This window comes from Microcoleus sp. S36a_B3 (assembly GCF_036700745.1).
Classification (GTDB): Bacteria; Cyanobacteriota; Cyanobacteriia; order Cyanobacteriales; family Microcoleaceae; genus Microcoleus.
Genome location: NZ_JAUBPN010000002.1, coordinates 288,358 through 403,700, shown reverse-complemented (window position 1 = coordinate 403,700; position 115,343 = coordinate 288,358). Strand labels below are relative to the sequence as shown.

General features: G+C 45.9%; 71 protein-coding genes, 1 tRNA gene and 1 pseudogene (1 of these 73 running past the window's edge). 36 read left to right on the top strand and 37 right to left on the bottom strand.

The window, feature by feature from the left end:
- The 5 genes from QUA01_RS03655 to QUA01_RS03635 all read left to right on the top strand — a co-directional run.
- Positions 1–1,043 carry the 3' portion of a glucose-1-phosphate thymidylyltransferase gene (locus QUA01_RS03655; RefSeq protein WP_194010932.1) on the top strand. 31 nt of this gene lie to the left of the window's left edge, so 1,043 of the gene's 1,074 nt are visible here — the last part of the coding sequence; its start codon lies off the left edge, out of view; it ends in the stop codon at positions 1,041–1,043.
- A gap of 187 nt (positions 1,044–1,230) precedes the next feature.
- Positions 1,231–1,788, top strand: a complete 558-nt coding sequence (locus QUA01_RS03650) for a hypothetical protein (RefSeq protein WP_333092787.1) — start codon at positions 1,231–1,233, stop codon at positions 1,786–1,788.
- 85 nt (positions 1,789–1,873) lie between these two features.
- The gene (locus QUA01_RS03645; protein ID WP_333092789.1) at positions 1,874–4,003 is read left to right on the top strand and encodes a glycosyltransferase; all 2,130 of its coding nucleotides are present in this window, start codon (positions 1,874–1,876) and stop codon (positions 4,001–4,003) included.
- A gap of 168 nt (positions 4,004–4,171) precedes the next feature.
- Positions 4,172–5,242 carry a glycosyltransferase family 4 protein gene (locus QUA01_RS03640; RefSeq protein WP_333092790.1) on the top strand — a complete coding sequence of 357 codons (1,071 nt, stop codon included), beginning with the start codon at positions 4,172–4,174 and terminating at the stop codon, positions 5,240–5,242.
- 74 nt (positions 5,243–5,316) lie between these two features.
- Positions 5,317–6,399 carry a glycosyltransferase family 4 protein gene (locus QUA01_RS03635; RefSeq protein ID WP_333092791.1) on the top strand — a complete coding sequence of 361 codons (1,083 nt, stop codon included), beginning with the start codon at positions 5,317–5,319 and terminating at the stop codon, positions 6,397–6,399.
- A gap of 197 nt (positions 6,400–6,596) precedes the next feature.
- Here QUA01_RS03635 and petG read toward each other — a convergent pair whose 3' ends face one another.
- Positions 6,597–6,716 carry a cytochrome b6-f complex subunit V gene (petG, locus tag QUA01_RS03630; protein WP_015174208.1) on the bottom strand — a complete coding sequence of 40 codons (120 nt, stop codon included), beginning with the start codon at positions 6,714–6,716 and terminating at the stop codon, positions 6,597–6,599.
- A gap of 181 nt (positions 6,717–6,897) precedes the next feature.
- On the opposite strand from petG, the gene QUA01_RS03625 reads away from it, so the two are divergent.
- Complete coding sequence (locus tag QUA01_RS03625) at positions 6,898–7,278, top strand: c-type cytochrome (RefSeq protein ID WP_194011927.1); 381 nt, start codon at positions 6,898–6,900, stop codon at positions 7,276–7,278.
- Between the two features lie 271 nt (positions 7,279–7,549).
- On the opposite strand, the gene QUA01_RS03620 is transcribed toward QUA01_RS03625, so the two are convergent.
- From QUA01_RS03620 to QUA01_RS03600, 5 genes are all read right to left on the bottom strand, one after another.
- On the bottom strand, positions 7,550–12,925 hold the full coding sequence (locus QUA01_RS03620; protein ID WP_333092792.1) for an SdrD B-like domain-containing protein: 5,376 nt from the start codon (positions 12,923–12,925) through the stop codon (positions 7,550–7,552).
- A gap of 538 nt (positions 12,926–13,463) precedes the next feature.
- Positions 13,464–13,826 carry an NIL domain-containing protein gene (locus QUA01_RS03615; protein ID WP_333092793.1) on the bottom strand — a complete coding sequence of 121 codons (363 nt, stop codon included), beginning with the start codon at positions 13,824–13,826 and terminating at the stop codon, positions 13,464–13,466.
- A 107-nt stretch (positions 13,827–13,933) separates the two neighbouring features.
- The gene (cysW, locus tag QUA01_RS03610) at positions 13,934–14,809 is read right to left on the bottom strand and encodes a sulfate ABC transporter permease subunit CysW (RefSeq protein ID WP_333092794.1); all 876 of its coding nucleotides are present in this window, start codon (positions 14,807–14,809) and stop codon (positions 13,934–13,936) included.
- Positions 14,799–15,659: a sulfate ABC transporter permease subunit CysT gene (gene cysT, locus QUA01_RS03605; RefSeq protein ID WP_333092795.1), complete on the bottom strand. Its 861-nt coding sequence runs from the start codon at positions 15,657–15,659 to the stop codon at positions 14,799–14,801. The genes cysW and cysT overlap by 11 nt, the downstream gene beginning before the upstream one ends.
- Before the next feature lie 193 nt (positions 15,660–15,852).
- Positions 15,853–16,995 carry a sulfate ABC transporter substrate-binding protein gene (locus QUA01_RS03600; protein ID WP_333113519.1) on the bottom strand — a complete coding sequence of 381 codons (1,143 nt, stop codon included), beginning with the start codon at positions 16,993–16,995 and terminating at the stop codon, positions 15,853–15,855.
- 354 nt (positions 16,996–17,349) lie between these two features.
- Here QUA01_RS03600 and QUA01_RS03595 point away from each other — a divergent pair, with 354 nt between their 5' ends.
- The 4 genes from QUA01_RS03595 to QUA01_RS03580 all read left to right on the top strand — a co-directional run bounded on the left by QUA01_RS03595 (position 17,350) and on the right by QUA01_RS03580 (position 21,808).
- Positions 17,350–19,512, top strand: a complete 2,163-nt coding sequence (locus QUA01_RS03595) for a serine/threonine protein kinase (protein ID WP_333087508.1) — start codon at positions 17,350–17,352, stop codon at positions 19,510–19,512.
- 385 nt (positions 19,513–19,897) lie between these two features.
- Positions 19,898–19,970, top strand: a tRNA-Thr gene (locus tag QUA01_RS03590).
- Positions 19,971–20,236: 266 nt separating this feature from the next.
- The gene (locus QUA01_RS03585) at positions 20,237–20,653 is read left to right on the top strand and encodes a hypothetical protein (protein WP_333113518.1); all 417 of its coding nucleotides are present in this window, start codon (positions 20,237–20,239) and stop codon (positions 20,651–20,653) included.
- A 6-nt stretch (positions 20,654–20,659) separates the two neighbouring features.
- The gene (locus tag QUA01_RS03580; protein ID WP_333087511.1) at positions 20,660–21,808 is read left to right on the top strand and encodes a hypothetical protein; all 1,149 of its coding nucleotides are present in this window, start codon (positions 20,660–20,662) and stop codon (positions 21,806–21,808) included.
- Between the two features lie 132 nt (positions 21,809–21,940).
- Here the strand turns inward: QUA01_RS03580 and QUA01_RS03575 are convergent, their stop codons facing one another.
- The 7 genes from QUA01_RS03575 to QUA01_RS03545 form a co-directional block, all read right to left on the bottom strand.
- Entirely contained in the window at positions 21,941–23,821 is a 1,881-nt protein-coding gene (locus QUA01_RS03575; protein WP_333087512.1) for an aminopeptidase P family protein, read from the bottom strand.
- 15 nt (positions 23,822–23,836) lie between these two features.
- On the bottom strand, positions 23,837–25,006 hold the full coding sequence (locus QUA01_RS03570; protein ID WP_333087514.1) for a pyridoxal phosphate-dependent aminotransferase: 1,170 nt from the start codon (positions 25,004–25,006) through the stop codon (positions 23,837–23,839).
- Between the two features lie 175 nt (positions 25,007–25,181).
- Entirely contained in the window at positions 25,182–28,223 is a 3,042-nt protein-coding gene (locus tag QUA01_RS03565) for an SMC family ATPase (RefSeq protein WP_333087515.1), read from the bottom strand.
- 138 nt (positions 28,224–28,361) lie between these two features.
- On the bottom strand, positions 28,362–29,537 hold the full coding sequence (locus tag QUA01_RS03560) for a metallophosphoesterase family protein (RefSeq protein WP_333087517.1): 1,176 nt from the start codon (positions 29,535–29,537) through the stop codon (positions 28,362–28,364).
- Positions 29,538–29,814: 277 nt separating this feature from the next.
- Positions 29,815–30,165, bottom strand: a complete 351-nt coding sequence (locus QUA01_RS03555) for a DUF5615 family PIN-like protein (RefSeq protein ID WP_333087520.1) — start codon at positions 30,163–30,165, stop codon at positions 29,815–29,817.
- A 3-nt stretch (positions 30,166–30,168) separates the two neighbouring features.
- Positions 30,169–30,495, bottom strand: a complete 327-nt coding sequence (locus QUA01_RS03550) for a DUF433 domain-containing protein (RefSeq protein WP_333087521.1) — start codon at positions 30,493–30,495, stop codon at positions 30,169–30,171.
- Positions 30,496–30,686: 191 nt separating this feature from the next.
- Positions 30,687–31,580, bottom strand: coding sequence for an ion channel (locus QUA01_RS03545; protein WP_333087523.1), 894 nt, complete (start codon positions 31,578–31,580; stop codon positions 30,687–30,689).
- Between the two features lie 156 nt (positions 31,581–31,736).
- Between QUA01_RS03545 and QUA01_RS03540 the strand changes: the two genes are divergently transcribed.
- Positions 31,737–32,012: a hypothetical protein gene (locus tag QUA01_RS03540; protein WP_333087524.1), complete on the top strand. Its 276-nt coding sequence runs from the start codon at positions 31,737–31,739 to the stop codon at positions 32,010–32,012.
- Between the two features lie 372 nt (positions 32,013–32,384).
- Here the strand turns inward: QUA01_RS03540 and QUA01_RS03535 are convergent, their stop codons facing one another.
- The 4 genes from QUA01_RS03535 to QUA01_RS03520 all read right to left on the bottom strand — a co-directional run bounded on the left by QUA01_RS03535 (position 32,385) and on the right by QUA01_RS03520 (position 39,752).
- Positions 32,385–34,667 (bottom strand): PAS domain-containing protein, encoded by a 2,283-nt coding sequence (locus QUA01_RS03535; protein ID WP_333087525.1) that lies wholly within the window; start codon positions 34,665–34,667, stop codon positions 32,385–32,387.
- Positions 34,668–35,389: 722 nt separating this feature from the next.
- The gene (locus QUA01_RS03530) at positions 35,390–38,002 is read right to left on the bottom strand and encodes a CHAT domain-containing protein (RefSeq protein WP_333087526.1); all 2,613 of its coding nucleotides are present in this window, start codon (positions 38,000–38,002) and stop codon (positions 35,390–35,392) included.
- 445 nt (positions 38,003–38,447) lie between these two features.
- Positions 38,448–39,449: a UDP-glucose 4-epimerase GalE gene (galE, locus tag QUA01_RS03525; RefSeq protein WP_194068086.1), complete on the bottom strand. Its 1,002-nt coding sequence runs from the start codon at positions 39,447–39,449 to the stop codon at positions 38,448–38,450.
- Between the two features lie 99 nt (positions 39,450–39,548).
- On the bottom strand, positions 39,549–39,752 hold the full coding sequence (locus QUA01_RS03520) for a hypothetical protein (protein WP_194068085.1): 204 nt from the start codon (positions 39,750–39,752) through the stop codon (positions 39,549–39,551).
- 346 nt (positions 39,753–40,098) lie between these two features.
- Here QUA01_RS03520 and gloB point away from each other — a divergent pair, with 346 nt between their 5' ends.
- From gloB to QUA01_RS03500, 4 genes are all read left to right on the top strand, one after another.
- Positions 40,099–40,872 carry a hydroxyacylglutathione hydrolase gene (gloB, locus tag QUA01_RS03515; protein WP_333087529.1) on the top strand — a complete coding sequence of 258 codons (774 nt, stop codon included), beginning with the start codon at positions 40,099–40,101 and terminating at the stop codon, positions 40,870–40,872.
- Positions 40,873–41,218: 346 nt separating this feature from the next.
- Positions 41,219–46,315 carry a PAS domain-containing protein gene (locus QUA01_RS03510; RefSeq protein WP_333087530.1) on the top strand — a complete coding sequence of 1,699 codons (5,097 nt, stop codon included), beginning with the start codon at positions 41,219–41,221 and terminating at the stop codon, positions 46,313–46,315.
- A 248-nt stretch (positions 46,316–46,563) separates the two neighbouring features.
- A complete protein-coding gene (gene rplI / locus QUA01_RS03505) occupies positions 46,564–47,022 on the top strand; it encodes a 50S ribosomal protein L9 (RefSeq protein ID WP_194009876.1) in 459 nt (152 codons plus the stop codon).
- A gap of 359 nt (positions 47,023–47,381) precedes the next feature.
- Positions 47,382–49,994, top strand: coding sequence for a replicative DNA helicase (locus QUA01_RS03500; protein ID WP_333087533.1), 2,613 nt, complete (start codon positions 47,382–47,384; stop codon positions 49,992–49,994).
- Between the two features lie 194 nt (positions 49,995–50,188).
- Here the strand turns inward: QUA01_RS03500 and QUA01_RS03495 are convergent, their stop codons facing one another.
- Both QUA01_RS03495 and QUA01_RS03490 read right to left on the bottom strand, forming a co-directional pair.
- Complete coding sequence (locus tag QUA01_RS03495; protein ID WP_194070826.1) at positions 50,189–50,776, bottom strand: FKBP-type peptidyl-prolyl cis-trans isomerase; 588 nt, start codon at positions 50,774–50,776, stop codon at positions 50,189–50,191.
- Between the two features lie 287 nt (positions 50,777–51,063).
- Positions 51,064–51,390, bottom strand: a complete 327-nt coding sequence (locus QUA01_RS03490; RefSeq protein WP_333087535.1) for a phasin family protein — start codon at positions 51,388–51,390, stop codon at positions 51,064–51,066.
- 194 nt (positions 51,391–51,584) lie between these two features.
- On the opposite strand from QUA01_RS03490, the gene QUA01_RS03485 reads away from it, so the two are divergent.
- From QUA01_RS03485 to QUA01_RS03470, 4 genes are all read left to right on the top strand, one after another.
- Positions 51,585–51,941 carry a zinc ribbon domain-containing protein gene (locus QUA01_RS03485; RefSeq protein ID WP_333087537.1) on the top strand — a complete coding sequence of 119 codons (357 nt, stop codon included), beginning with the start codon at positions 51,585–51,587 and terminating at the stop codon, positions 51,939–51,941.
- A gap of 239 nt (positions 51,942–52,180) precedes the next feature.
- Complete coding sequence (locus QUA01_RS03480; protein ID WP_333087538.1) at positions 52,181–53,146, top strand: N-acetylglucosamine kinase; 966 nt, start codon at positions 52,181–52,183, stop codon at positions 53,144–53,146.
- A 326-nt stretch (positions 53,147–53,472) separates the two neighbouring features.
- Positions 53,473–54,129, top strand: coding sequence for a hypothetical protein (locus QUA01_RS03475; RefSeq protein WP_333087539.1), 657 nt, complete (start codon positions 53,473–53,475; stop codon positions 54,127–54,129).
- Positions 54,130–54,166: 37 nt separating this feature from the next.
- A complete protein-coding gene (locus tag QUA01_RS03470) occupies positions 54,167–54,631 on the top strand; it encodes an MgtC/SapB family protein (protein ID WP_333087540.1) in 465 nt (154 codons plus the stop codon).
- Positions 54,632–54,887: 256 nt separating this feature from the next.
- Here QUA01_RS03470 and QUA01_RS03465 read toward each other — a convergent pair whose 3' ends face one another.
- Both QUA01_RS03465 and QUA01_RS03460 read right to left on the bottom strand, forming a co-directional pair.
- Positions 54,888–55,103, bottom strand: coding sequence for a hypothetical protein (locus tag QUA01_RS03465; protein ID WP_333087888.1), 216 nt, complete (start codon positions 55,101–55,103; stop codon positions 54,888–54,890).
- 46 nt (positions 55,104–55,149) lie between these two features.
- Positions 55,150–55,380, bottom strand: a complete 231-nt coding sequence (locus tag QUA01_RS03460; protein ID WP_333087543.1) for a hypothetical protein — start codon at positions 55,378–55,380, stop codon at positions 55,150–55,152.
- Between the two features lie 379 nt (positions 55,381–55,759).
- Between QUA01_RS03460 and QUA01_RS03455 the strand changes: the two genes are divergently transcribed.
- The 5 genes from QUA01_RS03455 to QUA01_RS03435 all read left to right on the top strand — a co-directional run bounded on the left by QUA01_RS03455 (position 55,760) and on the right by QUA01_RS03435 (position 75,319).
- Positions 55,760–57,508, top strand: a complete 1,749-nt coding sequence (locus QUA01_RS03455) for a hypothetical protein (protein ID WP_333087545.1) — start codon at positions 55,760–55,762, stop codon at positions 57,506–57,508.
- Between the two features lie 587 nt (positions 57,509–58,095).
- Entirely contained in the window at positions 58,096–61,506 is a 3,411-nt protein-coding gene (locus tag QUA01_RS03450) for a non-ribosomal peptide synthetase (RefSeq protein WP_333087546.1), read from the top strand.
- Between the two features lie 160 nt (positions 61,507–61,666).
- A complete protein-coding gene (locus tag QUA01_RS03445) occupies positions 61,667–66,712 on the top strand; it encodes an aminotransferase class III-fold pyridoxal phosphate-dependent enzyme (RefSeq protein ID WP_333087548.1) in 5,046 nt (1,681 codons plus the stop codon).
- 284 nt (positions 66,713–66,996) lie between these two features.
- Entirely contained in the window at positions 66,997–67,872 is an 876-nt protein-coding gene (locus QUA01_RS03440) for a cupin-like domain-containing protein (protein WP_333087549.1), read from the top strand.
- A gap of 154 nt (positions 67,873–68,026) precedes the next feature.
- Positions 68,027–75,319 (top strand): amino acid adenylation domain-containing protein, encoded by a 7,293-nt coding sequence (locus tag QUA01_RS03435; RefSeq protein WP_333087551.1) that lies wholly within the window; start codon positions 68,027–68,029, stop codon positions 75,317–75,319.
- A gap of 149 nt (positions 75,320–75,468) precedes the next feature.
- Here QUA01_RS03435 and cobS read toward each other — a convergent pair whose 3' ends face one another.
- The gene (cobS, locus tag QUA01_RS03430) at positions 75,469–76,266 is read right to left on the bottom strand and encodes an adenosylcobinamide-GDP ribazoletransferase (protein WP_333087552.1); all 798 of its coding nucleotides are present in this window, start codon (positions 76,264–76,266) and stop codon (positions 75,469–75,471) included.
- 259 nt (positions 76,267–76,525) lie between these two features.
- On the opposite strand from cobS, the gene QUA01_RS03425 reads away from it, so the two are divergent.
- From QUA01_RS03425 to QUA01_RS03415, 3 genes are all read left to right on the top strand, one after another.
- Positions 76,526–76,975 carry a hypothetical protein gene (locus QUA01_RS03425; protein WP_333087554.1) on the top strand — a complete coding sequence of 150 codons (450 nt, stop codon included), beginning with the start codon at positions 76,526–76,528 and terminating at the stop codon, positions 76,973–76,975.
- A 259-nt stretch (positions 76,976–77,234) separates the two neighbouring features.
- On the top strand, positions 77,235–78,365 hold the full coding sequence (gene tgt, locus QUA01_RS03420) for a tRNA guanosine(34) transglycosylase Tgt (RefSeq protein ID WP_333087555.1): 1,131 nt from the start codon (positions 77,235–77,237) through the stop codon (positions 78,363–78,365).
- 60 nt (positions 78,366–78,425) lie between these two features.
- The gene (locus tag QUA01_RS03415; protein WP_068815178.1) at positions 78,426–78,563 is read left to right on the top strand and encodes a photosystem II reaction center protein K; all 138 of its coding nucleotides are present in this window, start codon (positions 78,426–78,428) and stop codon (positions 78,561–78,563) included.
- 174 nt (positions 78,564–78,737) lie between these two features.
- Here the strand turns inward: QUA01_RS03415 and QUA01_RS03410 are convergent, their stop codons facing one another.
- A complete protein-coding gene (locus QUA01_RS03410) occupies positions 78,738–79,292 on the bottom strand; it encodes a glutathione S-transferase family protein (RefSeq protein WP_333087557.1) in 555 nt (184 codons plus the stop codon).
- Positions 79,293–79,459: 167 nt separating this feature from the next.
- On the bottom strand, positions 79,460–80,041 hold the full coding sequence (locus QUA01_RS03405; protein ID WP_333087558.1) for a manganese efflux pump MntP: 582 nt from the start codon (positions 80,039–80,041) through the stop codon (positions 79,460–79,462).
- A 194-nt stretch (positions 80,042–80,235) separates the two neighbouring features.
- On the opposite strand from QUA01_RS03405, the gene QUA01_RS03400 reads away from it, so the two are divergent.
- Positions 80,236–80,835, top strand: a complete 600-nt coding sequence (locus QUA01_RS03400; protein WP_333087560.1) for a cytochrome b/b6 domain-containing protein — start codon at positions 80,236–80,238, stop codon at positions 80,833–80,835.
- A gap of 149 nt (positions 80,836–80,984) precedes the next feature.
- On the opposite strand, the gene QUA01_RS03395 is transcribed toward QUA01_RS03400, so the two are convergent.
- From QUA01_RS03395 to QUA01_RS03380, 4 genes are all read right to left on the bottom strand, one after another.
- Entirely contained in the window at positions 80,985–83,372 is a 2,388-nt protein-coding gene (locus QUA01_RS03395) for a cache domain-containing protein (RefSeq protein ID WP_333087561.1), read from the bottom strand.
- Between the two features lie 794 nt (positions 83,373–84,166).
- Positions 84,167–84,631, bottom strand: a complete 465-nt coding sequence (locus tag QUA01_RS03390) for a hypothetical protein (RefSeq protein WP_333087563.1) — start codon at positions 84,629–84,631, stop codon at positions 84,167–84,169.
- Between the two features lie 189 nt (positions 84,632–84,820).
- On the bottom strand, positions 84,821–85,381 hold the full coding sequence (locus QUA01_RS03385) for a sugar O-acetyltransferase (RefSeq protein WP_333087565.1): 561 nt from the start codon (positions 85,379–85,381) through the stop codon (positions 84,821–84,823).
- Between the two features lie 187 nt (positions 85,382–85,568).
- Positions 85,569–86,231, bottom strand: a complete 663-nt coding sequence (locus QUA01_RS03380) for an MBL fold metallo-hydrolase (RefSeq protein ID WP_333087568.1) — start codon at positions 86,229–86,231, stop codon at positions 85,569–85,571.
- 16 nt (positions 86,232–86,247) lie between these two features.
- On the opposite strand from QUA01_RS03380, the gene QUA01_RS03375 reads away from it, so the two are divergent.
- On the top strand, positions 86,248–87,720 hold the full coding sequence (locus tag QUA01_RS03375; protein ID WP_333087570.1) for a site-2 protease family protein: 1,473 nt from the start codon (positions 86,248–86,250) through the stop codon (positions 87,718–87,720).
- Between the two features lie 42 nt (positions 87,721–87,762).
- Here the strand turns inward: QUA01_RS03375 and QUA01_RS27310 are convergent.
- The 5 genes and pseudogenes from QUA01_RS27310 to QUA01_RS03355 all read right to left on the bottom strand — a co-directional run.
- A pseudogene (locus QUA01_RS27310) lies at positions 87,763–87,936 on the bottom strand (IS1/IS1595 family N-terminal zinc-binding domain-containing protein); the annotation flags it as partial.
- Positions 87,937–88,191: 255 nt separating this feature from the next.
- Positions 88,192–88,650, bottom strand: coding sequence for a peroxiredoxin (locus tag QUA01_RS03370; protein WP_333087571.1), 459 nt, complete (start codon positions 88,648–88,650; stop codon positions 88,192–88,194).
- Positions 88,651–88,723: 73 nt separating this feature from the next.
- Positions 88,724–92,395, bottom strand: coding sequence for a helicase (locus QUA01_RS03365; protein ID WP_333087572.1), 3,672 nt, complete (start codon positions 92,393–92,395; stop codon positions 88,724–88,726).
- A complete protein-coding gene (locus QUA01_RS03360; protein ID WP_333087573.1) occupies positions 92,392–95,430 on the bottom strand; it encodes a hypothetical protein in 3,039 nt (1,012 codons plus the stop codon). Before QUA01_RS03360 ends, QUA01_RS03365 begins: the two co-directional genes overlap by 4 nt.
- 13 nt (positions 95,431–95,443) lie before the next feature.
- On the bottom strand, positions 95,444–95,713 hold the full coding sequence (locus QUA01_RS03355) for a YciI family protein (RefSeq protein WP_333087574.1): 270 nt from the start codon (positions 95,711–95,713) through the stop codon (positions 95,444–95,446).
- Positions 95,714–95,876: 163 nt separating this feature from the next.
- Between QUA01_RS03355 and QUA01_RS03350 the strand changes: the two genes are divergently transcribed.
- Positions 95,877–96,446 (top strand): Uma2 family endonuclease, encoded by a 570-nt coding sequence (locus QUA01_RS03350; RefSeq protein WP_333087575.1) that lies wholly within the window; start codon positions 95,877–95,879, stop codon positions 96,444–96,446.
- A gap of 112 nt (positions 96,447–96,558) precedes the next feature.
- Here the strand turns inward: QUA01_RS03350 and pheT are convergent, their stop codons facing one another.
- Positions 96,559–99,024: a phenylalanine--tRNA ligase subunit beta gene (gene pheT / locus QUA01_RS03345; protein ID WP_333087577.1), complete on the bottom strand. Its 2,466-nt coding sequence runs from the start codon at positions 99,022–99,024 to the stop codon at positions 96,559–96,561.
- Between the two features lie 693 nt (positions 99,025–99,717).
- On the opposite strand from pheT, the gene QUA01_RS03340 reads away from it, so the two are divergent.
- From QUA01_RS03340 to QUA01_RS03330, 3 genes are all read left to right on the top strand, one after another.
- Positions 99,718–101,349 (top strand): serine/threonine-protein kinase, encoded by a 1,632-nt coding sequence (locus QUA01_RS03340; protein ID WP_333087579.1) that lies wholly within the window; start codon positions 99,718–99,720, stop codon positions 101,347–101,349.
- Between the two features lie 491 nt (positions 101,350–101,840).
- The gene (locus QUA01_RS03335; protein ID WP_333087580.1) at positions 101,841–104,897 is read left to right on the top strand and encodes a sensor histidine kinase; all 3,057 of its coding nucleotides are present in this window, start codon (positions 101,841–101,843) and stop codon (positions 104,895–104,897) included.
- A gap of 413 nt (positions 104,898–105,310) precedes the next feature.
- Complete coding sequence (locus QUA01_RS03330) at positions 105,311–107,098, top strand: PAS domain-containing sensor histidine kinase (RefSeq protein ID WP_333087581.1); 1,788 nt, start codon at positions 105,311–105,313, stop codon at positions 107,096–107,098.
- A gap of 154 nt (positions 107,099–107,252) precedes the next feature.
- Here QUA01_RS03330 and QUA01_RS03325 read toward each other — a convergent pair whose 3' ends face one another.
- A complete protein-coding gene (locus QUA01_RS03325) occupies positions 107,253–108,533 on the bottom strand; it encodes a DUF389 domain-containing protein (RefSeq protein ID WP_333087583.1) in 1,281 nt (426 codons plus the stop codon).
- Between the two features lie 567 nt (positions 108,534–109,100).
- Here QUA01_RS03325 and QUA01_RS03320 point away from each other — a divergent pair.
- The gene (locus QUA01_RS03320; protein ID WP_333087584.1) at positions 109,101–109,586 is read left to right on the top strand and encodes a hypothetical protein; all 486 of its coding nucleotides are present in this window, start codon (positions 109,101–109,103) and stop codon (positions 109,584–109,586) included.
- 228 nt (positions 109,587–109,814) lie between these two features.
- On the opposite strand, the gene QUA01_RS03315 is transcribed toward QUA01_RS03320, so the two are convergent.
- Positions 109,815–110,306 (bottom strand): WbuC family cupin fold metalloprotein, encoded by a 492-nt coding sequence (locus QUA01_RS03315; protein WP_333087585.1) that lies wholly within the window; start codon positions 110,304–110,306, stop codon positions 109,815–109,817.
- 94 nt (positions 110,307–110,400) lie between these two features.
- On the opposite strand from QUA01_RS03315, the gene QUA01_RS03310 reads away from it, so the two are divergent.
- Entirely contained in the window at positions 110,401–111,609 is a 1,209-nt protein-coding gene (locus QUA01_RS03310) for a tetratricopeptide repeat protein (protein WP_333087587.1), read from the top strand.
- Positions 111,610–111,714: 105 nt separating this feature from the next.
- On the opposite strand, the gene QUA01_RS03305 is transcribed toward QUA01_RS03310, so the two are convergent.
- A complete protein-coding gene (locus QUA01_RS03305; RefSeq protein ID WP_333087588.1) occupies positions 111,715–112,587 on the bottom strand; it encodes an S-methyl-5'-thioadenosine phosphorylase in 873 nt (290 codons plus the stop codon).
- Positions 112,588–113,279: 692 nt separating this feature from the next.
- Between QUA01_RS03305 and QUA01_RS03300 the strand changes: the two genes are divergently transcribed.
- Positions 113,280–114,389, top strand: coding sequence for a glycosyltransferase (locus QUA01_RS03300; protein WP_333087589.1), 1,110 nt, complete (start codon positions 113,280–113,282; stop codon positions 114,387–114,389).
- Positions 114,390–115,343 lie beyond the last annotated feature (954 nt).

Here is a 115,343-nt window from a genome sequence, read left to right as displayed (position 1 = left end):
GAACACGCTTGCGTCCCCTAACCTATACGGGTGCTAAGCAGTTGGTTCCTGTGGCAAATAAGCCGATACTGTGGTACGGAATAGAAGGAATTGTGGCGGCTGGGATTACGGATATTGGGATTGTTATTAGTCCCGAAACTGGGGAAGAGGTGAAGGCGAAAACTGGAGATGGATCTCGCTTCGGTGCAAAAATTACTTATATCTTGCAATCAGAACCGGCGGGACTCGCTCACGCGGTGAAAGTTGCCCGACCGTTTTTAGGCGATTCTCCGTTTATTATGTATTTGGGAGATAACTTAATTGAAAATTCGCTAGATCCGTTTTTAGAGATTTTTCAAAAGCAAAAACTAGACGGTCTAATTTTGTTGCGTCCAGTTGTCAATCCCTCGGCTTTCGGTGTGGCAAAAGTTGATGAAAACGGGCGAGTTTTGCAGTTGGTAGAAAAACCAAAAGTTCCACCGTCGAATTTAGCACTGGTAGGAATTTACTTTTTTGCTCCTACTATTCATGAGGCGATCGATCAAATTCAACCTTCGCCCCGCGGCGAACTGGAAATTACTGATGCTATCCAACAGCTCATCAATCAGAAAAAACAGGTAGAAGCCTGTAATTTAGAGGGTTGGTGGCTGGACACGGGGAAAAAAGATGATTTGCTGAGTGCAAATCAAATCATTTTAGATAGCCGTATTGTAGCTTCATCTGAATTGAAAGTAGACAGCACAAGTCAAATTATCGGGCGCGTGCAAATAGGCGAAGGAACGGAAATTATTAATTCTACAGTTCGCGGGCCTGTGGTAATTGGAGAAAATAGCCGCATTGAAAATTGCTTTGTCGGGCCTTACAGCAGTATTGGCGATCGCGTGACGATGATTGATGCTGATATCGAACACAGTGTAATATTGCAAGGGGCGAAAATAATTGGCATTCATCAGCGAATTGTTGATAGCGTGATCGGACAACGAGCTCAACTGATTAATGCGCCGGCGCGTCCAAAGGCTTTGCGGTTTATGATCGGTGATGACAGTCAAATTGAGTTAACTTAAGTTGAGACGCGCACCATTTTCCTAGGCAAAATCTAGGGAATGGCGGGCGGTTTGTAGGGTGCGCGCTGCGCGCGGGTTGACTGATAATTCACGGGATACTGTGCGGCGCACGCCTAAATTCACGGGATGGTGTTACATTGGCGGGATGGTTCGCAGTGACAACCCTAAGTTTTAAGGAGGTGAAAGATTGGAGTCCGAAGAAATACCAACTCAACAAATTATAGATAAATTGCGACAAACTTTGGAGCCGCGAATTGGTATTGCTGATTCGGTGATGTTTGCAAGAGAAAATAGTGCGATCGCCCGAGATGAAGATGACGAAGATATCGCGCTTTTGAAGACTGGTTTCGACATTTACAACGTCCCCATTACTTCTTACCAAAGGCAACTGGGTTCCGCAGTCATAGCCGTTAGGAAAATCGTCCGAAAATTGCTCAGACCGGTACTGGAACGACAAGTAATTTACAACTTTGCTAATACTCGCGTGGTGCAAACGTTGAGCAGACAGTTGCAAAAATTGCAAGAAAATCAACAAAATCTAGAGATAAAAATTGTATCAGAGTTCAGTGGCTGTCTTCCCGAAGTTAAAGCACAGCTTGAGACTCAACAACAGGCGATCGCCAATTTTAAGTCAGAAATAGAGGAAATTAAAGCAGTGCAGCAGCAACATACTGCTATTTTAGAGATGATTGCCGCTCAATTGGGCGATCGATCGCCATCAAATATCAAAAATGACCCCAAATAATTTGCTAACAAGGCTCAGGGTTATTCGCGCCAGCAATTCTTCAAATCTTCAATCTAAAATCTAAAATCTAAGAATTTAAAATCGAATGACTGTACTGCCCATATGCTCGTTGATTATAGTCAATTATAACAATCTGCGCCACACTAAAGATTGCTTGAAATCTCTACAAAAACTTACCTATCCAGAAGAACAACTTGATTTAATTGTAATTGATAACTGTTCTCAAGACGATTCGGTTAATGCTTTGCGCGAACTGTTTCCTAAAGTTCGGATATTTGTTAATTCCGCGAACAACTTCGCCAAAGCTCTCAACCTCGGAATCGGCGAAGCAAAAGGGGAATATATCGCTTTTTTAAATAATGATGCAACCCTTGACAGTCACTGGTTGGAAATATTAGTAAAACGGCTAGAAACTGACGATAAAGTAGGCGCTGCTAGCGGTAAATTGTTGTTTAAAGACGGGCGAATTAACAGCGCGGGAATTCAGCAATTACCTGAGTTTTATTGGCAAGATATCGGTTTTGGCGAGAAAGATTCGGGACAGTACGATAAAGAAGAAGAAGTCGAGGGACTTTGTTGGGCGGCGGTGCTTTTTCGCAGGGAATGTCTAGAAGATGTGGGGTCGATTGATGAAGATTTTGTGATGTATTTTGAGGATGTAGAGTTTGCGAAACGCTGCTCCAAACGGGGTTGGAAAATGCTTTATGTTCCCGCAGCTATCGCCCATCACGAGTATCGGGGTTCTAGTAAAGGTAGCAAGCTGACTGAGTATTTCTGCAACCGCAATCGGTTTTTGTATTTGGCGAAACACGAACCTTTACAATTAGTTAAAGCGATTCATACTTCAGATTTTTTTTCTAACAAACAGTACAATTTGCTGTTCGAGAGTTTGTTTGTGGCGATTAAAAAATTGCTAGATTATCAGAAACCGGAAATCATCGCAAATGTACTGCCGCAGTTGTTGGAAAAGTTGGCGGTGATTTACAGCCGCAGCAAGGTCGATCGCATTTTACCTCGATTGCAGGTGGTTCGGGGCGATCGCAAAATGTCGATCGCCATTTACGATCACGGACTCCATTTTATCGGGGGTGGCCAAAAATACGTCGCTACCATCGCCTCGTTGCTGCAAAATGAATTTGATATTACCTTCATCGCCAACAAACCCGTTGCTGTTTCCGACTTAGAATCCTGGTACGGGCTGAATCTTTCTCGATGCAAAATTAAACTTATTCCGTTGCAGTTTTACGACAAACGCGGAATGCAGTGTATCGATTCCAGCATCATCGTGGAGGACATGGACAATCCCTTTGATGAAATTTCCAGAGAAAGCAAAAATTACGATATTTTTATCAATGCGAACCAACTGGAAAAAGTGAAACCACTATCGCCGATATCAGTATTTTTTTGCCACTTTCCCAATGTTTTTCGCAACCGTCACTTTGCTGTGGATGACTACACTTTTATTATTGCCAACAGTCAATTTACTGTCAAGTGGCTGGAAAAACGCTGGAACTTGCAGCCAACTTTTTTGCTTTATCCGCCCGTGGAAATGGCAACAGTGAAAGTGGCGAAAGAAAAAGTCATTTTAGCTGTGGGACAGTTTGAAGCTGGGGGAACCAAAAAGCAAATTGAATTAATTAAAGCTTTCCGCAGTTTGCTAGCAGATTATCCCGATCGACTTCAAGGATGGCGGCTGATTTTAGCTGGTAGCAGCATTCCCAAAAATCCTTATTTAAAGACGGTTCAAAATTTATTGAGGCAAGATTCAAGGGCGATCGAACTCAAAGTTAATGCTTCTTTTGAGGAGGTAAAATTGCTTTATGCTAAAGCGAGCATTTTTTGGCACGGCTGCGGTTTGGGTGAAGTGAATCCTCAAAGGTTTGAACATTTCGGGATGGCGACTGTGGAAGCAATGCAAAACTGTTGTGCTCCGATCGTCTTTGCTGGTGGTGGCCAAGTGGAAATTGTCGAACACGGGCGATCGGGCTTTTTGTTCAATACCGTTGAGGAACTTTGCCAGCATTCGCATCAACTAATTGTTAATCCCGATTTGTTAGCTGAACTTCAAGCTGGTGCACAGCAGCGCAGTCAGAACTTTAGACTTGCAGGTTTTGAGAAAAAAGTCAATAGTTTTTTTGAGATTATTCACCAAGAATATGCTACAATTCGGCTGCCAAATCCTGCTGATATTGCTCAAATGCTCGATCGACCTTAAAGGCTAATTAAAAAATCCGCCAGGGGTTTTTAATTCCTGACTCAAAGCTCAAGTTCTCTTGCATAAAACTAATATCAAAGTCGATTTTATTAGCATTTTCTTCAGTCTCATTCTGCTGCGGACTTTGTATGTGTAGTAGCGACTTCCAGTCGCCGGATATCTAAAATCATGTCTAATTCACTGTTAATCAATTTGTCTTTTTTAACTCCCGAACCTACAGGAATCGGGACTTATGCAGCCAATCTTTTTCCGCAATTGCAACAGCTAGAACCAACATTACTCGCTTCCCAGCAAATTGATAATTATAGTTGCTATCAAATCCCCGAAACTCTGACACCGAATCGCGGCCCGAAAGGACAAATTAACAGGCTGCTGTGGACTCAATTTAAATTGCCCCAAATTTATAATAAATTGCAGTCAAGCCTAATTTTTTCGCCAATTCCCGAAGCACCTTTATATTCAAAATGCCGCTACATTGTTACGGTACATGATTTAATTCCTTTGCGGTTTTCCCAAAAATTTTCTCGCTTGACGGCTTATTTTCGCTACTACATACCGCAGGTTTTGCGACAAGCGGAACACATTATTTGTGATTCTGAAGCAACGGCGGCGGATGTTGCTAATTTTTACCATATTCCGCGTCAAAAAATGACCGCAATTCCCCTAGCTTGCGATAATATTAATTTTAGATATCTCGACTTGCCAGCTAAAAATTATTTTCTTTATACCGGCAGACACGATCCTTACAAAAACTTAGAAAGATTAATTGCTGCATTTGCGAGTTTAGCCGATCGCACAAACTATGAATTGTGGCTGGCGGGGCCTCCCAACGCCTACACAGCGCAGTCGATCGCCCAAGTTGAAGAATTAGGCTTACAATCTTCAGTAAAGTTTCTCGGTTACGTTGCCTATTCTCAATTGCCCGTACTAATGAATCAGGCGATCGCCCTCGTATTTCCCACACTTTGGGAAGGATTCGGCTTGCCAATTTTGGAAGCAATGGCCTGCGGTACACCAGTCATCACTTCCAACCTGTCATCAATGCCAGAAGTCGCCGGAGATGCGGCATTATTAGTCAATCCTTACAGCGTTGGAGAAATTGCCCACGCCATGCAAACAGTCGCCAGAGATTCCAAAGTGCGATCGAACTTAAAAACTGCTAGCTTAGCACGAGCAAATCAATTTAGCTGGCATAAAACCGGAAAAGCAACCGCCAACATCTTACAAAAATATCTCTAAAATCTCCCTCTCTGCGCCCTCTGCGGTTAAATAAAAAAAATCCCACCACAAAACCGCAATCTAAATATTATCCCATGTCCAATCCCCAATCCAACCTGCTAATTAATCTTTCCTTTCTAATTTCTCAACCAACAGGCTTAGCCATCTATGCCAAAAACCTATTTCCTCACCTAAATTCTCTCAATCCCACCTTACTTACAGCCCAGAAATTTCCCAACAATAACTGCTACGAAATTCCCGCCAACTTCACACCCGAACAAGGAAGCAGAGGACACATCAATCGATTGCTGTGGACACAAACCCAACTACCCAAAATTTACAAACAGCTAAAATCTAACTTATTATTTTCTCCAATTCCCGAAGCTCCTTTATTTGCAGGTTGTCGCTATATAATTACAGTACACGACCTAATAGCGCTGCGATTTCCCCGCCGCTTCGATCCGCTGACACCTTATCACCGCTACTACATTCCGCAAGTTTTGCGACAGGCTGAACATATCATCTGCGATTCCGAATCGACGGCCAACGATCTCATTAATTTTTGCAATATTCCAAGTTCTTTGATTTCGCGAATTTTTCCCGGCTATGATGCGAGTTTTTTTAAGTTTCTAGACTTACCAACAAGCAATTATTTTCTTTATATGGGCCGCCACAATCCCCATAAAAACGTGCAGCGAGTTGTATCAGCGTTTGCAGCTTTACCCAAGAATTCCGAGTACGAATTGTGGATAACAGGTTCCGAAGATCCGCGCTATACGCCGCTGCTGAAGGCGCAGGTTCAAGAATTGGGATTGTTCGATCAAGTAAAATTTCTAGATTATCTCCCGGCGGCTGATTTGCCCAAAGTCATCAATCGGGCGATCGCCCTGCTATTCCCCAGTCTTTGGGAAGGATTCGGCCTCCCCCTACTCGAAGCAATGGCCTGTGGCACTCCTGTTATCACCTCTAACCTATCTTCGATGCCAGAAGTTGCGGGGGACGGCGCACTGTTAGTCAATCCCTACAGCGTCCAGGAAATAGCCTCTGCTATGCAAGAGCTTGCAACGGATGCCAAAGCTCGATCGCACTTGCGGGAACTCGGTTTGGCTAGAGCACAACAATTTAGCTGGGAAAAGACTGGCCGGGAAACTGCTGCTATTCTCGATCGATATCTTTGACGAAGGAAGGAAGAAGGAAGAGGGAAGAAGAAAGAAGGAAGAAGGAAGAGGGAAGAAGGAAGAAGGAAGAAGGAAGAAGGAAGAAGGAAGAAGGAGGAAGGAAGGAGGAAGGAGGAAGATTTTTCCAATCTCCCAATCTCCCCCTCTCCCAATCTCCCCCTCTCCCCCTCGCTTCACCGAGGCACTATAGGCCCCTTTTACTTGTTGATACCCAACTGATCGCCGCGCTTGTACTGCTGATATGCAGCAAAAAACAGCCCCGACAGAGTAACAAAGATTAGACCCAGAACAATACCTGAAAGTAGCGGTTCTACCATGAGAGCTCCTTAACGTTAAGATTTAACAACCTGTTTTTAATATTACCAGCACTTATACAGATGAATTTTCGCAAAAACGCCCTTCAACCCTTCTCAAGGCTTGATCTCCCCGCTGGGAAGGATTAAGCTATGTTATGAGAAGTAAATTTTCTTGTAGATACTATTTTTAAATTGAACTCCTTTGAATCACCAACTTGCCAAAAATGAAATTAAGAACCCGATCGAGCGACTTGCCATATTTGCGATCGCGGTGTTGCTTGCCATCATATTGGCGAGTCTGACAATTCGTCAGTTTCAAGTCGCCGATCCCTACGTCAAAAGCGTACTGTCGCTGACTGGCAACCAGCTTCAGGGTTCAGCCATCTTTCAAATGAACTGTGCCGGGTGTCACATATCCGTTGCAGACAGTCAAGTCGGGCCCAACTTGCAGCGAGTTTCCGAGCGCAAATCCCAATTTGAGCTGATCCGCCAAGTCACCAGCGGGCGAACTCCACCAATGCCGCAGTTTCAGCCTAGCCCGCAAGAAATGGCTGACTTGCTGGAATATCTGGAACAAATTTGACCGCAGAATGGGAACGGAATTTCGTTTCCCTACTTCCAATTGTCTGGGTAAGGTGCGCGGCTTTTTTGAGATGCGGACTGAAGTCCGCACTACGAACCTGCGCGCGGTTAATCGATCGCACAGGATATTAAACCTCAAACCCGCAGGGAAAGCAGGGGTTTCAACTGCTACCTCAAACTCAAAGTCCACAAAGCGTGGACTTAAGCAGGCTCAAAGACTAAAGTCTTTGAGCCTGCTTAAGTTGAAACCCCTGCGTGCTGGGGACTGCTGACTAAACCAGCAAGCTAAAACTGCTCGCCGATAGCTGTGTCGGAAGTACGCCCGCCACTACAGCTAAAATCTGGTCGCTGTTAGCAAGCCCGATCGCACTTGAGCCATTATTTTCGGTAATTGACAGTTGATTGAAGTCCAAGCCTCCCACCAACACAAGTGAATCAACTCCTGCGGTGAAGTTGAAAATAGTATCAATTCCCGCGCCGTCTGCCAAGATAAAACCATTGCGGCCAGATCCGCCGACGAGGGTATCGTTGCCAATACCTCCAAAGAGCAAGTCATCGCCGGTGCCACCAAAGAGCAAATCATCACCGTTGCCGCCAATTAAGGTATTGTTACCGTCGTTGCCGCAGAGAGTGTCATTGCCCTCATCGCCAAATAGCACGTCGTCGCCAGCGCCTCCCAACATTACGTCATCGGCTTTGCCACCGTACAATAGGTCATCGCCTTCGTCGCCACTGAGCGAGTCGTTGCCGCGATTGCCGTAAATCGTATCATTCGAGCGATCGCCAAAAATCAGGTCAAAGCCTTTACCGCCAAAGAGAGTGTCGTTATCGATGCCACCGTAGACAGTATCGTTACCCGTATTGCCATTGATGTAGTCGCCGCCCTGTTGGCCAAAAATCAAATCGTTGCCGCCCAATCCGAAGATCGAGTCACTGTTGGCCGTACCGACGATCGTATCGTCACCGTTAGGGCCGTTGATGACATTACCCCCAGAAGAATTGCCGAACTGATTAGAAATAGGGTTTCTGGGGAAGTCTGCAGGGCAAACCAAATCTGTCGGTACAGGTGAAGGTGTCGGTGTCGGTACAGGTATCGGCGCAGGTGTCGGTGTCGGTGTCGGCGCAGGTGTCGGCGCAGGTGTCGGTGCCGGTGTCGGTACAGGTGTCGGTACAGGTGTCGGCGCAGGTGCCGGTGCCGGTGTCGGTACAGGTATCGGCGCAGGTGTCGGAGTCGGTGTCGGTGTTGGTGTCGGTGTCGGGAAGTTCCCGAAGTTGATGCCACTGACAATAGCACCCGAAGTCAGCGTGATGTCGGCTGGGTTGGGCGTGCTTTGGGTGAAACCAGTTTGGTTGACTTCCCGGACGCTGTAGGTTCCCGGCGTTAGGTTCGCGAACAAGTAGTTGCCGCTGTTGTCGGTAGTAGTAGTAACAGCAGGCGCAGCAGGAGCTCCTGGGGTTGGAGGTACGACCTTAGTTAACTGAATTTGGAAATTGGGTAAACCCGGTTCTCCGGCTTCCTGAGTGCCATTGTTGTTGCTATCTCGGAACTTCAGACCTCGGATCGTGCCCGGTTCCGGCAGGAAGTTGCCGAAGTCAATGCCCGCGATCGCATCTCCACCAGCCACCGTAATCGGGGCGGGGTTAGGCGTCGTCTGCGTCCAGCCGGTTTGCGGTACTTCCCTTACCTGGAAAGTGCCTGCGGGTATGTCTTTGAGAGTGTAGTTGCCTAGGGCATCAGTGATGGTAGTCGGTTCGCCCTGCTCAAATATGCCATCGGGATTGATACTGTCGAGGAATATTTGCCAGTTTTGCAGCCCCAGTTCTCCGGCATCCTTAAGGCCATTGTTGTTGGCATCATTGAATTTTTGACCGCTGATGGTGCTCGACTTGAAGTTACCGAAGTTGATATTAGCGATGTCTTGACCGCTGACGACAGTGATGTCGGCCGGATCGGGGGTAGCTTGCGTCCAAGTAGGCTGCGAGACTTCCCGCACCTTGTAGGTTCCTGCTGACAAATCGAGGAATTTGTAGTTACCGGTGGCATCGGTGAGGGTGTTTGGTTCGCCGGTGTCAAGGGTGCCGTTGCCGTCAGTATCGAGGAATATTTGCCAGTTGGGCAGTCCTGTTTCCTCGGGGTCTTTAAAGCCACTATTGTTGGCGTCGTTGAATTTCAGCCCGCTAATCGTGTTCGGCTTGAAGTTGCCGAAATTGTTGTTTTGGGAGTCGGTGCCGCTGGTGACTGCGATCTTAAATGCCCCGGAAAGGGTAGGCGTGGCTGCGTCGGCGGGCGGCACAGTTTGCGTCCAGCCGGTTTGTCCAACTTCCCGCACTGTATAAGTGCCGGCTGGTAAGTTGGTGAACTGGTACTTACCGGTGACATCGGTAACGGTGGCGTTGGTGCCAGTTTCTGCTGGTACTTGGTCTTGCACGCCGTTGTCGTTGGCATCCAAGTAAATTGTCCAGCCTCCTAGGGGTTCTTCTGCTGGCGCATCTTGCACGCCATTTTTGTTGAGGTCGTTAAATTTGATCCCGCTGATTTTGCCGAACTGGAAGTTGCCGAAGTTTTGACCCGTAATCGGGGTGTTGCTAACGGTGTTAATTGTATAAGAAGCCGGGCCGGCGGTTTGTGAGAAACCGATCGGCACATCTTCTCTCACAAAGTACCGACCGATGCCAACGTTGGCAAAGCTATAAGTGCCAGCAGCCGCAGGCGCTGTCCCGGTAACTTGACTGGCGACTTCGGTATCGCCGGTATCTAAAGTGCTGTTATTGTTAGTATCCTTCAACAAGCGAACGGTAGTGCCGTTGAGGGGGGTATCGTCGGCAGAGAAGCCGTCGCCTGTGAGGTCGGTGAATTTGGTGCCGCTGACGGTGATGTTTTGGAAGTTACCGAAGTTGAGGCCCGCAACGGTAGCATTAGTTATCGTTGCGCCGCTTTCGGGAGTGATGTCGGCGGGATCGGTTGTGGTTTGTGTGGAACCTGTGGGCACCGTTTCCCGGACACGGTAGAGAGCACCACCTGCAAGGGGCTTCAATCCTGTGAAAGTGTAAGCACCAGTGGCATCTGTGGTGGCTGGTGTTCCGATCGCAGCCCCTGTGACGGAATTGGTTAAATTAAGCGTAACCCCAGCTACTGCCGCATCCCCTGCATCTTGAGTACCGTTGCCGTTGAGGTCATTAAATTTCAGACCACTGATGGTCATGTCCTGGAAGTTGCCGAAGTTGACGGCGGTGGTACCAAAGAGATCCGTAGTACCAATGGTAGGCACAGTGGTAGGGGAAGTTTGCGTCCAAGTGGCTTGTGGTGTTTCTGCGATCGCAGTGTTTGCCTTAGTATCGGTAAGGGTGTATTGACCCAAAGTTGCAGGAACCGCAGAGCTAACAGCAGTCTTAGTTCCTGCGGTAATAGTCCATCCACCTAAACCTGGATCTGTCGCAGCTTTAAGGCTGTCGCCGTTGATATCGTTGAATTTCTGACCCTGAACAACGGGCCCGTACTCGTAAGCACCGATGTCAACATTGGGTTTGGCAACGAGAGTATTGTCAATTTTGCGAGGGAAACCAGTGCCGCGTTGGTCGAAAGCAGTAGCGCCCACGGCCGTTATGGTTGGGTCGCCTCCACCAATGGCAGGGTTGCTGCTGGTAGTTACGGGGCTATTGTCAACTAGGGCAAGGGTCAAAGGCCCGGCTGTTGCGCCGTTTAGTGCGGCAGCGGCGGCTGGTGCTAATACATTTGCGATAGGAACTGCTAATTGCTCAGTAGGCGCAAAACCTGTACTCCCGGTGATAACTCCAATCAGGTTGTTGTTCCCTGTGAATGCTCCTGTAACATCGGTGTTGGTAGCAGCAGTGTTGCCAGCGACGATCGTATTCTTGACCGTGACAGTACCACCGTTGTCAATTCCTCCGGATCTAGCAATCAGACTAGCCGGTGCGCCAACAGTAGCCGCTGTAGCAGAGTTATAGGCGATCGTGTTGTTAGTCAGCGTAGCTGCTGCACCTAAGTTAACGAAAATTGCACCGCCTGCTGCTGTACCCGCACCTGCGGTAGCATCACCAGCATTTCCACCCCTGACTGTATTGCTATACAAGGTGCTGTTGGTCAAGGTCAAGCTGCCGCCACCGACAAAAATTGCACCACCCAAACCAGCACCGCCACCACCTGCGGTAGTGCTACCAGCACCGCCACCAGCAGCACCAGCAGCACCACCAGTGCTACCAGCACCACCGCCACCACCCAAGCCACCAGCACCGCCAACACCCACAGTACCAGCGGTACCAGCAACAGTACCAGTACCACCACCGCCACCGATACCACCAGCACCACCACCGCCACCGATACCACCAGGGCCGCCAGCACCACCGATCGCGCCATTACCACCGTTACCAGTACCAACACCAGGGCCGCCAGCGCCACCAGCACCACCGCCACCACCGCCACCACCGAAGATTCCAGTACCGCCAATCCCACCAGGACTGCCAGGCCCACCACTACCGGTGGTGGCTCCACCAGTACCACCAATGCCACCAATGCCACCAGTGCCACCAGGGAAGCCCTGGCTACCATTTCCAGCGGTGCCACCAATGCCGCCAGTACCATTAGGAGTACCACCAACACCACCAGCCCCTGCCACACCAGGAGTGCCACCAGCAACACCAGTGTTTAAGTCGCTGTTGCCACCAACGCCACCGCTGCCAAGAGTACCGTTACCGCCGATCGCCTGGTTGTTCGAGAAAGTCACTCTGTCAACAATTACGCTGCCAGTATTGATAAAAAGTGCGCCGCCTAAACCACCAGCGCCGCCACCACCACCAACTGGTGCGTTGCCACCTAATGCTCTTGCAGAATCAATGGTGAGGTTGGAGATGTTGACTGGGTTTGCACCGCTATCAACTACGAAGGCGCGGAAATTACTACCGCCCCTGATGGCAAAACCTCCGCCAATGATATTGGTGTTGTCACTAATTTTTGGCAGCAGCCCCGCGAGGGTGATATCCGCAGTCAGGGTAATTGTGTCAATCCCAGCATTGATGTTGGCAACATTGATGGCATTTTGCAGTGCGCCAAAGTCGCCAGCACTCTGGTTTAAGTCAGCTAGCACCCCGCTATAAGCTTCTCTCGCTTCTTGGGAAAATGCCAATGCCGTCTCGATCTTCCCCGTAGTCACTTCGAGTTCCCAGTCTCCACCGAGGGCTGCACTACCGGTCAAGTTATCCGAAGCCGCAACTTCCGCCCCGGTTAGCTGGCTCAGCCTTTCTACGAAGGCCACACCGGCTTCTGTGGCGGCAACGTTGCAACCGTAAAGCAGAATTTCGGGTTTAGCTGTAGTTGAATAGTTCGAGGTTGCCGAGGCCGCTGGTAAAGCAAACCATGTTTCTAAATAATTGCGGTAGCTTTCAATATTGCTGAAATTGAGTTCTGTGGTTCCCAGTTGCAAGCTGGCTGCTGCGCCGTGAGACAAAATGTGGACGGCTGCAATGTTTTTTTGCTGTTTAAGCGTTTCAGCGATTTGCTCGATGCCGTCCCGATCGCCCTTGAGAATAATAACTTCTGTATCTGGATTTACAGTTTCTGTTAAACTTGCCCAATCTGTAACTTGTGAATCTGCAAAAACTATCTGGTGTTTCGGTTCTTTATAAAATTCCACGCTTAAATTCCTCTGGTACACGCACACATCAAATTCATATCACAAACCCCGCACACTAGCGATCGAGCTTTTTCCTGCGCTGGTGTTTATCGTTAGCGAAGCCGGCCTCTACGGGGACTGCGCCAACTAACAGGATAGCCCTTAATTTTTATCAATCAAATAGATATTGACAAAAACTTTATTTTATGCTTTGCCAGCATAAAATGACTTAGTTTGATTGTTTAGAAGTTTTAAACGGGGATATTGTTCCGGCTGTTACAAAAATCTTTGAAAAGAGCGGCGTGCTATTTTTGGATTTTCCAGAGATAGGAAATATACCAAATTTGATAAAAATTGTCAATCTAATAATTAACTGAGGGCGATCGATATTTGTTAGTCAAGATTCATCAGTCACGGCGATCATCTGTAAAGTGATGTTACCATAATTTTTTTCGGCTGAAAGATATGGATTCGCGATCGAACAACGGCGATAAAATTGGTTTGTAGTGAGAACCCACAGTTCGAGTTTTATGAGGACTCAAGTCCCCACTACAAACCTTTACCAAGTTTCTTGATCGGGATGATTGGAATTGCTCCATATTTCCACATCTAAATCGTTGAGATAAAACAGAGCACTTTCAATCTGTTGACTTGTACCGTTAAGTTCCAAATCAAACCAACCGTCATCCGAAGTTTTGACACCCAACAAAGCCGCATTAAAATTCACCATCAAACCGTATTGCGAAATCAGGTTAGAAATGACAGGTTCCTGATGATATTCTTTAGGAACACGAATCCGAATGCGGGTTTGAGTTAATCTGGTGTCTCCTGAATCAGCGTGGGGGATATCTGATTCTTTGGTTTTGTGAAAATTGTCGATCGTCGATTCAAATTCAAATTCGCTATTGTTCTGGTTTAACATTTGAGCCTCCTAATGTTTATTTCCGAGGTAAGGTGCGTAGTGTGTACCCTACATTTACTGAGAGTTGCGATTGGTTTGCAATCGCAAAAACACATCATTGTATTTGATTACTCAACCTCCTTGATGCTAGTTTTCTTTTCCAAAACCTCCTGAAGCACGAGAGTAACAACTGCTAACAATCCGAGAACTACCGCCGCAGAAAAAGCCGATTGCGTCGCATATTGCTTGTAAGCATCCTCTACAAATAAAGGCAAAGTTTGGGTTTTTTTAGCAATATTTCCCGACACCACAGAGACGGCTCCAAATTCTCCCATCGCTCTAGCATTGGTCAAAATTACTCCGTAAAGCAAGCCCCAACGAATATTCGGTAGCGTGACATTCCAGAAAATTTGCCAATCATTTGCTCCTAACGTTTTCGCCGCTTCTTCTTGATCTGTTCCCACTTCTTCCAAAACAGGAATTACTTCGCGGGCGACAAAAGGTAAAGTGACAAAAGCAGTTGCTAGTACCATTCCGGGGAAAGCAAAGATAACCTTAATTCCGGCACTCTCCAGCCACGGGCCGAACCATCCCAAGCGACCGTAAAGCAGTACAATCATTAAACCTGCTACTACGGGAGATACGGCAAATGGTACGTCTAAAATGCTGATTAAGAGTGTGCGTCCCGGAAATTTGTTGCGGCCGATAACCCAAGCTGCACACAAACCGAATACCGTATTTACAGGTACAACTATCAGAGTAATCAGCAGGGTGAGTTGTGCTGCTGACAGAAAATCTGGTGAGGTTAAGTTGCTCAAAAACGGATCTACTCCCTTTTTGAAAGCTTGGTAAAAAACGTTAAGAGCTGGAATAAATAAGATGAGACCAAGATAGACGATCGCAATTCCGATCAAAGTTGGTTTTACCCAAGTTTTTTCATTTTTTCGAGCTGAACCACCTGGTGGAAAGTTGTACTCTTTCGATAAATTAAGATTAGCCGTCATAGCGTCTTCTCCATGATTGTAAGAAATTTATAGCGAATAACATTGTCAGGGAAATACCTAACATGAAAGTGCCAATCACCGTGGCTCCTGCATAGTCGTACTGCTCTAATCGCTGGAAAATTAAGACCGGGGCGATTAAATCTTTAAACGGTATATTAGAAGCTACTATTACAGTAGAACCGTACTCGCCCACCGCTCGCGAAAATCCGAGGGCAACTCCGGTTAAAATTGACGGAAACAGTGGCGGCAAAACTACTCGCCAGAAGGTTTGAAATTGAGAAGCACCCAAGCACCAAGCTGCTTCTTCAATGTCTTTTTCCATTTCGTTTAAAACTGGCTGTACAGTCCGCACGATGAATGGTAAGGAAATAAATATCATGGCTACGCCTACGCCTAAGCGAGTGAATGATATTTTGATTCCTAACGGTGCAAACAGCCCGCCTATCCAGCCGTTATCGCTGTAAACTGTGGCGAGGGTTAAACCTGCGACTGATGTCGGTAATGCAAAGGGTAAATCTACTGCTGCATCGACAATCCGTTTTAAGGGAAAGTCGTAGCGGACTAATACCCAGGCAATTAATGTACCGAATACTCCGTTAATTAATGCGGCAATTAATGCGGTAAAAAACGTGACATTGTAGGCGGAAAGGGCGATCGGGCTTGTGGCAATTTTCCAAAATTCACTGGGGTTTGCTGTGCTGGCTTTTACCAGCATGGCTGTGACTGGGAGAAATAGCATGAGGCTGAGGTAGCCTATGGTGATTCCCCAAGGTAGGGTGATTTTGCCGATCGCTCTTTTGATGTTGGCGATCGCAGATTGAGGGTTGGTGGCTGGAGATGATACTGTCATAGGGTAATTTTTAACCGCAGATGAACGCTTATTTACTTGCTTCCAGGCGGAGCCTGGAAATGCCGATCTCAAGGCTCTGCCTTGCTTTTTGACGAAACAGCAAGTGAGGAAGATCGGAAAGCTTTACAGGGAGGCAGAGCCTCTGGATATGCGTTCCCAGGCAGAGCCTGGGAACGAGTAAATTCTGATTTGCTTAGCGTTTAATTGAACCTTGGATTTTGTCAAAAGCGGCTCCGTCATCAAAGAATTGCTTCTGAATTTCTCCCCAACCTCCTAAGTCTTTAGCTGTAAATAGGGTTTTGACGGGGGGATATTTTTGGGCAAATTCGGGTTCTTTGGCTACCGTGGCATCTATTGGCCGAAAACCTGCTTTAGCAAATTCTCGCTGAGCTTCTGGGGTGTAGAGAAACTTGACAAATGCTTCGGCGACTTCGCGGGTACCGTGTTTGTCCACGTTTTTATCCACGATGGCGATCGGATTGTCGATCGACACATTCACGTCGGGAATAGTATAAGTCGGTTTTTCGCCTTTCTGAGATGCCAGAATAATCTCGTTTTCGTAGTTAATTAAGGCGTCACCTTGGCCTTGTTTGAAAAATACGTCGGTGGCTTCGCGGGCATCTTTGGTCAGGATGGGAACGTTTTTGTAGACTTTGCTCGTAAAATCTAATGCTTTGGTGTCATCGCCTCCGGTTTTGACAACTGAGCCCCAAAGTGCTAGGAAATTCCAGCGAGCCACGCCTGATGTTTTGGGATCGGCGGTAATCAATTTCACTCCGTCTTTGGCTAAGTCTTCCCAATTTTTGATGTTTTTGGGATTGCCTTCGCGGGTGACGATGGCTGCTACGGATTTGCTGACGATGCCTTCGTTGGGCACTTCTTTTTCCCACCCGGGCGCAATGAGTCCGGCTTTTTCGATTTTGGCGGTGTCGAGGGCGAGGGCTAGGTGCACGATGTCGGCTTCTAATCCGTCAATTACGGCTCGGGTTTGGGAACCGGAACCGCCGTAGCTTTGGTTGAAGCTGACGGTTTGCCCTTTTTCTTTTTGCCACTGTTCTACAAATTTGGGAATTATCGCTTCGTGGGCGGCTTTGGTGACGGCGAAGGAAACGAGGGTTAGTTCTATGTTGCCTTTGTTGGCGGCTGGGTTAGCACCGCCAGTGGCTGCGGGGTTGCTGGGGGTTCCCTGCTGGCAGGATACAACGGCCAGACTTAAAGTTATTCCTACTAAAAATAGGGACAGGAATCTTTTGAGTGAAGTCAACGATCGATTTTTGGCCGCTGGTGGCTGTGGCGATCGGTGAAATTGTTGAGTTAGGTCTTGCCGCTGGCTCATTATATTGGTTCCTCTACGGAAACTACGGTTTTTGGGTCGGAATACCGTAATTATGTTTGTGAAGTACGATTATAAACAGGCGCAAGTAAAAATAGCAACAAAAAAAATGAATTGGGGGAATTCGGGGTCGATCGACTATCCTCAAGTCTTACGCTCGGTAGTTTTGACTCAGATTAGCGGTAAAATGTAAACCGTATAAGTACCATGATTGAGTCAAGGTGCTAAGCCTGCACGATACGCCTTACGGATGCGCTGGCTGCTCTCCCAAATAAGCGCGATCGCGGTAAGAGTCCAGCCTTGGCGAATATGCCTCACTCGCGCGATCGCCCTTGAGTTAAAAAAGTTTTGACTGATATGTCCTTACCCCGCCCCCTCTCAGACACGATAATTGAACTGTTGAAGCCTGTAGCTAGCGAATTGGGAGAAAGATTGGGAGCAAGCGCTGTTAACGAACGCTATGCAGAAATTGAGCCTTCGGCTGCTTCTTCGGCTTTGAACCAACAAATCAAAAAAGACCCCCGCTGGATTAAAGCACAAGTGAAATATTTGCAGCGACAGCACAGCCGCGAACAAGAATTAATCGCGATCGCCAGCATAGAAGAAGAATGGGTAAAGGAAGAACGCGCCAATCGAGTTAAGGCACAAGAATTGAGAGATAAGCGGGCGATTAGCCGGCTTTGCCGCGAGTTAATGCGGGAGTTTCAATCAGAAGCAATTCGAGTTAAGCTGAGCGAAATTCAAACTATTTGGGACAAAGACAACTGGTTTTCTAATTTGAGCAGACAGGAAACCGAACAGATTTTACAGCAGCAACAGCACCGATTGCTGCTGTTGGTTGCTCCCGCAAAAATTAGCCAAGATTGCCCGGATTCGTTTCGCAACAATCTAAATATCGAGCTGCCGGCTAAGTTGAGATCTTTTTTGAACCAGCACTACCCCCAGCACGGAGAATCTTGTCCGGTTCAATTTTACGGAGACTATTTTAAAAAGGCGATTTCTGATATTGATGTGGAGCGGTTGCAGACTGTTTTGTCTCCCGTGCCGACAGCTATATTGTACAGCGATATCAGCGATTATGAAGTCAATTTTCATCTTGGTTTTTGGGGAATCATCAATCAGAGCGTTTCTCTAGTGGCGATGCAGCCTTGGAATTGGGAAGAGGTTTATCAGCAGTTGGAAGCTGAGGGCAAAGATGAAAAGGTGAGCCTGCGGATTATTCGGCAAATAATTGTCACAATTCACAAGTTATTAGCGGCTTTTTTAGCGGATTTGTATTATTTAAATATTGATTTTACCCACGAACCTCAGCTATTCAAATTAGAGGCGGAATTTGCTCAGGAATGGTTTTCTAAAGATTGGGCGCAACCGTATATTGAAACTCTTAAAGAAATTCAGGAACAGCAGCGAATAGTCTATAAAGGAGAGATGCGGCGGTTGGCGCTGCGAGAAGCGAAAGCTAAGGCAGAAAGGAAGCGTTTGGAGGATCAGGAACTCAAGCACAGAGAGGAAACTGAGGAGGCATCTAAACGAGCGAAGGAATTAGTTCACCAATTAAAAAATCTGAAATGGCGGTGCGTATATACGTTGCCGGGACATTCATCGTTTGTGAATTCTCTGGCGATTAGTCCTGATAGTAAAATTCTGGCTAGCGGTAGTTGGGATAAAACTATTAAGATTTGGAATTTAGAAAAAGGGGAATTAATTGGTACTTTGACGGGACATTCCGATCGCGTAAATTCTGTTGCTATTAGCTATGACGGAAAAATGTTGGTCAGCGGCAGTTCGGATGAAACAATTAAGTTTTGGAATTTGTACAACGGCGATTTGCTGTGTACTTTTCCGGGACATTCTATGGAAGTGAATTCGGTGGCGATTAACCCGAAGGGGCAGATAATTGCTAGCTGCGGCGGGGCAGATAATACGATTAAGCTTTGGAATTTGCGGACTGGTGAGTTGCTGCGGACTTTGAGGGGTCATTCTAACAATGTGAATGCGGTGGTTTTTAGCCCGGATGGTAAGATATTGGCGAGTGGCAGTTCGGATGCGACGAGCAAGGTTTGGGATGTGGAAAGCGGTAAGTTGCTGCGGACTCTTTCGGGGGTGAATGTGGGGGTGAATTCTGTGGCGATCGCGCCGGACGGTCAAATTCTCGCTAGCGTCAGCAATGATTATACAATTAAGCTGCGGAATTTGCATACGGGCAGTTTGTTACGGATTTTCAATTCTCATTCTGCGAGGGGAAAGGGTGTAGCGAATTTGGGGATGAATGAGGCGCTACATATTTTGCAGAATTATGTGAGTAGGGGCGATTCGGTTGCTATCAGTCGGGACGGTTTGACTTTGGCTAGTGGCTGCGATGATAATACGATTAATCTTTGGAATTTACATACGGGGGAGCTATTGAGCACTCTTAAGGGACATTCGGGTACTGTATACTCGGTGGCGATCGCACCTTCGGGCAATTTGCTCGCCAGCGGCAGCGCGGATGAGACAATTAAGATTTGGCGCTGCGATTAGTCATTAGTCAGTTGTTTGTTGGCAGTTGGCAGTTGTTTGTTGGCAGTGGGCTGTTGGCTTCGGTAAATTAACCAATAGTCATTAGTCATTAGTCATTAGTCATTAGTCAGTAGTTTAGACGATCTGCTGTGGCTGGGAGTCCGCCCTGTCGCGGCGAGAAGTTCAACAACATTTACCTACCGGGGCGAGAAACCGGGTTTCTGCCACAAATAGGGTTGAGTAACGAGAAATATAGGAAGAAACCCGGTTTCTGAGGTGTGGCTGCGCTCAAAAGACGATAATTTCGGTTTTGTCCTTGCGGGCAGGGGTTTTGGGCGAATTTGAAAAAAAAGTTGGCTGGGGGGGTTGCGCTAATGGCGATAAGTTTGCTATATTAATTTTCACTGCTGGTGTAACTCAGTTGGTAGAGTAGCTGATTTGTAATCAGCCTGTCGCAAGTTCGAGTCTTGTCACCAGCTTATTTAATGAAATAAAGGCTAGATAAAACTTCTAGCTTTTATTTTTTTGCATCGTGGGCGATCGTCTCTTCATACGCTTGTCACCCGCCTCAACAATTTTGATTGTTAACGTAATCTTTTTTCCAAAAATAGAAATATCTAGAGCTAGATTGAATCTGGCGATCGCAAACTTGAGCGTCTGATTATCAAGTTTGATTAAATGTTAGCCACTAAGGTTATCAAGTTATTCTAAACTAAATTTGTCAGCACTGTACCGGAGCAGCGAAATGTCCCCTTGGGTAAAAGATCCAAATGCAGGTGGAGTGAAAATCCCTCCGGCAGTTCAAGAACGGGTAAAGCAGCGTATTCTCGATTATGCTGCTGCTAACTACGCTGGTAAGTACACTCGCTTAGGCATCCGCTTTCGCAGTCAGTTTTGTTACGTTGATGCCTATACAGAACCTAATGTCCCCCTAGATTTTCCGAGCAAAGACCTTGGCGTATCTCGTGAAGAATATTTAGAACGAAGGCGAAATACTCCCATTCACCTATGTCGGCTGCGTTACTTTAGTGATGAAGAAGCTTGGGCTCTGGGTTTTTATACATATAGCAATGAAAAATATGAGCTTTGTGTGTTCAACAATGGCAGTTTCTATGGTACGCCTGAAGAAGCCTTTGACATCTCTTCTATGTACTTGGAATAACCGAAAATGAGCGAATATCAATATTACGAGTTTCAAAGCGTCGATCGACGTTTGACTCAATCCGAACAAGAAGCACTCAGCCAACTCTCTAGTCGCGCGCAAATAAGCTCTAATAGAGCTATCTTTGTTTATAGCTATGGAGACTTACCGGGCAACGAAAAACAATTATTAGTCAAATATTTCGATGCTATGTTTTACATAGCTAATTGGGGATCGTTGCAACTAATGTTTCGTTTCCCCAAAGGTTTGATTGATATCGAACTGATGCGGCAATATTGCGTTGAAGATATAGTTGAGGTTTCGGAAATTAATAATTTTGTCATTTTAGAGATTTCTATTAACGAGGAAGAAGGTTTTGATGGGTGGATAGAGGGAGAAGGAAATTTATCCTCTTTGATAGGTTTGCGCCAGGAAATTTTGCAGGGAGATTATCGTTTACTTTATTTGGCTTGGCTAAAAGGGATTACCTATCTTGATGAACTCGACGACGACGAAGATGAAGATGAGCGAGATGATGATGAAAATGATGATCGAGAAGGACTAGAGCCACCTGTTCCTCCTAATTTCGGTAAGTTGTCTTCATCGTTACAGGCTTTTATCGATATTTTTGAAGTGGATGAGCATCTACTGAAAACTGCAATCAGTGCGAGTGTTACTAAAGATTCAATTCCCGAAAGTAGTATCAAAGAAGCTATCAAAAAACTTGAACGTTCTGAAGTCGATACTTTTTTACTGCGGTTACTTAAAGGAGAATCTAATCTCTCTATTGAGTTGGGTAAGAAATTATCAGGAATGATAGAAGTTAGGCAAGAGGAAAATCCCGGCAAACGAACAATTCGTCAGCTTTTAGCAAGCGCAAAAAAGGAAGAAAAAAAGGAAGAATACAGAATAGAACAGGAAGCTAAAGCTGCACGAATCAGAGATTTAGAAGCTTTGGCTAAGCGAGAAACGGCTGCTTGGGAAGAGATAGACGCTCTTATTCAAAAAGGAACTTCTAACTCTTACGACCAAGTAGTGCCGTTACTTTTAAAACTGCGAGATTTGGCGGATTATCAAAAGCAGCAAATTAAGTTTTTAACGCGGCTTCAAGAACTGCATAATAAATATAGCAGTCGCTCTGGATTGAAAAGACGTTTGCTTAAGGTGGATTTATAATCTAATAGGCTGGGGATAGGACTATTTGTTGCTCGGAAATCCCCCTAAATTTTCCTGAAAAAGGGGAGTAGGGGTTGACTTTGATGCAGCTCTTTTCCCGCCCTTTTTAAGGGGGATCTGGCTTAACTGAACCTATTGAATTTTACCTAACGCAGCGCAGGCTTTTTTCAACCAGGCGATTGTTGCTGCATCAAGTACGGGTGAGAGTTTCTCGATTACGGAAGCGTGATAGTTGTTCAACCATTGTAGTTGAGTCTTTGACAGCCGATCGACATTTATCAATTTTTGCTCAAACGGAATATACGTCAGCGGTTCAAATCCGTACCAAACCGTAGCGTTTTTTGACGGCATTTCCCTGACAACATAGAGATTTTCGAGGCGAATTCCGCCCCATCCCGGTTCGTAATATCCCGGTTCGATACTTGTTACCATTCCCGCTTCTAGGGGATATTGGACAAATTTGCTGATACCGTTGGGGCCTTCGTGACCGGCTAAAAATGCGCCGACTCCGTGCCCGGTGCCGTGTCCGTAGTCTAGCTGTTGTTGCCATAATACCGCACGGGCGATCGCATCTAATTGCGATCCGGTTGTACCTTTGGGAAATTGTTGCAATGCACAGTTGATGTGCGCGATTAAAACTGTTGTGTAGTGTTGGATTTGCAGCGCCGTCGGTTCCCCGACAATCATGGTTCTGGTGTCGTCTGTAGTACCCGCTAGATACTGTGCGCCTGAGTCCAGCAGCAGCAATTCTCCGGGTTTTAAGGTGATTTCGGGGCTTGGGGTTCCGTAATGTACGATCGAGCTATTTGCACCCGCACCGGCGATCGTTCTAAACGTTAAAGTCTGAAAATCCGTTTCTTGCTGATAAAAACTTTCGATGCTTTCTTTAACATCAAACTCAGTCAAAACCTTACCATTTTTTAGCTGTTCTGTCAACCACATTAAAGTCAGAACTTTCGCTCGACTTGCCTTAAAATTGGCTGATTTCATCTGCTCGATTTCCACAGGATTTTTCCGAGCTTTCATCCCTTCCACCGGATTCGGAGCAAAAACTATTTCAATCTTATTTTCAGTTGTTTGTTGACCTAAAATCAACTTGTACGTGCCTGCTGTGCTGTGTTTTGAGTCTAATAGCACCCGAACTTTTTTCGGCAAATTGACGCACGATTCTAAGATTGACGGATAGTCTGCGTAGGGAAGCACAGTTACAGCAGGCGACAATTCTTGCTTGATTTCTGCTGAAATGCGATCGGGATTGGTAAACAAAAACGCAGCATCTGCAGTGACAATGGCATAGGATATAAAAATCGGAATGTGGGGAATATCCGAACCTCGGAGATTGAACAGCCACGCTATTTGATTCAGGTTGCTAATCGGTAGCACGTCGATGTTTGCAGTTTGCATCGCTTCCCTGACTCGGACTAACTTTTGAGCAGCGGTTTCTCCCGTCAGAGATACTGGTAAACTAAATATCGGAGATTCGTCAATTGCGGGTAAAATTTCTGTAGTTTGTCGAACTTTGTCTGCTAAATTCTCCGATATCGCTACGAGTTCAATTCCAGCAGTTGCAAATTTTCTGATCCAGTTTTGATATTGCTCTGTCGCGACAGTAAACGGGTCAAAACCAAATCTAATTTTAGTTAACTTTTGGGCAGATTCTACCGCGATTTTTTCTAAGGTTTCAATTAAACTTAAATTTCCTTCTAAGCCGAGTTTCGATATTTGAATCAGTGCAGCATCCACTTGCAATTCCGCTTGTTCGTAATAGCGGGAATCCACAAACAACCAAGCAGCATCTTTCCCAACCAACAAATCGCCGGCCGAACCAGTAAAACCGGAAATCCAAGCTCGCCGTTGCTTGGCTGCTGGAACTGATAAATTTAAGTGTTCGTCAACCGCTGGAATTAAATAGCAATCTAAGTCGTAACTTGCCATCAACTCGCGCAAGTCTTTAAGCTTAGCAGCGGGTAACATTTTAATATTTTTATCTGTTATTAAATTAGTTGTAACCATTTTTTACATCCTATTTTACTTGTTTAAAATTGCCTTTAAACCTTTGACCAACCTGCTAATTCCTGCGGCCGCTGTTTCAGTTTCCAGAGCACCGTAAGCAACGCGCAAATAGCAGCCGCTATCCATGCCGAAAGTTGTACCGGGAAGCACTGCTACGCGATATTCGCGAATTAATTGTTCTACTAATTCCATTGTATCGAGTTCTGTGTCAACTTTTAAGAAAAAGTAGAAAGCTCCGCAGGCTGGGGAAATTGTACACAGATTTTGGATGGTATTGAGTTCGTTTAATACGAGTTGTCGCACGGATGCGATCGCCCTTACATAATTATCGCAGTAAGCTCTACCAACTTGCAAGGCTCCCAAGGCTGCATATTGAGAAATTACCGGCGGACAAATTAAGATAGTATCCTGAATCTTTCTCACGGAAACCAGCAAATGTTCTGGGATTACCATATACCCGATGCGCCAACTCGCAAAACCGTAGGCCTTAGAAAGGCTAAACAGGGAAATTGTATGTTCGCTGCTGTGGGGAAAAGCTGCGGGAGAACAGTGTTTAACGCCGTTATAGGTGAAATATTCATAAGCTTCGTCGCTGATGTGATAAATGTTGTGCTGGCGGCAAATTTCGTTTACTTCGCGCAGTGATTCAAAATCATAAACTACGCCTGTTGGGTTGTTGGGTGAAATGGTGACAATTGCTCGCGTTTTGTGAGTAATTGCTTTTTTGATCGCATCGATATTGAGTTGATAGTTAGCGTCGGTTTCTACTATGACTGGGTGGCAATTTGCCATGATTGCTGCCATTTCGTGGTTGAAATAATAAGGTGATTGGATAATAATTTCGTCTCCCGCCGAGGTGATGGCGAGAATGGCGTTGGTAAATCCCATGTTGCTGCCGGCGGTGACAACAATGCAGTTTTTATTGTTAATTTCTATACCGTTGTCTGTCTTTAGTTTGGCTGCGATTGCATCTTGTAATTCGGGAATTCCTTCGACGGCTTTGTATTTGTGATTGTCGGGGTTTGCGAGGAATTCGGGGATTTTGTTAAATGATTCTTGGGGCGGATTGTAGTAAACTACGCCTTGTCCTAAAGATATTGTTCCCGGATTTTGGCGGATTAGTTCGCCTACTACGGGAATTATTGGCGATTGTACCGATTGCATTCGAGTGGGGTAATTTTTCATTAATTTAACTTTGTTTTTAGGATTAAATTTGTTTGCAGACGGCGGTTGAAACCGCGTCTACAAAAGGGAAGTCCGCCTGCGCGGACTGAAGAAAATAACGTACTGTTAACCGTCCAATCTTAAACCCGCTTTCGTCGGGTTTTGCTTGTGTAAACCTGGTTTCAACCGCCCTGTATTAAACTTTTTCAACTTCTATTCTAGAACCTTGGGGTGACTTAAATACTTTCACTTGGGCGGGCAATCTTTCGCCCAAGCCTCGAACGTGGGTAATCACTCCAATTAGTCTTTCTCGCTGCCGCAAAGATTCTAAAATTTGAGTAACGCTTTCGAGAGTTTCTGCGTCTAAGGTACCGAATCCTTCATCAAGAAATAAGCTGCCCAATTGAGCTCCTTGAGATAATTTTTCTGATAAAGCTAAAGCCATTGATAGGGAAGTTGCAAAGGTTTCTCCGCCGGAAAGGGTGCGGACTCGTCTCGCTTCGCCGCCGTTCCAATTATCTGTTACCCAGTATTCGCCTTCTTGGTTTTTTAGCTGGTAGCGATTGTCGGTTAATTCTTGCAAAATCACGGTGGCGCTGCCGACTAATTCTGCTTCTAAATGTTCTAAAATGTAGGATTGAAATTCATTGGATTTCAGATTTTGCGCTAGGGTGTGGTAGGTTTGCTCTTGTTCTGTGAAATTTGTGATTTGCTGCGACAGTCTTTCGGATTGTTCGAGGGTTTGCGCTGCTACTTGTACCCAGGCTAAAAGCTCGGTGCGGTTGTTGTTGGCTTGTTTGAGGTTCTCTTGGGCGGTTTGTTTTGCCGATCGCACTTGTGCTAAAGTATCTTCATCAGTAGTCCTACCCGCGATCGCCTCGCTCAAATCTTTCGCCCGCGTCTCTAGCTGAATTTTTGACTCGCGCACGGATCGAATCGCATTTTCCCACTGCAATTGTTCGTTAACTAATGTCACCGCTGCTAAAAAAGTCTCTTCGGTGAAATCAGCCGCTGTTAATTTTGCCAACCAATCCAGATTTAGCTGCTGTTTTTCCGCCTGAATTCGTGCAAAAACCTCTCCCGCTTGTAGCTCTCTTTCTGCTGCTTGAATAGCAATATTTTGAGCAAGTTGATAAGATTTTTCGGCAATTCTCAGCCGATCCTTTAACTCTTGCTTGTCTGTTTCTAAAGCCTGTGCTAAATTAACATAAGGTTGATATTCGGTAATTTGATAGAGCGCGTTTACACAACTTTGTAACTGCTGCTGTCGGCGGTCAGATTCGGCGATCGCCTCTTGATATTCCTGCTGTTTAGCAGCTTTTGTCGTCGCTGCAAAATTTAATCTTTCTTCGTAATTATTATATTCCAAGGATGCGATTTGGAATTGCTGCTCAATTTCTCGGTATTGGCGATCGCTCTCTTTAAGAATTGCCAACTCCTGCTGTAACTGCGACACTTCCCATTCTCGCTCCTCCAGAATTTCCGATATTTGCTGCTGCAATTCGCCAACTCTTTTCGCCGTCAATTCTAACATTTGAGCAATTTCCGACTGTTTTTGCTCGCAGGATGAAACTGCACTTTTTCCCTCAGCCACGGCCATTTGAGCTGATTGAAAAAACTGATTTGCTGTCGCCAGTTTCCGGCGCAAACCAGCGACATCTACAATCTTAGAAATCGGTAAAGGAGGGAGCAAATCGCTCTCAGGATGCACCCCGCCGCACACCGGACAAGTATCGCCAGAATTCAACGACATTCTGACAGCAGCAACAGTCTCTAAACGCGCCGCTTCCGCATTAGCAGTTTCCGCCGCTTCTAACTCGTCGCTGCACTCTTTGAGCCGGATTTCTGCCGCTGTTAAATTAGTGACAACTTCGACATAATTCTGTTGAGCGCTTTCTTTTTCTGCCAGAGACTTACCCAACATTTCCTGCTGACTTTTTCCCTGCTTGGCAATAAGCTGAAGTTCCACCAATAAAGGTGCAATTTCCTGCAACTGCTCTAAACGCTTTCCTCCCGGCGAAGACTGTTCGAGCAATACTGCTGCTCTAGTAACTCGAAAACCCGCATTCTGAATTTTAATGTTAGTAGCTTGCAATTCTTTTTCTGCCGCTTGGAAAAAGCGGAGTTTTTCCTGTTGTCTTTTTTGGGCGATTGCCACTTCTTTTTCTAATTGAGTGCGCTGTTCTTCATATACTTTCGCAGCAGCCAGAGCATCTTCACGAGCCTTAAATTGTGGTGCTAGTGCCTCTGCTTTGGCTTGAACCGCGTCAAGTTGCTGTTGCTCTGCTGCTAGCTCGCAGCGAGCTTTAATTAATTTTTCCCGCGCTGATTTAGCGGCTTTTTCGGCAGTTTCATTTTGACTGCGAGCCGATCGCACTAAAGCCCAATCTCCCTGTAAATGATTGGCAGCTTGCGCTCTTTCCAAACGCTGTGCTAAAATTTCAATCTCGGCGGAACTAGCATTTAACTCAGCCAATTTTTGTTGTAATTCTTGCCAGCGAGCGATTTGTGAAAATAGCTGTTCCTCTTCGTCTAACGTTTTCTGAGCTTTCATCACGGCGCGCTCGAACTCAGGTAACTGCTGCTCTAAAATCCCAAGTTGCGATCGCTTTCCGGCCACCTCATCCGCCGTCGGCGCGCTCAAGTCAGCTAACTGCCTTTCCACCATTTCCCGTTCCTGTTTCAGCAACTTTGCGAGCTCGTTTGCTTCCTTCCGCATCTGCTCAAAAATCTCAAATCCTGCTAGCTGCCGCAAAATTTCTCGGCGCTTAGAAGCATCCCCTTTAATAAACTCATCAAACTTTCCTTGAGGCAGAATAATTGCTCGTGTAAAAGTATCAAAATCCATTCCTAAAATTTGTTCGATCGTATTTTGCACTGCAACAATACTCGTTCCCAAAGTTTCCCACTCGCCGTTTTGCCAGCAGTCCAAAATCACCTTATTTTCAGGAGTTTTTGGACGAAAACGCCATGTCCGCGTCACCCGATACTGGGCAGAACCCACAGTAAAACGTAACTGTACCTTTAAATTTTTACTACCTTGACTTGCTAAATCGCCTACTTGTTTGCCGCTGCGAGTTGTCGTACCAAAAAGCGCGTAAGTCATGGCATCTAGCAGCGAAGATTTGCCCGCACCCGTAGCACCAGTAATTGCAAACAAATCGAGTTGAGAAAAATCTAAACGCTGTTCCCGGCGGAAGCTGGTAAATCCTTCGAGTAAAAGTTCTAGTGGACGCATAAAAGATTTTAGATTTTAGATTTTGGATTTTAGATTTTGGAATTTTTACAATGATGTTTTTCCGAGTGCTATGGCACTTATCAAGTCCATTCGGCATCGGGAGTAATGGCAAAGAATTACCAATTACCAATTACCAATTTAACTATTAACTGTTTCCTTAAACTTCTTGTACAAATCCTGAAATCCCTCCAATACAGCGAGTTGTGGTGTCGTTCCCAAGCGGTTTTGGTAATAGTTGCAGAACTCTGCCGCCGGATCGAAATTGTTGGGATCGATATTAGTCATTTCCGTGGCTTCTAGCGGTGCATCTCGATAGCGCGGTTCAATCAACAACGCTTGAGAACAGATTTGCCGCACGCGATCGGCTAATCCGATTTGCGGGCTGTCTAGATCGACAATTACCTTTAAGAAACCAGGATGATATTGATGAGCTTTTAAAACAGCATCAAGATTGTCATTATCACATTGAAGCACTTTTAACGGTTTGTTGCAAGCCACAGGTTTAAATTCTACTTTTGCCTGACTTCCCGGCTCAACTTCTATCAAACAAAATCCTTTTTCCTGTTCGGCTTCTCCGAAATCTAACTGAATTAAAGAACCGGAATAATAAGCGAGGGAATTCTTAGCAATGCGCTGGTGGATGTGGATGTGTCCGAGGGCGATATACTGGGCTTCTGCTGGCAGAGTTTGCGATGAAAGCAAGTATTTTTCTCGCGTGTAATAAGCGACTTCGGATTTGGCCAAGCGAGCGCCGTCAATGCTCATGTGTCCCATCAGCATATTTACAGTATTGTCGCGAAAATCTGTAGTTAAATCTTGCAGTAAATCTGCTACAAGTTCGCGGTAATCTTGGCGGATTTTGGCATCGCCGGAGTGCCAGATAGCATTAGCATCTAACAGTCTTTGTTCGGAAGCAAAAGGCATCGCTCCCACGCAGAGTTTACCGCTTTTTGTATTAAGAATAATGCTGCCGCCGTCGGCGGAACGCTTGGGTTTGCCTAGGGCGCGAACGCCGGCGAGGGAGAGCAATTGGGCGATGCTGTCGATGCGGGATGCGGAATCGTGATTGCCGGCGATCGCAATTGCGGGAATTCCGGCAGCTTGGAGCTCGCAGAAAAAGTGATAGGCAACGCGCTCAGCGTAGGCTGGAGGGTTGGGAACGTCAAAAATGTCGCCGGCGACGAGCACAGCATCGACATCGAGCTCTTTGGCTTGTTTCAAAATCTGTTCGAGGGCGATCGCAATTTCGGAAGTGCGATCGATCCCTCGAAAACGCCGCCCCAAATGCCAGTCAGCAGTATGAATTATTCGCATAGTAAGAAGAAGGAAGATGGAAGAAGGAAGAAGGAAGATGGAAGATGGAAGATGGAAGATGGAAGAAGTCATTAGTCATCAGTCATCAGTGCTGTCGCCTCCGAGCTTTCCGTACAACGTCATCAGGAAGATGGAATATGGAATATGGAATATGGAATATGAAATAAAAGATGCACAGAAAGCTTTTAGGAGAGCCGTATTTTATGTTTAATTAGGTAAATTGATAGTGGATTTATTTGTCAAGTGTGCAAGCTCATTTAATACTCGATGTATTCTATCACTTATCTTCAACCGATGGGCGGTTAACTCGAATCAGCATCCCTCTCAAAGTTTCTAGATTAGAAATAGCCTCATTAATCCGCGCAGCCTGCCGCTCCCTATTTGAATCATCTTTACAAACAATGATACCAGCATGGTCTGGTTGTAATGTATGCAGCTTGATAAAATGACGGCGATTGAGTGTTAAAATAGCGCGGTCAATACTCAATGCAAAAGCTAATACTTCATCATCAGGAATTTTTTGATTAGCATTTCCTGCTTCCTGTACTGTCAGGACATCGTGACCTAAAGTCCTTAGAAATTCCACAACTCGCTTTGGATATTGTTCATCTGCATAAAAAGATGCCACTTTTCAATCATCCTCATTTTCTTGAATTGCTGTTTCAATCTCGTCAGGATAGGCCTCAGCATAAGCCCAAGCATTCGCCAAGTCAGCAGCACGCAGAGTCGGATAATCTTCTAACAGTTCAGATTCCGAAATACCTAAACGACGAGCATTCACGAGCACCCAAACAGGAATCCGCGTTTGTCTGATGCAAGCATCGCCACCACATACGCCAGGAGTCTTTTGAATTCCAGACCAAAAGTTGGTTAAACTTTGGGCGAGTAATTGTATAGCTTGAGTCTTTTCCTCGGGACTTAACGCTAGGAGTTGCGGTTGCAATTCTTTCAGTGTCATATTCGCAGCTATTGAGTTCATAAATATTAGCTTATTTTGGCATACAAGTATTCTAGCAGTGACTAAATCAAAATTTTCATAGCACTCCTGGATCGATACCAAAGAAACCGGGTTTTTATGGAAATTCAAGGTGGGAAAGCCATATTTTGCACCAAACCCGGTTTCGATGCACTCGCTGCGTAAGTTTTGTCTCATTCAATAGGTTTCACATCGTGAAACCGAGTATAATCAACCACCCGACCGCCATCCGGCGTTCTCAAAATAATATCTACAAACCGCATATTCCACATAATTTCCGACGCTACAAAAGAATGTCGCGCGTTAATAGTTTGCGAAACTGTTTCGTCAATTCCCGTGAGCGTAATTACAATTTCCGCTTCCTGCTCGATCAAGTCTTTGGCAGTAAGTTGGTACAAAGGACTGCTCTCATCAATTGCGTGCATTACCGTCCAAGTTAAGGAAAAAATACGAGATTGATTCCGCATTAATTGCAAATCGTAAAAACGCCGCATATATTCTCCTTCCGGTGTTACTTCGTCGCGGATCAAAGTAACTCCCTGCTGCGCTTCTAAAATTTGGTTGAAGCGCTGATTTCCCGCGCGATACATCAGAGTGGGAACGCCGTTGAAAGGAGCGATTACTGCTACGCGGCTGAAGATAACTCTAGCGCTTGGCCGGGAAAATTTTGAAAAAGCTAGTCCCGTCACCATCGCCACGGCCCACAAACCAAAAAACGCTTCGATCGCGACTATAGTATTAGCGTAATCGGTGCGGGGAAACATTGTGCCGTAGCCGATGGTCGCCATTGTTTGCACGCTGAAATAAAAGGCATCTTTCAAAGAACCATGCCGAGCATTAGCAATGCAATCTCCTCCCGCCAAGTAAGCTAAGGCAAATAAACCATTCATGACTAAATACGACAGACTAATCAGCATGAAAAATTGCGGCCAAGAAAGAGTTAGCAGTTTGTGGTAGAGGTCGGCAAAATGCAGGCGAGGTATTCCCAACTTAACAATATTTAAGGTGCATTTTTCTTTTCGGCTGACTAAACGAGGCTGTTGCGGGCGGTTGCGGTGCATTTTCATTGCGATTTGTAACTGCTGCTGTTTCAATTTGTAACTATTGCTGGAAGCGCGAAAACTTATCCCTTAGACTGATTTTTAATTTCAAAAATTCAGATCGCAGCGGAGTTGAAAATGGTTGAGCTTAACTGGCGTGACTGTGTGGTGATGATTTCTTTTATGGCTTCAATTGCAGGTCTGCTGTTGCTGGGCAATAAGCGTGAGTCGAAGCTGGCAGGCGATCGTGCTTTGAGTGAAGAAATGCTGATTGAGATGAGCTTTACTTACTGGATAGTGTACTGCATTTCTGTCTTCGGGCTGAAACTTCATTTACCAGAGGATAGCTGGTTATTGCTCAGTTTGAAGCTGACTACTGTTCTTTCTTACTTGTTGACTGCTTCTAGCATCCTCAGCCTGCCGCTGCAACGCATGGCTGTCAGACGAGTTGAAGATTGAAAACTACGGGTTATATCATTTCCGGTGACACCGGAATGATGTTAACTGTTGACGGTTGACTGTTCACTGTCAACCGTCAACAGTGAACTTGAATTTACTATTCTGATGAAGAGAGGATTTGATATTAGTTATTGAGGATTTGAGTTTTTACCGATTGGATTTCAGAAGAAATGAAGTCCTCACTACTAACTTATTTGAGTGATATTATTGCTAGCTGTTAGTTGGATTTAAGAAGGAATGAAGTCCTCACTATAGCCTTTCTCAAAAAAGTGAGGTATGCCCTATGCCCTATGCCGCATAGTACCTCATAATATGAGAGCACAGAAAGGCTATACTAACCTATTTTAGTGATATTATTCGCTGCGAACTTATTTATTTGTTGGTGAGGTGAGGAAGGCTGACGTAACGCGCCCAAAAGGGATCGAGTAGATCGCCCTCGCCCTTGATATTATCTTTTTTCTCCTGCTTTTCTAGGGCTGCGGAAATCGTAGAAAATATCCTTAAACTACCGGTAATCAGGCCTTGGGGATTTCGCAGCGGTAAAGTTGAGATACAGACATCGATTAACGAACCGTCTTTGCGCTGCCGCTGGCACTGCTTGGCAACTGGCGCTTTTCCTGCCAATTCTGACTGAAGCATAGCGCTAAAGTCGAGAATTTCATCGCTCGGGACGATCGGCAAAATCTTCCCCAAAACCTCAGATTCTTCCCAGCCCAAAATTTGCTCCGCCGCCGGATTCCACAGCGTCACCGAAGCCGACGCATCGACAGCAATAACCGCCACCGGCAAAGCTTCAATTAACCCTTCTAAAACTTGATTGGTTTCGCACAATTTAGCCTCTACTAACTTGTGTTCGGTGATGTCCTGACAAGCACCGTAAACACCTACAGCGCGATTCTCGGCTTCATCCCACACAACTTGCCGGCAATCCCACAGCCAGCGGATTTCACCGGATTTTGTGACAATTCGATATTCGCTGACTTCCTTGCTGCTGCTGCAGGAGCGAGACTGCATTTGTTCCTGCAGCATTTCTCGATCTTCGGGATGAATGCAGTTGCATTCGGGCCAACCGGAATTTGCGATTTCTGATGCACTATAACCTGTAATCCGAGTAAAAGCTTCAGTCATCCACTCGCAGGCCCATGTTCGATCGGGCAATAGGTTAAAAGAATAGGCAAAATCTGAAGTAATTTCCGAGAGAATGCGATACCGGGATTCTGATTCCCGCAAAGCTGCTTCGGCTGTTTTAAGTTCGGTAATGTCTCTATTTGTAACGAGAACTGCTTCGATGGTACCCTCCGCATTCGCGATCGGGCTAAAAATGTAACTGCAATAATTCCTGCGCCCGGTGCGCGGATTGATAAACTCTGTTTCTGTTGTTAAACTTTCTCCTGTGGCTAGTATATTTTTCCAGCAATTATTGTGGAGTTCTATAAGTTCTGGCGGCCAGCCAATTTCTGCTACTGATTTGCCTAAAATGCAGGTTTTTGACAGCGGAGTTAACTCTAATCCGGCGCGATTGATATAAGTTAACCGCCCTGCGCGATCGAACATCAAAAGTCTGCCCGGTGTATTTGAGAGGACACTATTTAGCAGGTTGGTTTGCTGTTGGAGCTGAGAGTGAATTTTTTGCAGTGCATCTTCTTGGTTTTTGCGAGCCGTGATATTTTGAAAGAACACCGATAAACCTTCTTCCGACGGATAAGCCTCGATTTCCAGCCAGATATTTGGCTGCTCGTAATACCATTCAAATTTAACAACAACGTTACGGGAGACCGCATTGTGAAGTTCCTTAAAAAAAATCGTCTTCGCGCTTTCTGGAAACTGCTCCCAAATATTTTTACCTAAAAGCTCTTGACGCTTTCTGTACCAGCAATCTTCTGCTTTCTGGTTGATGTAAGTAAACTGCCAATGGCGGTTGAGCGTATAAAAGCCCTCTGTGATGTTTTCTAAGATATTAACGATTTGCTGTTGCGATTTTTCTAACGCTGCTGCTGAGAGCTTCCGCTCTGTGATATCGCGAGAATTGATTACTATGCCGTTGATGCTGGAATCGTGCAGCAAATTGTTAGCAATGGTTTCTAAATATACCCAGTCACCGTTAGCGTGGCGTTTGCGATATTCTATGGGCGGTGCAATCCCCGGTTGTTTGAGCAAGTTGGCAAAATATTCCTGCCAAGCAGGGGCATCATCTGGGTGGATTAAATCATTATATAATTTACCGATTTTTTGTTCTGGTTTGTAGCCTAAAATCCGCTCTAGCGCCACCGAAGTTTCGTCTCCTATCCGCCCGTCAGCTTCAATAATTGTGATTAAATCGGAAGAATTTGCGAGGAGAGTGTGCAATCTTACTTCTGCTTTTGTCAGCACCTGAGTCACTTTTTTATACTGCGTCTGACTCTGGTCTAATTGCTGCTCTAAATTTCTGATGCGAGCACCTTGTTGAGACACTTTAAGTTCTAAACTGTGGTTGATTTGTTCTGATTTAGTTTGCTTTTCTTTTGTTGATAAAGTTTGCTGAGTTTCGACTGACAATTCCTGCAAAGAGCAGGATAAATTGTTAATATTACTGGTAAAATTTTCTTTTTGTTCTAGATGTAATGGATCGATATGTTGCTGTAATTCATTGAAATGCTTAAATACTTGTGTGTTCATTGTAGTAAGCGCTCAAATTTGCGACTCTAAAGTTTTTTAATTTGTTTATTGTAACACTCGATTCATGTCAAGTGTCAAAAGTAATAAATTTTAAAGTTTAGCGGTATAGCTTGAATGGCGATGCTAGTTCCCTGTGGCGCAGTCGATCGCTAATTTGAGAAAGTTTAAAAAAATATTGGACTAAGTAATATTACGAAAGTAATTGTGTATTTAGAGACTAAGATGAGTAGGTGATACTTAGTGCTACCGAATTTGAATGAAAGTTCGATCGACCTTTGAGTTTGTACCGGCTTCGGGTAGGGGTTTAAACTCTTGTGATTAAGCTGTTGCTCATATAGATTGTGTATGGGGATTGAGGGGGAGAAGGGGAGAAGGTCCGATGGGGATCGGATTTTTGATTGTCATCAAAATATACAATTTAAATGCACAACAGCTTATCCACATCTCCTGCAAGCCCTCACAGCAGTTATAGCTTTTCTCAAAAAGGTGAGGTACAGGTTGAAATTTTAGATTCTTCGACTTCGCGAGCGAACAAGTTTGAGATTTGAGATTGGGGAATTGAGGGATTGAGGGATCTATCGATCGATAGCTCATCGAGAGTGAGAAGTGCTATATACCGCCAGGGAATTTATTCCCTGACTAATAGCGTTGAGAAAACAATACCGTTTCTAGCCGATCGCAATAACTAAGGTTTTTATTAGCGGCTTGTAAAATTCCTCAGCTTATTGCCAATTCCCCACGAGTATGAAAGCAGCCCAGTAATAGGGATTTTTATATTCTTGGTTTTGCAGCAAGGTTAATTGAGCGTTGCGGAGGGCTTCAGCTTTGCTGGTTTTAGAAGCAGCAAGCTGCCGATAAAACTCAGTCATAAAGATAGCAGTAGATTCGTCGTTGACTTGCCAAAGCGTGGCGACTGTGCTGCGGGCACCCGATCGAATTGCCGCCCCGGCCAAACCCAAAGCCGCGCGATTGTCGCCCGAAGCTGTTTCGCAAGCACTCAAGACTAAAAGCTCGATCGGCTGTTGGTTATCCCCAGTGCGCGATCGCAGCAGTCGATCGAACTCCTTGACATTCACCCGCTCGTCCCAAGTCACAATAAAAGTATCCGCCGCATTCGAGCTAAACTGACCGTGAGTTGCCAAATGGACGATCGGGTAAGACAAAGATTTGATTTTATCGCGCAACCGCCCGCTAACAAAATCTTCATTCAGCAGGTCAGTAGCGGGAATCTGAGCAGAAATTTGTTGAATTTCTCGTTTCACCCCCGGCAGAGCCGAGAAGCCTTGACGCGCTTCTGAGAGGGCAGCCGCGAGCACTCTTAACTTAACTTCCCTCAGAGGTTTGGGTGTCAGCAATTGCAGTCCTGGTGCCAAAGCAATACTGTACTTTTCTAGCAAAAACTTTTCGCCGTCGTGCAGCACCGCCATCGGCAGATTTCGCAAATAACCGTCGAGTACAAATACCAGAGTTTTAATTCCGCTGGCAGTCAAATCAGCCTCTGCGGGGCGAATTAACCAGTCGTAAACCTGTTGGACGGCGGGCAACCTGTCGCGGGGAAACGCAGCAGGCCGGATCGTATTTTTGGCTAGTCTGAAGGCTGTTTCTAACTCGGCTTGAGACTTATTGGTAGTGTAGCGGCGCAGTGGTTTGCCGGGAATTGATAAAATTACCTCCAAACGATCGCTCAAAATAATTGGATAAATCACCGCCGCAGCAGGATCGATTTGCTCGATCGACTGTGGTTTAGCATCAGCGCAAGCATCCCGAAAAAAGTTATCCAATTCCGCCAACTGCAAAGATTCCACCGTTTGGCGCGCCAGTTTCAATTTAGCTTGACTCGGAGATTCCTCTGCCAAAAGCAGTCCGACTAATTCCCGATAAACTGGTTCGGCACTTTCCCGAAACGAAAATTGTACTTCGGGATTCACTGTCACCAAATCGCCCCGCAGAGAAGACAATACATTTACAGCTTGAGTATATTGGGCGATCGCCCCTTCTGTATTTCCCTGAGCTTTCCGAATCCGTCCGAGTTGCCACAATAATTGATAGGCAATATCGGGAGATTCAAACACTGGTGCCAAACTCAAAGCCTGATTTGTCAAACTTTCCGCCTGCTGATGCTGCTGCTGCAATTCCGAAAGTTTGCCCCTAGCTGCCAGAATGTAAGCTTGTATGCGTTTGTCGCCCAAACTATTTGCCGGTGCTGCTGAGCGTTCCAGCATTTTGTCAACATCGCTTAAGCTCAAAGTTTTTGCAGGCGACTGAGCTAATTTCATCAAGCTTTGAGCTAGGTTAATTCGAGCGTAAAGTCCCGCACGATTTGAAGCCAATTCAGCGGTTTGAGGTTCGATGGAACGCCACAAAACCTCTGCTTCCGACCAGTTTGTGCGATCGACCAACAGACTTAATTTGTTCAACTGCGCCTGAATTTGTAGAGGTGTTGCGACTGTGATTGCCGCCGAGCGATCGTAATATTCTAGAGCCGAGGCTTCCAAGTCAGCCTGCTGTCGGGTGTTCAAACCCGGTTTATTACTTTTCGCCCGCGCCGTATTTCCCAGATTGAGATAAATTGCCGCTTCATCTTGTTTGATACCTAATTTTTGGGCTGCTGTCAGTGCCTCTAATAGCAAATTTTGGGAGTTTTCCAGTTGTCCCAAAACCCGCAGCACCCGCCCTAAAGCATGAACTGCCCGGACTTTTTCGGCAGAAATAGGCTGATTTTTTAAAGTTGCCAAATCTGATGTCGAAACTGCACAAGTTTGGTTTTCCAACATCAAGGAAGTTAACAGAATTTTGCAAGCTCTTGGGTAAAGTCCGAGAGTTTCCCAAGCCCGACTTTGATTGATTTGAACTTGAAAAAGTTGGTTTTTGCGATCGATTTGCTCGAATATTTTAGCGCTTGAGTCGAAGTTATCGATCGCATTTTGAGTCTGTCCCCGTTCGAGTTGCAACTGTCCTTGAATGTTGAGAGTTTCAGCCAAAATCCGCTGCTGTTCGGCAGTTTTGGACTCGGCTCGCACCACCGACAAACTCGAATTCACAGCTTGTTCTGCTTGTTCCCAAAGTGCTAACTGCCCGTAGGTTGCAGCTAAATTGCTCAAGGCTGTGGCGAGAGGGAGATTTTCGCCTGTTTTCTCAAACTGTACCGCCGCTTGCTGCAAGAGCGGTACAGCTTCGGAAAAACGTTTTTCTTCCCACAGAGTGCGAGCTTGTCGGACAAGCTGCACAGCAGGCGGTGACTGAATCTGAGCAACTGCGGGAGGAATTGCAACGGATAGCAAACAGGAGATCAGAAATAACAGAATTGCTTTTCGGAGCGATCGGGCAAACTTCATATATATAATTCAAGCTGGGTAATTCCACCAGCACGCTGATGGGAGTTTTTTGCCGGTAAGTCATATCATCAAATATGGTTTGGAGCATCCACTAGACATCTCGCACTAATTCACTTTCAATTATTGAATTATCTGCGTCCATCTGTGTGTATCCGCTTGACATCTGCGGTTAACCCATCAATCCAATATTTACGCAACTCAAGCCTACTCTTTCTTTTTCCTCTTATTAACGAGCTGGCGGCAGCATTTCCGGCTTACCAAAAAACATTTTCTTAACTCCGTGGAAGCTGTCGCCCTCGATTCTTTCGAGTTTACCTTGTCTCTCGCGCCAGACTTTCTCTGGTTGTCAGCACCCTAAATAAGCTGTTGTGCAAATAAAATTTGTCAAATTCTCTCCCCATCGGAGCGTCAATTGCCATACACAATCTATATGAGCAACAGCTTACTAAGTGGAGTGTCGTTTTTGATGCCACTGCCAAGCGTGAATTAAAATATCCTTAATGTCGGGATATTCTGGACACCAACCCAAAATTTTGATAGCTTTTTCGCTGCTACCAACTAAGGCTGCTGGGTCTCCCGGACGGCGATCGCACTCAACCGCTTTAATCTCTTTTCCAGTCACTTCACGAGCCGTTTGTATCACTTCTTTTACCGAAAATCCGCCGCCATTTCCCAAATTAAAGAAATCAGATTTGCCGTCATTTAACAAATATTCCAATCCTAAAATGTGAGCCGATGCCAAATCGTTAACGTGAATGTAATCGCGAATGCAACTACCGTCGGGAGTATCGTAATCTGTCCCAAAAATTGCGATCGAATCCCGCTTACCCAAAGCCGCCATCAACACCAACGGAATCAGGTGAGTTTCTGGATTGTGATCTTCTCCTAACAACCCGTTTGGATCTGCCCCAGCCGCGTTAAAATAGCGGAAACAAACTGATTTAAAATTGTACGCAACATCAAAATCGGACAAAATTCGTTCTACCATTAACTTAGTAGCGCCGTAGGGATTTATCGGATTTTGTGGGTGGTCTTCTGCGATGGGAATTTTATGCGGTACGCCGTAAGTCGCGCAGGTTGAAGAAAACACAAATTTTTTCACTCCCGCAGCGATCATTGCTTCTAAAAGTGTAATTGTGCCGATGACGTTGTTGCGGTAATATTTAGCTGGATCGGTAACAGATTCGCCCACGTAAGCATAGGCTGAAAAGTGCATTACTGCTGCAATTTCGTGAGTGGCGAACAGGTTGTCGAGCAAAGCGCGATCGTTCGTATCGCCCACTACCAATTTTACTTGCAAAACCCGGTCTACTAAATCTTGGTGTCCGTAAACTAAATTGTCCAAAATTATCACGTCGTAACCAGCTTTTTTCAGTGCTAATACTGCGTGAGAGCCAATATATCCAGCTCCACCTGTTACCAAAATTGTTGGTTTTTTTGTACTCATTTTATTCTGTTTTTTTTTGTAGTTGGATAGTCGATTGTATTATTTTAGGGTTGGGTTAAGTCTGTTTTTTTGTCAACTTTCAACTGTCAACTAAAAAAATTAATCGATAAACTTAAGGCGACCAATTTGAAGATAATCAAAGATGCGATTGATTTGATATCGGTCTTCTTCGGAAATTTTATCATCAGATAGGATAGTGGAAGTCAAAACTAAATGTTCGCGGCGAGCAATTTTGCCAGACGCTACAATCCGATCGACCATTTGAGAAATTGTCAAGTTCGATTTGTTGGGAGATGTTCGCATTTATTCGATCGCCTTTATGTCAGAATAGTTAAAGATGCTGGCAATTCTTAACTCAGAAATGATGCAAATCGATTTGTGGAACAGCAGAAATAATCTATCATATCATGTCCGCTCGATTACGATAACAAAAATGGTTCCTAGTACGGACTCGCATTCCGCAGAATTTTACGGACTCGCATTCCGCACTACGAACCCGTCGCGCCTGCGGTTAATCGATCGGACACAAGATCGAGGTTATACTCCCAAAGATAGATGCGCGGAGTCTATAATTATGAATTAAGCCTGCCTCGGAAGTGCGATCGCACTAAATTTGATTCTATAATAATTTTTATCCAGAGGTAATTCTATGCAGGTCTATCGAATCCCGGTACTGTCCGATAATTACATTTTCTTGCTGCACGACCCCGATCGCCAGACAGCAGCAGTCGTCGATCCAGCCCTAGCAGAACCGGTCTTGCAGCAACTGAGCTCGCTCGGAGCCGAATTAACAGCAATTTTCAACACGCACCACCACAACGACCACATAGGCGGCAACCAGCAACTGATCGATCGCTTTCGGCAAATTAAAGTTTACGGCGGCGCACAAGATAGAGGCAGAATTCCTGGACAGCAAGTGTTTTTGCAAGCGGGCGATCGAGTAGAATTTGCCGGCAGAACCGCCGAAGTCTTCTTCGTACCAGGCCACACAAAAGCTCACATAGCCTACTATTTCCCCGCGCGCAACCAAGGCGAAACCGGCGAATTGTTCTGTGGGGACACTTTATTCGCTGGAGGCTGCGGCAGACTGAAAGAAGGCACTCCAGCTCAAATGCTAGCTTCTCTGGAACAATTGCGAAACCTGCCGGACAGTACCAGAGTTTGGTGCGCCCACGAATACACGCTGCAAAACTTGCAATTTGCGATCGGCGTAGATGGCGACAATCCCGATCTGCAGCAGCGCTTAGCCGAAGTTAAAGAAGCACGCAGCCGATCGCAACCTACCATACCATCCTCGATCGGCATCGAGAAAAAGACCAACCCATTTTTGCGCTGGGATTTGCCCAACCTCCAACGGGCCGCCAACACCCGCGATCCCGTCCAAACCTTCGCTCAATTGCGCGCCATGAAAGACCGATTTTGACAATAGCAACGTCAGCCTTACATACCTGCATCACGTCAAATGTGTGCAACGAGCCACAGCCGTTGATAATATGCAGCCACCAAGAAAACCGATCGGGCTTACCCCTGCTTTGAAACAGCCAGAAAACTGCCTCTGGCCTTTGCTCTGTAGCGGCAACTGGTTAAGCTCAGGGACTGTGCGATACAATAAATTGTCCCGATATCAACATTCCAGTAGGACGATCGACATCCCTCTTAAGTTTGAATTGTAACCCTGTTTAAAGTAATACTTCCTCGGAATGATTTCCGTATAATTATTTAACGATCGCGATTGGCTTAGCCAAAACTCAAACCGTTGTTAGAAATCGATGAAAAATCTAGGCAATACTGAACCCCAACAGCACATCGACCCCTGTGTTTCAACGCATTCTAACAACGCGCTTTATCCGGGCGCGCCTTTACCAACAGATATAGGCATGGTTTTGCAATTGGCAGACGGCAGCATTCAGGGGTGCAATCCGATCGCCGAGAAACTGCTGGGGATGACAGCAGCACAGATGCAGGGCTGCTCTTGGCTCAACATTCTGGGGCGTACTGTGCGCGAAGATGGCTCGGATTTTCCCGCCGAGAGGCATCCGGCGACGGTGGCGCTGCAAACCGGGCAGCCAATCTCAAATGTTATTATGGGCTTCGATCGACCTCCGGGAAAATTGATTTGGTTGACGCTCAATTCTCAACCTTTATTTCAGGGAGATCGATCGACTCCCTATGCAGTAGTTACAACCTTCACTGCTATCGCTCCTCCTCAACCCGAAGCCGCCAACAACGCGCCCGCCCAACAACTGTCAGACACCCTCGAAAGTATTTCCGACGGGTTCTATGCTTTGGATCGAGACTGGCGGTTTACCTACGTTAATTCTCAAGCGGCGCGGTGGATAAATCGACTCTCGAAAGATTTGATCGGCAACAGCGTTTGGGAAGAGTTTCCCGAAGCTGTCGGTACTTTGTTCGAGCAGGAATATCGCCGCGCCTCTAGAGAGCAAGTTACGGTTAGTTTTGAATCTTTTTATCCGCCGCTCAATGCTTGGTATGCGGTGCGAGCCTATCCGATCGCCTCGGGGCTTGCCGTTTATTTTCAAGATGTGACCGAGCAGAAAGCGGCGAGCGCTGCTTTTATTAAACAAGCGCAAACGGCACACCAACAACTAGCAGAAATCGAGGCGATTTATGCTAGCGCGCCGATCGGACTTTGCTTTGTCGATACCGAGTTGCGGTTTGTCCGGATCAACGATCGGCTAGCAGAAATTAACGGAGTTCCAGCCGCCGCCCACATCGGCAAAACATTGCGCGAAATTTTGCCAGAAATGGCAGATGATTTAGAGCCGCTTTACCGACAAGTTATTGAAACTAAAGTTCCACTTCAACAGCTCGAACTTCGCAGGACGAACTCAGCACAGCCGGGAGTCGAACAGGATTGGCTGTTGAGTCTCTATCCGCTCAGGGCCGAGGACGATCGCGTTTTGGGCGTGAACGTGACGGTACACGAAATTACGCATCGCCAAGCTAGCAAAAGAGAAATTCAACGGCTCAACCAGGAACTAGAGTGGCGAGTGAATGAATTGCAATCAATCCTTGATGCCGTACCCGTCGGAATTACGATCGCAGACGACGCCCAGTGTCAAGTAATTCGCGCTAACCGGTTTGCTCAATCGATGCTCGCAGTGCCGCCCGATGCCAATGTTTCTGCAAGCGGAGAGCAAGCCGCAGTCCTTCCGTTCAGACAACTCAGCAACGGAGTAGAAATCCCGCCAGAAGAGCTCCCAATGCAGCGGGCTGCGGCTTCGGGCTCCGAAGTGCGGGATGTGGAAATTCAAATGGTGCGATCGGACGGAGCGACTTTTGATTGGTTGGTGAATGCGGTGCCGTTATTTGACGAACAGGGCGCAGTTTGCGGCTGTGTGGGAGCGTTTGTGGATATTAGCGATCGCAAACAAGCAGAAGAAGCTTTGCGCCGATCCGAAGAACGCTACCGCACTTTGTTTGAGTCCCTAGACGAAGGCTTTTGCATCATCGAAATGCTGTTTGACGACAACGAAAAGCCGATCGATTACCGCTTCTTAGAAATCAATCCGGCCTTCGAGAAACAAACCGGACTCGTACAAGCTGCGGGTAAAACGATGCGACAGCTCATTCCAGAGCACGAAAATTATTGGTTTGAGGTGTACGGCAAAGTCGCGCTCACGGGGGAACCGCTGCGCTTTGAACACGGCTCCGAAGCGATGAACCGCTGGTTTGAGGTTTCGGCGTTCCGCACTCCCGAGCCGCACAGCCGCAAAGTCGCCATACTTTTCAAAGACATCAGCGATCGCAAACAGGCGGAAAATCTTCTGCGCGAACACTACAGCAAGTTGCGACTGTTTGTTAAACATTCGCCTGTGGGGGTGGCGATGTTTGACCGCCAGATGCAGTATATGCTGGTGAGCGATCGCTGGCTGGCTAACTACGGGCTGGGCGCTCAAAATATTGTCGGGCGATCGCATTACGATATATTGCCAGATTTGCCCGATCGTTGGAAACAAATCCACCAGCGCTGTCTGGCGGGAGCAGTCGAAATCTGCCCAGAAGAACTGTTTCCCCGCGCTGATGGCTCGATGGACTGGGTGCGCTGGGAAATTCACCCTTGGCGCACCAACAGCGGTGAGATTGGCGGGATCATGATTTTTTCGGAAGTAATCACCGATCGCAAAAACGCTGAACTCGCCATCGCCGAGGCCAAACAGCAAGTCAGCAATATTATCGAAAGTATTACCGATGCCTTTATCGCCTTCGATTCGCAATGGCGCTATACCTACGTTAATGCCACTGCTGAAAAATTGCTGGCGCGATCGAGAAACGACTTGTTAGGTCGATCGATCTGGGAGATGTTCCCCGCCGAGAAAGAATCCAATTCGAGAGTATATCAAGAATTTCATCGAGTTATTAACGAGCAAGTTTCTGTCAAATTTGAAGAATTTTCACCTTCACTTCAAGTTTATGTAGAAGTCAGCGCCTATCCAGCCGCCGGAGGATTGACGGCTTATTGGAGCGATATTACCGATCGCAAACGCACAGAAGAAGAACTGCGACAAAAGAATGCAATTTTGAACGTGATTAACGAGTCAGCGCCCACGCCAATTTTTGTCAAAGATCGAGAAGGACGGATTATTTATGCCAATCCGCCCGCGCTGGAGGCGCTGGGAAAAACTGCTGATGAAGTAATTGGCTGGCGCGATATCGATTTATACCCAGTAGTAGAACTTGCAGTCACAGTCACGGAAAACGATCGGCGCATTATGGAATCTGGACAAACAGAAGTCCTCGAAGAATCTCACGATGGCATTCGGACATTTCTGGTAATGAAAGCTCCCTACCGCAATCAGGCGGGAGAAGTGATCGGCTTGATTGGCATCTCCAGCGACATCACAAATCGCAAACGAGCAGAAATCGAGCGGCAAGAACAAACAAAGTTACTACAAGTAATTATTGACAGCATTGGTGACGGTTTAATTCTTGCCAACCAACAAGGGGAGTTTGTGCTGTTTAACCGAGCCGCCGAGGGGATATTCGGTCAGCTATCGAATGAAAAATCCTGGGAGGAATGGTCGAGCACCTACGGAGTATTTTTGCCAGACAAAAAAACCCTATTTCCCAACGCTGAACTACCCCTAGTCAGAGCAATCAAAGGCGAATATGTCAATGATGTAGAAGTATTTATCGACCGCCAAGATGGCGAAAGTCGCTGGATCAGTATCAGCGGTTATCCGGTGGTTGATACTAGCAACGAAATCCAAGGTGGAGTGATTGTCTGTCGCGATATTACAGAACGCAAACAATCAGAAGCAGCGTTGCAAGAAAGCGAAGAGCGATTCCGCAATATGGCTAACAACACTCCTTTTATGGTCTGGGTAACAGACTCCACAGGTTACTGCACTTTCCTCAGCGAAAGCTGGTATGAATTCACCGGTCAAACTCAAGAAACAGGTTTAGGATTTGGTTGGATAAATGCTTTGCATCCAGAAGACCGAGAACCATCCAAAAACGCATTTTTGATGGCCAACGAACGCCAGGAACCTTACCGCATGGAATTTCGCGTGGGGCGCCCGGATGGCGGATATTCTTGGGCGCTGGATGCGGCGGCTCCCCGATTTACTGAAAGCGGACAATTTGAAGGTTTTATTGGCTCTGCGATCGATATGACAGAGGGCAAAAAAGTAGAAATCGAGCGCGATATGGTTCTGCAATTGGAACAAACTGCCCGCGCGGAAGCCGAGCGAGCTAACCGGATTAAAGACGAGTTTCTGGCGGTGCTTTCTCACGAGTTGCGATCGCCCCTAAATCCGATTTTAGGCTGGTCGCAACTGCTGCTAGCAGGGAAGCTGAGCGCGACTCAAACAGCCAAAGCGTTGGAGACAATCGAGCGCAACGCCAGACTGCAATCTCAATTAATCGAAGACTTGCTAGATGTGTCTCGAATTCTGCAAGGGAAGCTTAGATTGACTGTGGCTCCGGTGAATGTGGGAATCATTATTTTGTCTGCTTTGGAAACGGTGCAATTAGCAGCCGAAGCTAAAAAAATTCAAATCGAAACAATTTTAAATCCCGATGTCGGACTCGTTCTCGGCGATACAAGTCGCTTGCAGCAAGTTGTGTGGAATTTGTTATCGAATGCGGTAAAATTTACGCCCGAAGGCGGTAGAGTTGAAGTTAGATTAACGCAAGTCGGTGGCCAAGAAGTGGAAATTCAAGTCGCCGACACGGGTAAAGGTATTATTCCCGATTTCTTGCCCTATGTTTTCGAGCATTTCCGACAAGAAGACGGCGCGACTACTCGCAAATTTGGGGGTTTGGGATTGGGATTGGCGATCGTCCGCCAACTGATCGAACTGCACGGCGGGACGGTATTTGTAGAAAGCGCTGGAGAAGGTCAAGGAGCGACGTTTACGGTGAGATTACCGCTATTAAATGATGATTCTAGAGCGCAGCGGTTAGAAGCGGTCAATTCGTCTGGTAGTTGCGATATTTCATCTTTCCCGCTCTCGGGATTGAGAATTTTGGTGGTAGATGATGATCTCGACTCGCGGGATTTTGTCGCCTTCGTCCTCGGCCAAGGGGGTGCAAAGGTGATTGCGCTATCTTCTGCTGCTGAGGCGCTGCTGTCGATCGCGCAAACTGCACCGGATTTGCTCGTCAGCGACATCGGAATGCCGCAGATGGACGGATATATGCTGATCCGTCACATCCGCACTCAGCTTGCGCCAGAGTATCGAGATTTGGTGGCGATCGCCCTAACGGCCTATGCTGGAGAAGCGAACGAGCGCCAAATTTTGCAAGCCGGATTTGACCAACATTTATCTAAGCCGATCGATCCGAGTGAGTTATTGGCCGCTGTAGCGCGATTGATGAGCCAAAAGCTAAAAAATCCATAACAGGTTCCCAGTGAGGACTTCAGTCCTCTCCAATTCCTTCACCACCTTCGCTTGAGACGGATGAACCCACCAAAAATGGATATCTCATCCCTCTTCCTTCTTCCCTTTTCCTGATGACGTTGGACGGAAAGCTCGGGGGGACAGCAAAACATGACGTTGGACTAATGACTTCTTCCTTCTCCCTTGCGATCGCCCTTCAAACTTCGCTATTATAGAAAGTTGCAATTAAAACCCCACAAGCAACGATCATGGCCAAGCGCGTCCAATTAGTATTAAACAAAGATGTCAGCAAACTCGGCAAAGCTGGCGACGTAGTAGAAGTAGCCCCAGGCTACGCCCGCAACTACCTAGTACCCCAAGGAATGGGATTTAGAGCCACTCCGGGAATTCTCAAGCAAGCAGAGCGCCGCCGTGAAGAAGAAAGACTGCGCCAGTTAGAACTCAAGCAGCAAGCTGAAGTCCGCAAAACCGCCTTGGAAGCAGCCGGGCCTTTCATCATCTCCAAGCAAGTCGGCGAAGGAGACGCGATTTTTGGTACTGTCACCAACCAAGAAGTAGCAGAACTGATTTTCAACTCTACCAGTCAAGAAGTCGATCGGCGCGGCATCACCCTACCCGAAATTCGGGGCACTGGTACATACAAAGCTGAAATCAAACTTCACGCGGAAGTTACCGCCGAAGTTAATATTCAAGTTGTCCCGATGTAATTAAAAGTTGTCAGTTGGCAGGAAAGTTGTTGGCAGTTGGCTATTATTTGTTATTTGTTATTTGTTATTTGTTATTTGTTGGTTCTAATTCCGAATCACCCATTTCTACTGACAACTAACAACTCACAATTCACAATTGTAGCAATCCTCGCATCAGTTGTACAAATATCTAACGGTAGTGCCTTTCTTTGCCTACCTCCGATACGAGGATATTCAGGATAGGGACAGCTACCCTTCGCGAACGCACGGGCGTGGGGAAATTGCCCCTACAATAAATTATACAATTCATTTAGGATTGCTATAAAAACTAACAACTGCTGCCAACCGACAACTGCAAACTGACTGAGGACTATTGACTAATGAGCGATTTGATGCCGACAAATATAGAGGCAGAAGAAGCAATTTTAGGCGGGATTTTAATTGACCCCGAAGCGATTTCTAGAATTGCCGAACTTCTGCGACCGGAGTTTTTTGCCATCACCGCTCATCAAGTCATTTATCGATCGGCATTAGGGCTATTTTTGCAAGGCCAACCGACAGATTTAATGACGGTGACAACTTGGTTGACAGATCGCAACCAGTTAGAACAAGTCGGAGGATTAACTAAATTAGCACAATTAGTCGATCGCACAGTTTCAGCAGTCAACATCGACCAATATGCAGCCTTAGTTGAAGACAAATATCAGCGCCGCCGATTGATCGAAGCTGGCAACAACATAGTACAATTAGGTTACGAGACAGCAGCACCGCTAGAAACAGTATTAGACCGCGCCGAACAAGAAGTTTTCGGCATCACTCAAGACCGCCCGCAACAAGATTTAGTATCGATCGGCGAAACCCTAAACCAAACATTTCAAGATTTAGAAAATCGCAATGAAGGCCTCACGCTTCCCGGTATTCCCTGCGGTTTTTATGATTTAGATGCCATGACAGGAGGCTTTCAGCGATCGGATTTAATCATCGTTGCTGCTAGACCGGCAATGGGGAAGACGGCCTTTTGTACCAACATCGCCCACCACATCGCTGCTGGAGGGCAGAAATTGCCTGTTGCGGTTTTCAGCTTGGAAATGTCGAAAGAACAGCTAGTGCAGCGTATCTTGTCCAGTGAAGCCAAAATAGAAAGTAACAGGTTGCGATCGGGCAGAATCAGTCAAAACGAATGGGAACCAATCAGTACAGCCATAGGTAACTTATCAGAATTGCCGCTGTTTATTGATGATACTCCTAATATTACCGTGATGGAGATTCGCTCCAAAGCCCGCCGCCTTCAAGCGGAACAAGGCGGATCGTTAGGATTAATCTTGCTAGATTATCTGCAATTAATGGAAGGTAGCAGCGACAACCGCGTGCAAGAATTATCTCGAATTACTAGAGGCCTTAAAGGTTTAGCCCGCGAACTCAACGTGCCGATTATTGCTTTGTCTCAGTTGAGTCGCAGTGTGGAAGCGAGAACAAATAAGCGGCCGATGATGTCTGATTTACGCGAAAGTGGCTGCTTAACAGGTGATAGTTTAGTTACGCTGGCGGATACTGGTATGCGCGTACCAATTTGTGAATTAGTAGGAAAATCTGGCTTCACAGTTTGGGCGCTCAATGAAGCCACTATGCAGTTAGAAAAAGCCGTTGTTAGCAATGCCTTTGCTACAGGTGTTAAGCCTGTACTACGACTGCAAACTCGTTTGGGACGGGCAATTAGAGCCACTGGCAATCATAAGTTCTTAACCATTCACGGCTGGCGACGATTGGATGAGTTAAAAATGGGCGATCGCATTGCCCTACCTAGATACGTATCAAGTTCCTTGATCCAATCGATGGACAATGCCGAAATAGCCTTGGTAGGACACATGATTGGAGACGGATGTACTCTACCTAGACACGTTATTCAATACACTACTAGAGAGGAAGATTTAGCCAATACTGTTGCAAACCTTGCCATAGAAGTATTTGGAGAGCGAATCATACCTCGTATTTGTAAAGAACGTGATTGGTATCAAGTTTATCTTCCTGCCGCCTATCATCTGACACATAATGTGAGGAATCCTGTAACTAAATGGCTAGATGCTTTAGGTGTTTTTGGTCTGCGTTCTTACCAGAAGTTTGTCCCCAATCAAATATTTGAGCAGCCTCAAGAAGCAATATCTTTATTTTTACGCCATCTTTGGTGTACTGATGGTTGCATAAAAACAGGTAGGGGTAAATGTCATTACCCTAGTGTTTATTATGCTTCCAGTAGTGAAAAATTGGCAAGAGATGTTCAGTCACTCTTACTCAGACTTGGTATCAATGCCCGCTTATTTTTAAGCCCCCAGCCAGGGAAAGGGCGAGATCAACATCAAGTTTGGGTAACAGGAAGACCTGATTTAGATAAGTTTATTCATTTGATTGGTGCAGTAGGTAACTACAAACAGCAAGCTCTAACAGAAATTGCAGAATACATTGAAATTCGTTCTAGCAATACTAATAGAGATGTCATACCGCGTGATGTGTGGAAAATGTATGCTGTTCCTGCTATGCAGCAATTTGGTTTAACTACACGCCAGATGCAAGCACAGCTAGGCAACTTATATTGTGGTACAACCCTTTACAAACACAACCTTGGTCGGGAACGAGCATTCAGATTAGCTACAATTGTTAAATCTGATGAACTTGCGCCCTTATCTAAAAGCGATATTTACTGGGATGAAATCGCCTCAATAGAAGTTGATGGTGAAGCTGAGGTTTACGATTTAACAGTGCCTGCACTGCATAATTTTGTCGCTAATGACATCATAGTTCACAACTCGATCGAGCAGGACGCCGATTTAGTCATTATGCTGTACCGAGATGAATATTACAACCCCGATTCGCCCGATCGCGGAATTGCCGAAGTCATCATCACCAAACACCGAAACGGCCCCACAGGCATCATCAAACTATTATTCGATGCCCAATTTACCTCATTCCGCAATCTAGCATCTCCAAAGCGCTCTTAAGAAGGAAGAAGGAAGAAGGAAGAAGGAAGAAGGAAGAAGGAACACACAGCAAGCTTTTTCGCGATCCGTATTTTACGTTTAATTAGGTCGATTTACTTAAATGAACTAAGACTTACGCAGAAACCCGGTTTCTTAATAAAAAAACCGGGTTTCTAAACAGCGTAAAAGTTTAACACTTAGTTAGGTTGAGCTACCTAGCCAGCAATTTTCAATAATTCCACATCAAAAATCAGCGTAGCATTAGGAGGAATCACCCCGCCCGCACCGCGAGCACCATAACCTAATTCAGGGGGAATAATCAACTTGCGGCGTTCTCCAACTTTCATCGTACCGACACCTTCATCCCAACCCTTAATTACTTGGCCTACACCAATTTTGAACTGAAATGGAGAATTGCGATCGCGCGAACTATCAAACTTCGTGCCATCCTCCAAAGTGCCAGTGTAGTGCACCACAACCGTCTGACCAGTTTTTGGAGTCGCCCCATCACCTTCTTTCAATTCAACATATTTCAAACCTGAAGCTGTGGTGACAGTTTTCTCAGTATTATCAGTCATGTTATTGCCAGCGATAGTAGCTGGTTCCTCCGGTAAATTAGCATCAGCTACGAGCAAGCTATCTTCAGTGAAAGACTTCGCTGAGAGGATCTCAAGCGCAGCATCGGTTAAAGGATTATTCACTTCGGAGGCAACTGCTTTGGGCACATAACCGCTCATTTGAGCAACTATCAAAAACACAAAGCAAACCAGCATTACCCCCAAGCTGACCAGAATTCCTTGCAAAATTAATCCTCCTGATACTTTTTGTAACCGCGATATCTCAGATATCTAAGACATCTTGTACAACAAGAACTACAAAATTTTATCTGAACTTTTCCGCCAAAAATGGCGGATGCCAGTTAATTTTAAACGCAAAAGAAACTTTGAAGTCAGAATGTTTGTAATTCTAGCTTCTGCTTTCTACATAAGTGCCTTATTGAGCCTTCTGCGTTCGGGTGACAATTTTATCACAAGATAGCAGCAAGCGCGCGATCGCCCGCGAGCGCGAAACTTGCAGAAAAGGATCGTGCTCAGCGCCAGTTACGGTTTTCTAAATCGCGCATCTGACGTTCGAGACGATCGAGCCTGCCGCGCAACTCATCCATTTCCGACTGTCGGGGAACGCCCATATCTTGCAGTATATTCCGCAGTTGGCGCTGGAACTGAGTATCCCAACTTCCCTGCTCCGACTTCAGGTGCTCTGTCATGTCATCGACAAAAGTTTTGGCTTGCTCGGGGTTGATTTTGCCATCTTTAACCCATTGCTCGCTGACTTCCTGCAATTTCTCCGCCACCAAGGAGGTAGTACCAATGCCCAGCATCACCAGTTGTTTGAGTAAGTTGCTATTGTTATCCATAGATTTTTCCTACTGTTTGGCACAAAATAGCCGATCGGCTCAGGTCGCCTGCTGTCGCTGCGAAACCATCTGTACAATTTAAGTTACATCAGCGCTGACCTACCTTTCTATTTTGGAGCATTCAGCCGCCTGATGGCGTTCGGAAAACCCGCTAATGAGCTTACCGACAACATTACCCTATCACCCAGCCGTCAATGCCTGATTGCCCCCGCTGTCACCAACCTGTAGACGCGCGAGCCATCGCCTGTCCGCAGTGCAAAATCCCTCTCAAAGCTTTCGGTCATCCGGGTATCCCCCTTTATCGATCACCATCTGCAGAATTTCTGTGTACAACCTGTATTTACCACGAAGACGACACCTGCAACTACCCGCAGCGTCCCTTGGCGAAAGAATGCACGCTTTATCACGACAAAGCCGAGCCTCTAGTGCCGCAGACGAGCCGTTACATCAGCGGCGGCCTGCCGCAATCCATCAAAAATTGGTGTCAGCGCAATGTTATTTGGTTGGCTTTATTTGGTTTAATTATTATTAGCATTGCTCTGTCTGTTTGAAAGAATTGTAGGGAGCATCTCAAAAAATGCAAAAAGTATTATTTTAACGTCTGGGGAGTGTCCCCGCTCGCTTGGCGACAAGGTTTCGCCCATCTTATATGAGATTTTTAGGCTGGCGAGACCACAATACTTTAAATAAAAATTACTGTACAAATTAGATGCACGCCAGCACATCCGCATTGTGTCCCATCCGTCAAGATATTAGTTGACAACATACAATACAAATTAAAAATTTTGCCATGACTTACGTATTCGGCATCGACGGCGGTGGCACTAAAACTATTTGCGTTTTAATGGACGAAAATAACGTTGTTTTGGGACGCGGGGAAGCAGGGCCTTCAAATTATCAAACGCTGGGAATTGAGCAAGCAAAAGAATCGATTCAATTGGCGATCGAGCGAGCAGTTTTTTCCGCGAACATCGCTCCAAATATCAATTTGAAAATAGAAGCAATTTGTCTGGGACTAGCAGGCGTGGGGCGTGCCAAAGATATTGAAATAGTGCAATTTGTAGTGCAAAATTTGGAGTTGGCGAATACTTTACCCGTAGCTCGATCGCTCTTGCCGCGAAATATCGTAATTTGTAGCGATTGCGCGATCGCACTGGTTGGCGGTACTGGCCATCCAGTTGGTATCGCGGTTATTGCAGGAACTGGTTCGATTGTTTTCGGGCAAAACCGTCAAGGGGAAACTAAACGAGTCGGCGGTTGGGGATATATTTTAGGCGATGAAGGCAGCGGATATGACATCGCTGTTGAAGGTTTGCAAGCTGCTTTGAAGTTCTATGACGGACGAGGAGACGTTACGGCGCTGGCGGAAAAATTTCAAGGGCATTTAGGCTTAAATAACCTAGAAGAATTGGTAGAAGTTGTTTACCGGCGCGGTTGGGGAGTCAAAGAAATTGCGGCTTTAGCGCCGATTGTCGATCGAGCCGCAGCAGAGGGCGATCGCGTCGCTGACGGCATTATTGACAATGCTGTGGCAAAATTAACATTTTCAACAAAAACAGCCATTTCAGCGCTATTTAAGCCCGCAGAAGAATTTGAAATTGTGACGGTGGGAGGTGTGTGGGGCGGTGATGCAAATTTTCGGGGTCGGTTTGAAACTGCCATAGGTGCGATCGCGCCAAAAGCTCAGCTAATTTCGCCCCGATACGAACCAGCTTTCGGTGCAGCGTTGTTAGCCTTAAACTCACTCAACCATTAATATCGTTGAGAGAGTGCTTCCCGCTAGGACTTCATCTTCATGACTAAGGCAAAAAATGGCTTGACGCAGTATTTATGGGCGCACCCTATCTGTAGAGGTTTTGCAATCGCAGACTGTTTATCTTCCTTATCTTCCCGATCGCCCCAGTCCAGTCGATTTTTTCAATTTGGCAAAATGTGAAAATTCTTAATTATCTACCTTATCTTCCCAACTTGTCTAATTCCAGCCGGCCATAATAAAAACATCAAATGAATGCAAAACTAGAAACAGATTTAGCAGTAGTGCGTTCCTAAGTAAAACAAAACCGAAAGAAGGAGACAAAATATATGATTACTTCTCAAAAATTGCGTTCGGCAACAGCAGCAATCCTCTCACTGGGCATTACATTTGGAACCAGCGCGCCGCTGGTAGTAGCAGCGCCCGCCTCAGCTCAACAACGAATTTCACAATTTGATAGCATCCGAATTCCAGCGGGCAGTGTCATTCCAGTTAGCTATGAAAAAAACAAAATCGTTGTCACCACCGATGAAACTTCACCTTTAACATTAACAGTAGCGCGAGATATCCGCACGGCTCAAGGCAGAGTATCAATCCCCGCAGGCAGCCAGATTGTCGGGGAATTGCGACCTGTCAAAAGGGGCAATCAAAGGGGTAGTCAATTTGTTGCGAGCGAGTTAATTGTCAGCCGCCGCCAACGCTATCGGATTGATGGCTATTCGGGAATTATTACCAGAACCGAAAAAATTCAAAAAGGTGCTGGAACAGGTTCAGTCGCGCAAGGGGCAGCATTGGGCGCAGCAGCAGCAGCAGCCCTAGCAGGCATTACCGGCGACAAGGCGATCGCCACTGAAGAAGTATTGGGCGGTGCTGGAATCGGTGCATTAGCCGGAGTATTGTTGGGGCGGCGCAGCGTTGACGTGATCGTGATTCGCCCGGAACAAGATTTGGCAGTGAGATTGCGATCGGACATCGTGCTGCGGTAGTATTGGAATCTCGCGATTAATTATTTGCCGTAAAACATTGTCGATCGATAACTTGTGGTCTCCTGATAATTGGCTGGGCATACTGTTGAGGTTGTGTCTGGCCATGTTTGTGGGCGGAATGATTGGATGGGAGCGCCAACTCAAAAACAAACCAGCGGGATTGAGGACTCATATGTTAGTAAGTATGGGTGCTGCAATGTTTGTTTTAATTCCGCTGGCAATAGGTAAAAATGACAACGGACGAGATGGTGTAGAGCGCGTAATTCAAGGCATTGCTGCCGGGATAGGATTTTTGGGGGGCGGAGAAATCCTGCGCGAATATCAGCAGGAAATCGGCAAACCAAAAGTTCACGGGCTCACGTCGGCCGCTGCTATTTGGTTGTCAGCAGCTTTAGGAAGTGCGGCCGGATGCGGGTTGTGGCAACTTGCATTAATTGGTGCTTTCATGTCGCTGTTTGTTCTGAGAGTTATCAAAGAGTTAGAGCGTCGGAGTCGGAAATAGTCGATCGCGAAGGTTTTATATAATTAATATTGAGCTAAATTAGACGTGCTACTTATGACGATAAGGTGCGGTGTTCCCACCCGACCTCTCAAGGTTTTACATCATTAAATGTTTAATAAATTAATCTAGATTAAATTCACAGCAAGCAATAATATTAGAATTACTAGACAATAAGCAGGGTAGATTAAATTATTATTTTAAATTTTACATAAACGCAAATAGATCTTTATATCGCCCAAGAAACGAATCAAAATGATTAATTTTGTTCCGAAAAATTCGGCGAATTTATCGATTCCAAAGACTCTTGCCTTACGCGACCAGCCATCGCGGCTAACTGCAAGCTCATAAAAGCATTTAAATCTTCCAAATCGCACTTCGCCGAGGCAAAAATATCCTGCATTTGATTTTCGGCTTCCCAACTCAGATATCCCGTGGCAATAGCTTGATTTACAACTTCACGAATGACCATAATTTAAATTTCCTTACTAAATTTGAAATAATTAAAAAGCTACTAATTATTAACAGGGAATTTCCGTGGCTGTCTCGCCAAAAATTTCCAATTCTTTTACAAGGCGAGACTCTTGTTTCACCAAACCGGACATGGCTGCTAGTTGCAAACTCATAAAAGCATTTAAGTCTTCCAAGTCATAGTTGGTGGTAGTTAACATCTGCCGCAGTTGATTTTCAGATTCTAGAGTTAAATAACCTAGGGTCAGAGCTTGTTGGGCGAGGTCGCGAATAAGTACCATAATATTTTTGGGTTTGATTGCTTGAATATCCTAAGTATCGACGGTTTTAACTGACTCCGCAGTGACGGCTATTGCTCGGTTTGTGTGACATTTTTAGGGGTAGCCTGTGACAGCCTGACTCGCAGAGTGTGACTCAGTGTTTGCACGGATGTGACGAGGATCACTGGGGCGAGGAGGAGATGCCGAGGGTGGGAGATGCCGAGGGTGGGAGATGCCGAGGGTGAGAGATGCCGAGGGTGGGAGATCGGAAAATATTCCCTTTTCCCTCTTCCCTCTTCCTTCTTCCTTCTTCCTTCTTCCCTCTTCCTTCAGAAGCCTTCTACCTTCAGAAGACGCTCAACGTCTATAATCAGCAAGTTAAATATTTACTGCAAGACCTATGGAAGCAACACATAAAGATTTGTTACAACAGATAGCCCAACTATCGGAAACTTATGGTAATTTAGCCGATCGACTCTCCCAAGCCGCCAAACAACTGCAAGACTCCGGGCTTCCTCCCTCTGACAGCTTACTGAAAGAAATTGCCAGCTACAGCCGCAACTTTGCAGAGGTCCAAAAACAAGCTCTCCAAGTCAACAAATCCGCCCTCGCCCCCGGAGAAATTACTTCCCTCAAAGATATTCAAAACTTAGTCGAGACTGCAGCAGCTTCCGAAGGTAAAGCAGAAATTCGCGACGCAGCTTTGAAAGTGCTCGATCGAGTATTGGCGATCGCCCACCGCGAACAAAGCGACTTCGCCCCCTTACAATCAGTGCATGGCAAAGCCCGCGAACTCCAGCGCGCCATTTCCGAATCAACCGCAACTCAACTGCATTCCGACGCAGAATCCCTAGTAAGCGGCAAACACCCCGTTGCAGCAGTGCTAGCCCTAGTGGAACAGCAAGACAAATTAAACGACGAAGAGTGGGTAATCCTCGAAGAAACAGTCAGCGCCGCTTTTGGCAAACAAATAGCCGTCGCCATTTCCAGAGGCAAATTAACCGTTGTCCAGATAGTAAAAGCAGAACCTGCAAAAATCCAATCCGTAATTAAAACAGCGCCAGAACCAAAAATGGGCGCCGAACCTCTACCCGAAGTGATTATCATCCCGTCGGGGAATGTGGCACCGAAACAAGTTACAGTTGCACCGCAAATCAAAATTTTGGAATCCCCCGCCGCGACGGCCCCCATGCACGAAGTGATTATCGTTCCTAGCGTGGAAGTACCTAAATCTCTCCCAAAAACAGGCTCTGGGAACATTGTTTTTGGGGCACCTCGCGAGATTCAACAAGCGCCTGTAGAGGGCGGTTTGGGATTGAAAGTTTTGGCGCACATTCAAGGAATAGGCGATCGAACTTTCGGTGCTGGAGAATACGCCGGTACTAAAGCGCGCGGGCTGCGCGTCGAAGGATTTCAAATTAATATCGAGCCACCAATTTCCGGCTTAAAAGTTGAGTACATGGCTCACGTCGAAGGTGTTGGGGATACTCCTTGGATTGGCGAAGGAGAATTGGCTGGTTTTCGGGGTCAAGCGAAACGAATTGAAGGATTTGCCGTGCGGTTGAGCGGGCTGCAAGCTGATAAGTATGACGTATTTTATAACGCTCACATCCAAAATATCGGCGACACCGATGTGTCCTCCAACGGCGATTATTGCGGCACTCGCGGCAAAGCTTTGAGAATAGAAGGCATCAAAGTTTGGATCGCGCCGTCTGCGAATTCTCAAGTTGCGGCGGCTGTGGGTTTAAAAGTTTTGGCGCACATTCAAGGAATTGGCGATCGCACTTTTAGCGGTAAAGAATACGCCGGTACTAAAGCTCAAGGCCGCCGCGTCGAAGGTTTTCAAATTAAAATAGAGCCTCCGGTTCCCGGTTTAAATTTGGAGTACATGGCTCACGTTGAAGGAGTTGGTGATACTCCTTGGATCGGCGGAGGGGAACTGGCAGGTTTCCGGGGGAAAGCCAAGCGCATTGAAGGATTTGCCGCGCGACTGACTGGGCAGCAAGCTGATAAGTACGATGTATTTTACACAGCTCACATTCAGAATGTAGGCGATACTCCTGTTACTACTAACGGTCAATATTGCGGCACTCGCGGCAAAGGTTTGAGGGTTGAAGGCATGACTGTTTGGGTTGAGCCGAAAGCGTAAATATTCAGGTTTATGGTCGCCCAAGGAATTTGAGAAACCGGGTTTCTTCCTGAATTTTTGGTATTAACCGAAATTTGTTGCAGAAACCCGGTTTCTGTCTGTCCAACGAATTCAAGAAACCCGGTTTCTTCCTAAATTTTTGGTGTTAACCGAAATTTGTCGCAGTAACCGGGTTTCTGGCCACCTAACGAATTTGAAAAACCGGGCTTAGCAGGTAATTTAAAACTTTACAAAACTTACCATCGGTTACAAAAAACACCGACATCGAATCAATCGACAATAAATCGCCAATAATAGGCCTAAACTGGTGAAATTGATGTTTTTACTGTGGGTGTATTCTCTGTAATTACACGGTTGCGGAACGGTAAACGATCGGCATAGAATATATTTGTATGTTGGATCTGTGTGAGTTGACAGGATGGTATAATTTGAGTTAGCCTCGGCTCGTAGGATAAAAATTTACAACAAAAAACACAACATTTCAGATGCTGGCGATCGCGCTTTGAACTGAATTGTTAATTAAAAGAAGTATTAAAAATCCGGTAACACTTGCTCCAAAGTTTTTAGTTTAATACTCGCAGGTAAGTATGTCTTTGCCAGCAGCAGACCATCCCCAATCTGTAGCAACTGATAGCGAATCTTCCTATCAACTTTCAGCGATCCAGCAGGGGATGTTGTTCGAGGGCCTTTCAGGCCAACAGTCAGGGGTAGATATCGAACAGGTACTGTGCAGCCTGGGCGAAGAATTGAATGTTTCAGCTTTTGTAGATGCTTGGCGCCAAAGTGTCGATCGATATCCAGTTTTGAGAACGAGTTTTAGTTGGTTGGATCGAGAGGTGCCGGTGCAAACTGTACACCAAAAAGTCGAACTGTCAATAGTTGAGGAAGACTGGCGCAGTTTGTCCCAGGACGATCGCACTAACAAACTGCAAACCTTTTTGCAAGCCGATCGCCTGCAAGGATTTGACCTAACTCAACCGCCGCTGATGCGTTTGGCTTTGTTCCGAGTTGCGGAAACCGAATACAAACTCATCTGGACTTATCACCATATTTTGCTTGACAGTACCTCGGCAATAACTGTTTTGCAAGCAGTTTTTACCTTGTACGAAGCCCTGACTGGCGATCGGCAATTAGAATTAACACCGCCCCAGTGCGATCGAGATCCCAGCCATCGAATGCAGCAAGATATCTCGAAAACAGAAGCATTTTGGAGGCAATACTTAAGCGGTTTGGGCGATCGGACCCCTTTGGTTGGCGATTTTTCCAGGACAGGGAAGATGCCCGCCCAACCAGAAAATTTATCAGTTGTGGAACAAGAAAGAAGCCTGTTGCCGACAATTCCCGAAATCCGGCTTTCTAGCAGTGTTACCACAGCTTTAAACTCTCTAATTCACGAACAGCAACTAACCCTGAATACCCTGCTGCAAGGAGTCTGGGCTTTACTTTTGAGCCGCTGTTCCGGTTCGCAAGATGTAGTATTTGGATCTATTTGCAACAGTCGATCGCCAAATACAGAAAAAATAGAACCAGCAGTAGGATTGTTCATCAATACTTTGCCACTGAGAGTAATTGTCACTCCAGAAATGCCAGCCATCGATTGGCTGAAACAACTGCAAAATCAATGGAATGTGCTGCAAGAATACAGTGACGTACCGCTGGCCAAAACTCAAGAATGGAGCGAAATCTCCCGCAGCAGCGCTTTATTTGAAAGCTTGCTAGTAGTTGAAAAGTGCCAGTTCAATTCTGCCCTGCAATCTCTAGGCGATGACTGGAAAAACCGAGAATTTCAGCTTTTAGAACAGACGAGTTTTCCCCTAACAGTTTACGGCTACGGGGGAGACGAATTGCTGCTGAAAATTGCGGGCGATCACCAGCGGTTCGATGAAAACGCCCTTACCCGAATGTTGGGACACCTGCAAACTTTGCTCGAAAGTATAGCCGCGAATCCCCAGCATAAAATCAGCAAATTGTCAATGCTAACAGCAACAGAAATTGCTCAGTTGCAGGCCTGGAATCAAACTGAGGCAAATTATCCCGATGACAAATGCGTTCACCAATTATTTGAAGCCCAAGTCGATCGATCGCCCGATGCCATTGCCGCCGTTTTTCCCCACAATTCCCGACAGCAGCTTACCTACCGCGAACTCAATTCGCGATCGAATCAACTAGCCCATTACTTGCAGCAATTAGGAGTCGGGCCCGATGTTTTAGTTGCGATTTGCATGGAACGTTCCTTAGAAATTGCGATAGCCGTTTTAGGCATTCTCAAAACAGGCGCAGCTTACGTGCCGATCGATCCAGCTTATCCCAAAGAAAGGCTGACTTTCATGTTAGCCGACACCAAAACTCCCGTTATACTCACACAATCTCACCTAGTATCCGGCTTGCCGGAACATCAAGCACGAACCGTTTGTTTGGACGCAAATTGGCAAGAAATAGCCAATTACAGCACCGAAAACCCCGCCAGCACCGTATCTCCCGAAAACTTAACATATACAATATATACATCCGGTTCCACCGGCAAACCCAAAGGAGTTCTCCTCCCGCACCGCGCCCTAGTCAACCTAATTGCGTGGCAACTGCAAAACTCCACCTTGGAAGATGCAGCCAAAACCCTGCAATTTGCCTCCCTCAGCTTCGATGTCTCATTTCAAGAAATGTTTTGTACTTGGTGTGCGGGCGGCACCCTCGTTTTCATCACCGAAGAAATGCGGCGAGATGCGCGGAGTTTGTTGCAGCTAATCGACACAGAAAAGATTCAAAGACTATTTCTCCCTTTCATCGCCCTGCAACATTTAGCCGAAGCCGCCGATAGCTATCAGCTAGTACCAAAATCGCTGCGCGAAGTAGTCACCGCCGGCGAACAGTTGCAAGTCAACCGTTACATTACCAGTTTCTTTCAGCAACTAGAAAATTGCACCCTGCACAATCAATATGGCCCCTCGGAGAGCCACGTTGTCACAGCTTATACCCTCAGCGGCCCGCCGGAAAATTGGCCCGCACTTCCTGCGATCGGCCGCCCTATTGCCAACACGGAAATCTATTTGTTACACCAGAATGGTGAGCCTGTACCGATCGGCGTTCCTGGGGAATTGCACATTGGAGGCATCTGTTTGGCGCGCGGCTACCTCAACCGCCCCGACTTGACTGCTGAAAGGTTTATTCCCAATCCCTTAAGCGATTTTAGATTGCCGATTTTAGATTTTAGATTGGAGGAAGATGCACAGAAACCAGAGATTGCTGACAGCCAAGAAGTATCTAATTATGCCCAACATCTCCTTTATAAAACAGGAGATTTAGCCCGCTACCTGCCCGACGGTAATATCGAGTACATCGGACGCATTGACGGTCAAGTCAAAATTCGCGGCTTCCGCATCGAGTTGGGAGAAATCGAAACTGCACTCGCAAAACATCCGGCAATTAAACAAGCTGTGGTGCTAGCGCGGGAAGACACACCGGGGGACAAACGATTGGTGGCTTATTTAGCAGTCAATCCACAAGAGCAACTAACAATTGCAGACCTCCGCGTCCAATTGCAAGGACAACTCCCCGATTACATGGTGCCTGCGGTGTTTGTGACTGTGGAGGCGATGCCGAAGACACCCAGCGGCAAAATTGACCGCCGCGCCCTGCCGCCACCTGACTCACAGCGACAAGAACTGTCCCAGGGTTACGCGGCGCCGCAAGGCGAGTTGGAGAAAGTGCTAGCGGGCATTTGGTCTAAGTTGCTGAAGCTCGATCGCGTGGGGATTCATGACAATTTCTTCGAGATTGGAGGTAATTCTCTGATGACTCTGCAAATTGCTGTGCAAGTGCGGGCTCTATTAGAAAAAGACTTGCCAGTTGTGAAATTGTTCCAGCATCCGACGATCGCCCAATTGGCCAATTATTTAAACCAAGGAGAGGGTACGAATCAGTCTAGTAATAAATTTCAAGATAGGGCCGATCGACAAAAAGCTGCTTTTAATCGATCGAAGCAGTTTACCAAAAGACGGTAGTCATTAGTCATTAGTCATTAGTCATTAGTCATTAGTCATTAGTCATTAGTCATTAGTTAGTGGTTATTAGTTATTTAAAAGAGGAGGATAGACAGAAGAAAAATAATGTAACGAGCTGTTGAATATTAGGTATTTTACGTTTAATTATAGGGGCTTACTTATGACTAATTCACAGGAAAACTCAGAACTTGACGGGATTGCAATTATTGGCATGGCCGGTCGCTTTCCCGGTGCTGCAAGTGTCGATGAATTGTGGCAAAATTTGTGCGGCGGAGTCGAGTCTACAGCGCTGTTCAGCGACGCAGAACTAGACCCTAGCATTGACCCCAATCTCAGACAAGATCCGAATTACGTCAAAGCTAGAGGAATTATTGACGGTGCAGATCGCTTTGATGCAGCATTTTTCGGCGTGAGTCCCCGCGAAGCCGAAATTACCGACCCGCAGCAGCGCGTTTTTTTAGAAATAGCTTGGGCCGCCCTAGAAAATGCCGGCTGCGATCCGAATACTTTCAACGGCTCGATCGGAGTTTACGCCGGCACGGGCAACAATACCTATTTTCCCAACAACATCGCCGGACGATCGGACATAATTTCCCGCGCGGGCGAGTTTCAGGTAATGGTAGGAAATGAAAAAGACTACATCGCTACCCGCACTTCTTACAAACTCAATCTCAAAGGGCCCAGCGTCAGCGTCCATACCGCTTGCTCTACATCATTAGTTGCAGTTTGTCAAGCTTTTTACGCCTTAATGAGCTATCAATGCGATTTAGCTCTCGCCGGCGGAATTTCAATTACAGCTCCCCAAAATAGCGGTTATTTGTATCAAGAAGGGGGGATGTTTTCCAGCGACGGACACTGCAAACCATTCGATGCTAAGGCTGAAGGAACCGTATTCGGCAACGCAGGCGGGGCTGTGGTACTGAAGCGTTTGGAAGAGGCGATCGCCGACAGAGATACAATCTATGCGGTAATTCGCGGCGTCGGCCTCAACAACGACGGGGCAGCCAAAGTCAGCTTCGCAGCGCCCAGCGTAGACGGGCAAGCAGACGCGATCGCGATGGCCCAGGCGATGGCCGGCGTAGATCCAGAAACGATATCCTACGTCGAAACCCACGGCACGGCAACTCCCCTCGGCGATCCGATCGAAATTGCAGCTTTGACTCAAGCTTTTGCACGCGAAACCGCAGCCAAACAATTTTGCGCGATCGGCTCCGTCAAAAGCAACTTCGGACACACGATCGCCGCCGCCGGAGTCACAGGGCTGATTAAAACAGCTTTAGCCCTCAAACACCAACAAATACCCGCCACTCTCCACTACCAAACACCGAATCCGGCGATCGACTTTGCCAACAGTCCCTTCTACGTCAACGCCGAACTCTCGGAATGGAAAGCAGGCACAACGCCCAGAAGAGCCGGAGTCAGTTCCTTTGGTGTCGGCGGTACCAACGCTCACGTCGTCCTCGAAGAAGCGCCGGCACTCACACCGTCAAGCCCTTCTCGCCCCAGACAGTTGCTACTGCTGTCGGCAAAAACTCCATCTGCTTTAGACGCAGCTACCGCAAATTTGCGATCGCACCTCGACGAAAACCCAGAGATAGAGCTCGCCGATGCTGCTTACACCTTGCAAACCGGGCGGCAAGCCTTTAATTACCGCCGCTTCGCGGTTTGTAGCGATCGCGCCGATGCCGTGCAGCTACTCGAATCGCTGCCGCCGCTGCGTACAGCAACCCGCTGCACCGAAGCCAGAAATCCGGCGGTAATCTTCATGTTTCCCGGACAAGGCGCGCAATACGTCAATATGGGCTTGAATTTGTACGAATCTGAGCCTTTATTCCGCGAAACGGTCGATCGCTGCGCCGAAATTTTGCAGCCGCACCTCGGCCGAGATTTGCGCGAAGTGCTATATCCCGGTAGCGATGAAGCGACAGCCGCCGAGTCGCTGCGCCAAACTTTCTTAACTCAGCCTGCAATATTTACCGTAGAGTACGCGCTGGCTCAACTGTGGCAGAGTTGGGGCGTAACTCCCCAAGGTGCGATCGGGCACAGCATCGGCGAATTTGTGGCGGCAACTATCGCCGGCGTGTTTTCCCTAGAAGATGCCTTGATGCTGGTGGCTGCGAGGGGGCGCTTGATGCAAGATTTGCCCGGTGGTTCGATGCTGTCGGTACGCTTGCCGGCGACGCAAGTCGAAGGGCGCTTGAGTGGGGATTTGGCAGTGGCTGCGGTGAATGCGCCGGATTTGTGCGTGGTTTCTGGGCCGACAGATGCGATCGCACTTTTTGAACAGCAATTAACCAGCGAAAAGATTGTCTGCAAACACTTGCACACTTCCCACGCTTTCCATTCGCCGATGGTAGATTCGATCGTCGAACCTTTCGCCGAATACGTGAAAAAAGTGCAGTTGTCAGCGCCAACTATCCCCTTTGTTTCGACTGTAACTGCTAGTTGGATCACCGCAGAACAAGCAACAGATCCGATGTATTGGGCGCGGCATTTGCGGGCGACAGTGCGTTTTGCCGACGGCATCAAAGAACTTTGGCAAGATCCGAATCGCGTGCTTTTGGAAGTTGGGCCGAGAACCACGGCTGCTACTTTGGCTCGCAAACAATCGAAGGATTTGAAACAGCAAGTTGCTATTTCTTCTCTAACCGATAATCCAGATAACAATGCTGAATGGACTGCTTTGTTAAGCGCCGTCGGACAGCTTTGGCTCTGCGGAGTGGCGATCGACTGGCAGAGTTTTTATCAGGAAGAAACGCGCGATCGCCTCCCCTTACCAACTTATCCGTTCGAGAGCAAACGCTTCTGGATAGAACCCATGCGGAGAGAGGGGGAGACGGGGAGACGGGGAGAGGGGGAGAATTCCCAACTCCCAATTCCCGATGCCCAATCCCCAATTCCCGATGCCCAATCCCCAATTCCCGATGCCCAACTAACAACTATCAACTCATTACCCATGTCAAATTCACAAATCGCAACCCAACAACCAGCTCGCAAAAAAAGACTAATTCCCAAAATCAAAAATATCTTAGAAGAAACTTCTGGTGAAGATTTAGGTAACGTCAGCGACGATCTAACCTTTTTAGAAATGGGTTTGGATTCTCTGTCTTTGACTCAAGTAGCGCTGAACCTCCAAAAAGAATTTAAGGTTAAAATTACCTTCCGCCAGCTACTAGAAACTTTCCCCAGTCTCGAAACTTTATCTGAATTTATCGACGGCTCTTTGCCGCCGGAAGTTTTGCCCGCACCAATTGCAGCACCAATTGCAGCACCAATTGCAGCACCAATTGCAGCACCAATTGCAGCACCAATTCCCGCACCAATTGCAGCCAGCGCCCCGGTAAATCTGCCCGCCCCGCCAGCTCACCTATTGCAACCCTTACAATCCAGCAACCTCGAATACTTGATCGGCCAGCAGTTGCAGATTATGTCGCGACACCTAGAATTGTTAGGTGGCGGTGTTCCCGCACAGCCGACACCGACAGCCCCACCTCAAATGGTGCAGCCCCCCGCACCGGTGCAACAGATCCCGCAATCCCACAATAACGGCAGCACGATCGCCCCAATCGCCCAACCTGCACCATCCGCCGAACCCACCGCCGAGCCCAAAAAAGTATTCGGCGCGGCCGCCCGCATCGACACCTCCGATCGCGGTGCCTTAACTCCATCGCAAAAAGCATATTTAGAAACATTTGTCAAGCGGTACACGGCGCGAACCCAAAAATCGAAACAGTACGCTCAGAGTCACCGCCACCACCTCGCCGATCCGCGCGTAGTTTCCGGCTTTAACCGGACGATGAAAGAGTTGGTTTATCCAATTGTCACAGTGCGATCGTCCGGTTCCAAACTTTGGGATAAAGACGATAACGAATATGTCGATTTAACCAACGGTTTCGGGTCGAACTTTTTCGGATATTCAGCGCCATTTATCACAGAAGCGATCGCCGCCCAAATGCAATTAGGCTTTGAAATCGGGCCGCAAACACCGCTAGCCGGGGAAGTCGCCGAACTCGTGTGCGAAATGACCAAGCACGATCGCGTGGCATTCTGCAATACAGGTTCTGAGGCAGTTTTGGGTGCAATGCGACTCGCGCGCACCGTCACCGGCAACAATACGATCGTCACATTTACCGGAGACTATCACGGAAATTTCGACGAAGTAATCGTGCGCGGAACTAAGAAATTGCGATCGCTCCCAGCAGCACCGGGAATTCCCCAATCCGCCGTTGACAATACCCTGATCCTCGACTACGGCGACCCCGAATCCCTGGAAATTCTCAAAGCGCGGGCGGGCGAGTTTGCAGCAATTATGGTAGAACCCGTACAAAGCCGCCGCCCCGACTGGCAACCGCGAGAATTCCTCCACGAAGTGCGACGAATTACCGAACAAGCCGGTTGCGCCTTCATCATGGACGAAGTGATTACCGGGTTCCGAGTCGCACCGGGCGGCGCTCAAGAATACTTCGGCGTACAAGCAGATATTGGTACCTACGGCAAAGTCGTCGGCGGGGGGATGCCGATCGGGGTAATTGCGGGTAAATCTGCCTGGATGGACGCATTAGATGGCGGATTTTGGCAATTCGGAGACGACTCTTTCCCCGAAGTAGGCGTTACTTATTTTGCCGGAACTTTTGTGCGCCACCCGCTGACATTAGCAGCCGCCAAAGCATCCCTCGAATACTTGAAACGGGGCGGGCCTTCATTGCAGCGCGAACTCAATGCCAAAACCGACAAATTAGTTGCAGAATTGAACGCCATGTTCGATCGCGAGCAAGCACCTTTTACTGTTAAAAACTTCGGTTCCCTGTTCAAAATCACCTACCCGCAAGATTTTGCTCATGGAGAACTGCTGTTCTATTCGCTGCGGGAAAAAGGCATTCACATTTGGGATCACCGCCCGTGTTTCCTGACCCTAGCCCATTCCGACGCAGATATTGCTTTTATCAAGGAGGCATTTAAAAACAGTATTGCCGAATTGCAGTCAGCCGGATTTTTAGCCGGTGGATCGGGGGAAACTGTGAGGGCGATCGAATTCCACAATCACAGTAATATTAATGGAGGAAAGTCCTCAACCGCTTTCGCCAACAATGCTCCCGTACCCGGTGCGAAATTAGGGCGAGATCCTAACGGCAATCCCGCTTGGTACGTAGCAGATCCAGAGCGCCCCGGCAAACATTTACAAGTAGGAGATAATTTATCGAATTGATTGTTAAAGTTGGCAATTAAATCCCCTAAGGGGTTGGTGTACCAACAATTCAACAATCCCCAAAAAAGGTTCGTAGTGCGGACGAACGTCCGTTCTTATACTGCAGATTCAAGTCCGCAGTACGAACCAATATTATTGCGGTAGATCGATCGCAATCCCAAAAAAAATTACAAATAGAAAATAGTTTTCGTTCGTAGTGTGGACTTCAGTCCACTCCCAGAGTCGGACTAAATTCCGCACTACAAACCGTTTGATATCTGATAAGCAACACAGGAAAAACCCAAATGCTCCAAACAGCAAAAACTCTTCAAATAGACCGCCGCACAGGCCTGACTCACCAGGAATTTGTCAGTGAGTACCGCAATCCGGGGAAACCAGTTATTTTTACAGATTTATCCAAAAATTGGCCCGCCCTAACAAAATTTACGCCCGATTATTTCCAAGAAAATTTTGGCGATCGCGAAATTGAAATAGGTGGCAAGATTTACACCCTCGCAAAATTGTTCGACTTGCTAAAAAAATCCACAAAAGAAAATCCGGCTCCCTATCCTTTTAAACTCAATGTCCGCAAAGATTTTGCCGATTTAGAGCCTGATATTTCTCCCAGACCGAGTATTGCCCAACCCGATCGCACTCACAGCCCATTAATCCCGAATATGCTGCTGAATGATTTGTACGACTTAGAAATATTCTTCGGCGGGCCGGGCGGATCGTTTCCTTATTTGCACTACGATTTTCTCGGACTCTATGCGTATATAAATCAAGTTTACGGGGAAAAAGAATTTACAATCTTTCCGCCGGAACAGCAAAAATATCTTTACCCAAAACCCGGTGCTCCTTGGCTATCTGAGATTGAAAACCATCACAATCCCGACTTAAAAAAATATCCGCTTTTGGCTGAAGCTACGCCAACAACAATTACAATCTCAGCCGGTGAAACGCTGTTTATACCCTGCGGCTGGTATCACACAGCCCGATCGCTGACTTTAACAATTTCCGTCGCATTCGACCAACTTTGCGAATCAAATTGGGACTTTTTTACGAACGAATGTTGCATTCCCAGAGGTCAAAATTCGCTCAAAGCCAAGATGATCAAAGCCTATCTGAAAAGTGCAGGTGCCGTGCTTAGTGCTCGCGAAAAATTGACGGGAACCCGGTAAGCTCAGGGAGATTGAATTTATTGGTGCATTCTGCCCCCACTAATAAGTTCAATTACTGAAATTGAGCCAAATCATACTGCGACTATCAGAATAATTCAGATAGTAAAATTGACAAAAAAATCGATCTAATTATATCTAAATCCATCGAAAATCTATGAACAAACAACTATTTGAATCACACAAAAACTTCACACCTGTGGAATTCGATCCGTTTGTAGGTGGAGAGTTGGTTGGGTGTATATCAGCGACCGAAGCGCAAAAGGAAATCTGGATTTCTGCACAAATGGAGGATGATGCTAATTGTGCTTACAACGAGTCAATGTCGCTGCGATTGGTGGGAAATCTCGATCTAGAAGCATTGCGTTATTCGATTCAAGAACTTGTAGCTCGGCATGAAGCATTGCGTCTGACATTTAGTCCCAATGGCACGATACTTTGTATAGCAGCTTCTTGTGAAATTGATATTCCTTTGATCGATTTGTCAATGATGAGTGATAGCCCAACTCAATTCGCTCAGTTGCAACAGCAAGAAGTTGGGCAATCTTTCGACCTCGTGCGCGGCCCACTATTTCGCGCTAAAATTGTCAAGCTGCAAGGGCAAGAATACATAGTGATGCTCACCGCGCATCACATTATTTGCGATGGCTGGTCTTGGGGCGTTCTTTTGCCAGATTTAGGAGTTCTTTATTCAGCTCGTAAACAAGGTGTTGTTGCCAATCTTTCAGAATCAATACGTTTCAGCGAATACGCATTTTTACAGGAACAAGAGGCCGATAGTTCAGAAATGAAGGCCGATGAAGCATATTGGCTCAAACAATTTAGCTCGTCCCCTCCTATCCTAGATTTGCCCACGGATCGTCCCCGCCCCCCCCTACGGACTTACAAAGCAGCGCGAGAAGATTGGCCTCTGGATGCGGCTTTAGTCAAAAATCTCAAACGTCTAGGGGCTAAATCTGGGTGCAGTTTCTTAACTACCATGCTGGCCGCATTTGAAATATTGTTGTCCGACTTGTGCGGACAAGACGATTTAGTCGTCGGGATGCCTGCTGCAGGACAATCAGTGTCGGGATGTACCCAGCTTGTGGGACATTGTGTGAGCTTGTTGCCGTTACGTACTCACATTGAGAGAGAAAAATCGTTTATTGATTATCTGCGAAATCGGCGATCGTTGGTGTTGGATGCTTACGAACATCAAAAAATCTCCTTCGGTAGTCTGCTCAAAACATTGACACTGCCGCGAGACTCCAGTCGTATTCCGCTAGTTTCTGTAGTTTTTAATCTCGATATGGGATTAAAAAGTGAACAGCTAACATTTGACGGCCTGCAAGTCGAATATTTCTCGAATCCCAGAAGTAGCGAAAATTTCGAGTTATTTATCAATGCCTTGGAATCCGGCGGTAAACTCGTCTTAGAGTGTCAGTACAACACAACCCTGTTTGATGCCGAAACCGTGCGCCGTCACCTAGCAGAATTCGAGCAATTATTACTCAGTATTGTTGCCGATCCTACGCAACCTTTATGGCAATTAGCTTTGTTGCCAGCAGCAGAACAGCAATTACTAGCTACCTGGAACAATACACAGAAACCCTATCCCGAAAACCAATGCCTTCACCAGTTATTTGAAGCGCAAGTGGAACGCACCCCAGAAGCAGTGGCGCTGGTGTTTGGTACCGGGCGGCTGACTTATCGGGAGTTAAATACCAAGGCCAATCAACTAGCACACTATTTACAAAAATTGGGAGTTGGGCCAGATGTTTTAGTGGGTATCTGTCTGGAACGTTCTCTGGATCTGATTGTCGCACTATTCGGAATTCTCAAAGCCGGTGGTGCTTATGTACCTTTAGACCCAGCATATCCTCAAGAACGCATTGAGTTTATGCTCTCGGATGCCCAAGTGGCAGTGCTGCTGACTCAGGAGAAATTGTTGGCAGAAATTCCTAAATCGGATGCTCATCCAGTCTGTCTGGACAAAGATGGGAATGCGATCGCAGATCAGAAATCAGAAAACCCGATCGATCACTGTTCGCCCGCCAATTTAGTCTACATTCTTTATACCAGTGGCTCAACAGGTAGACCCAAAGGAGTAGCGATCGAACACCACAGTCCAGTTGCTCTCGTAGATTGGGCGCAAACAGTCTTTACACCAGAACAATTGACCGGCGTTTTAGCTTCTACCTCGATCTGCTTTGATCTCTCAGTCTTCGAGATATTTCTGCCACTGAGTTGTGGTGGCAAAGTCATCCTCGCTGAAAATGCTTTGCACCTACCCACTTTACCTGCGGCTGGGGAAGTTACGCTGATTAATACAGTACCGACGGCGATCGCAGAATTGCTGAAAATGGGTATCCCAAAACAAGTTAACACCGTCAATCTCGCCGGCGAACCCCTCAGCAATCAACTGGCCCAGCAGCTTTACCAGCAAAACATCCAGTACGTCTTTAATCTCTACGGGCCTTCGGAAGACACCACCTACTCGACTTATGCCTTAGTCGAAATCGGCACCAATAAATCTCCGGCCATCGGCAAACCTATTGCTAATACCCAAATTTACATCCTCGATAGTCATTTGCAACAGGTTCCTATTGGTAGCAGTGGCGAAATCTACATCAGTGGTGCTGGGTTAGCCAGATGTTATCTCAATCGCCCTGATTTGACTGCCGAAAAATTTATTCCTAATCCGATTGGTGAAAAATTTCACACTACCAATCGAGTTTACAAAACAGGCGATTTAGGTCGCTATTTGCCTGACGGGAATATTGAGTACATTGGACGTATTGACAATCAAGTAAAAATTCGTGGCTTCCGCATAGAATTGGGTGAAATTGAAGCAGTGCTGGCAGATCAGCAGCTAGTCAAAACTGTGGCAGTGATTGCTAGAGAAGACCGCCCAGGCGATCGCCGACTTGTTGCTTATTTGGTGCTGAATCAAACTAATGTTAATACTGAGCAAAAACAAGCTCTTGTGCAGTCGTGGCGCAATGGGATTCAGCATAAATTGCCAGAATATATGATGCCTGCGGCTTTTGTGATTCTGGAGTCGATGCCCCTGACGCCGAATGGCAAAGTAGACCGCCGCGCTTTGCCCGCAGCACCCTCTACTTTAGAAACAGAAACAGAAAGCAGTTTTGTGGCACCGAGCAATTCTGTAGAAGAGGCGATCGCTAGCATTTGGTGCGAAGTTATGGGGATTGAGCGCATTGGCATTCACCAAAATTTCTTTGAATTAGGCGGACACTCACTAATGGCAGGACAGATCGTCTTCCGCCTCGGCAATCAGTTGTCGGTAGATTTGTCACTCCGCACTTTATTTCTAGCCCCAACCATAGCAGGTTTAGCCACAGAAGTTAGCAAACAGTTAAGGGGTTCAGATTCTGAGGAAACTTCATCGCCTTTACCATCGGTTGTCCGACGGCAGGAATTTCCTCTGTCTTTTGCTCAACAGAGAATGTGGTTCCTACACCAACTGGATCCGGAAAGTGGTTTGTATAATATACCCATCGCTCTGTACCTGGTCGGACCGCTTCAGATAGCTACCCTGGAGCAAAGTTTAATGGAAATAGTGCGCCGTCATGAGAGTCTCCGCACGACTTTTCCTTCTGTGGATGGTGATCCTGTGCAACTGATCGCTCCCACTCTCACAGTAACTTTGTCCGTAATAGATTTGCAGGCACTACCGATAGTTAAGCAGGATGCTGAAGTGCAGCGGTTAGCGCTAGCAGAAGCTAATTATACTTTTGACCTGACACAGTTACCTTTGGTGCGATCGACTCTACTGCAACTGGGCCCAGAATCTCATGTCTTGTTGGTGACATTCCACCACATTGTGTTTGACGGTTGGTCAATTGGGGTGTTGATGCAAGAGTTAAGCACACTCTACATTGCTTGGAGTACAGGTCAACCTTCTCCCTTACCGGAACTGCCCCTCCAATATGCCGACTTCGCTTGCTGGCAGCGTCAGTGGGCGACGGAAAGTGTAATGGAAACTCAACTGCGCTACTGGAAGCAACAGTTGTCAGGATGTCCGGCGCTGTTGCAGCTTCCCACGGACCGACCACGCCCTTCTGTGCAAAGGTTCCGAGGTCGCACTGAACTGTTTCAGGTCAATCCCGAACTGGCTGGGCGATTGAACATTTTGAGTCAGCAATCAGGGGCGACTCTGTTTATGACGCTGTTATCAGTTTTCGCAATTTTATTGTCACGCTACAGCGGTCAGGAGAATATTGTGATTGGTTCCCCAATTGCGAACCGCACTCGCGGTGATATTGAATCGTTGATTGGGTTTTTTGTGAATACTTTGGCATTGCGGATTGATGTGTCGGGGAATCCTACCTTTGCAGAATTGATTGAGCGAGTGCGGGACGTGGCTTTAGATGCTTATACTTATCAAGATTTGCCTTTTGATCGAGTTGTGGCCCAATTGCAACCCGACAGGAATGCCAGTTATCATCCTCTGTTCCAGGTAATGTTTGTTTTGCAAAATGCTCCGACGGAACAATTGCAGTTGCCGGGTGTGGTTGTGACTGCTTTGGAGATTGAGACTGTGACGTCGAAGTTTGATTTGCTTCTGTCCTTGGAAGAGGGCGCGGCTGGTCTCAAGGGGTTGCTGGAATATAATACGGATTTGTTTGATACCCCAACCATGACTCGGATGGTGGGACATTTTCAAATTTTACTGGAGGCTCTTGCTACAAATCCACGGCGGCGAATTTCGGAGTTGCCTTTGCTGTCAGCAGCGGAGCAACAGCAGTTGCTAGTGGATTGGAATCACACGGACACAAATTATCCTCAAGATGCTTGTATACATGAGTTATTTGAGGCTCAAGCAGAGCAAACTCCCGATGCTGTAGCCTTAGTTTTTGGCGAACAACAGTTAACTTACCAACAGCTAAATTCTCGGGCCAATCAACTCGCCCATTACTTGCAAACTTTGGGGGCTGGGCCGGAAGTTTTAATCGGTGTTTGTTTCGATCGCTCTTTGGATGCGATCGTTTCGCTTTTAGCTGTGCTCAAAGCCGGCTCTGCTTACTTGCCTTTAGATCCAGCCTATCCCCAAGACCGTCTGGAATTCATGCTGTCAGATGCCGCCCTATCGGTGCTGTTAACTCAACAGCATTTAACAGAAAAGCTGCCCGATACTGAAGCAAAAATAGTTTGTTTGGAGCAGGTGCGGGAGGAAATAAACGCACAAAGTGAGGAGAATCTTGCCAATCTCGCGCAGGCGGAAAATCTGGCTTATGTCATGTATACTTCCGGTTCCACAGGCAAACCAAAAGGCGTTTGCGTCGTCCACCGTGGGGTAGTGCGGTTAGTTAAAAACACCGATTATGCGAGCTTCAGCGCCGCCGAAGTCTTCCTGCAACTGGCTCCGATTTCCTTTGACGCTTCGACGCTGGAAATTTGGGGGGCGCTGCTTAACGGGGCGCAACTGGTTGTCTTTCCCCCAGGAACTCCATCTTTAGCAGAGCTGGGAGAGGCGATCGGTTTATATAAAGTGACAATTTTGTGGCTGACCGCCGGACTGTTTCACTTGATGGTAGACGAGCGGATTGAGGATTTAAAGGGCTTACGTCTACTGTTGGCTGGCGGCGATGTTTTATCTGTTCCCCACGTCCAGAAATTGCTGAGAGAGGCTCCAAACTGCCAATTAATTAACGGTTACGGGCCGACAGAAAATACGACTTTTACTTGCTGTTTTGCGATCGCCCGTGACAGTCAAATTAGCAATTCGGTGCCGATCGGCAGACCGATCGCCAATACTCAAGTTTACATACTCGATCGCCATTTGCAGCCAGTGCCGATCGGCGTTCCGGGCGAGTTGTATGCAGGCGGTGCAGGCTTAGCCAGAGGCTACCTCAACCGCCCCGATTTAACAGCCGAAAGATTCATTCCAAATCCTTTGATCGCCAACCAAGAAGATGGATGGAAAAATGCCGAAGGGCGATCGGTTTCAAGCCTTCTTCCTTCTGCAAATCACCTTTACAAAACAGGAGATTTAGCCCGCTATCTGCCCGATGGTAACATCGAGTATTTGGGACGCATTGACAATCAAGTAAAGATTCGCGGCTTCCGCATTGAAATAGGAGAAATTGAGGCCGTACTGGCTGGACATTTAGATGTGAGTCAAGTGGCTGTCGCAGTTCAGTTAGATGCTTCGGGGAATAAATGTCTCGCAGCTTATGTAGTCCCGGGCCCAGGCAAAATTCTCGCCGCCGCTACCCTGCGAAGTTTCATGCAAAAAAGACTGCCAGACTACATGATACCCGCTGGGTTTGTGTTCCTCGATGCTTTGCCCTTGAACCCCAACGGCAAAGTTGACCGCCACGCTTTGGCAAGTCAAAAGTGGCAATCTGCCAGCGTTGCACCCGATCAAACAATTGCTGTTGCCCCCCGGGACAAATTAGAACTCCAAGTGAAGCAAATTTGGGAACAAGTTTTAGGCATCAATTCAGTTGGCATCAGGGACAATTTCTTCGAGATAGGAGGGCATTCGCTGTTAGCAGCGCGTTTGTTAGCTGAAGTTGAAAAAGTATTCGGCAAAAAACTGCCACTATCTGCAATTTTCCAATCGCCAACAGTCGAACAATTGGCTGATATTCTCCGCGAACCGGAATGGTCGTCTCCCTCTCCGTCAATGGTAGTGATTCAACCGGGAACAGGGAGTTACAAACCTCCTCTTTTCTGCATTCACGTACTCGGTAGGGGATTGGAATTTTACCGTCCTTTACTGAATCATTTGGAGCAATCGCAGGCTATTTTGGGACTGTCTACCCAGATTATGGATGAAAATCTGGCTCCCCCAAATCGAGTTGAGGAATTGGCAGCTTATTACATCAAAGAAATGCAAGTTTTCCAGCCGCACGGGCCTTATTTTCTGTTAGGAGTATCTTTTGGTGGAACAGTAGCTTTTGAGATAGCTAGGCAACTTCATGCCAAAGGTGAAAAGGTAGCTTTGCTGGGATTGTTGGATACCTACGGCCCGGATGCTTTTAAAAATTTGCCTCAAGTAAAGCGCGGTCAACGGGCGATGAAAGTTTTACACATGACTCCCGGTGTATTTCTGCGAAAAACTCAGAGCAATCTGGCGGGAAAAGTCGAAAGTATTACTAATCAAATATGGAGGATTTCTTCTAAGTTTTACCAAGCGATCGGGCGTCCCTTGCCGATCGATCTGGAAAACTTCACTCATCGAGAACTCAATGAAGAGGCATTGAGACACTATGTAGCAGGAGTTTACTCGGGTGGAGCGACTATCTTCAAAGCGGTTGAGAGTGCCATCTTGTTTGATGCCGATCCCGAATTGGGTTGGGGCGAGGTAGTTACAGGAGGAATAGAGATTCACGAGATCCCTAGCGACCATTTGGGGATGTTACAAGAGCCGCACGTTCGTATACTGGCGGAAAAATTGCAGGCTGCGGTCGATCGCGCTCGGCAAATGAATTGTCAATAATGTTAAGTCTTTTGGTTATTGGTTATTGGTTATTGGTGATTGGTGATTGGTGATTGGTTATTGGTTATTTGTTAACAGTTAACAGTCACCAGTTAGCAGTCACCAGTTAGCAGTTAACAGTTAACAGTCAACAGTCAACAGTCAACAGTTCACCCTTCCAAAGCCACCAAAAGACACAGCAACAAAGCCTCCGTCCACTCAACTACAGCACCGTAAGTATCGCCCGTATGGCCGCCCAAACGGTGGTTAAACCAGGCTCCGACAAAAATTCCGATCGCACTTCCGCCCAAAGCCATCCCCACCGCCAACAGCCACCGATCGCCATCCAAGACAACTTGCAGCACGCTCAAACTCACCAACAACAGAACTCCTGGGATAAAATCAAAAGGTGAATAAATCGATTCTTTATGAAAAGCTCCCTTACCCTCCGGGCGGAGATAGGGATAGCGGGCGATCGCCACCAGTTGGCCCCACCTCCCCCAACCCGCCACACCCATCAAAGCCAGCCACCGATAGTGATTCAAATCCGAAAGAGCGACAGTTTTCAGCAGGACGATCGCGATCGCAGCCATTGCCCCAAAAGCCCCTGTAACGCTGTCCCGCATCACTTCCAGCCGGCGCACGGGGTCTGGTACGGCAAGCCCGTCCGCCGCGTCCATTGCCCCATCTAGGTGCAGCCCGCCAGTGATGGCGATGCCCAAAACTACCACCAAGGCCGATCGAGTCAGGGCAGGCATACCCAACAACTGCAACCCAATATCCGCCAGTCCCAGCATCCCGCCGATCAAAAGCCCGATCGCCGGAGCCAAACGAGCAATGCCCCGGAACTCCAAAGTCCAAGACACAGGCACCGGCAAACAAGTATAAAAAGCCACTGCGGCTGCAATGGCAGCGCCTTGATTCCGGAAAAAGTCGATCGTAGAGCGAACCAATTTATCATCCACCATAAGATAGAAAATTTTTCATTTTGTATACAGTTGTCAATTCATTAGCTTGTGCCAGAATTGGAACTGTAACACGCTAGTCCTTTGGATCGGGCATTCCTCCTGTCCGAGCAATTTTCCCCGGAAAACCTCTGCCGGCAGCGCTCCCGAAGCTCCCTATCTAAAATGACTAAACTCAAGATTCTGGTTTCCCGTATCCAGAATTCTAGCTAACTCCCCGATTTCCAAAACGGGAAAATACTACAACAGAGGCTTTTGTTCCATGAGTCACGACCAATCGAATAACAGGGTAGTTGCTCCTTGCATCATTGATACAGGCATTGTCGTCAACAAGCGCGATATCAAAAGATTGCTGTTTGATTTAGGACGTGTGCGCTACCTTCACATCCAAGATGGCAAGATTTACAGCGAAGGCGAAGGGTACGTGCTCGAAGTCTTCGCCAACCCCCATAGGTCTACCCTGATTGCCAACCACGGGCTTTATTTGAACGTGTATAGTTTTGATTACCTGGAACTGAAACAGTCGCCTGAAGATGGTGCTTATTTTGACCTGATTCAAGACGGCCGGCAGTTGCGGTTAATTCCCCTCTCCAATCCTTTACAAGAGCAAGTCTCCCGGAATTTAAATGCTGCGGCTTTGGATGCGGTTGTCGATCAGGTACTCTCAGGCCACTGGGATCTGCAATTGGATGAGGATGATTCTCAGTTTTAACCGTCAGTCAGTCAGTCAGTAGATTTTAGATACTTCGGCTTCGCGAGCCTACGAGTTTTAGATTTTAGATTTGAGATTTACTCGCAGCTTTGAATCTGGGAGGTAGAACTAAGGTCTAAAATTTTTGGCCCTCCACGAGAATTGTCGGAAAATTGTCTCCGTTTTTGGGTGGGGTCATGGTTTTTTTTGTCGCGATGTCAACAACAATAGATTAAATAACACGGACGGCCGAGTAGCGGTTAACGAGCATCGGGGACTAATGACTGAGGACAAGGCGAAATTTTCTTTTGAATGTAAGGCTAACTGCAGCCATACCCAAGCGCGTGCAGGGGTTTTTAGCACTCCCCACGGTGTTGTGGAAACGCCAAAGTTTATGCCCGTGGGCACTTTGGCTAATGTCAAAACTTTGACTCCGGCACATCTTGAAGACGCGGGATCTCAAATGGTTTTGGCCAATACTTATCACTTGCACCTGCAGCCGGGGGAACGGATTGTCGCAGGCGCGGGCGGATTGCACAAATTTATGGCTTGGCCGGGCCCGATTCTGACGGATTCGGGCGGCTTTCAGGTGTTTAGCTTGAGCCAAATGCGGACTATTTCGGAGAATGGGGTGACTTTTCGAGCTCCCCGCGACGGCCGCATCATTAATTTAACGCCGGAAAAATCGATCGAGATTCAGAACGAGTTAGGCGCTGACGTGATTATGGCCTTTGACGAGTGTCCGCCTTACCCCGCTACACGGGACGAGGTGGAGGCAGCGACAGATCGCACTTACCGCTGGCTGCAACGCTGCATTCAAGCTCACTCGCGCCCGGAACAAGCTTTGTTCGGCATCGTGCAGGGGGGTGTTTTCCCCGATTTGCGATCGCGCGCGGCGAACCAGTTGGTAGACTTAGATTTGCCCGGTTATGCGATCGGCGGGGTTAGCGTCGGGGAATCGGGGGATTTGATCGCAGAGATTGTGAGAGTTACTGCGCCCCTGTTACCTGCAAATAAACCCCGTTATTTGATGGGGATTGGCACCTATCGGGAAATGGCGCTGGCGGTGGCGAGTGGCGTAGATATGTTTGACTGCGTGATTCCGACTCGGCTGGGCCGCCACGGGACGGCTTTTGTGCGCGGGGAACGCTGGAATTTGAAAAATGCTCGGTTTCGGGAGGATTTTGCTCCGCTGGATGAGTCTTGTCCTTGTTATACCTGCCAAAAATTCAGTCGGGCTTATTTGGCCCATTTGGCGCGGGCTAAGGAAGCTCTCAGCTATACTTTGCTGGCGCTGCACAACGTCACGGAGTTGATTCGCTTTACTGGAAAAATGCGGGAGGCGATTTTGGCCGATCGATTTACCGAAGAGTTTGCTCACTGGCTGACACCGACTGTCGATCGATGGTGAGTTCCTTGGGTGAAGATATGCGACAATTATTAAAATTGTGTTGGATAGGTAGGTTGATTCATGGAAGCTGCATTACTGTTGGCTAAACTGCCCGAGGCTTATGCAATCTTTGACCCTTTGGTTAATGTTTTGCCAGTGATTCCCGTGTTTTTCTTGCTGCTGGCTTTTGTCTGGCAAGCGGCTGTCGGGTTCAGATAAGTCTGATTTTAGTAAAAGCAGGGGCTATTCACAAATTAGCCCCTGCTTTTAGCTGTTGAGTTTTTGGTTCGATCGGGTTTGCGGTTGTTTCGGATAGATTTAACCGCAGAGTCCGCAGAGTCCGCAGAGTCGGAGGAGAGAGAGTTGAATCATTAATCGGTGTAGCGCCTTTCTTCAGTTACCGCCGATCGCCTTTTGGAATGCCGGTCTTTCCGAGATCCGCTTCATGTAATCTAAAACAGCCGGATAAGCGCTGAGGTCTAGTTTCAGCATCATCGGGATGTAGCATAAAATTGAGCCGACTGCTGCGTCGGCGACGCCGAATTCATCGCCCATTAAAAACGGCTGTTTCTCGAAAATGCGATTTAACGGTTGTAACATTTTCGGGGTTTCGCGATCGCGACTTGCTTCGACAAATATTCCCGGGCCGAGGGTAGCGTTAGCAAACATCACCCACTGCACGATTTCGGCTTGCTGCTCGACACTTTCGGGCATTTTACCGTATTTTTGAGCTAAATACAGCAAAATTGCGCCGGATTCCCAAAGTTTAAAATCTCCATCCACAATTGCCGGTACTTTGCCCATCGGGTTAATTTCCAGAAACTCTGGCTGCAAGTGTTCCCCTGCTTGCATATCTAGGGTGACGAATTCGTAGGGAACCGCTATTTCTTCAAGATACCACTGGACAATTGAGGCCCTGCTGCGGGCTCCGCCGTAAAGTTTCAGCACGGAATTTTATCCTTATAATGCAATATTGCTGTTATAGCATCTTTGGGGAATTGGAAATTGGGAATTGGGAATTGGGAATTGGGAATTGGGAATTGGGAATTGGGAATTGGGAATTGGGAAAATAACTAATGACTAATGACTAATGACTACTGACTACTGACTACTGACTACTGCCCTGTAATTATTGTCGCTTCTGTTAAGTGCACAAACAAGATTCTACTGCCAATAAAAATCAAAATTGATCCACCCAACATTTCGATTTTATTAGCAAACAAGTTGCCACACTTGTGTCCGATAAACACGCCCGCAAGGGCTAAAAAGAAAGTAATAAATCCGATCGCAGTCACCGCCTGAGCAATAGAATCTTTCAAGACAGCGAATCCGACTCCGACTGCCAGGGCATCGATACTCGTCGCCACCGACAGCGTTATCAAAGTTCCAGTATGTAAGGGATTGAACTTTTTTTCGCTTTCTTCGCTCTGCAGCGATTCGTAAATCATTTTACCGCCAATGAAACTCAACAGCCCAAAAACGATCCAATGGTCTATCGGTGTTATCCAAGAACTAAAACTCAGACCTGCCAACCATCCGATTACGGGCATCAAAGCTTGAAAGCAGCCGAAAAATAAGGCAATTTTTAAAGCTTTGTTGAGCTTCATGTGTTTGATTGCTAAACCGCTAGAAATCGACACAGCAAAAGCATCTGCTGCTAGTCCCAAGGAAAGAAAAACGGTAGTGGCTGCATCCATTTTTTTAAAGTGTAAAACGTTACGATTAAAGGTTTTTTTAGACAATTTTAGTCTACACTAAACCTCGATAAAATAACGTTTTTATCACAATACATTCATTTTTAAATCACATTTATTTCATAATTTGCAGGGTTGAAAAATGCCGGGATTAGTTGTAATGTACGATCGGGAGTTTTTCAGTACCAAAGTTGACAATGCCGCAATCTAAACCTTACCAGCCATTGTTGCTCAGATTACTGCACGGGCTTAACGGTGCGATCGCCCTTTTAGCAATTTTGACCGCATTTTTGGTGTACAACGCCTATGACGGGCGGTTGGGCAAAATCCCCGCGCCTCAGATTGCTGATATTATCGGGATTCACGGCACTTTCGGCAAATTGTTGCTGTTAGGAGTCATGCCGGCTTTTGCATTGTACAGTTTCCACGCAGGTCAACAACGCTTGGTGCAGCCGGATTCTTTTGGCAAACTAACTCAGTTGGGAAAACCGATTTGGTGGTACAGTTTGCACCGGATTGTGAATACTTTGATGTTGTTAGTGCTGACTTTTTCGATCGCCTCTGGAAGTATGGTTAAGGAAGAATGGCTTCCGGCGGGGGATTTGACGCAGATTTGGTATTATTTGCACGCTTCTGGTTGGGCGGTATTAGTGTTTTGTCTGCTGATGCACTTGTTGATGAGTGCGAAAGTGGGGGGTTTACCACTAATTTTGTCGATGTTTGATGTTGCGTACCGCCGGGAGGATTCGCCGGCTGCTTGGTGGCGCAAAATTCGCTCTTTTGTCGATCGCTCTTAATATAAAAATGAACAAAAATATCCTATTAATTGTTGTGGAAATCGTGGTAATGGGAGGCTGGTTATTTGCTGTTATCGCACCTTTATTGTTTCCCTAATCCGCTCGCGATCCGCTTCGCAGCAACGAATTTCTGTTTTACGGGCTTTATATCAAACGATCGGCAATTCTACGATAAACTCAGCACCGCCCCCAGTTTGAGATGCAATTTCAGACTGTACTGGAGATTGAACAGTAAAAATACCGCCGTGCAATTCTACAATAATTTTATAGCAAGCCGATAGTCCCAATACAGTAAAATTTTTCCAGGATTTAGTATTGCCAAATGGTTCAAATATTCTCTGTTGAATCTCTGGCGAAATCCGGCAGCCGTTGTGGGCGATCGATACTGCAACAAACCTGCCTGAAAAATGCTCTACTATATCTGTTCTAATTGTAATGATTGGCTCGGAGTTCTCAAGACTGTTAACAGCATCAATCGCATTGCTGAGGATATTCGTAAATACTTGGCTGAGTTGACCGGGATAACACAAAATTGGTGGCTGGTTGTTATATTCCTTGACTACTAATACTTTGGGAGACAGCCTGTGAGCGAGCAATAGCAGAACATTGTCGATACTTTCGCGAACGTTGGTTCGTTCTTTGTTAGCTTCGTCAGGAAGTGAAATTTTCCGAAAAGCCACTACGAGCTGCCGAATGCGATCGGTTCCTATTTTCAGAGAATTGAGAGTTTCTGGCAAGTCTTGGCTGATAAAATCTAGGTCGAAGGTTTCTATTTCTCTGGCAATTCGCGGCACTGGTTGAGGGTACTGTTCGCGATAAAGGTGAATTATTTCGAGCAAATATTTGATATAATCGTTGACGTGAATCAGGCGACCGTAAATAAAGTTAATTGGGTTATTAATGTCCTGGGAAATTCCGGCGGCGAGTTGACCCAAAATTGCCATTTTTTCGCTTTTTACTAAATGCTCTTCGGTTTTTCTCAGTTGGGCTAATACTTCTTCTAAAAGTTTGAGTTCTTCTTGAATTTGCCCCTGGAGTTGAGATTGAGAAATTGCGATCGCCAGTGAATCTGCTATGGCTTCCAAAATTTCTAATTCGTTGGGATTCGCACACTGCCGATTAGCAATGGCGAACAGATATCCCAGCCGATTAGTCTGAGTAAGTACGGGTACTGTTGCGTAGCGGCTGTTTGTGAGTTCGAGATGGGCTGGTTTTTGAAATCCTGCGACATCAGAGGCGGAGGTTTTATTGAGAATTACTGTTTCGCACCGGTGCAGCCGTGCAGCTAAATCTCCCGATGGCCCTCCGGTAGCGCCGAAGATTCCCAAGCGCCCCGATAAACCTTGTCGGCAATATTCCCAGCAAAATTCTACTGTATCTTGTCGGGGGTCGTACCAGCCGAATATTGCTCGATCGAGCTTTAACAATGTACCGAGTTCTTCTACTGTTGTTTGCAGGATGCGATCGAGCGGCAAGCCAGCGCGAATGCGGCCGCTCAAGCGGTGAATCAGGGCTTCTGAGCGAGTGCGGATGTAATTTTGGGCAAACAGCTTATGTGCTGCAACTACTGCGACAATAGCTGCTGCTAAGAGTATGGTGGCTGCTGCTGCTAATATGTTTAAGGCGATTAGTTCTTTTTCGATGTTGTGAGAAGGAATTACTAGGGCGATCGACCATTCAGCTTGCTCTAAGGGAAGATAAGCAACATAAACTCTGGCATCGTTGATTTTGGTCAACAAAATGCCCGTTTTTTGATAAACCATCTCCCTGGCTACATTTGCCAAATTAGTATCTGCGGACTCCAACAAACTCGGAGTCGGCTTGTCGATATTTCCGATTAACCGAGCGTCGGGATGGACAATGGGGACTCCTTGAGAATTGAGAACAAAAGCATAAGTTCCTGTTTCATATTCCAGTTTTTTTACTACTTCGGCTATTCTGTCGGTGCTGATTATGCCGTTCATTACTCCGATCGGCTTGTCGGCTGTTTTGTCCAGAAAATTTGCCGAATTTGAGCGCACCGGAGCCGAAATGGGAACAATACTCTGTTGTTTTAGCGTGCGAGAAATTGTAGGATCTGAAACATAGACTTCGCCAGCCATTGCTTTTTTGAAGTGTTGGCGATCGCTGACATTAATCAAAGCTCTGCCGACTTTTGTAGTGAAATAAAAACCGTCGGGATCGATTAATGCCAAATGCTCGAAGTCTTGTAGTCGATTGACTTCCGATTTTAAATAAGGCCCAGCCACTGACCAATTCATCGATCGCACCGAAGGAGTGTTTGCGAGGAGTTCTATCTCAGCCTTTTTCGTGCCGATCCAGCGATCGATCTTGTTCCCGCGCTGCTTAACCTCTAACAAAGCATTTCGTTCTAAATTGTCCACAATCAAGCGGCGCACGCTTTGATAGCTGATGTAGCCAGCGATGCTAGCTGCCACAATTGCTACGCCCACAATTAACAGCACAATTTTGTAGGCAAGATCGTATTTGCCCTTAAATCTCGATCGCAATATTCGGGTTAATTTCCACCACTTCACTTTCGCAAAGCTTCGCATGGTTTGACCAATTTGTGTAAAATCTTCAGCTAACCTGCGATGCACTTGCTCGCCTGCGAGTAGTCTGAAAAACTACTAGCATTCAATAAGTGCGGGGATTTTTTAATTTTTTCCCCTGGCCGGCTCACTCTGTTAAACTGGAATCAGATTTTACCATATTTTTGATAAATTAAAACATTTCAGCGACTACTTAAGTATAAGTCATCAGTCATCAGTCATCAGTCATCAGTCATCAGTCATTGGTCATCGGTCATCAGGAAGAAGTATTACACAGTAAGCTTTTTAGCGATCGGGCTTTTGCTTGTTACCAGTTCGAGCGAAAGCCTCGCCTATAGACGAAGATGAGCCTCTTTTGACCTCCCAACTTATACCAAAGAGGACTGTAGAAGCTGTTTGAGTTATTAAATTTTTCTTCTTTAATTGTTTTGTTAAGTCTTGTTAAGAGTCATATAAAATGCGTATTCCATGCTTTAGGTTGAAATTTAGTAAGGTACGGGCAAGGACACACCCTAAGTTAATGTGTTTGGCGTTTTTTTTAATAAAACATTAAAAGTTTTGAGTTATTAATGAATGAACTAAAAATGTGTTATATCAATTCCGGTTGCACTCATACATGATGTGAACTGTGAACTGTTAACTGTTAACGGTTAACAGTCAACAGTCAACAGTGAATTTACTATTCCCATGAAGAGAGGATTTGATATTAAATATTCAATTCACATTTCAAAACTCAAAACTATTTTCGGTGCTAAATTGCCGCAGTTTGGCGACTTAATTTAAAGAACCTTGTGAGTGTGATCGTGCTGTTTCACATTATCTTCAGTGCGAACGATGCGCTCGGAATTGAGGACTCTTTTGCGTTCTAAGGAATAAGTAAAGTCATTGCGAACTGTTCCTGACGGAATGTGAACTTGAGCTTGGGGGCGGATTTTGTAAGTGCGGGCTGCGGCGATCGCCCGAAAGCCGAATTCGTCGCTAAACTGAGCTTCCGAGGGAAATTCCGGCAGCCTTTTGGGTGAGTCGCCCTCCAGCACCTCTCCTAAAGTCGTACCCCAAGCCATTTCATAAGATGTGGGAATGCCCTTGACAATTGCTTCCAAAGCTGCTGAAGGGATAGCTTCGATGATTTTTACTTGATGAACTTCGCCTTCTTCTTTAATGAAGCAGGTGGCCAAGCCCACTGCGATATAGTCGTCGGTGCAGAGATCGGGGGCGGTGGGATAAACTGTTGCAGTTGTCATAAAAAAATCTTTTGAGTAGGAGTTGAAAACCGTTCGCGAAAAATCAAGCGATTTTAGATTTTAGATTTTTTGCACGGATTTTTCTGGGGGCTTTGACTTGAAAAATCTCAAACTGGCTGTATCTAATATCTAAAATTGTTGGGGTAAGCTCCAAAGAGCCGATCGCGCCAGCGAGTTGATCGTACCACATCAAGGCAAATGCCGAATGATGCGGCAAGGATTCCCGGCCGCCACGACATTTGCGGGAATATCTTTGACCACAACGCTACCTGCGCCGATCGTGCTATTATCGCCCACAGTCACTCCGGGACAAATAATACTGCCGCCACCAATCCAAACATTATTACCAATATTAATTTCTGCGGCGAGTTCGCGGCCAGAAAGTCTAATTTCTGGGTCTGTGGGGTGAAAAGCGGTGTAAATTTGCACATTGGGGCCGCATAGCAAATTTTCACCAATGTTAACTCGATTGCAGTCAAGAATTACGCAGCCAAAATTCATGTACAATCCGTTTCCAGCATAAATATTGCTGCCATAGTCGCAGTAAAAAGGCGGCTCGATTTCGACTTTGGGGCCGATGGCACCGAACCATTCGGCGAGAATTTCTAACCGTTTGTCGGGTTCGTCTTCGCGCGTAGAATTGTAAGTTCTGGCGAGGCGGCGGGCTCGGTGGCGTTCGGCAATTAATTGCTCGTCAGCACCTAAATACAATTCGCCAGCGAGCATTTTTTGTTTTTCGGTTTGTTTCATAAAAATCGGCGGGATCAGATAATAGGGCGGTTGAACTTTGGTTGAAACTGAGATGTTGCACCTGTGGCAAAAACCGGGTTTCTGACCGCAAATTTAACATCAAAACCTATATTTATCGTTCAGAAACCCGGTTTTTAAGAGCTTATGGAGAATGGTGCAAGATGTCAGTTTCAACTGCCGGGTATGCTTAATTCTGCAAACAAATGGTTAAATCCAGATTGGTTAATTGCTCAAAAGCTCGATCGATAGATCCTTTTTTCCGCAAAAAACCAGTATTCGCAGCGGGGCAAATATACTGTAAAGTCGAAGGGGAAAATCCATCGATAATTGACTTCACGCTGTTAATTTGTCTGGGCCAGTGAAAAGTTTTTGCCGTCCGAATGGGTACTGGAGCGCCTTCGCGGTTGGGGAGCAAGTGTCTGCCGGAAAACAGGACTCCACCGCTGCCACTATCATAAAGACAAGAGGAACCAGGAGAGTGACCGGGAGTCCAAAATGCTTTCATTCGATCGCTCAAAGTAAATTCTCGCTCAAAAACCGTCACCCGCAATCCCGGCAGCAAATAAGCTTCCTGCTCTTGAATCAGGATATCGCACCCCGTGGCTTCCTGAATCTCCCGCGCCTTGGCCATAGCGCCGCGGTGGGTGAGAAACAGCAGCCGCACACCGCCGCATTCCTCCAAAAAGGCTTGGTTAATCTCATCCCAAGGGGGACAATCCACTAAGATGTTCGATTCGTTTTCTACAATGAAATAGGCTGTCGCACCCAGGGTATCCCGGTTAGGCGCGAAAGCAAAGATATTTTGCAGTACCAGCCTGGGCTGTTTGGAGACGGAACTCTGTTGTTTCAAGGAAGTAATAAATATTATGTTTTTTTTACTATGGTTGTTGGTTTTGGGCCTGATATCTTACTACTTGTTGCAGAGCAGCATCAGCCGCATCACCAGAACTCCGGTATGGCTGCTGTGGCTGGTAATGATGACGCCGGCGCTGATTTGGAGCGGTTGGGTTTTAGCTAACGGCGCAAAAAAAACAGCACCGCCGGAGTTGGTAATTATACCTTTTTTGGTTTGCCCTGTCTTGTATTGGTTTTTGGTGCAGTTGGGACGCAAGGAAATTACCCGATCGGATTCCGAGCAAGTAACAGATTCGGGCGCTGAACCTGCCAAGCCAAAACCGCCCCTGCGCCCGATCGATTCAGCGGAAGAAGCAAGTTTGCGCGATTGTTTTCCTTGGTCAATTTACTTTTTGCGGGATTTAGAATTTCGCCCGCAGGCTGTGATTTGTCGCGGACAATTACGCACCAACCCGGAAGCGGCTTATCAAACAATTCGGGACAATGTAGAACAGCATTTTGGCGATCGCTTTTTAGTCATATTTCAAAACAGTTTGAGCGGTCAACCTTTTTTTGCCATAGTTCCTAACCCCAGCCGCCAATCAGTAGAAACTCCCGTCAAAACTGCACCTGTTACCAGACCATTTTTCGCCTTAGCTTTGCTGCTGATCGCCGTGTTTACGACTACGATTGTCGGCTCACAAATTGCCGGAGTTACTGAAAAAGTTTTGCAGTCTAACCCGTCAATGTTGCTCCGGGGTTTGCCTTACTCGCTGGCGCTAATTACAATTTTGGCATTTCACGAATCAGGACACTATTTAGCTGCCAGATTCTATAAAATTCGCACGACTTTGCCTTATTTTATTCCAATTCCATTTTTCTTGGGAACTTTGGGCGCTTTTATTCAAATGCGGAGTCCAATTCCCCACCGCCGAGCTTTATTTGATATTAGTATTGCCGGCCCGTTTACGGGTTTAGTTGCGACAGTGCCCTTATTAATTTGGGGTTTGCAGCATTCAACCATTGTACCGCTTTCTGAAAAGTCGGGAATGTTAAACTTTGACTCTTTTAGTCCAAATTTTTCGTTGCTGATGACTTTGTTGAGCAAGTTAACTTTGGGCGGTGCTTTGAATGTGGAAACTGCGATTAATTTGCATCCGGTGGCGGTGGCGGGTTATTTGGGTTTGATCCTGACGGCGTTTAATTTGATGCCGGTGGGACAATTCGACGGTGGGCACATTGTACACGCGATGTTCGGCCAGCGAGCAAGTATGGCGATCGGACAAGTTGCTAGAGTTTGTATGCTGCTGCTGGGTTTTTTGGAACAGGGTTTGCTGTTGTGGGCAATTATTTTATTGTTGACACCTCTCAACGATGAACCGGCGTTGAATGATGTTAGCGAATTGGATAACCGGCGGGATTTTTTGGGGTTGCTGGCGATCGGGCTTTTGTTAATTATTTTGTTGCCGGCTCCCAAGATACTCGTTCAGTGGTTAAATGTTTAGAAGGAAGTTCGGCAGCGATCGGGGTACAAGATGTAACGGATTTAGGCAATCACGTTTGAGGGCCTCCCTATAACCTCTCTGGGGCTCATACTCATTGATGAATTGACGACCACATTGGACACAAATGTGATTCTATTTTCCTTTCTTCTTGCCATTTTTACGGATATGGGTTGATTTACATTCGCTTGCGTTGCATAAATTATTCCTCCTATTCATACTCTAACTCAGCAACGCCAACGATTGAACAATAGACCTCTTGCAACGAATTTCGCGATTAGTCAGGAAGACGTTATCGTTTTCTAAAAAGTTGGAGAATCACTCATAGTGCTATTTGGAACTTCATTCATGACTACAATCACCAAATCCGATTAGAAATACTGAAAGTTCAACCGCGTCAATTTTCTCCATCCTTTACATAAAAGCACTACCGACATTTTAATTGTTAGTTTGGCATACCAAGTAAGGAAGATCCTAAATTTTGATAGCTTCCAAAGTCTTCAGTGCTTCCGAAACGTGAGCCTTAAAATCCAACATCGAGTCAAAAATATGCTTGACAACCCCTTGTTTGTCAATCACATAAGTTACTCTACCGGGCATAATCCACATAGTAGCCGGAACCCCGTACAATTGCCGAACCTTATTGCCCGTATCGCTCAACAGTGTAAATGGTAACTGATATTTTGACGCAAATTTCTCGTGGGATTGTTGCGAATCATCGCTAATTCCGATCACTTCCGCACCTGCATCTTTGAAAACTTCATAACTATCTCGAAAAGCGCAAGCTTCCGCCGTGCATCCCGGTGTATCGTCTTTCGGGTAAAAGTAGACGATGACATTTTTTTGACCACGAAAATCCTTGAGGCTGACTGATGCCCCAGTTTGCGACGTTAAGGTAAAATCCGGTGCCGTATCTCCTACTTTGACTGCCATATTTGTTTAACCCTGTTTGCTGGAAATTTTCATTTTTGTTATTGTACAATTTTTTATGGAAAACCGGGCGGTTTCAACCGCCGTCTTGCTTCGACAAAATCAAATTGAGTACGTTCAACTCATTAGAACTCAAAAGATACTTATCGGTAAACATCTTTTCCCGGCTTTGCTCTAAACTGTAGCTTCTAAACACGATAAACGGGAATTCGTGGTACTTATGCCCGATCGGCATTACACTGTCTATCGGATAGGTCGATCGCACGTAAGCCGACAAAATATCCCGAAACCTCCTGTCATCCGGTTCCTCCAGCTTCGTCTGTGCAAAATACTCCTGCATCTCCTCGCCGCTGACAAAAGCAAACAAAGGTATAGCATAATAGCGATCGAACTGCTGACTCTGCTGCTCAAAATACTGAGTTTTCTCGATTTCGCCGTTGAGAATGTGCAAAAGCTCGATCGCACCACCCCGAATAGCCGATTTTACATTCTCAGGAGAGGATTTACTATTTGCGATCGTCTCCATTTTTTTCAGCAACTGATTCTCCAAACATTTCTTAATTTCCCCATTCAGCCGCATCTGATAGTTTTCCTTCACACTTTTATCAGCCAAAGGAACTAATAACAAACTCCCCAAAACATGACCAATCTCTAAATGATCGTAACCCAGCAAACCCTCAAGAGGATTGCACATCTGCAAAAACTTCCGATTAAAATTCTCCCGCATTTCCAAGTAAGAATTGCCCTTTGCACGAGACTCCTCAGAATTTGGCAAAACCTCATACTCTCCGCGACTCAAAAGCTCCTCCAGCCCCTCATAAACCTCCTTAAAATACACATTTTGGGGGCGACTGCGATGTTCGCTTTTCAACGCTTTAATCAAACTCGCTATTTTGCTGCTAAAAGTATCGCCCACAGCAGAAATTGACTTCCCGCCAATCGGAATCATCAAAAACTTTTCCCTACCCAAATATCCATATCCCACAATCCGCGTCATCACCGCAGTCTTCAAAATCAGCAGCAAATTCAACAAACTCAACTTGCTTTCCTGTAGCGAAAGTTCCGCATCATCAGCATAGTAAACCGCCGTATCAGACAAGTAAAAAACCAACTCCTTAGCTTCACCATCCAGCGTATTACCATCATCATCTTCCCCGCGCCCCCGATAAATCACCTGAATCACCTCCATCAGATTTTTCTCAATCTGAAAGCGGGGAATATCTACTAAAATATGCTTAGTTTTCGGGAAAGACAAGCCGCGACTTCCCGATGCAGTCATGAAGATTACTTTAACTGTGTTTTTGCACTTATGTATTTGCTCTTTTTCCTCTTCCGAAATGTTCGCGTGGACTTCCAGATAATCGAGAAACGGATCGAATCTGTCGCGATTCGATCGAATTCTCATAATTAATTCAGTCAATCTTCGCTTATCCTGAATGTAGACGATAATTTGTTCTACACCAGGGATTGCTAACCGCTGATTGATATCTTCAATTATTTGAGACTGTACCCGTTTAACTAAATCATTCTTTGGATTTAAAGCAGTATCTTCTATGTATTTAACAGTCTCTACAAACACCTTATAATTTATTTCTAAACTGCTAGCGGGATAGGAATTTGTATTAATAACTTTAGCAGCTAACCGTTTGAATTCAAAAGGTATCGCTTGCAATGGCGGGATTTCTTCAAATTTTTTGGGTAATTTTTTGAAATATATTTTATCTGGTTCCGGCGAGGTATCATTTAGGTGTTGTTTAATCACATCCGGGTCAACAATCGAAGCGTCCGCTACAATAATTTTAGTATTAAAACTATGTTTTGAGTTGTGCAACTCATATTTTTTTACCAGCTTATCAATTCCATGCAGAAACTCAACGCCGCTGTCGTCTCCCGTGATTTCATCAATCATAATGAAAATGTGTTTGATGCGGCTAGAAATTTCTTGCATTCTAGCGGGTATGACATCTTTTTCCTGCTTGTTGTAAGCATCTTGAAAAATCTTCTCTAAATGCTGGAGGGTATTTTTCCCATATTCTGTCACCTTCAAAGACTGAATAGAAACTGTAGCCACAATATTGTTCGATTCCTTGCAATTAATGCGTGCATATATGGCCTCACAAACGCTATTTAGCACTCCATTAGTTTTGCCAGTCGTAGGTTTAATTACCGTTTCTCCCTTCCTTTCAAGTTGGGGTTTGTGATATTCTTTTCGCTGGATTTCTGCGCTATCGTTGATGAAGTGGACTGTTTTTTGTTGAAAGTTTTCGTAATAGTTATTAGCTACGTAGTTGACGGTACATTGTCCTGAATTGCTTTTGATGATATCGGAGTTTGAGTTGATACAAAATAATCTATTGTCGCACAACAAACGAGTCTCTTGATCTCGGAATTTCTCGATAATATCTAAGTTAACTTGCTTGCGGGGACTGACATAAAAGAATAAAAAGCCGTCGTCTATATGGGTTTTGAGGAAATTTGCGATCGCAGTTGTTTTCCCAATTCCCGGATTTCCCGTCAAAAATAGGTAAGTTTCCTCAGATTCCAGTGCTTTGACAATTAACTGAGCGTGAGCATTTCTCAGGTGTAATGCGCGATCGATTTGCAAATCATCAGCCAATTTATCTGATATAATATCAATGGAATTGACAAAGTTATCTACCCGCTCTGTATTACACACAGGTGTAGAAGTTTTGCCAATAGTCAATAAATCTTTGACAAACTTTTTGCCATTCTGAAAACTGCGAGCGGCGTTAAGCTGGGTTGCATCTAAAACTTCGCCGCGAGCATCGTTAATCTCTTTACCTTTGGATTCCTGCTGGTAGATTTTGGCACAATTCGCCAAGATGTCAATTTTATCACTGCGGAGGGAAATTGCGTTGATTGTGCGATCGCTATAACCGACAACATTCAACAAAACCTCAGCATCATCAGGAATCATCCCAGTCGTTTGCAGAAAACCGTAGAAACTGTGAGCGTAGCTACCAGCCTGAATCAACTTAGCGCTTTCCTTATCCTTATACTTAAAAGCCGTAAAATAGCGGTTTAAACCCTCGGAAAAATCAACCCCTAAAGTGCTAGTATCGATTCGCAGATTAGAAAAAACACTTTTCGATCGCAAATAGCTAATTTCTCTGAGCAAAGACTTCCGCATCACCTCTATTTCGTTGATATTATCGACTTTTTCCGAAGTCAACGGGGGAGTAAACACAGACAAATCAACGCACAGAATCCTAAAATCTCTACCATTCTGTAACAAAATCAGAGTATCAGCTTGCAAAAATTCGCCTTTTTTCTTGTAGCGGCGGATGTACGAGTTAATCTCATCGTCTGATAAATTTGGTTTCGCAATTTTAAACTGAGATAATACCTCTTTAAACGCTACTTTTTTATCCTTGTTATAGGTTCTGATACTGTTAGCATCACTAAAACTGCACTGACAGTACAAAATTTTCGACAGCTTTAAATTCCAGCCTGTCGATTTGATGTACTCCCGGAAGAAATTTAACCCACCCAGAAAGCCTTTTTGAACAAAAAACAGGCTCCATTTTTCAACAATTTTAGCATCCAAACTACCAAGCAAATTAGCTTCTCTAGTTATTTCCGCCGTCATCTTTGGTAAACTGAGCTTATGCAAATCTAGGCGGTAAGAATTGCCGAAATTGTGAGCTATATTTTCCCGCTGAATATATGCCAGAATCCCGATGTTGAATCCAACCTCAAACAGCCGTCCAAAATCTTCACCAATCATGATTGTGTAGCTCCTGTACTGACATTCAATACTTCTCTTACCTTATTCAAAAATGCCAGGGAATTAAAATCTGCACCGCCAGCATGACTAAATATAGACAAAGCACCAACCGAGTCATCGCCAATAATCCGCTCGTAGGGGTCAAGTTTTAAACTAATATTTTGACGAGCTTCATACCGAAAAAAGTGGAACACTGTTAGATAGTTTAGCAAAGTGTTTTTGATTTCACCATCATAAATCAAACCTTCACGAATATCTTGATCGTCTAGAATACCTTGATAGATATTCAACAGCGTCGAGTAGGAAATCACACCGTTGTAAAAGTTTTTTTCTCCTGACTGCTTGACTTTAATCCCGTTAAACAAGTTGAAAAACATCACAGCTTGCTGACTCGTATCTGCAAACAAGCTTTCCAGTTCCATTGTATCTTGAATATAAAAAGATTTTCCCTGATCACCTAGAAAACTGCGGACATAGTATTTGTCAAAAAATATCGGATAAATCTTGATATCTCGGCGCTCTCCTTTCAAAGTTCGGAGCAGTTTTTTTGACATAAAAGACAATTCCTCGTCTTCCTCTGTCTTGGTAATATGCAGTGTACTCATGTAAGGTGCTTGCGAAATATATGCGAAATTCCGATATCCTTGTCGATAAAGCTGACTCATTACATCTTCAAGGATTAACGGCTCAGAATAAAGACGGCTGACACTGTAATTCTCGGAAAATGTTTTCAGCATTTCGACTTGAATTGTGCTGTCGTCTAGGCGATTGATTCCGACAACTTCTCCAATTAAGCTGGCTTGTCTTTGGAAGCGGTTTTGATTACCTCTTTTTGCATCACTATCTCGGCTGGAAACAACAATAATTGCTAACTTGTCTAATTCTGGAGCTAGCTGTACATTGTCGTCGAAGCGAAACTTTTTAGGAAGTATTGAATACATCGAACTCAAACCGTTACGAATTGTGTAACCCTTGGGTTCTTTTTTAATCCGAAATCCTTGAGAAGTTGAGCGTTGTTTTTCACTCAAAATATGAGACAAGGTTTTGGAAAGATTAGCCATAAACTTTTCTGAGGGCGAAGGGTTTTTTTCGTCGCCTTCATGGAGTCTCACCATCGGAATAAACAAGTTGTCCGCAGCATTTTCGAGCAATATTTTCAGACAGATATAAGACAGCAGCAGCATGGTAAACTTATACACAAAAGTCGCCGCAGGCTGCAAACCTTTATCACCACTGTCTAGTCGTCTGTCGTCATAGGGAAACAAAACTAATTTGGTCTTAAAATGCTTGTTGTAGATTGCTCTAGAGCGATCGGCTTTAGGTGCAGAAAGTACAGGCAAAACATCGATACCTTTAATATTGTACTCCATGCTAAAAGTTTGGCGCTCATCAGTCGGAAAATAGCGGACATCTTCTATGGTAATACTGACTGGTAGCTGGCAAATAGATTTTTCATCGACACTAGGATCTTTGACGGTAATATAATGAAGCGTTTGCTTATAATTTCGCTCCATAATGTCATTAAAAAATTTACCAGTCGTCAAAATATTCTCAATATCCTCTACCAAGCCCATTTTGAGGTTTACGTGTCGCGTTTCTGTGCGGCTTGGCAAAATTGTCTGCCGCTCCAGAAAGCCTTTCAGCATTCTTTTCAGATGCGTAATTTTGTGCTTAACATTGACTTCTTTAAATCGCGTCAGAAAATTTCGGAAAAGTCTTTTTTTTATTTCGTCATTGTCACGACTCAATACATTTTTGATTAGTTGATCAAAACTAGGAATAGGATTAAAATCAAGTTCTAATTCAGGGTTGTAATTTTCCGTCTCTGGGGTGTGGGGAGATGCAAATGCAAAGTGATACAATAATACTATTTTTAACACTTTGCGTACAAATGTTTCGGTATTAGAATACTCTTCAAATTCTGCTTTGTGTTCTTCACTATCTGGATTTAGCAGATTTAGATAATATTCAAATACTTCTTTCCCACCGCGCGCTTGAACTGGGTTGTCAAATTTAATTTTTAGTCCAAAAATAAACTTACGTTCGTTACGAGAATTGTCCGTACTTTCTCCCAAGTAACCTTCTACAATGGGAATAATTGGCAGTGAATCTAGGACTTCCGCTCTGGCAAATATCTCTCTGTAATTAACTCTAATCCCACCATAATTTACCTCGTAATCGCCATCAGATTTATTTGGGTCGTTGATATAAGCTTCTATCAATCTGAGGCGACGAATCAAGTCTTCTAAATAGATGATTCCTACCGCATCTGTAGTGTTGCTAGCGCGAATGTGTTCTAGCAGATAATCTAAATAAATAATCTGAGCTTCTTTGTTGATTTTCCCCAGAGTTTCTTTATCTACCAGTCGGATTAATTTGTGAAAATCAGAGTCGGGATTTTTAACCATCTCATCAAGACGATGGTTAAGGTCTTCTTTTTCACTGCTAGTCTCGGCATTTTCATTGATATAATTTTGCAAACCCTGCTTGAGTTCTTGTTCAAAAATATCAGTATTTCGCACATCAATCGTCAATTTATGCAGTTTTAAAGTCGCATGACTACCAGAATCTCGGCTTTGCAAAGTTAGCTTTTCTTTTTCTAAAGAAGTGTGGCGTTTGCCAAAATCGTATTTGAAGCCTAACTCTTGGCCACTTCCCAGAAAAGAGGGTGAATCTAAAGGACTAATCAAACTAGCGACAAACCTTTCAATAGAAGTATTTTGTGGCAATTTAGATGCTAATTGTTGTCGCAAAGACTGTTGAATTTGCCTGACTTGAGTGCCAAAATGCTCTTCTACTTGCTGCGGAAAGTTAACAGTGGCAGAATGTGCTTGAGGTTCAAAAGAACCCAAGGGTTGCCGTACTTGCATTTGGGCAACATCAGCGGCGATGGTGTCAATATCAATTAACAAACGACGGCGGTCTTCTGATACGTTAAACGGGTTCTTTCCCTGCAAAACTTCTAAAATCTTGTCCAGTAAATCGCCATAGTCTACTGGAACCAGTTCCTCGTCGCCTAGTCTTAAGATATTCACCCTGTTAACTCCTTTAAAATGCTTGAATCCACTCTTTGACGTTGTACTCAGTCCAAATCCCATTGAGCCAATAAGGATCGGTTTCAACTAATTCTCGCACTGCCGTTTCGTCTGCAGCTTCGTAAATCGCAAAAACTTTTGTTAAGTCTTTTGTGGGGCCGATGGTAATCAATACACCCGATTCTTTTTGTTTAGCAAGTCCGGCTAGGTGCGCGTCTCGAAATGGTGCGCGTTTTTCGAGAACGTCTTCGCAGTAACTTCCCCACATTACATATTTGGTCACGGTTTTGAGCCTTGGATGAATTTGTTTAAAATTTATTGTACAATGAGTGTAGCAGGATTTAAAGATTTTTTTTGGATAAGATTGATTAACCGCAGAGGGCGCAGAGGGCGCAGAGGGAGAGAAGGAAAGAAGAGAGATTTTTGTTAGAGGGGATGAGGTAACTATGACTTTATTGGATATTCGGCTGCTGAATATTTATGAATATCACCGGATGGTTGAAGCTGGTATTCTTGATGGAGATGAACGGGTAGAATTATTGGCAGGGCAGATAGTAAATAAGGCTGCGAAAACTCCCCCACATTGTGCAGTGGTGAAACGTACAATGGAACTACTGCAAAAATCTTTGGGAAGTTTGGTATTTCTGAGTATACATGATTCTGTCCGACTGAATAATTACTCTCAACCTGAACCGGATATTTCTGTAGTGATACCAGATCCACTTTACTATGAAGACCACCATCCAACTCCTTCAGAAATTTATCTGATTATTGAAGTTGCAGATACTACTCTGAGAACGGATTGCGGCATAAAAGCGAAAATTTATGCTGAGTCGGGAATTGCAGATTATTGGGTTTTGGATGTTAATCATCGGCAACTTCACGTATTCCGAGAACCGAGTCAGGATGGTTATGAGAGTATAGTAGTTCTTGGAGATGATGCGAGTATTTCTCCTTTGCAATTTCCTAATTGTTGTTTTTTTGTATCGGAGATGTTGCGTCCACTAAGTTATTAATGTTATGTCTAACTTTTGAGGAATGAAGTCCTCAGTACAAACGTGGGATTTAGGTTCGCACTGAGGACTTTAGTTTTTCTTGAATGCGGAGGGTCGTCCTTACTACGAACAGTTAGCTTCTCAGACTAACGCCGAATTTCTCAACTAAAACATCGCGGACTTTTTGTTGGACTGGTTCGACATCTGTTTCGCTGAGGGTTCGATCGCCCGATCGATAAATCAACCGAAATGCTAAACTACGTTGTCCCGCCGGTACATTGTCGCCGCGATACTCGTCGAACAATTCCACCGAAGAAAGCAAACTACCAGCCGCCTTCTTCATCGCACTTTGCATCTCCACAACCGGAACCTCCATCGGTGCAAAAAAGGCAATATCCCTGTCAGAAGCGGGGAAACTCGAATAACCCGCGAATTTGCGAGTCGAATTGCTCGTTAGCGAAGCCCTCGTAGAGGATCGCCCTAACTCATCCAACAACACCGCCAAATCTAATTGAAACACGTAAACTTGTTCCGGCAAACTTTTTTCCTGCTGCAATTGCGGGTGTAACTGTCCGAAAACTCCTAACTGTTTCCCGTTTAACGATAGGGCGGCCGTGCGCCCCGGATGCAAGCGCCCATTAGACGAATCGCTGGCATATTCCACCGCCAAATCCAACCCTTGAAACACGCTTTCTAGGACACCTTTAGCCTCAAACCAAGTCAAAGGTCGATCGCGCCCGCCCTGCTGCCATTTCCACGCCGTCGGGTCGCCGCCAATAATCCCCGCAACGGCATCTGACTCTTTCATTACATCCCCGTCTTTCCAGAAAATGCGGCCTACCTCAAAACCGTTAAGCGCGCCGTTTCCCTGCTCCAAATTGTACCCAAAAGCATCAATCAAACCCGACAGCATCTCAGTCCGCAAAGCTGAATACTCAACAAACAGCGGATTAGCCAGCACAACCTGATTTTCTCCCTCGGTTTTCACCAAAGAATAGTGCATCAACTCCGTCAAACCAGCGGCTCGAAAAGCCGATCGCACATTCCGCACTTGCGCGTATTCTAGAGATAGATAACCCGGTTCTGTTTCGCTGGGTAAAGTATCGCAGAAATTGTCGTAACCGTGAAGTCTGGCCACTTCTTCAATTAAATCAATTTCCCTTTCTAAATCGCGGTAGCGGTAAGCAGGAACAGTTATCGCAAAAACCCGTGCTTTTTCAGTAGCAACAACTTCGCATCCCAAGGCTGTGAGGATATTTTTCACCTCTTCCGGTTCCAAATATTGACAACCGCCCGTTTCTCCTCTTTTTAACTGCCCTAAAACCTGATTAATTCGATCCAGACGCAATTCAATCGTCCGCGAAAAACTCAAATCTTCCCCGGAACTCGCCGTTTTCTGCACCGTCGCAGCACCGCCCGCCCACTGCAAAATTAGGGCAACAGCGCGATCGCACGCCGTCGTCAAAGCCGCCTGATTCACCCCCCGTTCGTAGCGGATCGAAGCCTCGCTGCGCAGGCCTTGAGCGCGGGCAGAACGGCGAATCGTTGCTTGGTCAAAAATCGCTGCTTCCAAGACCAAATTTTGAGTTTCTTCGTGAACTTCCGTGTCTTCGCCACCCATTACCCCAGCCAAGGCTACGGGTTTGTCGCTAGCAGTAATTAACAAATTTTGCGGTTGCAAATTGCGGTTTTGTCCGTCCAATGTTTTGAAGGATTCCCCGGTTTTGGCAAAGCGCACGCCGATGCTGACATCGGAATTACCTGTGAAAGATTGTAGCCGATCGCGATCGAAAGCGTGCAGCGGTTGTCCCCATTCCAATAAAATGTAATTAGTTACATCAACCACATTATTAATCGGCCGCACTCCCGCCGCCTGCAACCGCTGCTGCAACCAAGCTGGAGACGGTGCGATTTTCACACCTTCAATTTCCGTACCGATGTAAATCGGGCAGGCTTGCGGTTCCGATATTTCTACTGCTAAACCGGCGCTTTTTTTGTCCTCAATTGCAACACCACCGGCGGCGGGAATTCTCAAACTCGCCCCAGTCAGCGCCGCCACTTCCCGCGCCACGCCCACCATACTCAAAGCGTCTGCACGGTTAGCAGTTGCTGTTAAGTCTAAAATCACATCATCCAAACCCAAAAGCGGGCGAATATCGCTGCCCAATTCGGGATTTTCTAGTTCAAAAATGTGAATTCCGGCAGATTCTTTAGACAAGCCTAATTCCGCTAAAGAACAAATCATGCCTTCGGAAGGAACACCGCGCAATTTAGCAGGTTTAATTTTTAAATCAATTGTTGACAAAAAAGTGCCGACAACGGCGACGGGTACGTAAATATCTGCCCTAGCGTTGGGTGCGCCGCAAACAATATTCAAGGCTTCTGATTTGCCGACATCGACTTGACAAACTCTCAATTTGTCGGCGTTGGGATGCTGTTCGCAGGCGACTATTTTGCCCAATACTACGCCGTCGGCCCAAGTACGGCGGTCTTCAATTTCTTCGACTTCAAACCCGGCCATTGTCAGGGTTTCGGCTAATTCTTCTGGGGATATTGTCACATCGACCAATTCCCGCAGCCAGTTTAGAGAAATACGCATAATTTTGTCAGTAGTTAGTAGTCAGTAGTCATTAGTCAGTAGTCCGTAGTCAGTAGTCCGTAGCTAGTAGGGGCGGTGGATGGTGCGTGCCCGCCCTCTTAGTCTTAGTCGCCATTAGTCCGTGGTCCGTAGTCCGTAGTCCGTAGTTATGAAGAAAAATCAAAAATTCTGACGGATGCCTTCTGACGGATGCCTCCTGCATTCTACCTTCTGTTGAATGCCGTTTGATGACTCTGCAGTCCCAGAATCAATTATGGGAACCCCTTATCACACTTGTTAAATATTGTCAATACGATTGCGGTATAGATAAGCACAAAAGAGCGATCGGTCTAAAGCTTGATGGCGGCTGGCGGATGAGTAGCATTCTCATTCAGAACATGAGGTATGCTAGGGATATCTAACAACGCCAAAAGCACCTAAGTTTAGAAAGACTTTACACATAAAAGGGCAACTTTAGCAAGTCTTTAAACTATCTTCCAGAATGATCTACCGAAAAAACTCACAGCAGCGACATAATCAGAATAGAGAAGAGATATCGGCCTCAAAGACTTAGGTGCAATTCCAATTCGCAACCGGATGCACAGCCCGCCAGCAACTGTATAGATAAGTATTTCTAACAGAGGCGCTGTCAGGGAATTTGTGCAGTCGAGCGAAGCTGACAAAATCAGAAAAACATAGGCAAACTCAATCAATATGAGCTACTGCGTAAATCCCGGCTGTCCCAATCCTCAAAATCCTGCTGACTCTATTCTCCAGTGTCAGACGTGCGGCGCGCGGCTATTGCTGCGCGCTCGCTACCGAGTTATTGAACCTTTGGGACAAGGAGGTTTTGGAGCTACATTTCTGGCAAAAGACATTTCTTTACCCGGTCAACCGAGTTGCGTGGTTAAGCAATTGCGACCCAGCAGTTCGTCACCGCGAGTTTTAGAAATGGCGCGGGAATTATTCAAGCGAGAAGCGAAAACCCTCGGCCAACTGGGCGACCACCCGCAAGTACCGAGGCTGCTAGATTATTTTGAAATCGAGCGGCAATTTTACTTAGTTCAAGAGTATGTTAAAGGCTCGACTTTGAAACAAGAAGTCAAGCAATCAGGGCGTTTTAACGAATCAGACGTTAAAAATTTTCTATTAGAAATTCTGTCAGTAGTGCAATACATCCACAGCCAAGGAGTAATTCATAGAGATATTAAGCCGGCAAATATTATTCGCCGCAGTCAAGATAATCACTTAGTTTTGATTGACTTCGGTGCGGTAAAAGACCAAGTTAACCAAACGCTATTATTAGACCCCGCTGACCAAGGGGCTAACACGAAATTTTCAGTCGGCACGTTTAGTTTTGCTCCCCCGGAACAAATGGCGCTGCGGCCGATATTTGCCAGCGATATCTACGCCGTGGGAATGACTTGCTTGTACTTGCTGACAGCAAAATCGCCCAAGGATTTAGATTTCGATGCCGTAACTGGCGAAATTATTTGGCAGCCCCACGTTCAGTTGAGCCCAAGTTTTTCACGGATTCTTGAGAAAATGCTCAAGCCGCTAGTCGGCCACCGCTTTCAATCTGCTGCAGATGTCATCAAAGCTCTAAATGGCGAACATGAAGACGCTGACCTTTACAAGGGTTTAGCAACTGAATTCAACTCCTCTATCCGCACGGTGGAAGAACCGACGATCTTTAATGAAGAAGGTTCTTCGTGGTCGTCGCCGAAAAGCAAAATCAATGAAGATTTGCGAACAAACCACACTATTCGCGGTAGAACTGGATTCACCCAGTCTGGAAATACGGGGATGCAGCCGAGAGTTTCCCGTAGTCTGGCAGAGTCCGGCAGAACTTTCGGAACTGCGGCATTTTCCAACAGCAATTCAGCAGCGCCGAAGGTCACGAAAGCTGTTGTTAAGTGGGACAGCAGCAGCTTGCGAGCGGCATATTTTAAGGGGAAGCGCGATTTTGCTGACTGCGAACTGTCGGGTTTGCAACTGCAAAAAGCGCAGTTAGCGGGGGGAAATTTTTATCAGGCTAGATTGGTCAAGGCCAATTTGCAAGCTGCGGATTTGTCGGGTGCGAATTTGGGTCATGCGAGGTTCATTAATGCGAATTTGCGATCGGCAAATTTGACTGAAGCTTATTGCAGCACTGCTAATTTTGAATGCGCGGATTTTCGAGGTGCTGATTTGACGGGCGCTTATTTGAGTAAGGCGAATTTGCGGGGTGCAAATTTGTGCGGCGCGAATCTGACTGACGCTACAGTTAGCGATGAACAACTAGCAATGGCAAAGACAAACTGGTTGACTACTAAGCCGGATGGTAAGCGGGGTTTTGGATTTTAAGAAATCATTTGGCATGGGGCATGGGGCATGGGGCATGGGGCATGGGGCATGGGGCATGGGGCATGGGGCATTGGTCATTGGGCATTAGTCATTGGTCATTTGTTAGGGGTAATGGGTCATTAGTCATTGGTCATTACTAATTACTAATTTTCCCAATCTCCCCCTCTCCCAATCTCCCCCTCTCCCACTCTGCCAATCTCCCACTCTCCCCCTCTCCCAATCTCCCAATCTCCCCCTCTCCCAATCTCCCCCTCTCCCCCTCTCCCAATCTCCCAATCTCCCCCTCTCCCACTCTCCCCTCTCCCAATCTCCCCCTCTCCCAATCTCCCCCTCTCCCACTCTCCCCCTCTCCCAATCTCCCCCTCTCCCCCTCTCCCCCTCTTCCGACCCTCCTTCTCCCCCGCTTCCAACCCTCTCCCCTCTCCCCCTGTCAGGTGATTCCCTAGGAGGAAGTTCGATCGCCCGTCATCCGCCTAAATTAAAGAGTAGCAATGGAGGATTCGATCGCACAAACCATGAAACTGCTCAACCACCGCACTCGACTGCTTCTTTCCGCCGGCATCCTCGGCCTGGCCTACTTTGTCACCGGAAAACTCGCAGTGTCGGTACTGGGACTGGTAAAAGCCGAAGCCTCCCCGGTGTGGCCGCCCGCCGGTATTGCTCTGGCGACATTGCTGCTGCAAGGGCGGCGGATGTGGCCCGGAATTGCCCTCGGTTCGGTGCTGTTAAACTCAACCGCCGGAGCTAGTGTACCCTTCGCCGTCATTGTCACGTCAGCCTTTAGCGTCACCGTACAAGCGCTGGCTGGGGAGGCCGTGCTCAGTCGCAGCGGATTTTCTACTAAGCTCGATCGACTGCGGGATGTTATGGCTTTAGTAGCGGGCGCTGTCATCGGGTCTACTTTGGTGGGTTCTACCCTCGGCAATTTGGGCACTTGCATTTTTGGTTGGGCTCAGTGGAGCAATTTCTCTCGCAACTGGTGGACTACATGGCTCGGAGACGGTATGGGAATCTTGATCGTCACACCGGTGCTGCTGACTTTAAATCACGCCTTTAAAAGTTTTCATGTTTCAAGAAAAGATCGAAGTATTTCAAGTTTTTTAGCATTTTTTAACTGGGCAAATTACCGCTTGCCAATTACTAATTATTTATCAATATTTCATAACAAGAATCGCTATAAAGTACAAAATATACTTTTAAATTATTCAGAAATAGCTCTATGGCTAACTTTATTACTGAGTGTTAGTTCGATAGTTTTTTGCTCGAAAGCACAGGCGGCGAGCGCTCTGTATCCACTGGAATATTTGCCTTTTCCTCTGATAGTTTGGGCCGCTTTGCGATTTCGTCAGCCGGGAGCGATTTTTGCTTATTCGATCGTGTCTTATATCGCGATTTTGGGAGCGGTACAGGGAGGCGGCCCGTTTTTGGTCAGAAGCGAAAATCTGCAACAGGCGGTTTTATGTTTACAAGCTTTTACTGGTACGATCGCCCTTATGGCCCTGATGTTGGCTGCAGCCGTGGCTGAACGCGAGCAAGCGCTGGAGTTCCTGGGCCGCACGGCCGCTCTGTTGCGCGATCGCGAAGCCAGTTTAGCTAACGCTCAGCGCATCGCTCAGTTAGGAAATTGGGATTTAAATTTCACCGCCATCAAGCAGGCCGATCGTTACGAACAATCGGCAGAAAAAAATATATCATCCAATATCGAACTGCGATGGTCGGACGAGCTTTATCGCCTCTTGGGCTTGGTTCCGGGAACTGTCAAACCGACACCAGAAGTTTTTTTGCAAGCCGTACATCCAGAAGACCGAGAATTGGTGGCGCGATCGCAATGTCAAGCGATGTTTGAGCGCAAACCCTACTCCATTAACTATCGAATTGTGCTCCCTGACGGCGGAGTGCGCGCTGTCTGCGAACAGTCAGCAATTCACTCAAACATCATAGCCGCCACAGTCCAAGACGTTACCGAACGTCACCGCGCCGAAGCTGCTTTGCGGACATCCTCCGAGCGCGATCGGCTGCTTTCAGAAATGGCCCTGCGAATTCGCCACTCCCTCGACCTCGAAGAAATTCTCAATACTACTGTTGCCGAAGTCCGGCAATTTTTCAAGGCCGATCGCGCTTTCATCGGTATTATGGACGCAGGCGGGGCAAATCTTCCCAGCCCGGTGTACGGTAAAATTGTCGCTGAGTCTGTCGGTGTCCAATACCGTTCTATTGTGGGGCTGGTGCTCACTGACGAGAATCACCTCGAAGCGCAGAAAACTTTTTATGCTAACAACCGCGTCCGAATTGTCTCCGATGCTGCTACGGTGCAAAATGGCGATCGAGTTGTCCAATTATATAGCGACTATCAAATTCGGGCGACGTTAAATGTGCCGATCGTCCTCGGCGATGAACTTTTCGGGATCTTGGCCGTCAACCAGTGTTCTGGGTCCCGCCAGTGGCAGGAATTTGAAATTGATTTGTTAGAAAAACTCGCTACCCAAGTGGCGATCGCCCTCCAGCAAGCCGAACTTTTGCAGCAAGTAAAAGAACTCAATGCCAACTTAGAATCTCAAGTCGAAGAACGCACCAGCCAACTGCAGCAAAAAATGCACGAACTGCAAGAAAGCAACCGTCTCAAAGATTTATTTTTGCACGCAGTTTCTCACAATCTCCGCACTCCAGTGATGGGAATGTTGATATTGCTGAAAAATTTGCTCAACAAATCGTCCTGTGAGTCTCTACAGGATGTTCCGGTTTCGCGATCGATTTTGCAGCGCATCGTTCAGGCCAGCGAACACCAATTGACTATGGTTAATTCCCTCCTCGACGCTCACGCTAGCGAAGTAAAAGGTATTTTTATCCATCCCGAACCGCTGGAATTGCAGCCTTTAACTTCAGCAATTATTGCCGATTTAGCACCGATGCTAGCCAAAAATCAAGCAATCTTTACTCACAAAATTCCGCTAAATTTGCCGCTAGTATGTGCCGATCGCAAACACTTGCAGCGGGTGCTGGAAAATCTGCTAACTAATGCGATCAAACACAATCATCCGGGAGTCAATATCACTTTTAAAGCTGAGGTAATTGAATTTGAAAAAACGCTAAATTTTGAAGAAAATTCACAATTTTTAACATCTTCCAATAATCCGATCGCCCGCTGTATCGCTAACCAGATACCTGCTGCGGGCGATCGTCCGGGGATGCGCGACACCGCCCAGAAAAATCGGGAAACCCTGACCGAACTTCACCCCGAAAGCAGTTGTCAAATCCCCCCGTATCAGGCTCAAATTGGCAATATCGGCGACAAATTGCCCGAAGCTACCGTAAAAATGGTTCGCTGTACTGTAACAGATAATGGAGTAGGAATCAGCCCCAAACAGCAGGAATCTCTGTTTGAACTTTACGTTCAAGACCCCAATAGCCGACAATTAACAGGACTGGGTTTGGGACTTTACCTCTCCAAGCAAATTATCAAAGCTCACGGCGGCGAAATCGGTGTCGAGAGCACTCCCGGAGGCGGCTCGACTTTCTGGTTTTCGCTACCTGCTGTCATTCGATTTTAGATTTTAGATTTTAGATTTTAGATTTTGGATTAATTCCACGGATAAATTCGGGGGCTTGAGGATTTTAGATTTTAGATTTTGGATTAATTCCACGGATAAATCCGGAGGCTTGTACCACCTTTGAAATTCGCTTGTCAATTCGGGCGATCGATCTTTCCCAATTCTTTAATCTCTAATCTAAAATCCGCGCTTTCTCATCTTTCCTGAAAGTCGAGTCAAGCGACAACCAAAGCATAAGCGCAACGGGTAAGTTTTTCGACTCACAGTCAACAGTCCACAGCCAACAGTCAACAGTCAACAGTCAACAGCTAACAGTCAACAGTCCACAGTCAACAGCCAACAGCTAACAGTCAACAGTCCACAGTCACCTGACGGTGCAACCCGAATTAATATAATCTCAAATCTAAAATGGTATGAACTATTTGGGCAATGCAAAATCAGTTCAAGCGTTAACAGCTTACGAGGTGTGGCGCAATCGCTTCCTCCAAGATCGGCTGCGCCCTGCTGTCGGAATTGCCATCTTTTTTGCCTTGACAATAACTGTCTATTTTATGGGCGAAGCATTCTTCGTCCGCCAGGAATTTAAAAGTGTTTATTTGTACACTAGCGCTGCTGTAGAAATAGGTTTGCTGAGCTGTTTTGTGCTGCAAAAAACCTCCTTTGGACAGCGCTATCCCGGCTTGCTGTTTTTGGGATTTTCGTGGTCGCTGACGGTCATTATACAGCTTGGGTTAGCTGTAGCAGGATCCGGAGAATTACCGATTTTTACCTGGACTTTAGCGTTTCTGATCCAAGCTACGCTGATGCCCGTCCGCTGGCGACTTCACCTAATTTCTCAACTCGGCGTTTTGTGCTGCCACATCGGGATAAATTTGGTTTTAAATTTAAGTTTTGCTAAGTATAGTGCTTTTAGGCTGACCGGGTTTTACTTGTATTTATTTTGGTTTTGTTTGATTTGCGATTTGTCGGTTTATTGGTACGAATGTCTGCAACGAAAAGAGTTTAGTACCAGACGCAAGTTGGAATCTGCTTACCAACAATTGGAGGTGGCGGAGGCGAAGTACCGCAGCATTTTTGAGAATGCCGGCGAGGGAATTTTTCAAAGCACTCCCGATGGACGCTATATTACTGCAAATCCAGCTTTGGCGCGGATTTACGGCTGCAATTCTCCCGAAGAGGTGACGGCAAAATTTACTGATATCGATCGGCAGTTGTACGTCGATCCCGATCGCAGAAATGAGTTTTTGCGATCGATCGAGGAAAGCGGCACAGTATCGGATTTTGAATCTAAAATTTACCGCTGTGACGGCAGTATTGTCTGGATTTCCGAGAAAGCGCGGGCAGTACGAGATAGCAGCGGTTCCTTGCTTTATTATGAGGGTTTAATGGAGGATATCACGCAGCGCAAACAGGCACAAGAATCGCAGCGGTTGTTTATTCACGCTCTTTCTCACGACTTGCGAAACCCGGTAGCGGGAATGTTAATGGTGCTGAAAAATTGGCAAACAAAAACTGGAGATTCGATCGCAATTCCCCGTTCTGTTTTGGATCGGATGATTCAAGGTAGCGAACAGCAGTTGCGCTTGATCAATTCGCTGTTGGAAATTCACGCCGGAGAATTGGGCGGTTTGTTTCTGCATTGCGATCGGGTAGATTTGAGGGCGGTAGTGGAAGCAGCGGCGGCTGATTTGGAGCCTTTAATGAATGAGGCTCAAGCTACTTTTAAAAATTTAGTGCCGGATGATTTACCCGCCGTGAATGCTGATGCTACTCAGTTGTGGCGCGTGTTTTCTAATTTAATTTCTAATGCTTTGAAACACAATATGCCCGGATTAAATTTAACGGTTTTCGCTCAAATAATAACGGCAAAACAAATCAAAATTAATCAAAGCAAAACCAAACAAAATATAGAAAAATTACCCATTACTAATTACCAATTAGCAATTACTAATTCCCAAAATAGCATGATTTACTGTACGGTTGAAGATGACGGGGTGGGAATATTGCCGGAACAGTGCGAACATCTGTTTGACCTTTATGTGAGGGGTTATCAATCCCGACACTCGGTGGGTTTGGGTTTGGGTTTATATCTTTGCAGGCAAATTATTGGCGCTCACGGCGGGGAAATTGGGGTAATTAGCAGTCCCGGTGCTGGGGCAATTTTTTGGTTTACTTTGCCGCTGGCTGAGAATGGTAGTTGATTTTTTGGTATTTTTAACTAAATGCGATCGGTTTGTAGTCAGTCCACCGGACATGATATTACATAGCAGTTAGATTTCTCCTATGAGGTATCGATCGCTCAATCCCTCAATCTCCAATCTCAAATCGACTAATTTGTCACCTTTTTAAGAAAGGCTAGATCGGAGGGGCTTCTAACACGGTGACATCTACCAATGGTGTTGCCTTAAAATCTTCTTTCAACAAGCGAGTTTGGATGGCTCTGGTGAGATCGGTGCGAATTTGTTGAGCCGATCGCGTGACTTGTGGCTGACGCTGAACGTAAACTTGACACAGCAAAATATCATCCCCCGGATTGTCGGCTCTGGTGAAGCGAACGTTGGATTCTACCAGCTTGGCTGAATCGCTTTGCTTTACAACCTCCTGCAGTTGAGAATTTGCCCGTTGAGCGAGACTAGAACGCTGGAGGTTAGGCCGATTGGAAAATTGCCAGATCATTAATGCCGTGAGTACGATCGCACTAACTCCCACCGCCGCCGGGAACACACCGCGTTTCCCCCGCGCGTAGCGACTTCCTTGAGTCGATAGCCCAAACAGACGAAACATCAGCGCAGCAGCTAAATTAATGCCGCCGAGTTGCAGCAGCAGTAAAAACACGCCGTTGACGGCCAGATCCCAACGACCAATTGCCGCCCCCATGCCAATCAAACCAGCAGGGGGAGCTAGCGAAGCCGATACCAGCATTCCGGTAGCGGCTCCTGAAACCAAGCTGCTGCGATCGGACTGAACCAGGGATAGCGCTCCGGCGGCTCCGGCTGCAAGGGGAATCAGCACCGATACCGAGGAAATTTGGCTGCCATCAATCATCAAGCTGGTGGGGTTTTGCTGTTGCAGAATCAAACTCAACAATCCCGTAGTAACGATCGTGACACTCAGGGCCGCAAAGTAGCGTAAAATGCTGCGCCCCAAGAGTTTGAGATCGCCCCTTGCGGTAGCCAAGGCGGTATTCATGGCAGGCCCTGCAAACGGCGCCAGCAACATAGCGGCAACTAACAGGTAGCTGGTATTCGTGTATAAACCAATCCAAACAATGATTCCCGCGAAAAAGGCATAGCTAAGAAATCCTTTCCAAGAACCTGTACTCTGCAAACCAGCCAGAAAAATCTCGATCGGGCTGCGTTCCTCAACATTGGTAACTTGCTCTGCAGCGGCACTGGCTGGGGGATGCAGCGACATCACACCTGTGGGAAGCAGAGTAACACTTAAGTCCGGCAAATCTTCCAGTTTTCCGAGAAGTTCCTCAACCTCGCCATTAGAAACGTGGATCAGCACCAGATCCAGTCCTCGATCGACTCCCGTCGCTTCAATTTGTGCTAAGTTCGTGCCTTTACAGGCTTTCGCTATCTCTAAAACTGTTTTTCCAGAACCCCGAGGAACTTGTACAAATAGTTGGCGCATCGTCTTCACTCATCTGCTAATTCGATCGAGACCTTCTCTCTAGAGAAAGCAGCTTCAACAAATCCAGGCAAACCCGGAAAACCTAGAATGTTTAAGTTGAGACAAGCATTCTTCTAAGCGTGCTTGCGCTTCCTCACTGTTGAGGTTAACCTAGAAATATCTGTTAGAGATATCATAATAACATAGCCTTTCTCAGGTTTCTGGAGGTACGGATTTAGATACTTCGGAATCGCGATCGTAAAAGTTTGAGATTTGAGACTTCGCCGTCAGCGCCAGCATCGAAGGATTTTAGATTGGGGGGATTTAGAAATTGAAGAATTGTTAATTAATTAGATTTTTCCAATCATTCTTGTCGAGCCTGCTATTCATAGGCTTTGAGAGGATTCGTCTGTTGGGCAATACTTCACTCACTTGAGAATTGCTATATGTCTATTTGTTCTATTGATTTTATTTGAAAATAGTGTTATGATAAGCCCAATATTTTTATATTCAAAATATCCCTTCACATTGTCTCGATCGACAGCATTTAATCCATAAGATTGATCAAACATAAAATAAGTGTAATTTATGGTTGAAAAACACTCAGAAAATACAGCCAAAGACGATCCAGCTAAGCAGGATGTAGCTAAATATAACGAGCGGTCATTCTCAACCTTAATTCGAGCGATCCATCTTTCCCAAGGTTACTTTTCTTTCGTTTTAGTCAACTGCAACTCCCTGGAATTGCGGCAGCAAATAGTCGATCGCCTGCAAGCAACTTGTACCCATAAACCGCAGCAAATGCTGTTGTCAAAATCGGCGACAACTCTCTACACGACAATCGCAGCAGAAGTAGACAACAAAACGCCCCCAGCATTAATGATTCTCGGCTTGGAATCAGTGGAGTCGATCGATCGACTCCTCGTTTCTACCAACCTAGTCTGCAGCGAATTCAGCAACAAGTTTTCCTTTCCGGTCATCTTTTGGGTAACAGATGAACTTCTGAGAAAAATCATTCGCACCGCCCCAGATTTATACAATCGGATGACAACAATTAGATTTGTTAGTTGTTAGTTGTTGGTTGGTAGGGGCGGTGGATGGTGCGTGCCCGGCCTCTTAGTTATTAGTTAGTTGTTATTAGTTAGTTGTTATTAGTTAGTTGTTATTAGTTATTTGTTATTAGTTATTTGTTATTAGTTATTTGTTAGTTGTCAACAGCCAACAGCCAACAGCCAACAGCCAACAGCCAACAGTTAACAGCCAACAGCCAACAGCCAACAGTCAACAGCCAACAGCCAACAGTCAACCCTTAAACTCAGCTTCCCAAAGCCTGACTAACTCCCGCGCCGCCGCACTTCCCTCAGCCGGAAAACCGGGTAAAAAGTCTTTATCTGCAGCTACGTCATAGGGCCCTTCCTTGAACTCCAAAATCACAGTATCCGCAGCCAAAGCTACTAAGGTGTGAATAGTACCCTCGGGAAGTTCCACAGCGCGAGTGGGCCCGGCTGCACCCACTTGCAACGATCGCAAGATTTGACCGTTTTCGTTCAAAATAAGAATACCTACCGATCCTTGAATCACTACAAAAAACTCAAAACCGTTAACTGCAGGCGGGCGGAGGTGTCGGTGAGGGCGCACGTAGGTACCCGGTTGCAGCACGTTGACAAACCGCTGCACCTTTTCTGACAAATCGTGGAAATTGTAGTTTTGTCGCTGACGCGGGCTGCTGCGGGAGGAAGCTGTAACTTCGTCTAGCAATTCCTGCGTCAAGCACTTAATCGGAGGGGATTGCACAACAGATATCCTGTATTTAATACTTTGTAAACAAATGGGCTAGTCTGAGATCGTACTTACCAGCATCTCTTGACATATGAAAATCGCAAATCAGGTGCGTATCACTAAGGCAATGCGTTTGTCAAGTATTTTTAGAGCAAGTATTAGCCCGATCGCCTTTTCGACTATTCTAGTCTGCGCCTGCAGCGTTTCTGCTTCACAACCGAGGACGGCAGGACTGTTGGTGCAGCAACAATTGCCAGAGCAGCAAATTAAAGCAGAAATTCGCGATCGAGTTCAAGAAGAAGTTGACACTGCTTTCGGGCGCACGGCGACACTGCTAAACGGGCTGGTAATTGCTTTAACTTTGCTTCCGACAGCAGCCGGAGTCGGGGTTTGGTTTCTGTTTAATAAATTGTCCCAGCAGACAACAAGTGCTCGCCAAGAAATCGAAAGTCTCCATTACGATACCATCTCTCAATTAAAACTATTAATTTCCGATGCTGAAGGCATTTTAGGGGAAATTAAACACCAAAGTCACCAAGCGGATGCAGAAACAGACTTGTTATTGCCCGACGCCCAAATTCAAGAATTTACTCCGGTTAACTACGGCAATTACCAACAGTTATTGACGGCGGGAGACTATGCCAAACAGGGAGATGCTTGTTTCTTTGAAAACCGCTACGAAGATGCGATCGCAGCTTACAATCTCGCCCTGCAAATTCAGCCGGATTTAGCAGATACCTGGAACAACCGGGGAGTAGTGCTCACTAGAATGCAGCGCTATCCAGAGGCGATCGCCTCCTACGAACAAGCTACGACAATTCGCCCGCAGTATCCCGACGCTTGGAACAACCGAGGCGTAGTATTGTTGGAATTGCAGAAGTACCCGGAGGCGATCGGCTGTTACGAACAAGCCATCCAAGCCAAACCCGACTACGCCGATGCTTGGAACAACCGAGGCGTTGCTTTTTCCAAAATGCAGGAATACGAACAAGCAGTAATTTCCTACAATAAAGCCCTACAAATCAAGAATGATTATACTGACGCTTGGAACAATCGAGGCGTTGCACTCTCAAAACTGCAAAAATACGAAGCTGCGATCGCTTCCTACGACAATGCTGCTAAAATTCGACCAGATTTTTACAGAATATGGTACAATAAAGCCCGATGCTATGCGCTACAAGGTAAAATTGAATTAGCAATTGAAAATTTAAAGCGCGCCCTCAATCTCAATCCTAATTTGTGTAAACAGTTAGCAAAAACTGAAGCTGATTTAGAAAAAATTCGCGAACACGACGCATTCAAGCAGTTGATTAATTAATACCGTCTGGAACACCAACATTGAGAAACCGGATTTCTCTCGAAAAATCTTTGGTAGGATGCCAAACTAATCTAAGAAACCCGGTTTCTGGTTCTAGCGTCTGCTCTATAAATACTTCTGCAACAACAAACCCATTTTATCCTTGGTTCTGGCAGGCACTCGATCCAGCCGAGTCAGAATTGCATATTTCAAAGCTGAATGTGCATCAGATACTGGGGGATTTTCTGTTAGTCTACGGACTGTTTCTTGAATGACTTTTTGAGCATTCTCTGCATTGCGGTGCAAATTTGCTATTACCATTTCTACGGTTACGCTGTCGTGATCTTCGTGCCAGCAGTCGTAATCGGTGACTAATGCTAAAGTTGCGTAGGCAATTTCTGCTTCTCTGGCTAATTTTGCTTCGGGCAAATTTGTCATCCCGATGACTGTCGCCCCCCAACTGCGGTAAAGGTGGGATTCTGCTTTTGTGGAAAATGCGGGGCCTTCCATGCAGACGTAAGTGCCGCCCCGGTGCAGGGTAACATCGGGGATGTTTAAGGATTCGATCGCACTTGCCAACACTTTAGCCAATTCGCCGCAAATCGGGTCGCCAAATGTAATGTGAGCAACAATTCCTTCTCCAAAAAAAGTAGAATCTCGATTTTTTGTGCGATCGATAAACTGATCCGGCACTACCATATCTAAAGGTTTTGCCTCTGCTTTCAGAGAACCAACCGCCGACGCTGAGATTAAATACTCAACTCCCAAACTCTTCATTGCATAAATATTTGCCCGATACGGCACTTCTGAAGGCAAAAAAGTGTGGTTGCGGCCGTGTCTTGCCAGAAATGCCACGGGCGTACCGTCCAAGGTTCCCACAATTGCGGCATCCGACGGCGTTCCAAAAGGTGTATCAATTTTTACCTCTTCCACATCTTGGAGGGCTGCCATTTTATACAAACCGCTGCCACCGATAATTCCGATCTTTGCTTGTGCCATTTTTTACCTTCTGCCTGAGTTTCACAACAGTGATTATATCGGGCCACCGTTAAATTAGCTTGACACACTCCCGGGCCTGAAGGCGTGGGAATTCTAGGATACTAGCAAAGGATGCGGAGCAAGCCCCGTCTGACACCTTCTCTCCTACTAGACAATCCCCTGCCTAGTTGGATTTCTCCAAACAACCAGAACTGGTTTTCTTTCTTTAGGTCTGACAGACATTTTGAACCCCGGCTTTTACCCCTGGCAATTCTTTTTATACCAGTTGAACTGCTTCGACTACATTCTCGCGGTGCGTTTGAAATTTTACCTACCCTACTTCTGGGCAGAACCTCTTACCTCAAGTCTGTTGAAAAACTTGTATTGAATCTTACTACAAAATTTCAGGGATATTACGTAGTTCAATATTGCTTAATTTCCTTAGAGATAGAAAAGCTGTCGAGCTTATGACGGGGCTCTTACCCCAATTTTTCGGTAAATATTCTTAAACATTTCATCACAATAGTCACCAGACACACACTATAGAACGCATTTAACATCTATTCCCGACTTATTACCACAACTAGGTTTGGGCGAATCAGTAGAATCCTAGATTTAGGCTAGAATAGTTGCCCTGTAAGGAAGGATTTTACAAAAGATATCAAATGGATTCTATAATACTTTGGATACTACTCTAAGGTAAGCAACTAGCTATGAATATTTTTATACTCTCTTCACGGGGTTTATCATCTAGCGTTTTCTGGGACACAGTTTTTGAATTAGAAAATATTCTGGTACGAACCTGCAACGCAAAACTTTTGATACCATCGGGTCGGGACTTACTAAAGTGGTCATCCGAACTGCCTCCACTAGCTAATCGAATTGTCCGTAAAGCTATCAAGTCTACTACAGGTTTCTATAAGTTAGCCTCTTTTCCTGAATTGTCGAACAAATCCAATGTTTTACTGACTATTGGCATCTCAGGCTCAGATTTAGAACTACTATCAAGCATACCTAAGTGGCGGCAACGTTTTGATCTTGTTATCGGTTATGTGTTCGACGCCTGGGATCCTAATATTTACTCGAAAAATGTTTATCATTTAGATCGTTTATTTGTTGCGCTACCCGAAGTTATAGATGAACTCCAGCAATATTTTAACATCCCAGTATCGCTGCTGCCTTTTGGCGCTGATGTTCTTGGTCAAGGTTCGTGTCAAGTCAAACGTTCCATTGATTTAACTAGCTTTGGGCGGATACCCGAACAGTATCACAAGGCTTTTTTTAATAAATTCAATCAACCTGGTTCCGAAAAAATCTACTATAGATCGACACCCCGGAACCAAGTAAAATTTCCGAAATTGCCTTACGAAAAACGTCAAGATGAAGAAGATACTCTCCTACTATTTCATATTTTGAGAAATAGTAAAATTACCTTAGCATTTGACACGATATATCCTGGTATGCGTAAGTTTCCTTACTCATTTATTACGCTGCGGTGGTTTTACGGTGCTGCGACTGGTGGCGCGATTGTTGGGAAACGTCCAACTACACCTCTGTATGATGAGTTGCTGAACTGGGAAGATGCAACTATTGAGTTACCAGACAATCCACAAAAAAGTGTGGAGTTAGTTGAAGAACTTTTACAAGACACGCAGCGCCTTCAGTCGATATACAAACGCAACTATGTTGAGAGTTTAGCTCGTCACGATTGGAGATATCGGATTCAGAGTATGCTGGAGAAAGTTCAAATTCCCTTACCTCATCTGCTGGGTGAAGAATTATTGCAACTGAAAATGCTTCATAACAAGTTGGTCGCAAACTAGCTAGTTGTCAAAAAATAAAAGCTATAGATTTGAATAGTATTGAATTTCAACAGGATGACGCTTAACTTTACGGTGAATTTATCGCCGATATTTAGTAATAGTTTATTAGCGATGAATTCCCGAACGGAGTAGAGATAATTTTTTTTTATATAATGAGAAATAAGTGGATAATTTGAAAATTAACCCAGTGTTTATACGGGTCTTTACACTGATTCGTATTAATAAACAAAAAATTACAGATATCCATGTCAGGGAACAAATATGAAAATGGGAGGCAGACAAAACCCAATCTTTTTAATCTGTTTACAATTGTGTGAACTTCCTCAGCGTTCATAGAACCTGGCATAAAATTGTGAAACTCGATAGTTATTTGCTTAATATTGCGGAGCGTGGCATCGCTGATCGAGTTAAAAAGGGCTTGTTTGGTACCTTAAAATCTACTTTCAAGACATCAATTAATTCAACTTTATGGTTATTTAAAAAAGTGTCGAGTGTGATTCCCTCGACTGATATAATGTCATGTCCAGTCTAGTAAATTATAATCGTAATATTTGGTTTTTGTTGTCGAAATCAACCGGACATGATATAATTTGATGAAGACCGCTAACTGCTTAGTCGCTAACAATAGGGCATTTCTAATATTGTGAGAAATATAAATTTAGAGGCTAATTTTGATCTGAAAAAACACAGTTAACTTTTAAGAATTAGTTGTTTGTATGATTTAAAAATGTACAGCAGGAAAGGCTTTTATGAGTAAATATGACAATTAAATTCACGATTTATCTATTCGCTGAATGGATAGAAGTTCGCCCATGAAGTGATATTTAAAGACTAAAAGTTTATTAATTTGGCATGAATAATATGAGCTTTAAGATTTGTCAATCCTGAATGTTTTTGTCAGAAGTCGATAAATTTTGTTAGAAAATTATAAAATATTATAACCTAGCTAATAAA

Coding starts and splice junctions, on each gene's coding strand:
- QUA01_RS03645 (WP_333092789.1), top strand. CDS start 1,874: ATGACTGTACTGCCCATATGCTCGTTGATTATAGTCAATTATAACAAT.
- QUA01_RS03640 (WP_333092790.1), top strand. CDS start 4,172: ATGTCTAATTCACTGTTAATCAATTTGTCTTTTTTAACTCCCGAACCT.
- QUA01_RS03635 (WP_333092791.1), top strand. CDS start 5,317: ATGTCCAATCCCCAATCCAACCTGCTAATTAATCTTTCCTTTCTAATT.
- petG (WP_015174208.1), bottom strand. CDS start 6,716: ATGGTAGAACCGCTACTTTCAGGTATTGTTCTGGGTCTAATCTTTGTT.
- QUA01_RS03615 (WP_333092793.1), bottom strand. CDS start 13,826: ATGTTAAACCAGAACAATAGCGAATTTGAATTTGAATCGACGATCGAC.
- cysW (WP_333092794.1), bottom strand. CDS start 14,809: ATGACGGCTAATCTTAATTTATCGAAAGAGTACAACTTTCCACCAGGT.
- cysT (WP_333092795.1), bottom strand. CDS start 15,659: ATGACAGTATCATCTCCAGCCACCAACCCTCAATCTGCGATCGCCAAC.
- QUA01_RS03600 (WP_333113519.1), bottom strand. CDS start 16,995: ATGAGCCAGCGGCAAGACCTAACTCAACAATTTCACCGATCGCCACAG.
- QUA01_RS03595 (WP_333087508.1), top strand. CDS start 17,350: ATGTCCTTACCCCGCCCCCTCTCAGACACGATAATTGAACTGTTGAAG.
- QUA01_RS03585 (WP_333113518.1), top strand. CDS start 20,237: ATGTCCCCTTGGGTAAAAGATCCAAATGCAGGTGGAGTGAAAATCCCT.
- QUA01_RS03580 (WP_333087511.1), top strand. CDS start 20,660: ATGAGCGAATATCAATATTACGAGTTTCAAAGCGTCGATCGACGTTTG.
- QUA01_RS03575 (WP_333087512.1), bottom strand. CDS start 23,821: ATGGTTACAACTAATTTAATAACAGATAAAAATATTAAAATGTTACCC.
- QUA01_RS03570 (WP_333087514.1), bottom strand. CDS start 25,006: ATGAAAAATTACCCCACTCGAATGCAATCGGTACAATCGCCAATAATT.
- QUA01_RS03565 (WP_333087515.1), bottom strand. CDS start 28,223: ATGCGTCCACTAGAACTTTTACTCGAAGGATTTACCAGCTTCCGCCGG.
- QUA01_RS03560 (WP_333087517.1), bottom strand. CDS start 29,537: ATGCGAATAATTCATACTGCTGACTGGCATTTGGGGCGGCGTTTTCGA.
- QUA01_RS03550 (WP_333087521.1), bottom strand. CDS start 30,495: ATGACACTGAAAGAATTGCAACCGCAACTCCTAGCGTTAAGTCCCGAG.
- QUA01_RS03545 (WP_333087523.1), bottom strand. CDS start 31,580: ATGAAAATGCACCGCAACCGCCCGCAACAGCCTCGTTTAGTCAGCCGA.
- QUA01_RS03540 (WP_333087524.1), top strand. CDS start 31,737: ATGGCTTCAATTGCAGGTCTGCTGTTGCTGGGCAATAAGCGTGAGTCG.
- QUA01_RS03535 (WP_333087525.1), bottom strand. CDS start 34,667: ATGAACACACAAGTATTTAAGCATTTCAATGAATTACAGCAACATATC.
- QUA01_RS03530 (WP_333087526.1), bottom strand. CDS start 38,002: ATGAAGTTTGCCCGATCGCTCCGAAAAGCAATTCTGTTATTTCTGATC.
- galE (WP_194068086.1), bottom strand. CDS start 39,449: ATGAGTACAAAAAAACCAACAATTTTGGTAACAGGTGGAGCTGGATAT.
- QUA01_RS03520 (WP_194068085.1), bottom strand. CDS start 39,752: ATGCGAACATCTCCCAACAAATCGAACTTGACAATTTCTCAAATGGTC.
- gloB (WP_333087529.1), top strand. CDS start 40,099: ATGCAGGTCTATCGAATCCCGGTACTGTCCGATAATTACATTTTCTTG.
- QUA01_RS03510 (WP_333087530.1), top strand. CDS start 41,219: ATGAAAAATCTAGGCAATACTGAACCCCAACAGCACATCGACCCCTGT.
- rplI (WP_194009876.1), top strand. CDS start 46,564: ATGGCCAAGCGCGTCCAATTAGTATTAAACAAAGATGTCAGCAAACTC.
- QUA01_RS03500 (WP_333087533.1), top strand. CDS start 47,382: ATGAGCGATTTGATGCCGACAAATATAGAGGCAGAAGAAGCAATTTTA.
- QUA01_RS03490 (WP_333087535.1), bottom strand. CDS start 51,390: ATGGATAACAATAGCAACTTACTCAAACAACTGGTGATGCTGGGCATT.
- QUA01_RS03485 (WP_333087537.1), top strand. CDS start 51,585: ATGCCTGATTGCCCCCGCTGTCACCAACCTGTAGACGCGCGAGCCATC.
- QUA01_RS03480 (WP_333087538.1), top strand. CDS start 52,181: ATGACTTACGTATTCGGCATCGACGGCGGTGGCACTAAAACTATTTGC.
- QUA01_RS03475 (WP_333087539.1), top strand. CDS start 53,473: ATGATTACTTCTCAAAAATTGCGTTCGGCAACAGCAGCAATCCTCTCA.
- QUA01_RS03460 (WP_333087543.1), bottom strand. CDS start 55,380: ATGGTACTTATTCGCGACCTCGCCCAACAAGCTCTGACCCTAGGTTAT.
- QUA01_RS03455 (WP_333087545.1), top strand. CDS start 55,760: ATGGAAGCAACACATAAAGATTTGTTACAACAGATAGCCCAACTATCG.
- QUA01_RS03450 (WP_333087546.1), top strand. CDS start 58,096: ATGTCTTTGCCAGCAGCAGACCATCCCCAATCTGTAGCAACTGATAGC.
- QUA01_RS03445 (WP_333087548.1), top strand. CDS start 61,667: ATGACTAATTCACAGGAAAACTCAGAACTTGACGGGATTGCAATTATT.
- QUA01_RS03440 (WP_333087549.1), top strand. CDS start 66,997: ATGCTCCAAACAGCAAAAACTCTTCAAATAGACCGCCGCACAGGCCTG.
- QUA01_RS03435 (WP_333087551.1), top strand. CDS start 68,027: ATGAACAAACAACTATTTGAATCACACAAAAACTTCACACCTGTGGAA.
- cobS (WP_333087552.1), bottom strand. CDS start 76,266: ATGGTGGATGATAAATTGGTTCGCTCTACGATCGACTTTTTCCGGAAT.
- QUA01_RS03425 (WP_333087554.1), top strand. CDS start 76,526: ATGAGTCACGACCAATCGAATAACAGGGTAGTTGCTCCTTGCATCATT.
- tgt (WP_333087555.1), top strand. CDS start 77,235: ATGACTGAGGACAAGGCGAAATTTTCTTTTGAATGTAAGGCTAACTGC.
- QUA01_RS03415 (WP_068815178.1), top strand. CDS start 78,426: ATGGAAGCTGCATTACTGTTGGCTAAACTGCCCGAGGCTTATGCAATC.
- QUA01_RS03405 (WP_333087558.1), bottom strand. CDS start 80,041: ATGGATGCAGCCACTACCGTTTTTCTTTCCTTGGGACTAGCAGCAGAT.
- QUA01_RS03400 (WP_333087560.1), top strand. CDS start 80,236: ATGCCGCAATCTAAACCTTACCAGCCATTGTTGCTCAGATTACTGCAC.
- QUA01_RS03390 (WP_333087563.1), bottom strand. CDS start 84,631: ATGACAACTGCAACAGTTTATCCCACCGCCCCCGATCTCTGCACCGAC.
- QUA01_RS03385 (WP_333087565.1), bottom strand. CDS start 85,381: ATGAAACAAACCGAAAAACAAAAAATGCTCGCTGGCGAATTGTATTTA.
- QUA01_RS03375 (WP_333087570.1), top strand. CDS start 86,248: ATGTTTTTTTTACTATGGTTGTTGGTTTTGGGCCTGATATCTTACTAC.
- QUA01_RS03370 (WP_333087571.1), bottom strand. CDS start 88,650: ATGGCAGTCAAAGTAGGAGATACGGCACCGGATTTTACCTTAACGTCG.
- QUA01_RS03365 (WP_333087572.1), bottom strand. CDS start 92,395: ATGATTGGTGAAGATTTTGGACGGCTGTTTGAGGTTGGATTCAACATC.
- QUA01_RS03350 (WP_333087575.1), top strand. CDS start 95,877: ATGACTTTATTGGATATTCGGCTGCTGAATATTTATGAATATCACCGG.
- pheT (WP_333087577.1), bottom strand. CDS start 99,024: ATGCGTATTTCTCTAAACTGGCTGCGGGAATTGGTCGATGTGACAATA.
- QUA01_RS03340 (WP_333087579.1), top strand. CDS start 99,718: ATGAGCTACTGCGTAAATCCCGGCTGTCCCAATCCTCAAAATCCTGCT.
- QUA01_RS03335 (WP_333087580.1), top strand. CDS start 101,841: ATGGAGGATTCGATCGCACAAACCATGAAACTGCTCAACCACCGCACT.
- QUA01_RS03330 (WP_333087581.1), top strand. CDS start 105,311: ATGAACTATTTGGGCAATGCAAAATCAGTTCAAGCGTTAACAGCTTAC.
- QUA01_RS03325 (WP_333087583.1), bottom strand. CDS start 108,533: ATGCGCCAACTATTTGTACAAGTTCCTCGGGGTTCTGGAAAAACAGTT.
- QUA01_RS03320 (WP_333087584.1), top strand. CDS start 109,101: ATGGTTGAAAAACACTCAGAAAATACAGCCAAAGACGATCCAGCTAAG.
- QUA01_RS03305 (WP_333087588.1), bottom strand. CDS start 112,587: ATGGCACAAGCAAAGATCGGAATTATCGGTGGCAGCGGTTTGTATAAA.
- QUA01_RS03300 (WP_333087589.1), top strand. CDS start 113,280: ATGAATATTTTTATACTCTCTTCACGGGGTTTATCATCTAGCGTTTTC.